Raw genomic sequence first — 115,343 nt, 5'->3', positions numbered from 1 at the left:
CGACCAAAGCAGTGGCCATGCCGCTCGAACGAGCCATCAACGGGGTACCGGGCATGGTGTACATGAACTCCGTGTCGGGGAATGACGGCAGTACGATAATTCAGGTCTTTTTTAAAGTTGGCACTGACCCCGATCTAGCAGCTATGGGCGTTCAGAACCGGGTGACCACCGTACTCGATGAATTACCGGAAGAAGTGATCAAGGCTGGGGTGTCGACGGAGAAAGAGGTAAATAGTATGCTGCTGTACCTCAACATCTTCAGTGAAGATTCAACGGTTGACGAAAAATTCATCTACAACTTTGCCGATATCAATGTTTTTGCCGAATTAAAGCGAATCGACGGTGTTGGCTTTGTGGATATCATGGGCTCTCGGGAGTATTCGATGCGGGTGTGGTTAAAGCCCGATCGGATGACTGCGTATGGTGTGTCTCCAGACGATATTGTTGCCGCGATTCGGAAGCAGAACGTCGAAGCGGCACCCGGAAAAGCGGGGGAGAGTGCCGACCGAACCCCACAAATGCTTCAATATGTACTGCGCTATAGTGGTAAATTCTTTGATCCCAAGCAATACGAAAACCTCGTTTTACGGGCAGAAACTGACGGCTCGATTCTGCGTCTGAAAGATGTGGCCGATATCGAATTTGGTTCGCTCGATTACGATATGTTGTCAAAAACGGATGGTCGGCCTTCCGCGTCGATCATGCTCAAACAACGACCTGGTTCCAATGCCCGCGATGTCATCAATGACGTGAAGGAGCTGATGGCGCAGTTGAAGAAAACGAACTTCCCGCCCGGCATGACCTACAATTTCGCGTACGACGTATCACGATTTCTGGACGCGTCGATTCACGAAGTAATCCGAACATTGATCGAGGCTTTTGTGCTGGTGTTTCTGGTCGTATTCCTGTTTTTACAAGACTGGCGATCAACGCTAATATGCGCGTTGGCAGTACCTGTAGCGCTGGTAGGTGCATTCGCGTTTATGAGTACAATTGGCTTTTCGATCAACCTGCTCACCTTGTTTGCATTGGTGCTTGCCATCGGGATTGTGGTCGATAACGCGATTGTGGTGGTCGAAGCCGTTCATGCCAAAATGCACGAAGCTCATCTGCCTCCTCGAGAAGCGACGTTTGCGGCCATGAAGGAAATCAGTGGTGCATTAATTGCCATTACCCTCGTTATGTCAGCTGTATTTATACCCGTCGCTTTCATGTCGGGGCCGGTTGGGATCTTCTACCGTCAGTTTTCACTCACACTTGCTATTGCGATTGTGATCTCCGGGGTGAATGCCGTAACACTTACGCCAGCCCTCTGCGCCTTATTATTGCGTCCGGCAAACGATCATGTTGCCACAGGTTTACTGGGACGGTTTTTTGCTGGGTTCAATCGCTCATTCGATGCGCTTACCGGACGGTATCAACGTGTGCTCAAACGAGTTGCCAGTCGGGGAGTTATTACCATTGCGATGCTGGCGCTTTTTGCTGGCGGAACCTGGGGAGTTAGTTCTATTCTGCCCAGTGGATTCATTCCGACCGAAGATCAGGGCATGATTTATGTAAATGTGACTACTCCGGTCGGTGCTACACTCAGACGTACGGAAGCCGTACTCGACAAAGTGCAGCAGATTGCTTCGAAAATGGAAGCCGTTGATAACGTGTCGACATTGGCGGGCTATAGTCTGATGAACGATGGGGTGGGGGCTTCGTATGGTATGGGCATGATTAACCTGAAAGATTGGAACAGTCGGAAGCAATCGCTGGAGGAGGTAATTGCCGAGTTGGAAGAGAAAGCAGGATCGGTACAGGATGCTAGTATTCAGTTTTTCCCTCCGCCGACCGTTCCCGGTTTTGGTAATTCCAGCGGTTTCGAACTACGAATGCTGGATAGAACTGGTTCCGGTGATCTGCAAAAGACGAAGAAAGTAACCGATGCCTTTGTAGCCGCACTGAGAAAACGACCAGAAATCGGAAACGCATTTACCAGCTTCGACCCTAGTTTTCCGCAATATTTGTTGCAGGTCGATCAGGACAAAGCCGCCCAGAAAGGGGTGTCGATTGACAATGCGATGAGTACGCTACAAACCCTGATGGGCAGTTATTACGCGTCTAATTTCATCCGGTTCGGGCAGATGTACAAAGTAATGGTACAGGCTTCGCCCGAATACCGGGCCAAACCGGAAGATGTGTTGAACCTGCGCGTTAAGAATGATGCGGGAGAGATGGTTCCTTACTCGAATTTCGTTCGGCTGGAGCGGGTGTATGGACCGGAGCAGATTACCCGGTACAATATGTACTTTTCGGCGCTCCTCAATGGCGATGCAGCCCCCGGTTATAGTAGTGGCGACGCATTGCGGGCCGTACAGGAAGTCGCGGCTAAAGAACTGCCTAAAGGGTATTCTTTTGCCTGGTCGGGGATGTCGCGGGAAGAAGTGGAGTCGGGCGATCAGGCTATTTTCATTTTCCTGATCTGTCTGGTTTTCGTGTACTTGCTGCTGGTTGCGCAATACGAAAGTTTATTCTTACCGCTGTCTGTACTCCTGTCGCTCCCTGCCGGAATTTTTGGGTCCTTTCTATGTCTGCAACTGGCTGGCTTACAGAATAATATCTATGCGCAGGTATCGTTGGTTATGCTCATTGGTCTGTTGGGTAAGAATGCTATTCTGATTGTGGAGTTTGCCAATCAGCGGCAGCAGGAAGGTGTTCCGATTGTGAAATCGGCTATTGAGGGAGCTGTCTCTCGTTTACGCCCCATTCTGATGACCTCGCTCGCGTTTATTGCTGGATTGATTCCGCTTTGTATTGCCTCGGGCGCAGGTGCCTTAGGGAACCGATCTATCGGTACCGCAGCGGCAGGAGGGATGCTGATCGGAACCGTATTTGGATTGGTGCTGGTACCTGGTCTGTACGTATTATTTGCCAAAATTGCTCAAAAATTCGGGTCAAACCAGCCTCCTTCCAGCGGAGTATCTCCCGACTCTATTTCTACTAAAACGAATGCGAATGGTGCCGTTCTTCAGGAATCTTAATTCTTCATTTTATTTACTGAGTCTGTTGCTGGGCAGTTGCCTGAGTGGTTGCCGGATTGTTCATAATCCAGCAACCACTCCGAATATGGTTGTTCCGCAGTCGTATATCGGTCAAGCCGATACCACCAGCATCGGTGGATGGAGTCATCAGAAACTCTTTACCGATCCGAATCTGGTATCGTTGATTGATACGGCGTTGATGCGTAATCTCGATCTGAAAATTGCCCTTCAACGGATTGAGATAGCCCGTGCTGGATACACCATCAGTCAGGGAGCTTTGGCACCAAGAGTGGACGCCGTTGCCACAGCTAGTGTCGATCGATATGGCCGGTATACCTTGAATGGTGTCGGTAATTTCGATACCAATCTGTCGGATAATATCTCTGGCACAAGTCTGATTCCGAACCCAACACCCGATTTTTTCCTAGGATTGCGTAGTTCGTGGGAAATCGATCTATGGGGAAAACTCCGAAATCGTCGGAAGGCAGCTTATACACGGATGCTGGCTTCGCAGGAAGGGCGTAATTTGATTATTACTTCGATTACGGCAGATGTTGCCCGGATGTATTACTCCCTGTTGGCTTTAGATGCCGAGCTGGAAATCATTGGCGATAACGTTGAACTCCAACAGAAAGCCCTTGAATTGGTGGAGGTTCAGAAAGCTGCGGGACGAGTTACAGAATTAGCCGTCCAACAATTTAGAGCGCAATTGTTGAATACCAGTGCGTTGGAAGGACGAGTGAAACAGGAAATCGTTGAAATCGAAAATAAGCTGAATGCCTTATTAGGTCGATATCCGCAGGCAATTGCGCGAGGTGCGTCGATTGAAAAGCAATCCTTGCCGACTGGTATCTCGGCTGGTTTACCAACGCAGTTAGTACGACGTCGGCCGGATATTCGTCAGGCGGAGCGAGAACTGGAAGCGGCAAATCTGGATGTCGCTGTGGCGCAAGCGGAATTTCTGCCGTCTCTGAATCTTACGCCCTACGTTGGATTTAATGCGTTTCGGACGGGCGTTTTGCTAAATCCGCAATCACTGGCTTTGGGTGTATTTGGCGGATTGGCCGCACCAATCATCAACCGTCGGCAGCTAAAAGGTAATCTGGCTGGTACCACAGCCCAAAGCCGCGAAGCGTATTTTGCATACCAACGAGCTATTCTAACTGGTGTTTCGGAAGTAGTGAGTAGCCTGAAAGGACTGGAAAATTACCGGAATGTAGCCAATCTCCAACGTCAGGAAGTTGCTGTGTTGCGACAGGCAACCAGTACGTCGAATGAACTATTTGCTAATGGTTATGCAACCTATCTGGAAGTAATTACTGCCCAACGCAACGTTTTTGAAGCTCAACTTTCGCTCATCAATACCAAACGATCGCAGTTTCTAGCCTTAGTCGATTTGTACAGGGCATTAGGGGGAGGAGCAAATTGAAGTGATGAGTGATGAACGATAAGTAATGAGTTTGCTGACGCCCTCCATTCATCATTTATCGTTCATCACTCATCACTCATCACTTCAACTTTTCCACCGCTTTTTTTGCGATTTCGAACTGGCGTTTCTTTTGGAGTACCGTTGGGGCTGCCACCCGCTCACGACAATCGAAAATATCGCACCGCTCGCAGGTTTGATTGACAATTCGGAAGGGAATTTCGGTTAAAGTGGTGATGGCATTCGGAGGAGCCAGAAACTTCATTTTACTTTTCAATGTGTCGTTGACCCGAAAACACATCGAAACGCTCATATTTTGACTGAACTGTGGCTGAAACGGATGAGCCACTGAAATAATCAGATACTGAAGTCCTGAATCGGCATACTCCGACAGTTGCGCCCGACAAAGTGTTTCATCAACGCCTTTGTTTTGTTGTAAAAATTGAAGTTCCTGCAAAATCGTCCAAGCAATCCAGCGTCGACAGAAGTGCTCATCCACAATGCCACGTGGGCCTTGTTGCCGGGATAAATGCATTTCTTTGGTAAGCTGAAAAGTCGCCTGACCAGGTATGTGATTGAACCGATAAAAGAATAATTGATCAATCCCGAACTGACTGGGAAGTACATTACTCAATCGGTAAAAAAAGCGTTCGGGCGTCGAGCCAAAATGGTCGATCAATTGGAGGAAGTCGTCGTTGCTCCAGGTATCCCGGTCGAAAAGCTGGCTCAGTTTAGCGACAAGCACATCGCGACGAATCAGAATTGCTCCGGCAAAATACGACGCTTTGTAATTGTTCAATATCTGCTCGAAGGAATCGGCTTCTACCCAGGAATACGTATAGGGCCGGTTTTTGAGTTGCATGTACTGAAAACCAACTTCCCGGGCCAGAATAAATACGCGCTGCTCAACAGATAGGCCCGCGTTTAGGTGCAACGTTTGTTGTTCCGGGCGAAAAACGGATCGTAACGAAACTAATTCAGGGTGCGTGAGCGGATCAAACGGCTCAATCCGAACATCGTAGCGTGTTTTCAGTAGATTGGTTAGCAGCGCTTCATCGACTGATTGGCCGGAAACGGGCGCAAATTCAGCCAGAAAATTGTCGGCTTCCGATTCGATGTCCGGGAAATAATTATCATGCATCTCCTGATACGACCGCAACATCGTCAGATACAGCCGCTCGACGCTCATGTTATAGCTTAAGGCAATATCCATGAATGTTCGAATCATCGCGCTGACTTTGGCCGGAGTTTCAGCCAGTAATTCGAGCAGGTCGGAAGGATCAATTCCGAACAGTTCGAGAGGAATCTCGGTCAGGAACTTAGAGCGCAGTAAGTCGGAAATAGGCTCTAACTTCTTACTCAGCTTGAGTGATACCAGCGAATCATAATCGACCTGCATAGCATTGGCCAGGGCCGAAATCTTATCCGCTTTTGGGTATTTACGTCCCTTCTCAATTTCTGTTACATACGAAATGGACAAGCCGGATTTATGTGCCAAATCGCTGACCGACATTCCTTTGTCGATTCGTAACTGGCGCAGTTTGAGGCCAAATAACAGACGAATATGATCGGCGGGGAGATTCAACGGAGCGAATTTAGGTTAAGGAAGCGCAGTGCCTGATTGATTGACCAGCAGTGGATTAAGGTTCCAGTGACGACTTGGATCATACTGCAAACAGCCATGTTCAACAACCAGCGAACTATCAATATTGTTGTGATACAGTTGCCCCGTTCCTAAACCCTGTGGTAGTAAATTTTTGAACTGCGCGGTGTATTGCGCAATGGCGTTGAGGCCGATGTTCGATTCAAGTGCCGATGTTATCCACCAGCCAATGTTAAATCGCCCAGCCAGCTCGATCCATTCATCGCAATGACGCAAACCACCCAACAGTGTTGGCTTAAGGATGATATACTGAGGCTGAATTTTTTTCAATAGCCTGAACTTGTGAACATATTCCATTTGCCCGATCAGTTCTTCATCAAGAGCAATCGCTAGGGGAGTGCTCCGGCAAAGATCGGCTAATAAATCAACCTGACCGGCACGAATGGGCTGCTCAATAGAATGTAGCTGATAGGAAGCCAGGCGTTCCAGCTTTTTCATGGCTTCATCAGGATGAAAAGCACCGTTGGCATCCACTCGAATTGTGAGTTGATCAGCCGTAAATCGTTCCCGAAGCATGGCCAACAGGTCGCACTCCTGTTCAAAATCCACTGCACCGATTTTAAGCTTCAACGTGGTGTAGCCAGCCTGTAATTTTTCTTCAATCTGCTGCCGCATGAACGTTGGATTTCCCATCCAGATGAGCCCATTAATTGGAATAGCGCGTTGTCCAGCCGTAAAATCAGAGGAATGAATCAGGCGTTGACCACCCGACAGAAAATCGAGCATCGCCGTTTCAAAGCCAAATAAAATGCTCGGAAATTGCGGGCTGATGAGCTGGTTCAGAACAATCGGAACGTTCCAGCTAAACAATTGAAGATCTAGTGAATTAAACTCCTGACAAAACTGGGTTAACCGCTGACTAAAATCCGGCCGGTCATCGAGGCTCAGGCCTACTAAAGGTCCGCATTCACCATAACCGACAATGGATGGATCTGTGTCGTCGAAGAGCCGGATAAAGTACGATGTTTTTTGGGTGAGTGTGCCGCGCGACGTTCCCGCTTCGAAGCGAAAATGCAACGTATAGGGTATGAAGTCGGCTTTTAAACTCATTGCAAAGGAAGGGGGCAGGAATTAAACCAGCCTTAAAAGTACTACTTTTGATCGCTCAGAAAGGCAATATTACGAAAATATTAATGGAACGTTGGGTCATTAAATGGTTACTCTTACCGCTGAGTGGACTCTATGGATTAGTCGTGGAAATTCGTAATTGGTTATTTGATAAGCACTTATTAAAATCAACGAAGTCCCCAGTTTATTCTATCTGCGTAGGTAATTTAACTGTAGGCGGAACAGGAAAAACGCCAATGGTGGAATTTTTGATTAAACGGTCTCTGGTAACCCAATTAAACCCGTTCGGCACAATTGCGACCGTAAGCCGTGGGTATGGCCGCCAGACAACTGGCTTTCGCGTGGCAACCCCAGCTGATACAGCCGATACCATTGGCGACGAACCCCTTCAGATATATCGCAAATTTGGTCAGCACATTCGGGTTTGTGTGGGCGAACGCCGGGTCGAAGCGATTCAATCATTGGTAGCACTGCATCCGGAAACGGATTTGGTTTTGCTCGATGATGCGTTTCAGCATCGAGCTATTCAACCTCATCTTTCCATCTTATTAATGGATTATAATCGACCCATCTATGACGATTTTCCATTTCCGGCCGGGCGTTTGCGCGAACGTCGTAAAGGAGCCCGACGGGCCGATGTAATTGTCGTGACCAAATGCCCCATGAATTTGTGGGACACTGAACAGCAACGGATTACTGCACGAATTCGCCCATACACGATCGCTCAGACGCCTATTTTATTTGCCGGTCTTTCGTATGGTGATCCAGTTTCGTTTGCTACGCACCAGGTCACGACTACTCTAAAAGCAGTAGTTTTGGTGTCGGGATTGGCTAATGCTGATCCGCTGGAATATCATGTTCGGCAGACTTTTGAGTTGATTAACCATAAGCGCTTTGTCGATCATTATGCATATACCCGCGCTGATCTCGAATCAATGATGGCTGGCCTACCTCCTGATACGGCTCTATTGACTACGGAAAAAGACTGGGTAAAACTTGATGAGTTACTTAGTCCAGACGAACGGACTATCTGGCCGCTTTATTATCTGCCGGTTGCGGTTCAGTTTTTGTCCGATCAGGAAGCGGAATTTATGGAATTACTTTCCGCAAATCGGCTTAAAAATCGTTAAGAGTACTTAGTGTATTTCGGCTATCTGACGTTTTGGCGTACTTTTGACCTAATGAATCGGAGTTTTCTTCTTTTAATCTTTCTACTTAGTCTGACAGGCAGCAGTTTGGCCCAGCAATTTCCTGGTGGTGTGCCATCGGGTTTTGGCGGTCGACAGGCCATGCCTACCTCAACGACCGGCGTTAATGGGATCGATGACTCGACAAAAGTAATCTATGGCCCCAAATCGACTCGGTACGTGCTGGAGGACGATATTTTTAATAACCGTGAAAAGCTCTACACGATGGATACAACGATGGACGAAAGCCATCGGTATACCTACGTGCAGCGAAGTCAGAATTTATACCAGGATCTGGGTACGCTGGGAACACCTATTCGGCCAATTTTTCTACCAGTGCCACAGCAGTTAGGCGCCCAGTCGGGCTATTATGTATTTGACCCGTATGCGTATCAAACGATGGGGGTAAAATATTTTAATACGAAGTCGCCGTTTACTGATATGTACCTGACTCTCGGCGGCAATAATCAGAATATCCTGCGTTTTGATATGGCCCAGAACATTACCCAGCGCTGGAATATCGGATTTAACGTGCAACGGTTTACATCCCAGAAACAGTTTGGTACGAGTGGTAATAATGATCCCTTTAAGTTGCTGGCGCAGAACTGGGCTTTTCTATTACATACCAACTACCGGTCAAAAAACGATAAATACATTCTGCTGGCTCATTTTAACAACATGAACCACAGCCTCGATGAGCAGGGGGGCGTGTTGCCAGGGCAAAATGCAGATGGGTCAGTCATCGTGTATAACTACGAAGGTAATGCCCGCCTACGCAGTGCCAATAACCTCGTTACCAGTTCACAGGTGCAGGGACCGCATGGGTGGGAAATTCGCAACGACTGGCATGCTTATCATCAATATGTATTGGATAAAGGATTTCAAGTGTATCACCGATTCGATTATCAGACCCATAAGAATTTCTATCAGGATGATACCCTGCGTTTGAATCAAAACGACTCGCTATTGGCAGCTTCGAATGCCATTCGACGGTTTTATCCTGTCATTATCGGCGATACGTCCCGCCTTTTTCAGAAAGCTCGATTTCGGTTACTGGAAAATCAAATAGGCATCAAAGGGATTGCGCAGTATAAAGGCGCTTCGTTCAATTATCGGGCTTATCTACGTGTTCGGAATTACAAACAGACGACATTATATAACACCTATCGGACTGCGTTTAATGAATACGGAACCTCACAACTTGAAACGTTTCTGGGTGGCTGGCTAGGCTATTATTTCCCCGATAGCTTATCTCGATTAACGGCTGAGACAGAATTCGGGAGCGGCAGAAAAGGAAGTTTTCGACTGTCTGGAAAGTTTGAAAGTAAATTCCTAACGGCTGGTGGTGAGTACATAAAAGTTGAGCCGACACTCTTACAAAGTCGATTTCAGAGTAAGGTATATAACTGGCCGGATGCATCAGCCGGATTGCCCCCGCTCGTCAATCGCGATTATTGGCATGCCTACGGGAAAGTAAACATTCGGTATGGAAAGCTGGCGATTGAGCCTAGTCTCGACTATTATTTGCTAAAAAATTACGTCTATTTTGATACGGACGGCTTTGTTCGACAGGAATCGTCGCCGATCAGTATGCTACGGCCCGGATTAGGGTATCACCTTCAATTTGGTAAGTTTTTAGTATCTGGGCTGGCGTATTACACCGTTAAAGATGGGCCAGATGTTATTCGAATTCCACCGTTGTTTATTAATACTCGAATTCAGTACGAATTTCTGTATTCCAAAGTATTGTATATCCAGACTGGAATTGATTTGCATTACAAGTCACAGTACTACGCCGATGCGTATATGCCGCTCACCCAGCAGTTCCACCTTCAGAACCTGACCAATAATATAGAAGGGTATGTGTTGGCTGATTTGTATGCTAATCTGCGTGTGAATCGAACCCGGCTTTTTGTGAAGCTTACGCATGCAAACCAAGGTCTTACTCAGGGACCTGGCTATTTTGTCGCGCCTGATTTCCTGCAAATGCGTCGAGGATTTGCCTTCGGATTCGACTGGTATTTGTTTGACTGATAAGCTCACCGTTTGTTGTCAGAATGAAGGGTATTTTTGTCTCTAATTTGCTTTTAATGCTATATTCAGGTTATTTGTCTGGCCAAAACCGATAAATCGTAGTTTTCTTCATGGATTCTTTTCAAATTCAAAAAGCACCTGTCCAGTATGATGTCGCTATAGTTGGCTCTGGTGCGGGTGGAGGCATGGCGGCTTACACGCTGGCAAAAGCTGGCGCTAAAGTCGTGCTGCTGGAAGCAGGGGGCTATTTCGACCCCGCTGACCCTAAATATATTACTCAACTAAAATGGCCCTGGGAATCGCCCCGTCGTGGTGCTGGTACCACCCGCGCTTTCGGTGATTTTGATGCTGCCTGGGGTGGATGGGACATTGAAGGAGAACCGTATACGAACGTAAGAGGGTCTGACTTCCAATGGTTTCGCTCTCGGATGCTCGGCGGACGTACAAACCACTGGGGGCGGATTTCGCTCCGTTTTGCTCCGGACGATTTCCGACGGAAAAGTATGACGGGAGTCGGTGAAGACTGGCCTATCGGTTACGACGATATTAAGCCTTTTTACGATCGGGTAGATAAATTGATCGGGGTGTTTGGTTCTGTAGAGAATATGCCATCTGAACCGGATGGTATCTTTCTGCCACCGCCAAAGCCACGACTGCATGAATTGATGATTCGGAAAGGAGCCCGTAGCATTGGTATCCCAGTGATTCCGTCTCGTTTGTCGATTCTGACCAAACCGATCAATAATGAACGTGGACAATGTTTTTACTGTAGCCAGTGCGGCCGGGCTTGTCAGGCGTATGCCGATTTCTCGTCTTCGTCGGTGTTGGTAAAACCAGCCATGAAAACTGGAAACGTTACGCTGATCAACGGCGCCATGGTACGCGAAGTCCTGACCGATCCAACAACTGGATTGGCTACCGGAGTGAGCTACGTCGATACACAAAGCTTACAGGAAATTACAGTTAAGGCGAAAACGGTCGTATTGGCAGCTAGTGCTGGTGAAACAGCCCGATTGCTGCTTAATTCGAAATCGAGCCGGTTCCCGACAGGTTTAGCTAACAGCAGTGGTGTTGTCGGAAAATACATAAACGACTCAACAGGTGCGTCACGGTCTGCGTTTGTTCCTGCGTTGATGGATCGCAAGCGCTATAATGAAGATGGCGTTGGCGGTATGCACGTCTTTACCCCCTGGTGGCTCGATAACAAGAAATTAGATTTTCCCCGTGGATACCACATCGAATATTGGGGTGGTATGGGAATGCCTGCTTACGGTTTCGGTTGGGGTATCGAAGCCATGAACGGTATGATTGCCGCTCGTGATGGGAAAATGAAACCCGGTGGTGGTTATGGCGCAAGTTTGAAAGACGATTACCGACGATTCTACGGGGCCTACATCGGTATGGCGGGTCGCGGTGAGCCGGTTCCTCTCGAAAGTAACTACTGCGAAATCGATCCAAGCGTAGTCGATAAATACGGTATTCCGGTTTTACGATTCAACTACAAATGGTCGGATTACGAAATCAAGCAGGCGAAACATATGCAGGATACCTTCGAAGAAATCATTCACTCGATGGGTGGTATTGCCTTAGGAGCTAAACCTGATGCATCGAACAACTACGGTTTGGCGGCTCCTGGCCTGATTATTCACGAGGTCGGTACGGCCCGTATGGGTAAAGATCCTAAAAACTCGGTGCTGAATGGCTATCAACAGGCCCACGATGTGAAAAACCTGTTTGTAGTGGATGCAGCTCCTTTCCCATCACAAGGAGATAAAAACGTAACCTGGACGATTCTGGCATCGTCCATGCGGACAAGCGAATATTTAGTTGATCAGGTTAAAAAGAAAAACATCTAAACCTCTGTGTGTCGTACGATACACAAAGCCTTTATAACTATGAAACGCAGAGATTCCCTAAAAGCACTTTCCCTAACTGGTTTTGGCCTGGCCGTTACTCCAGTCGAGGCTGCTGTTCCAGCTCCACCCGATACGAAACCCTTGAAAATCCCGGGGGGGCGGCAGAAGTTTGAAGCGGAGCGCGATGCTAAGCTTAATGCTGAAAAATTCTTTACGCCCCATGAATTGCAGACCGTTACCGTGCTGTCGGATATTATTATTCCAGCCGATGAACGGTCAGGAAGTGCATCACAGGCGGGGGTTCCGGCTTTCATCGAGTTTATGATGAAAGATCAGCCTCGCAACCAGACACCCATGCGTGGAGGCATCAAATGGCTTGACAATACCTGTGTAAAACGCTATGGCAAACAGTTTGTCCTTTGCACCAAAGCGCAACAGCTCGAACTGGTTGATCAGATTGCCTACCCAGGTAAAGTGAAGCCAGAATTGTCGCAAGGGGCTTCGTTCTTCTCTATGATGCGAAATATGACAGCTAGTGGTTTTTACACCAGTCAGATGGGTATTAAAGACCTCGGCTATGTCGGTAATGTTCCGAACCAATGGGATGGCGTACCTGAAGATGTTCTGAAACAGTACGGCCTGGCCTACGAAGATCGGGAAATAGAACAGTGGAAAAAATAAACTTTTTGTCATCCTGACGCCAGGATGACAAAATCCCCCACAACCAAACAAACAGGTTGTGGGGGATTTTTATTTTTAGTTTGGTAAACAAGCTAGTTATCCTATGGCGGTTTTGGTGATTGTTATCCAGTTCAATTTCTTAAAAATAAATTAAACGTAGTATACGGTTGAGTAGTAGCGCATTAGTCTAAGTTACCAACTTTTTCCGGCAACCATACGCTCATTTCTGCTTTAAACTTCGTACTTTTACATCCCGTAACGACCAAAACACGTTAAAGACATGGCGGCTACGGGACCCAAATCCGCGAAATACATTTTTGTTACAGGCGGGGTAACTTCATCACTTGGCAAGGGTATTATTGCCTCTTCACTGGCCAAACTTCTTCAGGCCCGGGGACTTACGGTAACAATTCAAAAATTCGATCCGTATATCAATATTGACCCGGGTACACTCAATCCATACGAGCATGGCGAATGCTACGTCACCGACGATGGCGCTGAAACCGACCTCGATTTAGGTCACTACGAGCGGTTCCTGAATCGACCGACTTCACAGGCAAACAACATCACCACGGGCCGCATCTATAACAATGTGATCACTCGCGAACGTCGAGGTGACTTCCTGGGAAAAACTGTTCAGGTCGTTCCTCACATCACGGATGAAATTAAGCGAAATATCCGGTTGTTGGGCGAAACCGGCGAGTATGATATCGTGATTACCGAAATCGGCGGTTGCGTGGGCGATATTGAATCGTTGCCGTTCGTGGAAGCGGTTCGGCAATTGAAATTTGAATTGGGTGAACACGATACACTCGTTATTCACCTGACCTTAATTCCATACCTGCAATCGGCGGGCGAGTTAAAAACCAAGCCGACACAACACTCTGTTCGAATGTTGCTGGAGAATGGTGTTCAGCCTGATATTATCGTCTGCCGAACCGAACATCCGCTGCCGCAGGAAATTCGCCGGAAAATTGCGCTCTTCTGTAATGTGCAGGTCAGTTCAGTCATCGAAGCCATCGACGCCGAGACGATTTATGATGTACCACTTCTCATGCAGAAAGAACGGCTGGATCAGCGGGCGTTGTACATGATGGACCTCTACAACGACAAAGATGCGGATCTGGATGCCTGGAAAAACTTCCTGGCTCGGCTTAAAAATCCGGGCGATGTAATTCGGATTGGCCTGGTTGGTAAATACGTCGAATTGCACGATGCTTACAAATCGATTGCTGAATCGTTTATTCATGCAGGCGCTTCTAATGAATGTAAGGTACAATTGGAGTGGATTCAGTCCGAAACGTTAGTTGATGCACATCATTGCGCCGATGTACTTAGTCAATTAGATGGCGTTTTAGTGGCGCCGGGTTTTGGCGAACGGGGTATTGAAGGGAAAATTAATGCGGTACGTTTCGTTCGTGAACATGGTATTCCGTTTCTGGGAATTTGCTTAGGTATGCAGATGGCTGTAATCGAGTACGCCCGACACGTAATGGGAATTGACGATGCTCATTCAACCGAAATGGAGCCACATACGGCTAATCCGGTTATCAGCATGATGGAGGAACAGAAAAATGTTACCGATAAAGGAGGTACCATGCGTCTCGGTGCGTATAACTGTAAACTCAAACGAGATTCGCTGGCACACCGTATCTATGGTAAAACGCAAATCAGTGAACGCCACCGGCATCGGTATGAATTCAATAATGACTACTTAGAGGCTTTTGAAAAAGCTGGCTTCCGTCCAACCGGAATCAATCCGGAAACAGGACTGGTTGAAATTGTTGAATTGTCGCAGGAAACACATCCATGGTTCGTGGGGGTACAGTTTCACCCTGAGCTGAAAAGCACGGTAATGAATCCCCACCCGCTTTTTGTTCAGTTTGTTAAGGCTGCACTCGTATACAACCAACAAAAGAAAGCCGCACCAGCCACTCCATCCGATCTGGAAGCCGCCCGTGTAGAAACTGCCGACGTGGTTGATTAACCGCCCGAATTACCGTAATTTTGAGGAAAAATAGTTTGACATCTGAAGTATGACGTTTGATGTTAACTGATACAATAGCTATAAATGTGTTAGTTAACATCAAACGCCATACTTCAGACATCAAACTTCAACCTAAGTAAATGGATCGTAATCAACTAATTGGCATTGTCCTGATTCTGGCGATGCTGGTCGGTTACCAGCTGCTGGTGCCGAAACCCGCGCCCGAAAAGAAGCCGGAACAAATAACTCAAACCACGAAACCGAAATCGGCTTCTGGCGCTGAAGCTGCAATTAATAAAGCTGAACAACCCTTGGATTCGGCCGCTGCCCGAGCTCAATTTGGCGAATTTGCATCGGCAGCAACCGGAGTAGCCCGCGACATCGTTGTTGAAAATAAGGACCTCAAAGTTACCTTTAGCACGCTGGGCGGTCGAGTAAAAGAAGTAATTCTGAAAAACTACAAGACCTATGACCAGAAACCGCTGGTATTGATTGATGAACAAACCAGTCGGACCATTCTGGAATTACCGACCAGTCAGGGGAAAGTCAATCTGCATCAACTATATTATCAGACAGCTGCTCAGAACGGCACTGTAGCTGGCCAATCTCAACAAATCTCGTTTCGGGCAGAAGTAGCGCCGGGCCAATCGGTTGAGCAGGTGTACACCTTGCCTGCTGAGGGATATGCCCTCGATTATGACCTGAAGTTGAATGGTCTGAGCAATTCGGTCGGGAATGGCGACATTCGGTTTTACTGGGAAGACAAGATGCGCCAGTACGAAAACGACATGTCGAACAATCGCCGGGCCGCTACTATCAATTACCTGACTGCCGATGAAAACTTCGAGAACTTAACCGAGGGAGAAAGCAATCAGGAAGCGGTTCTGGAAGAGCCTGTTCAGTGGTTCACTATTAAGCACAAGTACTTTCTGTCTGGATTTATCGACAAAAATGCGCCAATGCCAAAGGCGACGTTCAAAACGCTGGTTGATCCTACTGATTCCAGCGTGGTGAAAACGGCTATTGCTGACGTAATGCTACCGATTGCCGATGTAAAAAGCGGAAAAGGTCAGTACAAACTCTTCTACGGTCCGAATAAATTTAAGTTACTCGGCGATGTAGCACCAGAATTCGATCGGAATGTTTATTTGGGCTATTCTATCTTAAAGCCGGTAAACAAGTACTTTTTTGTGCCAGTATTTAATTTGTTGGAGGGCTTCATTTCCAACTACGGTTTGCTGATTATTGCACTGGTGGTGTTCGTGAAGTTGATTCTAACACCGTTAACCTACCGATCCTACATCAGTATGGCGAAAATGCGGGTATTGCAGCCAGAACTGAATGAGATGAAGGAGAAAGTAGGGGATGACATGGCGAAGCAACAGGCCGAGCAGATGAAACTCTATCAGGAAGTAGGCGTGAGCCCGCTGAGCGGTTGTGTGCCTGTGTTGGCAACAATGCCGATCCTGTTTGCGTTGTTCATGCTCTTCCCGAACCTTATTGAGTTGCGGCAGAAACCGTTTTTGTGGGCGGGTGATTTGTCTACGTATGACGCGATTATTACGTTTCCAACGCTTCCCTTCATTGGTAGCCACCTGAGCCTGTTTACGATTTTGATGACGGCATCGCAAATTGCGTATGCGTACTACAATAACCAGACAACGCCAACGCAGCCAGGACCGGTGAATATGAAAGCACTTAGCTACGTATTCCCGTTGATGTTTATGTTTGTCATGAATTCATACCCGGCTGGTCTGACGTTCTACTATCTGGTGTCAAACGTGGTGACGATTGCTCAGCAGCAACTCATTCGCCGGTTTGTGGATGAAGATAAAATTAAAGCGGTGCTGGACGAAAATCGCCGGAAAAATGCATCTGGGCAGGGTAAGAAACCCGGTGGTTTTCAGGCATTATTACAACGTCAGCTAGCGGCTGCTGAGGAAGCTCGCAAACAGGCTGAAGAAGCGCAACGTAAAGCGAAGTCTAAAAAATAAGCAGCCATTGGTCGTTCTCGTACATGTAGTTAAGAGGCTCGGCTATCAGCAACAAAAGCAACGCCTTCGCGTTGCTTTTGTGCATTACCCTGAAAAAACATGGCCATGAAATTAGGTTGGGTTAACTCAGTATTTGTTGGTTTGCTAGGGTTTCTGGTGCTGCAATCAGCCAAGGCTCAGGTATCATCTGGAGCGCAGAAACGATATAACGAAGCCGTAAAACGTGTACTGGCTGGTGACTTCGAACGGGCGAAGACAGAATTGAATCCGATTATTCAGCAGGGCGGATCGCTGGCTCCGTATGCGAACTACTATTATGCTTTGGCTGCCTTCCGGCAGAAAAATTTTACCCAGTCTCGGCAGATGCTCCGGCAGCTAGTCGAAGTATTTCCAAATTGGCAGAAAATGAGCGACGCCAATTACTTACTGGCGGCTGCATCGATGGAGAGTGGACAATACGAAGAAGCTCTAAAAGCGATTCAGGATATTAATGATGCTGCCTTCCGAAACGATATTACGAAACTCGAGCAGGTATTTATTCCCCGGATTACCGATTTGAATCGCCTGAAACAGTTGAATAAAGACTATCCTAGCGATCGCATTATTGGTCTTAGTTTAATTGATCTAATTCAGCGAACGGCTACTGACAAAGATGATCTGGAATTGTCGGATCGACTAACTAATCGATTTGGTGTGCCCGGTGTGATTGCTACACAACCTACGGCGATGACCACAGCTGAGACATCGACAAATCGCCCAGCGACGCCTGCCCGGAACACGCGCCCAAAAGGGTACTATAATATTGCGGTTATGTTTCCGTTTCGACTGAATGACTTTCAGGCTGATAAGAAAACACGGTCAAATCAGTACGTTTTTGATTTGTACGATGGGATCAAAATGGCAAAAGCCAAATTGCAGGAAGAAGGCATAACGGTTAATCTGTTCGCGTATGACCTGGATAACGACGCGAATAAAGCACTCGAGTTAGTCAATAGCCATGCGTTTGCGCAAACGGATTTGATTATCGGACCACTTTATATCGAACCCAACCGGATTGCCTCGGCCTATGCCAATCAGGCAAATATTGCACTCCTAAATCCAATTGCGACCAGTAGTGAATTAGTTACCAATCAACCCTTTTCTTTTTTAGCACAACCGTCGCTCAATCAGCAGGCTCACAAGCTGGCGGATCAGGCTCGTAGCCTGAATTGGGCTCGTCGGGCCGCCGTATATTTTGGCTCGTCCCGACGGGATTCGTTGTTGGCAATGGCTTATTTAGCCGAACTCAAACAGCAGAACTATCAGGTTGTTGACGTCCGAAAACTGAGTGGTACAGCCCAGGCAATGGCCGAGGCCATGCAACTTCCCGGTGTTCCTCCCGCTACAACCCGTCCGGTTTCTACCACACAGGCACCTGCCATTACTCTGGGCCATGTTTTCTATGCGAGTAGTAATGCCGAAGAAGGGAGTCGGATGCTCGACGCGCTCAATCGTCGTCGGGTGAGTGCGCCCATGCTGGCTACGGCATCAGCGTTTGATTTTTACCAAACACCGGGATCAACTTTTGCACGTCGTGAGCTTTACTTGCTGTATCCCGATTTTATTGATGCGACTCGTGAACCTGTCGTTAGTTTTCAGGAGCAGTACGTGGCTAAACGGAACACAATTCCATCCGTATTTGCGAGCGAAGGGTATGATATGATGCTGTTTTTCGGTCGTCAACTGGCAAAAAACAATTTATCGGGACGAAACCGGAGTGCTCTGCGTTCCGATACCGATGATTACCTGTTATCTGGATTCGACTATACGCAAACCAATGAAAATCAGATCGTCCCCATTGTTAAGTACGATGAAGGAAGGTTGGTGAAAGTTAATTAACGAGCGAATGAGTAAACGAGCGAATGAGCGAAGTCCTACAGATGACTAACACTCCTTCGCTCGTTTACTCATTCGCTCATTCAAAAAATGACAACGAGCGAACAGTTATTTGAAAAAGCTAAAACGCTGATTCCGGGCGGAGTAAATTCACCTGTACGGGCGTTTCGGGCTGTAGGAGGTTCTCCACTTTTTATAAAATCGGCTAAAGGTCCTTATCTCTACGACGAAGACGGTCGGCAGTACATCGAACTGATCAATTCCTGGGGGCCGATGATTTTGGGCCACGCGTTTGAGCCAGTCGAAAAAGCCGTTCGCGACGCCATTCAGCATTCGTTTTCGTTCGGTGCTCCGACGCGGAAAGAAGTTGAAATGGCCGAACTGATTACCTCAATGGTGCCTTCTGTAGAGAAAGTACGTATGGTGAATTCGGGCACTGAAGCGACCATGGCCGCTATTCGGGTCGCAAGAGGCTTTACAGGTCGTGACAAAATCATCAAGTTTGAAGGCTGTTACCATGGGCATGGCGACTCATTTCTGATTGCTGCCGGGAGTGGTGCCATGACAATGGGTACCCCCGATAGTCCTGGTGTGACGAAGGCGACGGCGGCTGATACGCTGACAGCCCCGTTCAATGATTTAGCTGCTTTGGAAGCGCTGCTTTTGAACAATCAGAATCAGATAGCGGCTATCATTCTGGAGCCCGTAGTCGGAAATATGGGCTGCGTATTGCCTGAGCCCGGTTTTCTGGAAGGTATTCGTTCACTTTGTGATACATATGGAGTTCTACTGATCTTCGACGAAGTGATGACGGGATTCCGGTTAGCAAAAGGCGGAGCGCAGGAACGTTTTGGTATCGTACCTGATCTGACAACGATGGGGAAAATCATTGGCGGGGGAATGCCCGTTGGCGCCTACGGTGGGCGTGCTGATATTATGAATCAGGTTTCTCCTGCCGGACCTGTTTATCAGGCGGGCACGCTATCCGGGAACCCAATTGCTATGTCGGCGGGTTTGGCCATGCTGCATTATCTGAACGACCATCCGGAAGTATATATACGTCTGGAAGAGATTGGAGCGAAATTAGTATCGGGCTTTCAAACCGGTCTGATCGAGTCAGGTCTGAATTACACCATCAACCATATTGGTTCGATGTTTACCTTGTTTATGACGGATCGACCAGTTGCCAATTTCTCGGATGCAAAGTCATGTAATTTGCCATTGTTTGGACACTATTTCCACGCTATGCTCGATCGTGGCATTTATCTGGCCCCCTCACAATTCGAAAGTCTATTCCTTTCAGTTGCCTTAACGGATGACTTAGTCGATCAAATTATTCAGGCACATACAGAAAGTATCAAACTAGTGATGAGTGATGAGTGATGAGTTGGCTGACACTTGCCTTTACTAAGTGCGGCAGCCAACTCATCACTCATCACTCATCACTCATCACTCATCACTCATAAGCCGTGTTCTTCTCCATAATCATACCCGTCTTCAATCGTCCGGATGAACTGCGTGAGCTGTTGGAAAGCCTGGTCAGGCAGACGTACAAAAATTTTGAGGTGTTGGTGATTGAAGATGGCTCAACGGAAAAATCAGATAACGTAGTCAAAGCGTTTGCCAGTCGGCTGAATATTCAGTATTATACAAAGCCCAATTCTGGCCAGGGATTTACCCGCAATTACGGTTTTGAACGGGCTCAAGGTGATTATTTCGTGATTTTCGATTCGGATGCGCTTGTGCCAGAACACTATTTTTCGGTTGTCAACCAGCGGCTTACAACCGATTGGTTAGATGCCTACGGAGGCCCAGATAAAGCACATCCTGATTTTACACCCATTCAGCGGGCTATCAGCTATTCGATGACATCGCCATTTACCACAGGGGGGATTCGTGGGAGTAAGAAAAATCTTGGAGGCACCTATCATCCCCGAAGCTTCAACATGGGCCTGTCCCGCAAGGTTTGGGAAATGATTGGCGGCTATAAATTAACCCGGATGGGGGAGGATATTGAATTTGCCATTCGGATTATTGAAAGAGGATTTCGAACCGGGCTTATTTCAGAAGCTTTCATCTATCATAAACGCCGGACAAATTTTGGTCAGTTTTTTCGACAATTACGATTCTTTGGTCGGGCGAGGATTAACATTTCACGCTATTATCCGAACGAATTGAAACTCGTTCATGCCATTCCAGCCTTATTTACGCTATTTGTTTTTTCAATTCCTGTTTGGGTATTAATTAGCCCAATCTTATTTGGGCTTTCCGTTGGTGTATTGATATTGATTGCTTTATTGATTTTCATTGACGCTACAAGAAAAGAGAATAGTTTGAAAATTGGGCTTTTAAGCGTTGAAGCTGCTTTTACTCAGTTAATTGGATATGGAGTTGGCTTTTTAGGCGAAGGTTGGAAACGATTTCGGGAACCCAAAGAATTCCGGGAAACGGGCGCTAGTATTGATTATCCATCCTGAATTAATTTAGCACTTTATTAAAGTGCGGATTTTTACGGTTATATTATAATTTAATCAGTTCATAGCGGGCCATAAAAATCCGTTTTCATTTATCGTTTTTATGATCAAACTATCTAAAATAACTATACTATTTCTTATCTTGTTAGGAAGTGATTATTCTAAAATATGGGCGCAAAAAATGGTGTCGTTCACCATTGATGATGTCCCAAATACGCAGTTATATAAAGCGCATAAATTTCACTCTCGCTTATTAGCTAAAATTGATTCGCTGAAGCTTCCTACGGCTATTTTTATTAATGAGAAACGGTTATATGATACGGATTCATTGACCAAAAATATAGCCATACTGAACACCTGGATAAAAGACCCATTAATCGTTGTTGGTAACCATGGATTTAGCCATGTGATGTACTCACAAGTAGGTATTGAACCGTTTAAAACAGAAGTAATAAAAGGTGAAGCAATTACCGCTGAATTGGCTGGAAAATATAATAAGTCGTTGACTTACTTTCGGTTTCCATATAATGATTTAGGCAAGGATGAAAAAATGCACCAGGAGGCAACAGATTTTCTTCAATCAAAAAAATATATTCCTGTTCCCTACACCGTACACAGCGAGGATTGGTTGATCACTCAGTTGTATGATTATTATGTATCGCATAATCAACCCAAAGAAGCCCAACGGATTGGACAGCAGTATGTCGCAAAAACGCTGGCCTATTTTGACTATATAGAAAGCCTGACTGATAAACAATTAAACCGTGACGTAAAGCATATTTATTTATTACACGATAACTTACTTAACGCGGATTATCTGGATGATTTAGTCGCTGCATTAAAAAGAAGAGGATACGGATTTTGTTCACTTGATGAAGCACTAAAAGACCCTATTTATTCGCAACCAGACTACTATAAAGAGCGATATGGAATTTCCTGGGTGTATCGCTGGATTGGCGATACGAATAAGCGTAAGGAATTAATGAGAAAAAGCCCTAATGAAGATGAATTTGAAAAGGAATTAAAAAGCCTGAAAAAATAAATTAGTTTACGTTGCAAAATCGTTTTTTAATTATCTAATAAATTGTAAACAGGATTATAGAATTTTGCCGAAAGGAAGGGTTACTGTATGATACCAATAGGTTCGTAAAACCGCTAGGAACGATTTCCAATCTGCAAGTTCAAATGGTTTAATCATGAATGAAGAAGCGCCATAAAAATAGGCTCGCTCTATATTCTCCTGCGTAGATATACCCGATAACATAACAACAGGTAGTAAACGACCGACCGGATGGGCGCGCAACAAGGCTAAAAAATCAAGACCATCAACTTTATCCTGCAAATCTATATCCAGCAACACTAAATAAGGCCTTTTCCCGTCGAGAGAATCCAGGTAGGCTTTGGCTTCTTCAAAGGTAGTAACCTGAATGAACAAGGCTTCGGGGAAACTTGACTTTGCAGCCTTAGTCATTAGATCACTTAATAATGGATCATCATCGACTAGCAAGATAGAAAAAGGAGAAGGTGCCATTTAAGATAGAAATAGCCTGACTAATTCGGTTTTTATTGGATGAATATGAATTTTTAAATGTACACTATATTGACTTAGTAAACTATTGTTGTACTAAATTATTCGTTTTGGGTCCGGAGAAGTAACTGAATAGACGTTGTGTTGTTGGGCCATCTTTTGCTCATTCATTGACGGAAGAAGGCTCAATCAGAATCATTTACTTGTGTTACTACGTAGTAATAACTTTTAGAATTATTGAGGCAATTTAAAACGGTACATTTAAATTGCTACTCTCGTTACATCAGCTAAACCAATCCTCTTTGTGCAACGATTTATGAATTCTTCCGAAAATAACCCATCAAGAAGAGATTTTCTAAAATACACAACTTGTGCGCTTGCTGGCCTGACGGCAACCTATGGACAGGCTAAAGACCCTGATATTGCATCTGGTGCTGGGCTGACTCTACCTTTAGGTGTTTGCACTACGTATGATAAAGTTGGTCTCTTAAAGAATCTAGGGTATTCGTATGTCGAAGAGAGCGTTGGTCATTTCCTGATACCCGACGAGGGAGATAGTCAGTATGAAAAGAATCGGCTGGCGCTAAAGACCGACAGAGTGCCGGTTCGATCCTATATCTATTTCTTTCCGGGCAAACTAAAATCTGTAGGGCCCGATATTCACCATGAGGCCATTTTGCAACGAGCCGATCTGGCTCTCCGCCGGGCAAAAGAGTGTGGTTCTAAAAATATTGTATTTGGTAGTGGCGGTTCGCGGTTTATTCCCGATGGGTTTGATCGGAATACCGCTAAAGCGCAGCATATATCCCTTTGTCAGAAGATGGCCCCAATTGCTGAGAAGTACGGGGTTACGCTGGCCGTAGAACCACTAAATCGGGGGGAAACCAATTTTATCAACAGTCTGGCTGAAGGAGTAGAAATCATTCAGGCAGTGAACAATCCCTGGTTTCGGTTGCAGTGCGACATCTACCATATGCTCAAAGAAGATGAGAGCCCGGAAGAAATTGTGAAATACGGGAAGTACATTACACATTGCCATATTGCCGAAAAACAAAGTCGGACAGCGCCCGGCGTAAAGGGCGATGACTTTCGACCCTACTTTCGGGCACTGAAACAGATCAAGTACCAGGGCGGCTTATCGCTGGAGTGTGTCTGGACTGACTTTGATGCTGAAATAACGCGCGGTATTGCTGTCGTGAAGCAACAACTGGCGGAGGTATAAAATAGCCTGATACAGGTGTATTATAGGATTGAAATGTATTGATTGTCTCCAGAGTTTGCTTTCTATTTTTGATGAAACTTCTTTCTATAGCGACGCTTCTCCAGCTTAGTCTGGTAACTACTACAAGTCATAAAAAGACGTTTTTGGAGCCGGGAAAGCCATCTGCGCAATCTGTGACAATTAATGTACAGCAAGAATTTCAGACCATTCACAGTTTTGGCGCATCGGACTGTTGGTCGGCGAAATTTATTGGGAAATGGCAAGATGAGGCCAAAAAAAACCAAATCGCCGACCTGTTATTTAGTCTGGATACGCTGCCGAATGGCCAGCCCAAAGGCATTGGATTGTCGCTATGGCGAGTAAATATTGGCGCGGGTAGTTTCGAGCAGAAAGATAGTAGCGCAATCGGAGATGAATGGCGACGTGAGGAGTGTTTTTTAACGCCCGATGGTCGTTATGACTGGAGTAAACAGGCCGGAAATCAATGGTTTTTACGGGCGGCTCGCCAGCGTGGTGTTCGGTATACACTGGGTTTTACCAACTCGCCACCTGTCCAGATGACTCGCAACGGCAAAGCGTTTTCGCCGGGAGGGAAAGCACTAAATCTTAAATCCGATGCGCTTGAGCCTTTTGCCAGTTTTCTGGTAGAGGTGGCCGATCATTTTAAGTTCGATTACCTGAGTCCCATTAATGAACCGCAGTGGGATTGGACTGCGGGTAAAAATGGTAAAGCGGGTCAGGAAGGATCGCCTGCGCAAAATGCTGATATTCTTGCTATTACTAAAGCGTTATCCAGTAAAATAGCCGCCAGAAAAGCCAAAACTGAAATTGTCACAGGAGAAGCGGGTCAACTTAATTACCTGTATGAGAAAGAGGAAAGCGGCCGAGGGGCTCAACTGGACTATTTTTTTGGTAAAACCGGGTCTGCCTCAATCACTAAATTACCCAATGTAGCGCCTATCTGGGCCTACCATAGCTATTTTACGACCTGTCGGGATTCGGCTCTGGTGTCTTTTCGTCAACGAGCGGCTCAGCGCGTCAAATCGGTTGGAGATCCTCAACTCTGGCAAAGTGAATTTGGCGTTTTGGGTGACATTTGTGGGAAATACAACGGCAGTCCCCGCCACACCGATATAGCGTATGGATTATACGTTGCCAAAGTGATTCACAACGATCTGACGCAGGCAAATGTCACGTCGTGGCAATGGTGGCTGGCCATCAATCCATATAATTATAGTGATGGGCTGGTGTATATCAACGGACCAGATGTGCTATATAAACAGCACAACAATGCCTGGCTGGATGGACAGGTTGTTGACTCTAAACAACTCTGGTCGTTTGGTAATTTTTCTCGTTTTATCCGGCCAGGAATGAAGCGAATCGGCGTTCGTATCGGCGCTGCTAACAATCCGATTGAGGAGGCTAGTCAATGCATGGTATCAGCGTATAAAGATCCTATTCGTAAGCAGATCGTGTTAGTTTGTATCAACATGACATCAGCCAGCCAGGATTTTCCTTTGCAGGGGCTAACAATTCGCAATGGTCGATTCACTCGGTATGTGACAAGTGCGACTAAAACACTAAATAAATCTCTGGTTACAGCCGATAGCATCCAGTTAGAGCCAGAATCAGTTACGACATTGGTGGGTTATTATTAATAGATGCCAACCTTCTAAAATAATACTGTATATGCACCATATACGAAAAAACCCTCAAATCAGCCTGATTTGAGGGTTTTCAACATTAGGTAGGAAGTAGCGGGCTCGAACCGCTGACCTCTGCTCTGTCAAAGCAGCGCTCTGAACCAACTGAGCTAACCTCCTTTGACCGCGATCACTAGATCGGGGTTGCAAAACTACGAAACTTCCTCTGTTTCCAAATGGGCGTGGTAAATTTTTTGCGAAGGAATTCGCCACAGAAGGAAAAAACCAATCACAAACAGGACAAGTAGTGCTAATACACTATTGCGCATACTGCCTGTAATCTGCTCGATCAGGCCGTATACTAAGGTACCAAATACGATGGACGTTTTTTCGGTCACGTCGTAGAAACTAAAATAAGAGGCCGTGTCGGTAGTGGCCGGGATAAGTTTAGAGTAGGTTGATCGGGATAGAGATTGTATGCCCCCCATAACTAGCCCAACAACAGCTGCCAGAATGAAAAACTGCGTCTCAGTTTGAATAAAATAGGCAACGGCACAGACGCCAATCCAGATCACAACGGCTGTCATTAATGAATAGGTATTCCCAATTCGTTCGGACAAGTGCGAGAATCCGTAAGCACCGGGAATGGCAACCAGTTGAATTAATAAGATGATGATAATCAGGCTTTGTCCGGGTAATTTTAATTCATCGCTCCCGAATATGGTGGCTACGTACATAACCGTCTGAACGCCCATGTTATAAACGAAAAACGACACCAGGAAACGCTTGGCTAAAGGTCGGTTCTGCAATTCGCCCCACACGTGCCGCAGTTCGTTAAAGCCATTGAGCAAATAATTACTTTTAGGGCTATCGGTCGATTTTTTCGTGCCATCGGGCAATCGACTAAACGGAATCTGGGCGAAACCAATCCACCATAATCCAACCGTGAGAAAGGCAAGACGAGAGGCCATCGCTTCCGAAATGTTGCCAAACCATTCGCGCTTCAGAATGACCAGCAGATTTAAAACCATGAGCAGAACACTTCCTAAATACCCCATCGAAAAACCGCGCGCACTCACTCGGTCATACTGATCTTCGGTGGCAATATCGGGTAGATAGGAATTGTAAAATACAATGCTGCCGCTCCAGCCAATCAGGCTGAGCCAGAAGCAGATAACAGCAAAAGTGGTTGTTTCCTGAACAAAGAAATAAAGCAGACTACAACTGATCGCTCCGGTGTAACAGAACACTTTCATGAACGGTTTTTTCCGGCCACTATAGTCGGCAATAGCCGTACAAATGGGCGATAACAACGCCGTAAACAGAAAGGCAAATGAAATCGTATAAGAAAACAGCACCGAATTTTTGATGGAGATTCCCAGAAAATTAATCACTGGACCACCTGTTTCGTTGAGGGCCGTTGCTGAGAAATAAACTGGAAAAATACTCGACACGATGACAAGGGAATGCACCGAGTTCGCCCAGTCGTAAAACGTCCAGGCAGTAAGGATACGGGGGGTGTTTTTCATTGAGGAATGATTGAATGATTGAATTGTTGAATGACAGTCAGTTAACCACCATTCAATCATTCAACAATTCAATCACTCAATATTAGTTAAAAAGTCAATCACTGCCTTCGTAAATGCGTGATTTGAATCGCCAGCGACCATATGTCCTGCGTTAGCAACGCTGATACTCTGAACATGCGGTACCGAATCCAGAAACTCGGCCATAATTTTTTCACTGACCACATCGCTCATACCTCCGCGTACAATTAGTGTTGGCACAGTTAGGGCGTGGGCTGCCTGGTACAGCCGCTCTTCATAGTGCGTTTTGCGGTCGGGATTGCTGTATTGTCGCCATAAAGCTAGCATCGCTGGGTCCCAATGCCAGAAATAGCGTAACTCGCCAGTGCCTATTTTGCGTAATCGCAGATTTTTTTCCAGTCGACTGTGGTCAGAGGGACGCGGACGATGGGGAAGATAAGCGGCAACGGCTTCGGCGGCTTCATCCAAACTGGCGAAGCCAGCCAAATTGCCACTCATAAAAGCGAAAATGCGTTCAATACCTTTCTGCTCAGTACGTGGGGCAATATCGACCAACACAATGGATCGGCAGATCGACTCAGTTCCAGGAGGACGTTCACTTTCAGCAAGTAGAGCTGTCATGCCCCCCATTGATGCACCAACAAGCGCTGGCCTGCGGGGCAGTGTCGCACAAATAGCGCGTAAGTCAGCCGCCAAATACTCTATTTCATAGTGCCCTTCCGCTGACCAATCACTATCCCCATGCCCCCGTGCATCGACAGCGATGGCATAGAAACCCGCTTTAGCCAACCATTCCGCCGTATCACCCCAAGAGTGTCGGGTTTGCCCACCTCCATGCAACAAAATAACAGGCTGATCATTCGGATTACCCCAGGTATCAGCCGACACAAAAAAGCCCGATTCCGTTTCGAATTTCATACTAAATGAATTGTTGAATGGCTACCATTAACCTGTATTCAATCATTCAACAATTCAGTCATTTAAATTGTCGGATCAAATTCCAGATTAATATCGGCGTCTTTCCCATCGACGGGAGCTTTCTGGCGGAGAACGAGTTTGGTTTTGGTTAGTTGAATAATCGGGAAATTTCCTTTGAATCCCTGTACGTCAACATCAATCGACTTGTTGTCCGCCGTTAATGTCCAGGTTCCCGCATTAATGACAGAATTAGATTGTTTCGGGTCGAGGGCGCGAACGGTGCCGTTGTTTCGAAACTGCATGTTCAGGTCATACAAAACCTGGGTCGCTAAATTCAATCTACTTTTGTTGATTTCCTGACTGTTGACGTCGGATACACGTATGGTGCGCCAGTTATTGGCTACCAGTAAATCGGTTTGCGACGCCGTAGTAACAATCGGCGTTGTTTCATCGTCTTTTTTACATCCCATCGTCAGACCTAAAAAAGCAATGAGTATCAGCAGTATTCGAATGGTATGTGTCATGAGTTAACGTCGATTCGGGAAGTTATATGTAGGTACTAACGAGTTGTGATTCCCAATTCGTTTATGGACCGGGACACTTTAGGCCCTTAAAATTCCGTAGTTTTGGCGAAATAGCAAGCAATGCGTGGCCCATTAGGTATTTTTCTGGTTTGGTTAATTAGTTTCTGGATAAGCGTTTTTCCAGATGCCCTGGCGCAGCAACAATGCGCAGAGCGGCTCCCGTTTACACCGGTGAGTCAGCCGAACCAGATCGAATGGACGAAATTCCCTGATTTTACACTCCCTTTTCCAATTATCTACGGTGGCCCCCGTTTTTCCGATTCGCAAGCCAGTCCCCTGCGACATGGATTTAGTCATCTGGTTGATGTTAAAGATAACGAATATGGTTCGCTGGTGAAGCCCCCACAACGAGCTACGGTGTATTATGGCGTTGCGACTGGGCTCAATCAGCCCTGGGAAACCATTGAAAGCCCCTGGGATAACGATCTGACAGCCTATCGCGCGAAATGGGATCGCTTTTTGTCGGAACTGTCTGGTGGTCAGAAAAATGCCGCTGGATTATATGTGCTTCCCGTGAGCCGATTTGCGTTGGATATTGAACGGATTCTGGAAACGGATACCCGGATTTTACGAATAAAGGCCGATACCCGCGTGCCAGCCATGTATCGAAACCTGCCAGATGCTGATTTTGTAACGGCCTATAAGAAAGCGATGCGGAATCTATACACAGAATCTATTCGATATGTCCGTCAGCACGCCGATCTAACCAACGTTAGCCTGACAAGTTATGCCGATACACCCATTCTGAATACCTATTTAAATGTGCCCACATTTACCTGGACGGACTGGACAACCAATCTAAGTCGAACGAATTATCTGGTTCAGGACTCAACCGGACGCGGCATTGGCGGACCTTATTACGACCAACTGAATGCACTTTCTCCTTCGGCGTATTATTACTATGATTATCCCAGTCCGCTGGCACAGGATTATTTGTCGTACTTATTGTTTCAGGTTGAAGTAAACCGAGCCTGGAGCAATAAGCCAGTTGTACCCTGGGTTTGGCTTCGGTATCACGATAGTTCGAATAGTGCGCTCCAGTTTATTCAGCCATTTATGGCCGAAGCCACAGCTATCTTTCCTTTTTTCTCAGGAGCGTCGGGTCTGTGGCTTTGGGAAAACCCAACGCTGGCCGCGACTCGTAATGATACATATGCGGCCTACGAACACTTTACACATGGATTGTACCGGCTATCGCGCTTTGCCGATATGTTTCAGGGAACGTATGAATTAGTGATTGAAACGCCCGCCCGTGACCTGATGGACAAGCAACAGCCAGTTTGGCGAGGGGTGGTTAAGGGTAATCAGATTCTGATTGCTGCCCAAAATCCCTATGCTGCCGATGGTGTAAAAACTAATCTGACGGTGCGCTATAAATCCTGGCAACAAACCATTGAATTGACAGGGCGAGAAGTATACCTGTGTCGATTCGATATGGGGTCAGTCACCGCTACAGAACTTGAATTAGCCCATGTTGACATCTTCCCAAATCCATCCCAAACTATAATAACGGTATCTTTTGGGCGTATGCCAAGCTCAGCCACGGAACTTCTGCTAGTAAACACAACAGGTCAAACGGTCGTTAAAACGAAGGTTAACAGCGTTAAAGAATTTTTAAACGTGTCAACTTTACCGTCGGGACTCTATTCTCTTCGAATTCAGAACTCCAACGAAAGTCAGACAAAAAAAGTCCTTATCAGTCGATAGCCGTCTGCCAATTAGCCTAGATGACTAACTACTATCTATTGATAAGCACCATTGATTATTATGCCAAATCAACTTCAATACGAAACAAGCCCTTATCTGCTTCAGCACGCTAATAACCCAGTTGATTGGTACGCCTGGGGTGAAGAGGCACTTACAAAAGCGATTGACGAAGACAAGCCTATTTTGGTGAGTATTGGCTACTCGGCTTGCCATTGGTGCCATGTCATGGAGCGCGAATCGTTTGAAAAAGAGTCGGTAGCCCAGGTAATGAATGAGCATTTTGTCTGTATTAAAGTGGATCGTGAAGAACGCCCGGATGTTGATGCGATTTATATGGATGCCGTGCAGGCAATGGGCGTACAAGGTGGCTGGCCACTCAACGTATTTCTGATGCCGAATGCCAAGCCATTTTATGGCGTTACGTATCTACCACCCCAAAATTGGGTTAATCTGCTCGATAGCATTCAAAATGCCTTTATAGAACACCGCGACGATCTGGAAAAGTCAGCGGAAGGATTTGCGACGGAACTTAATTTGAGTGACGCTGAACGATACGGCTTGCAAGCCGCCAATCCACTTTTTTCGGCCGAAATGCTGGACGTGCTTTACCGGAAAATAGCCGTGAAAGCCGACGATGAGAAAGGGGGAATGCGTCGATCGCCGAAGTTCCCGATGCCTAGCATCTGGCGTTTTCTCCTCCGCTATTACGATAGTACTGGCAATGAAGCCGCTCTCCACCAGCTCCGACTCACGCTCGACCGAATGGCGCTTGGAGGCATCTACGATCAACTAGGTGGAGGATTTGCTCGATACTCGACTGATGTTGAGTGGTTCGCTCCTCATTTCGAGAAAATGCTGTACGACAATGGTCAACTTCTATCGCTCTATGCCGAAGCCTATAGCCTGACGAAAAGCCCGCTCTATAGACACGTTGTTTATCAGACAATTGGCTTTGCTCAGCGTGAATTACTTAGCCCTGAAGGTGGCTTTTATTCTGCTCTGGATGCCGACAGCGAAGGAGTAGAAGGGAAGTTTTACACATTTACGACGCCCGAATTACAGGAAATTCTGGGCGATGATTACGAGTGGTTTGCTGAGTTGTATAACCTGACCAATGCGGGTAATTGGGAACATGGCCGAAACATCTTGCACCGTACGGAATCCGATGAGTCGTTTGCTGCGCGTAAGGGCTGGTCGTTGGCCGAGCTATCCGTACGCTTAGATGCCACGCATATCCGGTTGTTGCGCATACGGGACGAACGAATCCGTCCTGGGCTGGATGATAAAATTTTATGTTCGTGGAACGGTTTAATGCTGAAAGGGTTAGCGACCGCCTACCGCGTTTTTGCTGAACCTGAATTCCTGACACTCGCACTTCGATTGGCGTTTTTCCTGCTCAAAAAGATGCGGGATACCCGCAACGGACGATTGTGGCACACGTATAAACTGGGTCGGGCGCGTCAGGCCGGTTTTCTGGAGGATTATGCAGCTGTGATCGACGGACTATTGGCTTTGTATCAGGCTACGTTTACCGAGAGTTGGCTTACGGAGGCTGATCAACTGATGCAGTATGCACTAACCAATTTCTCTGATTCGAGTCGATCCGAAACAGGTCCTGATCCGATGTTTTTCTTCACGGATAAAAATGGCGAAGAACTCATTGCCCGACGTAAAGAACTGTTCGATAATGTGATCCCGTCGTCAAACTCGATGATGGCAGAAAATCTTTATACTCTAAGTTTCTTGCTAGAGCGGCCAGACTATGCAGAACGTGCTGATCAAATGCTGGGCAGACTGCAACCGCTGGTTCAGCAAAACGCTGATTATCTGACTAACTGGGCCTCTCAATTTGCGCTCCGGGCTCGCCCAACAGCCGAAATTGCTATCGTTGGACCCGATGCTGAGCTATATCGGAACGAATTGGATGCCGAATTTTATCCCAATAAAGTGATCTGCGGCACGGTTGATAAAAGTGAGTTGCCACTCCTGCAACAGCGCGGCCCGATTGACGGACAAACCGCAGTCTATGTTTGCTACAATCGGGCTTGCCAGTTACCAGTCACGAGTGTAGCAGAGGTTTGGCGATTGTTGCGATGAAACGAGTTGAAAAAATCAAACAGAAAAAAGCCTGATCGTTAGTCGCCCCAGGCGGTCAACACCAAGGTTCGGCGACCACCGTTGTTGCGGTGTTCTCCCAGATAAATTCCCTGCCACGTTCCTAAATTAAGCTGCCCGTTCGTGATCGGAATCGTGACGGAGTGGCCCAGCATAGCCGCTTTCAGGTGGGCAGGCATATCGTCAGAACCTTCGTAATCGTGTTGAAAATAAGGTTCATTTTCTGGAACCGTTTTGTTGAAAAAACGCTCAAAATCTCCCCGAACGGTAGGATCTGCATTCTCATTGATCGTCAAACTGGCCGACGTATGTTGAATAAATACGTGAAGCAGGCCAGCACGGATGAGTTGTAGGTCCGTAAACTCTCGTTCGATAAGGCGGGTGATCAGGTGAAAACCACGCGAATAGGCTGGTAAATGGATGGTACGTTGGTAAACAGGCATACGTCGGTTGATCGCGATATTGACGAAATTAAAAAGCTGCGTTGGAAAATTAACCATCCAATCGGTTTATCAGTTGTTTGGATTGATTACTTTCGACCTGATAAAGCTTAGTTCTCTTGACGTTCAGAAATCATGAATACCCTCTACATGCTACTGTTGGGTATGCTGGCTAAATCTCCAGTACAGGCACAAGTGCGGATTGACTCCCTGCGAACTCCATCAAATCAGGCCAATGTGGTTCGTAACGTTTTTCCTGAATACGATCAGGAAATTATGTACTACGGCAAGCATAATCAATATTTTACCGTTCGGATTTTTCGAAAAAACGGTGATTTGTTCCGGCAGGATTCATACACACTTTTGCCCAAAACACTGCCGAATGGCTGGCCATTGGACAGTTTGGACCGAATTGTTCATCATGGCCCTACTAAAATAATGTACCCTTCCGGTAAGGTTTATGTGAGTTGTGAGTATAACGAAGGAGCGCTGGATGGTCCATTTATGGTGCTTTACGAAGATGGATCGATTAAGCGTAGGGAATTTTATAAGAGGGGGCGCTTAAAAAAAAGTCAGTGTTATACAACTGACGGGAGCGCGCAAAAATGCGAACTGTTTTATCAGACAGCGCAGTTTCTTGGCGATCCGAAAGCGTTAGAGACGTATCTGACGCAGAAGTTAGGATCGGTGCTTGATGGCGAGCGAGTCCGAAAAGTGGCCGCTACGCTTATTATCAATGAAATAGGTCAGGTGGTTCGGGTAAACGTCGCGGTTAATACGTCGACTCTGGCGCAACAACAGGTGCAGGCTGTAGGCAGCTACGTACAACAGGTGATTCGGAATATGCCGGAGTGGACGCCGGAAAAACTCAACTGGAAACCCGCTGTGAATGATGGTGTTAGCACGACGTCATCCTGCGTTTTATCCGTATTTCGCTATTACGGAGCTATAAAATACAATCTGACCTATCAGATGTAGCCAGCAGTTGACAGCCTAAATACGCAGCGGAATCTCCAGTAGCAGCAGAAGTGCATCATTTGAGAGGGCTTCAAACTCAATTTCACCATGTTGAACATCGGTGAGTGCCAGACCATCCCGTTCGTGCAGGAGCCGGTTTTGAACCTCAAAGACGCCATTCAGAACAAAGACATAAACTCCACTGGTCTGTAGCGAATTAGGGATCGTTGAGAGTGGGTAGATACCTTCCTGTCGGCCATCGTATCGACCAATAAATCCGTGAAAGGACGGACCCGAACTTAATCCATTTGCTCGACTCTCGAAAAGAGGAAGTAATTGATTCTTAAGTTGTAAATCAAAGCTAATGGTCTGCGTACCTGAGCAAAAATCAGGCGACGGATTGATTTGCCAAATCACAAGATAATTAATGGACTCTGTTTCGTAGGGATTGATCAGCTCATATTTCATGGCACTGGTTAGCGAAAGAATTCCTGCCTGACCTGCTTCCAGAAACCCAGTGCCTGCGTCACTTTTGTACTCAAGACCCCCAACGATTGGGAGAATAATTACTTCCGTATGTTGTTCGACCTGCATACAAACGCTGTGACCTGCCTTTAACCAGTCATCGTTCAGGAGTTGTAGCGAACCAAAGGGTTGTCGGCCTTCGGCGGTATACTGACCAAAGTTGAAGCTGTGAAAGCTCTGTAAATAGTCAATCTGTGATCGCCCTCGTAGGTCTGCTAAATAAATCTGTGCCTGTGTTTGCGTATCCATAGGATTCGGTCGACTACGCAATTTCTTGCTGGAAAGATGAGATACTCAGATAGGGCTGTAGAGAAATTAGGTCGGTTTCTACCTCGTTCCCGGCCTGTAAGGCTTCCCGTTGATCACCATAAGTAATCAGCAGTTGCTTGTCAATTGTATCAATCCATGTCAATGGATCGCTATAAAACAGAATGGCCACTTTATGGGCTTCCTTATTCTGCACGTGCGAATGAATGATTTCGAACTTGAACTGGGAAAATGGGAGACATAATTTCCCGGCATTATTGGCGATATCTGGAATAATTCCGTTCAATTGCCGGATATACCCAATCGCGGCTGAACTAGTCATTGACTGCAATTGATCGGCGCCGGGTACATTGTCGCGCAATTCCTGAAACGTGGTATATTTCCCATCCTGGTTATAGAACTGGGCCTGCATGTAAAACTCCTTGAACGTATCGTCAAAGACGTATTTATCCCACAATTTCTGTGACGATGCGTCAATGATTTTTCGATAACATAACCGGATTATGCCCTTAGTCATGTAGGTGATGTAGGATATATGATGGATGAAGTAGGAGGTGAACTGACGCATAAAAATATTTATACATCATATATCCTACACCCTACTTCATCCATTGCTTACGCTTTCACAACAATTGTATGGGTGAGGGTATAACCGCCCGAAAGGCTGCCGGCAACTGTAGCCAATTCCGTAGTAAACCCATCGCTGAATACGTTATCCTTTTCGTTCTTCGTATCCTGTGAACCTTTCGTATATCCGTAGGATTGCCCCGTTGTATACACTGTATTGCATATATCGTACGGAAACGCAATCTGGGTGACTAACAGCGATTTACCGGCCGAATTGTAAATGTGTACGTGAATGTGCGGTGCTCGGCCTGAGTACCAGCCTGGGAAAATCGAGGTGAACGAAACCAGGCCATTGGTATCTGTTGTCTGACGCCCTCGCAGGAAATCGACGGAAGTGAAATTAACACTTTGCATACCAGTGCCACCATATTCGGAATAATACCCATCTTTATCACAATGCCAGATATCGACCAACGCACCCGACAGCGCAGCACAGCTGCTATTGGCATTTTTGATGGTAATATTGATCGTAAAAGCTACGCCCGTACGATCGTCACGAATGTCTTTGCGGACGAAGTTGGCAGGCACTTTAGTTGGGAAAGGTCCTTCCGTTTCAGTCGGGGTAACTGTGCAGTCGCTGGCAGAGCTTCCGTTGGTAGAGCCCGTTGATGTACTGGTACCAGTCGATGTACTGGGCGTAATCTCTGTCTCCGACTTCTGGCAACCGACAATTGCGATACCTAATAAACTTCCGAAACCTCGTTTTAAAAAATCCTTACGTTCCATTTGATTAGAAAACGGTCTTATTAGAAAAAAGATGGGTTAATAGAGTGGGGTATTCGTAATATCCAGCCAGAGCTAATCAAGCCGGTAGTGTTAATTAATTATTCTTATTAGCGCAGAAAGCCCCCCTTTCGTTGCACGGAAGGCTTAGTTGTAGGTGAATGAGCAGATTGTGTCGGTAAATGAATTATTTCCCGAAGCGATTCATAAAGTCTGATTCGTAGCTGGCACCAATCGGAAGTTCGCGCCCGGCGATGGAAATAAGTTTGCTGCTTACGGCCTCAACGCGATTGAGGGGAACAATATAGGATCGATGAATACGAACGAACTGAGAGCTGGGCAACCGCTCTACCATCGACTTCATGGTCATTCGGGCAACAATTGGTCGGGGAATGTCGGAGCGGTTATTATTGCCTGTATCGGGCTGCAGGTGAATTTTTAAATAATCATCAAGCCCTTCGATATAGAGTATGTCTGAAAATGCAATTTTGTGGAGAGTATAATCTGCCCGAACGTATAGATGGGCATCGGCTGTTTTATCGGATCGTTGCTGCCATCGATAAAAATCAGCCGCTTTATTGGCTGCCTGCAAAAAACGGTCAAACGTAAAAGGTTTCAATAAATAATCGACGGCGTTGAGGGTAAAACCTTCTACCGCAAATTCGGCGTAGGCCGTCGTGAAAATAACCATCGGGGGTTGCAAAGGCCCGGATAATGTGCCTATCTCCCTGTAAAAATCAATGCCCGACATGGAAGGCATATTGATGTCCAGGAACAATAAATCGGTTGGGAACTGCTTTATGTGGCGCAACGCTTCGTCGGTACGCGTAAACGTTTTTTGGAGATCAATGAAATCGACCTGCTGACAGAAGTGCGAAAGAACCCGTAAGGCAGGTGGTTCATCGTCTAAAGCAATGGCTCGAATCATGATAGAGTAATCGTTAAATCAACCGTAAAGCTATCGGGTTTGTCTTCAATTCGTAATTGATGCCGATCTGGATACAGGTGTTGCAACCGGGCTTTCGTGTTCGTTAATCCTATTCCGCTGGCTACGGCTGTCGGCTGAAAGACTCGTACTTTTCGGTTAAAAACATGACAGCTGAGTTGTTGTTCATCTATCACAATAGCCATGTCGATGGCGGATGGCTCCTCTGGACTAACACCGTATTTAAACGCATTTTCGATAAACGAAATGAGTAGTAAGGGCACAATTTGTTTTCCATTTGCATGACCTGATACCGAAAAGTTAATTTGAGCTGTATCACCAAGGCGCAACCGTTGCAGAGAAATGTAGTGATCAATATAATCCAGCTCATTGCGAAGCGAAACCTGATCTTTCTGCGATTCCTGAATGACATACCGCAGAAACGACGAGAGCTTAACAATCGCATCCGCCGTTGGGGGCGACTCGATAATTGCCAGCGAATAAATGCTATTCAACGTGTTGAACAGAAAATGCGGATTAATCTGGGCTTTTAAATACAAGAGTTCCGACTGGATTTTTTCGCGCTCCGTCTCACGCCATCGATTATTGACCCGAACAACAATTGCCATCAGAAATCCAGCCAGCGTAAGGAAAAACGTTTGTGTCAACTCAGATGGGCCACCGCGACGACGGGGTCCCGATTGAGAAAAAGATTTGTCGGGCGGGGGGGCACCGGGGAAGGGTGGAGGGGGCATTCTGGTAGAAAACTGTTCTTCAGGTGGTGCGGGGAAGTGACGATCAGCCACTGGCCCTACCCCTTGCCGACTAACCAAAACTAAAGTGCCTTCGATCAGTAAAAAGCAGCCTAACGCACACAGACCGTAGGATATATACTGTTTACGAAAGAAAAATTTTGGAATCAACAGATAATAGTTTGTATAGAAAAAGGCTATTGTAAGTACATAGGATAGGACATTACGCTGTTCTCGTGGATCATAAGGAAGATCCGACAATTTGGCAAATCCATCTTCGGCAAACAGATAGGGGAGAGCCAGAAAGATTAAACAACCCAATACGTGAATAGCAATGGGCGAAAGTCGTTTATTCATACAGGAAAATTACGCCCGAATAGACAAAAGGCATGGAAAACCGTCAGGTTTGTGGTGAATACACTAAATGTGTCGGTAAATGAGGCTTGTTCCTGAGAGTTATTGCACAAGAAGCCTGCTTTATTGCGAATTTCCGGAAGATGCTATAGTTGCCTAGTTGACTGTATCTGAACATGATACAGGAGGACTGTTCCTCATCATGACAAAAAATAGTAATAAGTGGGCCATTACCGTCGGGCAACGAGTTTTTTAGGTTTATTCACCAATTGTATTTTGAAAAGCGTCGGCCAATTTTTGCCGGTTACATAAAACGCATTTTCCTTCGGTTGGTAAGCAATGCCGTTTAATACATTGGTTTTCGTATCGATACTTCCCGGCAGAATCGACTCCATGCTGAGTTCACCTACAACTTTCCCGGACGATATATCAATCTGAACGATGCGGTTCGTTTGCCAGACATTAGCGTATACGTATCCGTTGACGTATTCTAACTCGTTGAGATTCATGACTGGCCCCATATTGTCGTAAATGGCCAGCTCACCTTTCCGTTTGAAATCGGGTGTAAGAAAATAAAGACGATTTGAACCATCGCTCATTATCAGCGTCGAATCGGTGTGCGTAAGCCCCCAGCCCTGCGTAGGATAGGCAAAGGTTTTTTCCAGCGTAAAATTCATGTTGTACTGAAAACAGACGCCCGATGTCCAGGTCAGCTGGTAGATTTTGTTGTTCAGAATGGTCATGCCTTCGCCAAAATATTGGGCGGCTAAGGAGACGGATTTGACAATAGAACCCGTTGCCAAATCAACTTGCATTAATTTCGATTCGCCGTTTAGCCCAGTACTTTCGTATAAAATCCCGTTATGAAACTCGAGCCCCTGTGTAAAACTGCTCGACTGATGAGGAAACGATTTTAGAACTGAATATCGAAGCGGAATCGGTCTGAAATCCGACCATAATTCGATACCAAGCGTATCCGATTCGGTTGTTTTATCCGCCTTTTGTCCCTGAATGATCAACCGATGAAGACCTGTTTTTCTGGATTTTAGATGGATGGTCAATAAACTGTTTGTTTGCTTGTAAACCGGAATTAGGACCGTATCGAGCCTGACCGTCACCTGCGACAGCGGTTCCCTCAGATTAACTGAAATTGTATCACCAGCTGTGTAGGTCGATTTGGCAAGGCTGGCGATGGGTACTTTGGGTTCTTCAGCTTCGGTTGGCGGTTTTTTGCCGGGTTTACAGGCCTGGTTCAGCAAGCCGAATACTAGGGCAAGCCCTATAAAATATACCTTGATATGCATGCCCATTGCCTTACTGGCATTCGTAAACCGCCCCACAGTTATTATCTTTCTACCTTGATTATTAACAATTATCTTGACGTTGAGAATAGTATGTTGATCACATATTTCGTCGGTATTGGCCACCAACGGCATAGAGCGCATTCGATAATTGCCCAAGCGAACACACTTTGGTCGCTTCCATCAGACTCTCGAACAGATTACCATTAGCCAGCGCCGTTTGTTGTAAATGAGCTAGTGCTTGTTCTGCTTCGGTCCGATGCTGCTCCTGAAACGCCTGGCACGAGTCGACCGCATACCGTTTTTCCTCATCGGTGGAGCGGATCACTTCGCGCGGAACAATCGTTGGCGAACCGGCTGGATCAAGAAACGTATTCACTCCAACGACTGGTAATTGCCCGTTGTGTTTCAGGGTTTCGTAATACATCGACTCGTCCTGGATTTTGCTTCGCTGATACATTCGTTCCATCGCTCCTAATACTCCCCCTCGCTCATTGATCGCCAAAAACTCCTGATAAACAGCTTCTTCCACTAAATCGGTTAATTCTTCCACAACAAAAGAACCCTGCAACGGATTTTCGGATTTGGTCAAGCCAAACTCCCGATTTATAATCAACTGAATCGCCATTGCCCGACGAACCGATTCTTCGGTCGGTGTTGTAATGGCTTCATCGTAGGCGTTGGTATGCAGTGAGTTACAGTTGTCGTAAATAGCCAGCAGTGCCTGTAGCGTTGTTCGTATATCATTGAAAGCAATTTCCTGCGCGTGCAAACTCCGACCCGAGGTTTGAATGTGGTACTTGAGTTTCTGCGAGCGGTCGTTTGCCGTATAGACATGCTTCATCGCTTTGGCCCAGATACGTCGGGCTACCCGACCTAATACGGTATATTCCGGGTCCATGCCGTTCGAAAAAAAGAACGATAGGTTAGGGGCGAAATTGTCTATATGCATTCCCCGACTCAGGTAATATTCGACGAACGTGAACCCATTCGACAGGGTAAACGCCAATTGCGAAATCGGATTAGCGCCCGCTTCGGCAATATGATACCCGGAAATAGAAACTGAGTAAAAATTCTGAATCTGATTATCGGTAAAATACTGCTGAATATCACCCATCATTTTCAGGGCAAATTCCGTCGAGAAAATGCACGTATTCTGGGCCTGATCTTCCTTTAAAATATCGGCCTGTACCGTACCTCGCACGCGCTGAAGTGTTTCAGCCTTAATTTTTGCGTACACTTCGGGAGGAAGTACTTTATCGCCCGTTGTACCGAGTAACAGCAATCCAAGTCCATTATTGCCATCCGGCAGCGGCCCTTGGTAGGAAGAGGGCACAGGTGTTTGGGCAAAGGGTGATTCCATATTATTTACCCTTTGCCCCATGCTCTCTGCCCCATGCCCCCGAAGCCACTTTTCACATTGCTGGTCGATGGCGGCATTTAAGAAAAAGCCCAAAAGCATAGGGGCTGGGCCATTGATCGTCATAGACACCGAGGTCGTCGGATCGCAGAGGTCGAAACCGGAATAGAGCTTCTTGGCATCATCCAACGTGCAAACGCTCACACCCGAATTGCCGATCTTGCCAAATATATCGGGTCGCATAGCGGGGTCTTCGCCGTAGAGCGTTACGGAATCGAAGGCCGTTGAGAGCCGTTTGGCGGGCAATCCCTTCGATACGTAGTGAAATCGACGATTCGTTCGTTCTGGGCCACCTTCACCGGCAAACATACGTGCGGGATCTTCTCCTTCACGTTTGAGAGGAAACACGCCGGCTGTGTATGGAAATTCTCCCGGCACATTTTCGGTCAATAACCACTGCAAAATATCACCCCAATCATGGTATTTGGGTAGACTGACTTTGGGAATTTTGAGATGTGACAGCGTTTCGGAGTAAAGTGGTTGTCGAATTGTTTTATCGCGAACCGTAAAGGTATATACGTCGGCTGTATACCGTTTTTGAATTTCTGGCCACCGTTGAAGCAGATCTCGACACTCGCCGGATAATTTCCGCTCCAGATCGGTATACAACGTCTGTAATGTTTCTTTTAACGCCCCGTCGGCAATGATTTTGATCGTTCCTTCAATCTGATAAAGCTGCCGGGCAAGGACCGTTTGCTCACTTCTATATGTATCATACCGTCGGCTTGCTTCCACAATTTGGGCTAAATACCGCACTCGGTCGGGTGGGAGAATGGCATGAGGCATAGGGCTAGGGCTGGTGTGAAGCAGAGCGGGCTTCTCCTGCCGTTCTCCGCGCCACCCCGGCTCCGCGCTCCATGCCCCCAGCAATAAATCAAACAACGTGTTCATTCCCGGATCGTTAAACTGTGATGCGACAGTTCCGAGGATGGGTAATTCATTGTCGGGTACGTCCCAATTGTTGTGATTGCGACGGTATTGTTTGCGAACGTCGCGGAGGGCGTCCAATGAACCACGCTTGTCGAACTTGTTGATGACGATGACATCGGCAAAGTCGAGCATATCGATTTTTTCCAGCTGTGTAGCGGCACCGTATTCAGCAGTCATCACATACAACGTTTTATTAGCATGTTCTGTAATTGCGGTGTCCGACTGTCCGATTCCTGATGTTTCTACGATAATCAGGTCAAAATGAGCGGCTTTGCATATATCGATGGCATCCTGAACGTGTCGACTTAAGGCCAGATTGGACTGTCGGGTTGCCAGCGAACGCATATACACGCGCGGTGACTGAATCGCATTCATCCGAATTCGGTCACCTAACAGTGCACCACCGGTTTTTCGTTTCGACGGATCAACCGAAATGATAGCCAACGTTTTATCTGGAAAATGCCGTAAAAACCGCAATACCAATTCATCGACTAATGAGGACTTGCCAGCCCCACCTGGACCGGTAACACCAAGAACAGGGGGTGAGTGGAGGGAAGACCGAATGAGTGATTGATCAAATTGGTCAGGAAAGTTTTCGGCGGTGGAAATCAACCGGGCGAGTAAACCGGGATCGGATGGTTCAGGCAGGCTTTCGATCCTGGAAATGGGCAGATCAAAATCGCATTGCTGCAACAGATCGTCGATCATGCCTTGTAAGCCCATGGCTCGCCCATCATCGGGCGAATAAATTCGGGTGATACCATATTGATGAAGTTCGTCGATTTCTGTGGGCAGGATCGTACCACCCCCTCCGCCGAAGATTTTGATATGTCCGGCTCCACGTTCGTGGAGGAGGTCATACATATACTTGAAAAATTCCAGATGACCTCCCTGATAACTGGTTACGGCAATTCCCTGTACATCTTCCTGAATCGCACAATCAACAATTTCGGCCACGGAGCGGTTATGACCCAAATGAATGACCTCAGCGCCCGATGCCTGCATGAGCCGACGCATCAGATTGATCGCCACGTCATGACCATCGAACAGGGATGCCGCCGTAACAAGGCGAATTTTTCGGTTAATTACGCTTGGTTCTACAGGATTAACGGATTGAGTAGTCATGAATGGGATGTAAGTAATAGATGTTTACTAAGAATAATGGGTGCTTTTCGAAGTTACAAACATGATGAAAATGTACTTTCATTTATTAAATTCGTTACAGCCTAGTAAAAGGTCGTCAAAATTCGGTTTCACTCAATTTATACCGGGATGCCATGGCATCCGACCCATCTGAATAGTATGCTAAAAAGCACCATTTCTCGAATTTCTCTTTGTGCGCTTCTCCTGACGGGCGTATGTACTATCAATACAAACGCACAGGATAAGGCCCTGCTGTATAAAATACTTGGTGCCGGTTTAACACACCCTTCCTACCTCTATGGTACATTTCACATTGTTTGCCCCAACGATCTGATTATTACCGATTCAACAAAAAAAGCAATTAATGAAGCCCAGCAAGTATATCTGGAGCTTGATCTGGACGATCCGGCTATGATGAGTGGCATGATGCGGGCCGCTATGATGACCGATGGGACCACGATTAAAGATTACTTATCAAAGGAGGATTATACCATACTGGATAATTATCTGAAGCAGAAGACCAATATGAGCTTGTCGCAAATGGAGATGATGAAGCCGATTGGGTTGATGTCGATGATCTATATGGGAATTCTGAATTGCCAGCCAGCTTCGTATGATATGACGTTTATGCAAATGGCTCAAAAAGATAAAAAAGAAATCTTCGGACTCGAATCCCTTGACGCGCAACTGGCTGCTCTCAACAAAATTCCAATGGAAACGCAGCTTAAAAGTTTGGTCGATATGGCGCGTAAGCCGGAAGAAGCCAGTAAAGAGTTCCAGGATTTCCTCGATGCCTACAAAGCGCATGATCTGGCTAAATTGATGAAACAGATGAAGAGTAGCCAGTATGATGGCGGAATGAACGGCTACGAAAGCGATTTGCTGGATAAGCGAAATGCCAGCTGGATTCCGGTCATTGAGAAAGCCGCTCAGGAAAAACCAACTTTCTTTGCGTTTGGTGCCGGTCATCTGGGTAGCGAAAACGGCGTTATTAATCTACTTCGCAAAAAAGGATATACGGTAACACCTATTCAATAGTAAGTCTCAACCCGTCTATGAAACTCGTTATTGTTTTATTGCTGACATGGTTGATAATGAATCAAAGTGTATCCTATCAGCCACAGGTTCAAGTCACCAGAACCTCATCGGATGAGCAGATTAAGGAGACAGAACGCCAGGTCTTACAACTGTATAATGTGAAGGCTGTGGTGAAGGTGATCGATTTTGGGAAAACCATAAAAACTCCTTAACAAGAATACTGCCAAACCCTTGCTGTGTGCTTGGGTGCTAGCTGTAAATAAAAAGTAAAGAGATAGTTTTAGTTGAGCTTGAAAATGCCCACTATGTAATTCCCATCAACTTTAGCCCCTCGCTTAGCGGTAGCGTTGACTAGGTCAATTTCCCAGATGTAGGTGCCATCTGTATCGGCAGTGACCGGTAAATACGCCTTGCCATTATCGACCAGAAACGCAAGAGGAACCCCTGCTTGTCCGGCGTGGTTAGGAATTCCGCCGGATACATATCGGACAGTTTTGGCGTTTAAATCGAATAAAGCAACTTTCAGGCTAACATTGTCTGAAGCCCATTGGCCATTTGCCTGGGGAAACTGCCCGACTTCGGCCAATACCTGCCCATTACCAACATATTGGGCGTAATAGATTTTCAGGCCGCCGGTAATCAGATCAGTATTAAAAAAATAGTCTGGATCGAACGTCTGAGCACCGTTTTTAATGCGAAGAAAACCGGATGGCTTGGTTCGTTGTGAGAACGTATAACCTGATGAAGCTAACGTGTATAAATCCCAGGTTTCGGTCTGAAAGATTCCATTATTTCCATTAAACGAACCTGCAGGACCAGTCCGCGTATCCTTGATTACTTTATCCAGTGTAAAATCTGGGTACGTATACACTGCAACGTAAGCGGTGTCCGTGAAAGGCGTACTGTAGTCGAAGCGATTTTGCAGGTAATACGAGATGTATACCCGATTATCCCGAAGCTGCATACCGGAAGGCCAGACAATATCTTTCCCAAACAACGGATTCAGGCTTCTTGCTACTTTGTTAGTCAGTGAAACCGATTGCGCATTTGCCGTGTAAAAAATGGCTGTGTTATTCTCGGGTATCGTCCTTGGAATTTGAATGGCCCCCAGAGTATTGGCATCTAATTGGGTTGGAATATCAAAGTTTTTATCGAATGTAATACTGCCTTTCTGCGTCAGAGAGTCGGACGCATTCAGCGTATAGCCGATCCCGATCGGGATTCCCTGTGTAGCTGTACTGCTACCCACACTAAAAATGGTCTGGCCAACCTGCGCATACGTTCGGGCTCCTTTCTGATCGATTCCCTGTCGATTCGCCGATAGGGTACCACTTGTAATCGATGTTGTTTGGATTAGATAATCCGTTAATACATTGTTGCTCGATTTCATGCGCATGGCAACTACATACTTACCTTTTTCTGGTGTTAACTCATCGACTCCCTGAGCGCATGAAGTCAGTAAGGCAAATAGGCAACAAATAGCCAACAGGAGTTTTTTTTCGGTAATCATGTGTATAATTTCTGGATAGATAACGATCCTCCAATTTTCCAGAAATAACCATGCCAGTACACACTCCATACGCTATGTTTTTGTTGGAACGAAGATTTACCTGGTCAATTACCAGGCTTAGTTGTAAACTCCATGAATCGATAGACTTCCTGACGCACAACATCGAACGTTTGGGCCACCTGACTGCGGTGTTGCTTATAGGCCGATGGCGTCATAATGGACGTTCCCGAATCGGAAAGGTTCGGATTGGCAAAATCACCTAAACTCTTCACAAAATGAGCCGTACTGAATTCGTAACCTTTTTCACTACCATTCGGAATCACCAGGTTCGAAAAATCCCAGCCAAGCAGGTTATTCCGCTTTATGCGTTCCTCGCTCAGCTTCTTCATCTGACTGACTGCCCCATCGTAATCTGCACCCGGATTTCTCCGTTTCATGCGCTCAACAACCATAAGCTGCGTTCCATCAGGAGCGAATTTTGGGGCAAATGTCCCGTCTGTAATTTCCCAAATTTCGATTTTAACAACGGGTGCTGTATTCCGGTCCCGTTTCTGCAAATCCGCCATTTTTATCTGAACACTATCGCCGTACATACGCGCCATAGCTTCTGGCGAAGCGCCCCGAATGGCCATTTCACGCGTGAGAATCCGGGTTACATAATCATATTCGGTCTGATTTGGATTGGATGTAAACTGCTTTACAGTCATGTACCATCCTTCGAGTTTGCCTTCATCTACAGCCGCCTGATTCACTTTTTTCCATTCGCGCTCAACAGGTAACGCATCCTGAATGGTGAGCCCCGGATTCAGTTTGTGGTAAATCAGGTACATATACATTTTCTGTGGGGCTTTCGACTGGGCCTGCGCGGCCGAAAGACCTGAAAAGACCATACTTAGCAGCATAAAACTTCGGTAGATGGAAAGAAATCGGAGCATAAACGAAATTGGTAACGACAAATGACAGATGGATTTTGTGAAAAAGACGTAGTGACGTCACGACTACTCCTGAGCGTTTTGACTTAATTGAACAGATAACGTAAATCAATATTCACCGAAGAAACCTGTGATGTTGACGTCGCCGTTTTGTTCATACTGAATTGAATTCAAGAGAAATAGCTTGGTATGGATCTCCGCAGGCTATGTGGCTCGTGGAGATTTTTGTTGTTGGCCAGCCGACTAAAATTCGTTTAAGGATTTTAAGTAACTTGTGGGAGCTAGTATACGTAGCGTGCTCTTGGGGAGTTTGTAACGAGAGCGTTTCTTTCTAACCTACACGATGCCAATGACTGGTTGGTCTAACCACAGAATTCAACTAATGACTATATTAATCATCTATTGTCATCCAAGTAAAGAGTCTTACACATATAATGTATTAATGCAGTTGGTTGAGGAAATCCGACAGTCGGATTGGGAGGTTGAGATTTCTGACTTGTATGCGATGAATTTCCCGAGTGATATGACTGAGGAAGAATATAATCGGGAAGGGTTTGCCAATACATCCTTGCCTATTCCTGAAGACGTACTCGAGGAACAAAAAAAAAATGAGCGGGCAGACAGTATTATTTTCTTGTATCCAATCTGGTGGAGCGATTGTCCGGCGAAATTGAAAGGGTGGTTTGATCGCGTTTATACCGTCGGGTATGCCTACAGGCAGATGGATTCGAATCTTAGTATGAAACGGGTCAACTATGGGCTTGTTGTTTGTACTGCAGGGCATCCCAATCATTTTTTAGAAGAAATCGGTATCGCCCAAAGTATGCAGGCCATTATGCTGGATGACCGGCTCGGAAAACGATTTCGCCATAAAGAGATGTGTATTCTTGGCGGTACGCTTGATATAGAAAAAGTGAGGCCTGAGCATACAAAAGCAATCAAAGAAGTTACCCGTAAGATTGCTATGTATGGCCCGCAAATAGTTGAAAATCAAGAGTAACAGCTGAGTATGGAGCATTACTACCAGAAGTTTTTCAGTTATGTCGAAGAGATTCTGATCTTGCCAGAAGCCGATAAAACCTCTATTCGGCAAACATTCAAACCGATTTTTGTGTCTAAAGACACGATTATTGAACCAGCTGGTCAGGTGCCTCAATACCACAACTTTATCGTTTCGGGGTACATGCGCAACTTCCACATTGACCAGGACGATAACGAAATTACGACCGACCTCAACAATGGCTCCCGATTTTTTACGTCGTACTTCCATTTTATGCACCGCACGGTGTCCAATGAAAACATACACTGTATTACGGATTGCGAACTGTTACGTATTAATCGAGATGATGTAGATGCCGTTGCGCAACGCAGTTTTACGCAGAAGGATTATACCATTCAGATTCTGCAGAAACATCTGGAAGAAGATAAGCGACGGATCACTGACATGACCACGTTGACGGCCGAAGCGCGCTATCAAAAATTTCTGAGAGAAAAACCAGGCATCATTCAACACGTCCCTTTGCGATACATCGCATCCTATTTGGGTATCACGCAACGGCATCTTAGCCGACTTAGGGGTTAGGTGATTGCTAGAGGTTTAACCTGAAATAGAACCGTTCATCCCTATTGGACATTTGTCTAATCAGTCAGATAAAGGCTCAGTTTAAGTTTGAGTGAAACTTAACACCTGTCGCCATGATGACAACAACCGTCCGATTATCTGACCCGTTAAATGCTTCTTTTGCTACTAAACTCCTGACTATTGCAGCAACGACATGGCTTGCCGTCGCGATAGTGGGGCAATGGCTATTTGGCCTGTATATTCTCCTGTTTTATGGTAAAACCACTATTACGGGCGATTTTGACCGATGGAATAAAGTGTTGCCGCATGGTTATGTTGAAGGGGATTGGAAAGGTAATCTGGTTGTTGGAAGCCATATATTGTTGGCTGCAATATTGGTCATTGGTGGTCCCCTTCAGTTAATGCCACAGATACGTCGGCACTTCCCTCGTTTTCATCGCTGGGTTGGCAGGCTATACGTCATAACGGCTATTGTGGTGAGCGCGGCTGGTTTATTTATGGTCTGGACTCGCGGTGCGGTAGGAGATTCTATTCAACATATCAGCATCAGTATTCAGGCTATTTACATTATTTTGTTTGCCTTGTTTACCATTCGTTACGCCAGGGGTCGTCAATTCGATAAACATAGAGTTTGGGCACTGCGACTGTTTATGGTGACGAATGGGGTGTGGTTTTTCAGAGTTGGCCTGATGTGCTGGCTGCTAATCAATGGTGGGCCAGCCGGTTTTGATCCCAAAACGTTCACGGGGCCATTTCTCTCATTTCTGTCTGTGTTTACCTATGCCCTTCCGCTTTCACTAATTGTGCTGGAGCTGTATCTGTACGCTCAGAAACGACAGAATAATACCTTTCGCCTAATCACAGCGGTAACCATTTTTCTGTGTACCATTATCACAGGGATTGGGATTTTTGGTGCTACCATGGGCATGTGGTTACCTCGATTGTAAGGGTATTTACCGGAAACGTAAAATTTCCTTTTCTTCAGAACGATAGCGAATACCTTTGCTGAACAGTCAGTTCAAGATTGTTTACTAAATCGCATGAAAACCCTACCTTTTTTACTACTCATCACTATTCGTCTTTGGTTCGTACAATCACCAACAACTTCACCCGATAAAGTCGTTGCCAATTTGTATCAGCAACACGCAAAGCAAAGCCCATTTTTTCAAACTAAAAATCGGGTTTTGCTGGATACGTATTTCACTAAAAAGCTCGCTGATCTGATCTGGAAAGATGCCATTGAGTCGAAAGATGAAGTCGGTGCTATTGATGGTGACCCGCTCTATAACGCGCAGGATACTGAAATTAAAAAGTTTGCGATTCATCCTGCTAAAATTCAGGGGAACAAAGCGACCGTAAATGTTACTTTCGAGAATTTCAAACAAAAGCAACTCATTGTTTTTTTACTGACGCAGGAGCCAAAGGGCTGGAAGATTGAAAACATTAAGTATACAGATGGTTATTCGTTGCTGAAAATTCTGCAGCCCGGAAAGTAAACGTCGACGGTCAAGTTGATTTACTTTCTGTACTTTTGCGGCATGGAAGTAGAAGTGGATTACCTGCAAGACGTAGAAGTGCCTGCAATGGAAATACTGAAAAGTGACCGGCTTACACATCTCAAATACGACATTCGCGGCCCGATTTATGAGAAGTCGCTTGAACTGGAGAGTCAGGGTTATAAAATTATCAGCCTGAATATTGGCAATCCGGCCACGTTTGGTTTCGATGCGCCCGACGAAATCGTTCACGATATTATCCTGAATATTCGAAATGCGCAGGGCTATTCTGATTCGCGGGGGCTATTTGCCGCTCGAAAAGCCGTGATGCACCATACGCAGAACATTGGCTTACCAGGTATCACAATCAACGATATTTACATCGGAAACGGGGTTAGTGAGTTGATTATGCTTTCCATGCAAGCGCTACTCAATGAAGGCGATGAAGTGCTGGTGCCGTCGCCCGATTACCCACTCTGGACGGCTTCTGTTGCATTCTGCGGAGGAAAACCCGTTCACTACATTTGCGATGAAGCCTCTGACTGGAATCCTGATCTGGACGATCTGAGTCGGAAAATTACTCCCCGAACGCGGGCTATTGTCGTTATCAATCCGAATAATCCCACTGGAGCGGTTTACGATAAATCGGTATTGGAAGGCATCGCCCGAATTGCTGAACGACACAAACTCATTGTTTTCTCGGATGAGATCTACGACCGTATCCTGTACGATGAAGCGGTTCATTACCCCATCTCGAAAATGATTTCGGATACGCTTTGTATTACGATGGGCGGTCTGTCGAAGAATTACCGTGCCGCTGGTTTTCGAGGTGGCTGGATGATTCTGAGTGGAGCGCGACATCGGGCTAAGTCGTATATCGAAGGGTTAACACTGTTAGCCAGTATGCGCCTGTGCGCCAATGTACCAACGCAATACGCAATCCAGACGGCTCTGGGTGGTTATCAGAGTATTCATGATCTGGTGATTCCAACAGGTCGATTGCACAAGCAGATCATGCTGGCGTATGAACGGATGACTGCCATTCCGGGCATAACTTGCGTGAAACCCAAAGGTGCCCTATACATTTTTCCAAAAATCGATCTGTCGCAGTTCAATTTAGCCGACGACGACGATTTCGTGCTGAACTTGCTTACGGAACAGAAAGTGTTGGTCGTATCGGGCAATGGCTTCAACTATACATCCAACGATCATTTCCGCATCGTCTGTTTGCCAACCGTCGATGAGCTCAATCTAGCACTGGATCGGATCGAGCATTTTCTGGAAAGCCGACGTAAATAAGGGGGAGTTTTAACCTGAAACTAAATTAAAGTAATGCTTTACTTCACTCAGATTGTCTTTGTTCGGGAAGGGGAAGAAGATACCTTTCATGCGTTTGAAGATAAAGTGTTACCCTTGCTGGAACGCCATAATGGCCTATTGCTTTATCGGGTCCGGCCGCCAAAGCCGTCGGTCATTACAACCGAATTTGGCTATCCCTACGAGATTCACATCGTTACCTTTCCTGAAATGGCAGATTTTAAAGCCTACAGCAACGATCCTGAGCGTATTCAGTACATGTCGTTGAAGGAGCAATCCATTGAGCAGGCTATGTTGATACGAGGGGAACGATTGGGATAGCGTCCAAGACAAAACCAAAGCCTGATTCAGGAATTAGGTGCGACATACCTGCTGTTTTTTGGTCGGGCTTACTGTATCTTTACCGGATGCGAGAACCGATTGATACACCAATTCCCCATGCTAAACAAAACTCGTCACGACCACGCTTCGATGATATTTTCATGGACCTTGCCGTCAATCTGGCCAAGCGTTCGCATTGTATCAAAGCACAGGTTGGGGCCGTATTAACCCGCGATACTCGGATTATTTCGATTGGCTACAACGGCCCGCCCGCCGGTACTCACAACTGTGATGAGGAATTTCCAGAAACTGGCTGCCCACGGGATTCCAAAGGGTCGTGTTCGCTGGCCCTGCATGCCGAACAGAATGCGATTTTGTATGCCGCTAAAAACGGTTCAGAGATAGAAGGATCTACGATTTATGTAACGTTATCGCCTTGCATTGCCTGTGCCCGAATTATCTACAGCATGAAAATCGCGCGGGTGGTTTATTTGAATTCCTATGCTGCGTATAAAGGAATTGGTACCGACGAAGGCGTTGATTTTCTGCGTCGTTTCGGTGTTACCGTCGAGCGGTACGAATCTGGAAAAGAACCATCAGCTAATGAATCATCTACAAACCAACTTGTGCCATGAATATTTTGGCACATGCTTACCTATCCGACCGGCATCCAGAAATAATCATTGGCAATTTCATTGGTGATTTTATAAAAGGCGATCCAACCAGCGTGCGGCACCAACTGACAGCAGGTGAGATTGCTGGTGTTCGGGTTCACCGCGCTATCGACTCATTTACCGATGAGCACCCTGCTGTGGCGGCTATACGGGATATTTTGCATCCACGTTGCCATAAGTACGCCGGTGCGGCTGTCGATATTTTTTTCGATCATTTTCTATCGAAACATTTCTATGAACTGACGGGCGAGCGCCTGAATGAGTTTGTGCCTTTTTTTTACCAGACAATACAGCAAAATACGTCTCGATTGCCTGCTGCGGCCGCTCGTATGGCTGAATACATGATTCGGCACGACTGGCTGACCAGTTATCAGTTTACGGAAGGCATTGATCGTTCATTGAAAGGTGTTTCTCGTCGTACTGCTTATCCCTCGGGTCTGGATACCGCTATTGAGGACTTTACGGCCTATTACGACCAGATTGCCACGCATTTCTTTTATTTTTGGCCTGACTTAGTCAGTCATATTCAGCAAATTCGTACCACATTACTCGCAAACCTATGAAAACTAAACTGACCCGTTCCGCATTATTTTTCTCTGGAGTACCTATGTTTCTGTTGCTACTTTGCGTAATTCTGACGCAGGTAAGCTGGAAAAAAGCCGAACCCTGGGGCCCAAATCAACTCCTCGAACCAGCCGATCTTGCTTCCACCATTTTAACGCCGAATGCAACTAAACCGCTCATTATTAGTATTGGTCCGGCGGCTACAATCAAAACGTCAGTTGGTATTGGGCCAGGCAGCGAAGCGGAAAACATAGCCAAACTGGAGAAATTGCTGAGTAAAGAACCGAAAGACCGGGCCATTGTGATCTATTGTGGCTGCTGCCCTTTCAAAAATTGCCCCAATGTTCGGCCAGCATTTACGAAGCTCAACGAGATGGGGTTCAGGAATCACAAACTGCTGAATCTAGCCAAGAACCTAAAAACTGACTGGATCGACAAGGGATATCCGGTAATTGACTAGGAGTGTCAACCCGGACATCAGGGTTGAATCGTCTTTTTGCTCCAAACCCAGTAGAAGGGTAAACCTGTGGCAATTAAACCCAGTCCCGTCAGGGCTTCGCGTGGTTGATTAATGAGAGTCATTACAACGAGTAGTGCACAACAACTGCCGAAAAAAATGGGCACCACAGGATAGCCAATTACCCGATAGGGGCGGATTCGCTCGGGTTCCCGATGCCGCAGCAGGATAACAGCCAGGGCGGTTGCGCCGTAGAAGATAAAGGACGCAAAAACCAGCATGTCTGTCAGTTGATCGAAACTGCCCGACCAGACTAACACAAGCGACCACGCGCATTGAAGCAGAATGGCAACCGATGGCGTTTGATAGCGAGGGTGAATAACGGCTGCGGCTCTAAAAAATAGTCCATCGCGGGCCATCGCAAAGAAAACCCGGGCGGGCATCAGAATCGACGCATTGGTCGAATTGGACGTGGTAACTAGAATCAGGATGGAAATAAAGGTAGCCCCAAAACTTCCAGCAGCCACCCGAACAACTTCAACAGCGGCAATTTTTCCGGGGGTACTAGCCAGATGAGCCAGCGTTTCTATCGGCAAAACGTAGACGTACACAATGTTCAGGAGTACGTAAATCCCGACAACGATGGTTGTGCCAATCCCAAGCGCCAGCGGAAGATTACGTTGCGGATTCTTGATTTCTTCGCCGATATAGCCGATCTGATTCCAGCCGTCGTATCCCCAAAAGGCACCCAGGGAAGCCACAACCAGCGACCCTAGCAAACTCCCGTACGCACTACTGCTAGCCTTTGGGATAGCATGAACTAGGTTGGATAGGCTTCCTGAGTCGGCTCGGAAGCCCAGAATGGCAATTACCGCAACGGCTCCAAAAATCAGGTACAATAGTGCTCGACTAAGCTCTTCCGCAAAGGTGATGCCTCGATAATTAATCAGACTAAGAAAGAGAATTAGAAGGGTAGCTACAGATTTTACGGCAAGTTCGACTGATTCGTCAGGAACGTTGGTTAGCGAAATTAGGGATTGGCCGAAAATATAAGAGAGCGCTGCAATAGTCGCTGTTCGCATCACCGCAAAAGCTCCCCATCCGTACAGAAAGGCGAAGAAACGTCCGTAAATCTTTTTAAAATACACATATTCCCCGCCCGACTGAGGAAACATTCCCGCCATTTCGGCATACGTTAAGGCCCCCGAAAGGCTCACCAGGCCTGCTGCAACCCAGCAACCTAAAACCAGTAGCGGAGAGCCCAATTCAGCTGCCATTGGGGCTACCTTTTTAAAAACGCCTGACCCAATAATGCCGCTAACGACTAATAAAATGGCCGAACGAGTGTCTAGTGAACGGGAGAGATGGGGCATATAGTTGCTAGTCGATGGTCAATAGTCAGTAGTTTTGGAATGATTCGTTCGTTGGCTATTCGCTAAGTAGGATAATAAAGCAGGTAAAAATCCAGTCATGCTTTTGTAGTCTAACATGGCTTCAGGCGTTGTGCTGAAAACCTGCGCCATTCGGGCCGCCCGCTCTGGATCGGATGCTTCATGAGCGAGTAAATTCTGATAGGTGTGAATACTAAATAAAATTGCACCAGATCGGGGAAGCCGGGTAAGCGTCTGACGTTCAACACGGACGTAAAGCTGGTCGCCAATGGTTTCTGGGGTTAATTGGGGCAATTGGTCGGCGAGTCGCTGCTTAAGCGTTGGTGTATGACGACTCGTCATGTCGAGTTGATCACTAACCTTAACACTCCAGTTCATTCGCCAGACAGGTCGACCGACGGGTAAACGCTCCATAAATGCCTGAGCCGCTCGCACCATTGGTTCGACGATTGGCGTGATGGGCGCGTGAATCTGCCAGAACGGAAGCCCGATTTTTTCGTCCAGACTCCAGTCGTTTCCGAAGCAAAGCTGGCCAGCTACCAGCCTGCTGTCAGTGCCTGAAAGGATAAGTAAATCTTCCTGTATGTGTCGACCAACCCAATTGAGGGGTGCTAGAGGAAGGGTACTCGAATCACCACTAGTAAATGTTGCTGCTTCGCTTAGGAGCTGATTCGTAAAGTGCCAATGATCACCATTCTGCTCAAGTCCAAATTGGCTAGGATATGTCCGCGCCAGATTTTGTAAAACCAATTCCAATACGTCCCATTGAGCCAATTCATAATCCGGTAGAGCCTGGAAATAATAGCCAGGAAGCTCGGTGAGTAGTTGCCGTTTCAGGTTAACTTCGGCCCAATAATGCTCATCCACGTCAATTAATCGATCTTTTTCAGACAGCGGCAATGTGCCCATTTTGTCGTTAAACCGTTGACCGAAAGGAAAATAGGGGAGCATTGAATGGTATGTCAAACGTTGAATCTCAAGCTATTTTGTCAAGCCTAATCCACTGCCACCATTCGGGCGCATATACCCATCTTCGACAATGAATCCGCCAGATACGACATCTTCCGCCAGATCGAAACTGCCGTCAAGATCAATGTAGCGCGTGTGTGGACAGGCAAACGCTGCGTGTAGAGCGGCTGTGATGCTTACTCGACTTTCATCGTTACAGCCCCAAAATAGGGAAATCCCGGCAGGTCTGGCAATGGTGGCTATGTCCAAAGCCGAAAGAATTCCTCCGCATTTCATGAGCTTTATGTTATAAATCCCAAAAGGTTGCGGCTGAGCTGTTAAATGTAGCGCGGCTGTCGGTCCTTTTAGTGATTCATCAGCCGCAAGAGTTTGACGAATTTCCGCTGATAAAGATAGCAGTTCTCGCTCCTGACCAACCGGAAGTGGTTGCTCGATCAGCTCAATATCTGTTTGGGTAGTATCCGAACAAAAGCGCTGCAAATCCACGAATGAGTACCCTTGATTGGCATCTACGCGAATTGTTATGTTTTGATGATACGTTTCCCGAAGCTTAATGGCCCGTTCAATATCTTCCTCCACATTCAGCCCCGTTTTGACTTTCAATACCCGGAATCCCTGGCGATAATAATAAGCGGCTTCAGCCAATGTATCGGCTACATTCATAATCCCAATCGTTACCGACGTCGGAAGTGACTGAATTTTCTGCCCGTAAAACTGTACGACTGGAATCCCTAAAAATTGCCCAAACGCATCGTGCAGAGCAATATCCATTGCCGCCAACGTACCGGGTGCGTTTGGGAATTGTTGCTGACTGTCGCGAATCCAATGTCGAAAGAGTCGGATGTCTTTACCAATCAACCCCATTGTCCATTCTCCCTGCAAATTTTGTAATGCCTGCTCTGGTGATTCTCCAACCACTTCGGGAGACGGATTCGCTGCTCCAAGGCCAATCAGACTATTCTCCAGTTCAATTTCCAGAAAGACATTTTCAACGTCAGAAGTCGTCTGATAGGCAATGGTATACGGCTTGGTGAGTGCCAGATTCCGGATAAATGCCCGAATTGATTTAATCCGCATGATGCTTTGAGAGTAGAGTGTGAATGAAGGGAATAGCCGCGTCGACGCCTTCCTGTAATGGCAGCAAAACCGGAATGCCGAGTCGTTCAGCGTACGATTTCTGAAAAGCAAAGGCTTCTTCGGTTGTACAATCTTCCGTATTGAGCGCCAGCGCAATAACCTCCGAGTCATACGCTCGAATCAGCGCAATTTCGGATTCTACCGAAGGGATTTTACCCCAGGCCGGATCGTGATCGTAATACGTGCGTTTCGGCGCATGCACTAATACAACATGTCGCGCATTTCCCGATACTAAAAATTCGGAACCACACGGACCACTCGGATTGCGCAGGGCAGCCTGCCCTTCGATGAACAAAACATCGGCACCCGTTTCGCGCCAGCAGGAGACTAGCGCGTGTTCCAGTTCTCCGGATACAAAATCGTTGAGCGTCGAATCAAACACAAAACCATATTTCCCACCCTGGAGCCAGCCCGTTTGACCTGTATAAATCATCTGTGCATTTAGTCCCTGCCGATTGCAGGCTTCTCGAAGAAGACGAGCGGTTGTTCGTTTCCCCAAGGCACAGTCGGTACCGATTACAGCAATGATTGGCACAGTAATCTGGTTGACTTCGCCGGTCCAGAAATAAAGTTCATGGCGTGGTTTGGGCCTTCGTACGTCGATGAGCTGACCACCGTATTGCTTTGAAAGGGCAACAATATCCGGTTTTTCGGCTAAGAATTCGTGTAATCCGTTTACAATCGACAGACCCCGTTCAAGACAGCGTTTTATGTCGGTTAGCATCGCTGGGGGTAAAATTCCTCCGTTCGTCGCAATCGCAACGATCGCATAGTGAACCGAATCAACTTGGTTAAGTGCCTCATCGACAGATGAAAAAACAGGTATGTTTCGGTGCGTTCCATCCAATAAAACACCCGCATCCTGACCAGCTGTAGGGTCATCAATAACGCCAATGACGGTATATCGCTCTGTGCCTCGAATCAATCCGTGGGCGGTTTTGGCATTGGGTGTACTTAGTAAGCCATCCGTGAGCAAAAGAGCTCGATTGTTCATAGAAATCTATATTACCGCGATTTTTTGCGGCAATATGGCAATAACCGCCAAATATATTGCAGGTAAGGGATTTTATTGCCCTAACTTTCTTCGCCTGCCTATGCGTTCTATTTTCGTAACTTGTTGCCTTATTTTTAGTGCCCTTACCCACTTCACGAGTCACGCCCAATCGCCAGAAACCCTATGGCAAAAACGTTTCAAAACGCTTGATTCTTCTCTAACTGTACTGCATAATCAGGCCATGTTCAACGGCGTTGTGCTCTTTGCCGAACAAGGGACTATACGTTTTCAAAAAGTATTAGGAACTGCTAACATTGCTACTAAAGAACCATTGACAATTGGCTCGGCTTTCAACCTCGCGTCGGTCTCGAAGCAGTTTATCGCGATGATGATCATGCAATTACAGGAGCGCGGAAAGCTCAATTACGATGAAGCTGTACAAACCTATCTACCTGATTTCCCATACCAGGCTATTTCAGTCCGTGATCTGTTAAATCATACTTCCGGATTGCCCGAATATTTCGATCTGGCGCAAAAATACCTTGGTCCGCTTGATACCTTGACTAACGATGGAATGCTGCAATTGCTTCATCAGCACCAGCCACCCCTTGTTTTTCAATCCGGCGACCGCTGGGAATATTGCAATACGGGCTATGTGGTGCTAGGGTCAATTATTGCCAAAGTGAGCGGAATTTCTGTCGAAAAGTTCTTCGAGCAGAATATAGTGCAACCACTCAAATTAAAGAACACGTATATCTATAAGCACAAAAGCAGTACGATACCGCGCAATCGGGTGTATGGCTTCAATCGGGAAAATGGCAAAAATGTGCCGAATGACCTGATCCGACTAGACGGCGTAATTGGTGATGGAAATGTGTATTCATCCGCTGAAGATTTGCTTAGCTGGAGTCAGGCACTTTATACGGAGAAACTAGTGAAAGCCAGTACTCTTCAGGAAGCGTTTACCCCCGTGAAACTGAACGACGGGACTACGTATCCGTATGGCTTTGGCTGGGGAATTGACGCCGATGGAAAAATACTTCAGCATACAGGGAGCTGGGTTGGTTTTCGAACGTTGATTGTTCGGTATATCGATAAAAAACAAACGCTGATCGTCCTCACCAACGGAACAAATGCGGCAGGGCGTGTAGCGCGTGACATTTTGGATGGCAAGCCAGTTCAACTACCTAAAACGCAGCTAATCAGGAATATCCAACTAATTGATGGAACTGGCACCGCATCACGTAAAGCAACGGTTCGGCTTCGAAACGACCGGATTTGGGAAATAGGTAATCTTAGTCCTTTCTCCAATGAATCGGTTACGGATGGAAAAGGGCTGGTACTTGCCCCCGGATTCATTGATAGTCATAGCCACCACGATGGTGGATTAATGGAGCATCCTGATGCTTTGGCCGTTGTTAACCAGGGAATTACAACGATTGTCGTCGGACAGGATGGGGGAGGTGTACCTATGGATACCCTACAAGCTCGACTAAAACGTCGACCCGTTGCGGTGAATGTCGCCAGTTATACAGGTCATGCGATGTTGCGTCATAAAGTAATGGGGGCGAATGGGCTGTATCGAACGGCTAAACCCGACGAAGTAGACCGTATGAAAGACCTGTTACGGACCGAAATGAAGGCCGGTTCGCTGGGATTGGCAACGGGACTGGAATACGAATCTGCTTTCTTCTCCAATCGCGACGAAATACTGCAACTTGCGAAAACGGCGGCTGATTCGGGAGGACGATATATTAGCCACATACGCAGTGAAGATGTATCGCTGGATGATGCCATAGATGAAATTATTCAGATTGGCCGGACCACGAATATGCCTGTGCAGATTTCGCACCTGAAAATTGCTCTGCGCGAGAATTGGGGGCAATCGACGAATCTGTTGGCTGGGCTGGAAAAAGCGCGGGCCGAAGGCGTAAATATCACTGCCGACTGTTATCCGTATGATTTCTGGATGTCGACCATGCGCGTCTTGTTCCCAAAGCGAGATTATACTAATGATGCCAGCGCCAGTTTTGCAGTCAGTCAGCTTTTCGACCCGGCCCAATCGGTATTGGTTCGATTTGCCGCCAACCCGATCTATGCCGGAAAAACAGTCAGTGATATTGCTAAACTTCGTCAGGAGACACCCGCTAAAACCTTAGCAGGCTTAGTGGCGGAAGCGTCGGCTTATGCTATAAAAAATCCCGATGCAGGTGGTGTTGAGGCCATTATGGCAAAGTCTATGGATGATACAGATGTAAAAAATTTCCTTGCCTGGCCGCATACTAATATTTGCTCGGATGGCTCTATTGAAGGGCACCCACGCGGCTACGGCTCATTCCCACGGGTACTAGGGCGTTATGTGCGCGAGTTGAAAGTGATATCCCTCGAAACAGCTATTCAAAAAATGACCAGCCTGAGTGCCGAACATATCGGATTGAAGGAGCGCGGATTGATCACTCCTGGCTATTTCGCGGATTTAGTATTATTTAACCCAAATTCGATTGCCGATAATGCCCGTATTGGCGATAACAAAGCCCTGTCGACAGGAATCGAAGCCGTCTGGGTAGCTGGAAAACTTGTTTATCAGAATCAGAAAGGAACTGGCGCATATCCGGGCGTGCTCATACGGAGGTAAGAATTTTTACTAGACCAACATCAGGTAAATTTGGTGTTTCTGTAGCTTTGCTGACTATGAAAACAATCTATCGACTTTTTGTATTGCTGGTGGCCGCTGGTATGCTGGCTATGACGGTGGCTAAGCCAACCCGCGTCGTTTTTTTCGGTGATTCTATTACACAGGCAGGAGTAAAACCCGGTGGTTACATCGATGTGATGAAAAAAAATCTCCCCGCCGATCAATACGAACTGTTGGGGGCTGGCATCGGCGGAAATAAAATTTATGACCTATTTCTTCGGATGGACGACGACGTGATTGTGCAAAAACCCGACGTTGTCGTGATTTGGGTGGGCGTAAATGATGTTTGGCACAAAGCTACATCGGGTACCGGAACTGATCCTGATAAGTTTGTTAGATTTTACGAAGCAGTCGTTAAAAAGCTTCAGGCGGCTAATATTCGGGTTGTATTGTGTACACCTGCGGCTATTGGCGAGAAAACAGATATGACCAATCAACAGGATGGCGATTTGAATCAGTATAGCCAATTTATTCGTGATATAGCCAAAAAGCAGAATCTGCCATTGGTAGATTTACGCAAAGCTTTCCTGGGTTACAATTTGGAGAATAATCGTGAAAATAAAGATAGGGGCATTCTTACGACTGATCGTGTACACCTTAATGATGTAGGTAATCAGTTCGTCGCCGATCAAATGCAAAAAGTATTGACGACGGTAAAATAAGGTATAGCACCCCATTTTTAATCCCCACTGGATGAGCTAAGCGCATCTAGTGGGGATTTTTCTATTAGCTGGATATTCAATGATCTCCTGAACCATTGTCGAATGCTACGGTTATGACGCTAAAAACGTCTTAACAATTACTTAACATTGACAGACTGTAGCAGACTATGTTGACTGAGTTTTTGGGCGATATTTTTCAAAAAGACGACTCGCTAACCGATGGCCAAATGATGTTTCGAGCCATCGCTATATTTCTGATAGCAGTCGCCTTAGTACGATTATCCGGTCGGCGGGCGTTTGGGCTACGTTCGCCTTTTGATACCGTTATCTCACTATTACTAGGTGCTACGTTGAGTCGGGCTATTGTCGGTGCATCATCCTTTACTGGCGCTATAGGCGCTAGTCTGACCTTGGCAATACTGCATCGTTGGATGGCGTACCTTTGTATTCATAATCCAACCATTAGTCGATTGGTAAGTGGAAACGACAAAGTTCTTTATGAGAATGGCCACTACAATCGAGCGAATATGAATGCCATGCTGATTAGTGAGCAGGATTTGCGGGAAGCCGTCAGGCAAGTAGGTCAGGAAGCGACGCTGGAAAATGTAAAGAAAATCCTGATTGAGCGAAATGGTAAAATCAGTATTGTCAAAAAGAGGCCTGATCAACTTCAAAACGCTTGATTATCAGCAGTCGATAGAAGGTTTCAGGATCGAATGTCTTCTATCGACTGCTGGGTACTGGCTAATAATTCTTGTCAGAACCGAAATTCATAAATCGACTATTTCCTGTTCCTCGGTCTGGCCGATCAGAGGTCTCGCCATTTCGTTTCGCAGGTTGATTGCTGTCAGAACGCCGATGGGCATTAGTCCGTTGCCCCTGATTCGACGGTCTACCTGCATTATTTCGTGGCTGACTCCCGTTGTCGGATTGCTCAGACCGGCGATCATTACGATCTCCACCATTCCGAGGTGAGCCATGTCTCGCAGGTCCATTGGGACGCCCTCCCTGCCGGGGGGTATTTCGGCTTTGCCCTTGTCGTTGCGTAGGGCCAGGCGAAACAGCGGCCGTAGCGATATCGAGTACGTATGGATGGTTATCGACGACCGGAACGGTTTTGCCGATCAATTTATGGATGTCTTTCAGATAGGCTGTCTCTTCCGCATCGCAGAACGACAGTGCAATTCCATCATGACCAGCCCGACCAGTTCGTCCGATTCGATGTACATACGTCTCGGGAATATTGGGTAACTCGTAATTGATGACGTGCGAAAGTTCATCAACATCGATGCCCCGGGCGGCAATATCAGTAGCGACCAATACGCGGGTTTCGCGGCTTTTAAAGTTCGATAAAGCACGCTGACGGGCATTTTGCGATTTGTTTCCGTGTATCGCTTCGGCCTGAATACCGGCTCTCATCAGATCTTTCACGACCCGATCCGCACCGTGTTTAGTTCGGGCAAAGACCAATGCCGAACGGATCTTTTTGTCGTCCAGAACATGAACAAGTAGTTTTCGCTTATCTTCCTTCCCAACAAAATATACGGCCTGCTGTATCGTATCGGCTGTAGAGGACACCGGAGTAACTTCCACTTTCGCCGGATTGTGCAAAATCGTATCGGCAAGCTTGGCTACGTCGGGCGGCATGGTTGCTGAGAAAAACAGCGATTGCCGACGTTCAGGTAGGCGTGCAATCACTTTCTTTACATCGTGAATAAAGCCCATATCGAGCATACGATCGGCCTCGTCAAGAACGAAATACTGTACATCACGCAGATTGATAAATCCCTGATTCATCAGATCAAGCAGACGGCCGGGTGTGGCAATCAACACATCAACACCTGCTTTTAAGGCATTTACCTGAGCGTGCTGCGAAACACCACCAAAAATAACCGTATGCCGTATAGGCAGGTGACGGCCGTAAGCAGCGAAGCTTTCCGCAATTTGAATGGCTAATTCACGGGTTGGGGTCAGCACCAACGTTTTGATGCGTCGGGGTGCTTTCAGGTTTTTGTCCCTCCCTTCGTTCAGTAGTTGCAGAATTGGAATTGCGAAAGCGGCTGTTTTACCCGTGCCTGTTTGAGCACAACCCAGTAAATCACGACGGTTTAGCAAAATAGGTATGGCTTGTTGCTGAATGGGGGTTGGGGTGGTATATCCTTCTTCGGCCAGCGCCTTCAGGATAGGATCAATTAGTTCTAAATCGGAAAATTGCATGTAAAGTTGGACGTCGGCAGGCTATGGAATATGATTTTTTGGTGAATGTAGCATCCAACGTCTTTGTATTGTTATAAGGTTACAACGGTAGTATGGCAATTAAAGTGCCACATAGTAGCGGAATGCGAAAAAGCCGCGATAATCAGTAAGAATACCACGGCTTAGCTCCAAGAAAAACTCTTTGCTTATTCGTAAATACTACCCGCTGTTTTTTCAACCAAACCTTTGGGAAGTAGCCAGGCCATGAATTTTCCGGCTTTGTTCAACAGGCCCGTTACGACTTCAGTCTGTCCAGCCAGCGTGGCTTCTACGGCTTGTTGGGCTACGTCTTCAGGAGTCATATTCACTTTCTCAGCCGCTTTACGGCCTTTTTCGCCAATCTGAGCACGATCGGCAAAATTAGTGTCTGTAGAACCTGGACAAACGCAGGTGACGGATACTGACGTTTTTCGTAATTCCTGATGGAGCCCCCGGCTAAATTGAAGTACGAACACTTTTGAGGCTGAATACAAACTTAAGCCCGGTACGGCCTGATAGGCAGCCGAACTGCCAATATTTAAAATGTACGCTTTGGGTTGCTGACGAAGTTGCGGCAGAAAAAGATGGGTTAACTCCACAAGGGCAGTCATGTTAACGGCCATCATATTCGTATGCTCAAAGAGAGCATGCTTTTCAAAAGTGCCACTTAACCCATACCCCGCATTATTCACCAGCATCTGAACAGCATAGCCTTTTCTGGTACACCAGTCGTAAACTTGTTGGGCAGCCCCGTTTTCGGCCAGATCGACGGCTAGGAAATCGGTTTTTACACTATTCTCGCTGGCTAACTGACTAGCGATCTCGCGTAAAAGCGCTTCCGAGCGAGCTACCAGTAATAGATCGAATTTTCGTCGGGCTAATTCGCTGGCAATGGCCAGGCCAATGCCCCGGCTGGCTCCTGTAATTAGGGCGTAGGCCATAGAAGAGTTATTAGGTTGTAGAGCGACAAAGCTATAGGATTGTAAAGCTGTAGTGTGGAGAACACACATTATCACTTTACAACCCTATAGCTTTGTCGCTCTACAACTCTTTAAATATTTACTTTCGAAATAAATCGGTGGTAGAACGGCGTTTTACTGTTCTCGTCTTTCGGCATGTATTTACCCGTTACGACCGGTACATACATCACCCGACGACGGCTAGCTTCACCAACATGAGGAGACTGCTGAGCGCGGTGCCACAAACGACCATCGTGTACCGATAAATCGCCCGCATTCATGTCGAAGCCGATTTCATGCTTATCTGGATCGTTGTCCACAAAATATTTCTTGCGGAACAACATTTTGAAGATTCCCTGCTTGTGAGTACCCGGAATCACGCGTAAGCCACCGTTCTCGTAAGGGGTTGCGTTTAGGTGGATACCTACGTTAAGCATCGGCATGATCCGCTGTCCGAGGAAAATATCCCGGGGGCTATCGGTATGCCAGCCCATTTGCGAGAACTTACTGTTGGGGGTACGAACGTAGTGGTTAAGAATAAGCCCGTCCTTTTCGATTTCAGCAATTCGTCCCTCGTAGGGTTGAAGCAGATCGACGACCGCCTGAAGACGGGGGTCCTGCAAAAACTCATGAAGAGCAGTACTGTGTTGCGAGAGGAAGCACATGCGCTGAATCATTGGATTTCCAGCCTCATCCTGGCCAAATTTCAGCGGGACACCGTTGACTTTATCGCGTCCTTCGGCAAGCCACTCTTTTTCAATTCGCTCTACTTCACTGATAAAAAGCTTTACTGTTTCAGGTTCAATGAAGTTACGGAAAACAATAACGCCATTTTTGTTAAAGAACTGGCGTTGTTCCGGGGTAATGGTTTCGCCCAGTTTAAAGGGCGGCAAGTTTAATTTGCTCATATCGGTGGTTTACAATTCGGGAGTTCCGTAGTTGATGCCTACCATTGGTCGAACGCTGTGTGAAGAGCGCAGACGTATTCGGTTGAATGAAAGCCCAAATCTACGAAATTTACAATTTTAGGATTACTTTGCCGCAATTTAATTAATATGAGTTTAATTAACAGTTATTCAGTTTAGGGTGTCTGTATTACGTGATAAAAGGTCATTTTTGCTGTTAATCAGCTTCTTAATGGGTGTTTTTGGTACACTATTCGCTCAGTCGGATAGCATCAGATTACCAAGAGAATCCGTGCCTAATCAACTTGTGCGAACGCGAAATACGCTAATTTTACCATTAGTCGCCCGATCAATCGAAACAGATTGGTCAGTTGGTCTGGCTGGCTCGTTTACCTTTCGGTTCAATAAGCATGATACGGTCACCCGTACATCAAACACACAGGCGCTGGCATTATACTCTCTCCGTAAGCAATTTATTGCCGCTGTAAATGGAACTACCTACTTCCCGGGCGAACGCATCATCCTGAACTATCAATTATCCTATAGCGCATTCCCGGATAAATTCTGGGGTTTGGGGAAAGAGGCTCCCGATCAAAATGAAGAACCGTATACGTTTAAACAGTATTACGTGTATCTGCATGCTCAGCGAAAACTTCAGGATCGTGTTTTTGCTGGATTATTATACGAGTACCAACGATTATTGATGATTGATTACCAGCCGGGTGGACTCTTCGATCAGTTGAACGTACCTGGCCGAATGCCCTATCACATATCCGGTGCAGGGTTGAGCCTGACATACGATTCCCGAAATAATGCATTTGCTCCTGATCGGGGAGGGTTTCTGCAGATCTATTTTAATCACTTTGCGCCTGTATTCGGTTCAGATTTTCAGTACACGAATTATGTAGTCGATTTCCGACGATTCATTCCGATTTATCGGCATCAAGTGCTGGCTATTCAGGCGTATGGTTTTTTCAATTCACGAGATACTCCGTTGCGTAGTCTGGCCAGTTTTGGTGGCTCGAATAGTATGCGTGGTTTTTACGATGGGCGATACCGAAGTAAAGATCAGCTAGTGGCTCAGGTTGAATACCGTGTTCCGTTGTTCTGGCGGCTCGGTGCGGTCGGTTTCTTTGGCATCGGCAACGTTGGCGACCATATAAGCGATCTGAATTTTCAGGATCTTAAATATTCTGCGGGGGGCGGGTTACGAGTCGCTTTGAATCGGAAGGAACGTCTGAACCTCCGTGTCGATTACGGATGGGGTCTGGGACAATCTACGTCTCATGGACTGTATTTTCAGCTGGGGGAAGCGTTTTGACGTATAGTGAATACTATTTTTGTCATGCCTCCTGCCGCACTGGCTGACCGGTCTGCATGACAAAATCAATTGCCTCCAGAATAACCTGACAAGCTTCCTGAATTTCGCTTTCTGTAATGATCAGCGGAGGGGCAATGCGCATGGAGTTGTTGCAAAATAAAAACCAGTCCGTAATGACGCCCCGTTCAATGGCCCGATCAATAATAGGTTTTAATACGTCGAACGAGTCAAACTCAACGGCCAGCATTAGCCCTTTACCGCGGATGTCCCGAATGGCGGGATGCTTTAACAGTTGCCTGAATAATTGACCTTTGGCTTCGGCCTGGTCGTGTAATTTCCCTTCCTGAATGACCTGTAAGGTTGCTAATGAAGATGCGCACGAAACGGGATGACCGCCGAACGTAGTAATATGACCTAAAATGGGGTTATTTCTAAACACGCTCATGATTTCGGCCGAACTGATAAATGCGCCAATGGGCATACCTCCCCCCATTCCTTTGGCACACAGCAGAATATCCGGTATGACCGAAACCCCGTCAAAAGCCCAGAATGTCCCCGTTCGGCCAAAGCCAGTCTGGATCTCATCAAAAATCAGCAAAGTGCCAACATCTGTACATCGCTGACGAACGGCCTGCAAATAAGCGTTGGAAGGAACACGAACGCCCGCTTCGCCAGCAACAACCTCCATAATGACGGCGGCTGTCTGCGTGGTAATTCGCTCAAGATCAGCCAAATTTTGATACTGAATATGCCGGATATTAGGTAGGAGAGGACGGTAATTTCGTTTGAAATGTTCGTCACCCGATAGGGATAAGGCTCCTTGAGTAGCACCATGATAGGCGTTGAAACAGCTAATGATTTCGGATCGCCCTGTATACCGTTTCGCCAATTTCATGGCACCTTCTACCGCTTCGGTACCTGAATTTGTGAAATAAACATTGCTTAAACTCGGTGGTAAGGTTTGGGCGAGTGCGTGCGCCAGTTGCGTTTGGGGGGTCTGTACATATTCGCCATAAACCATCAGGTGCAGATACTTATCCAGTTGATTTTGAATGGCTTCTATCACACGTGGATGACGATGCCCAACGTTGCTTACGCCAATGCCGGATATCAGATCGATGTAGGATTTTCCGTCAGTTCCAAAGAGATAAATGCCTTCCGCCCGGTCGATTTCCAACCCTAACGGGAAATCTGAGGTCTGAGCTATATGATGAAAAAATAATTGTCGGTTAGTAACCGTTGGCATGATATTATTTCCTGATTATCCTAAACCTAACATCTACGTCCATGAAAACAGTTCTCCTTTTCTTACTGTTCTGTCCGCTACTTGCATCCGCGCAAGCTATTAAAATAACCCCCGAAGACACCCAGCGAAAACAATCATACCTACTCATGCGCGACGGTTCTGTGGTTCGGGGACAGATTATTCGTCAGGATAGTTCATTAATAACGGTTCGCGTTCGGGGGGGAGATTTCTCTTATGTAGAGGCCGATCAGGTTGCCCGAATTTCGGCGGTGCATCCCGACGAATCTGCGATAAAAACGCTAACCGATTCGCCTGCAACATCAACCGTTTTTGTTCTGAAAGACGGTACGCAATTACCAGGCACTTTCGTGCGGCAGAATAACATAATGATTACTGTTCGAAAGCGAAATGGACAACTGACTTATTTTGAACCGGAACTTCTCCTGCGAGTCGATACGGTACGGAGTGATATGCATGCAAATGGTATTGTTACTTCTGGGAAACCATTGTATGTCAATCAATTTTCGGCCTTTCTGCCCTTTAATCCAACGGCGTTTAATCCTGAAAAAGGTCGATTTTACTATCGAAACACGTTACTGATTCTTAATGAATTGTACTATGGTGTTACCAGTAACTGGAGTGTTGGCGTTAATGTTAACCCGTTTTTTGGCTCATTCGAGAAAACAAATTCAGCAAGGGAAACGGTTTTAGGCGCTACTTATCGTTTTTTCTCGAGGTTAACATTTCCAATAGGCGACCAATTTCGGTTTGGTGTCAATGCGATGTACCAACCACGACAAAAAGGCTATTTTTACGCTATGGAACAGCAGATAGTGCTACAAGGCCTACTGTCGTTCGGGAATACGCAGCGAAATGTTACAATGGGTTATGGGATGCGTATTTTGCCTGATTATGATTTTGATTTGTATAGCAAGACGCCATTCATATCGGCAGGGTTGATGCACAAACTCTCGGGGAGCCTGACTATTCTGAGCGACAACACATTCTATCTGAATCCGTACCTGAGTAACGGTAGCGCCAATCTTTCACTTGCCTTTCGCCTTGACCGTCAGCGCCATGCTTTCGATCTTGGAGCCGTTGCTGTTGTGCAACCTCGATTTACTTATTACTCGGGAACCACCTACCCAGGAGGGTATTACAGTTCTATGCCCAGTACGTATTCGTATTTCTATCCGTACATCGCCTACAACCTGCTGATCGGCCGGAAATAAGTTACCGTTGATTCTGGCATTTTGTTTGTAGATGGGAGTGTGTCTGGTGAAATTTTGCCATTTGTGTAGATAATATAAGTCGATACATCTATTTGCACTAATTTCGCCGTTAATGACCTACAACCCTTCACTGCATGACTAAAGAACCCACTGATTTGCCTCCGTTTGCCCGCACCTGGACGCAACTCTATGCTATTGTAATTGGTAGCTTAGCCGTCGAAATTCTCTTGTTTTACGGCCTAATGCGCTGGTTATCATGAGTAATCTAGACTGGATTGTGCTGGGGTTTACGCTCGTAGGCATTATTGTGTATGGTATCGTTCGCAGTCGCGGGAGTCAAAGCATGGATGATTACCTGCTGGCTGGACAGTCGTTGCCGTGGTATCATGTTGGGTTATCGGTGATGGCTACCCAGGCCAGTGCGATAACATTTTTGTCGGCGCCCGGACAAGGATTTGCCGATGGTATGCGATTCGTACAGTTTTACTTTGGCTTGCCGCTGGCCATGGTTGTGTTGTCGATTACATTCGTTCCGATCTTCCATAAACTGAAAGTATTTACGGCTTATGAATATCTCGAAACCCGATTCGATGGACGGGTTCGAACGCTTACTGCGGGCCTATTCCTGCTTCAACGCGGCCTTTCGACGGGTTTATCGATTTACGCGCCAGCCATTATCCTGTCTACGATTCTAGGTTGGAATATTTACTGGACCAATCTGCTGATGGGTGGATTAGTGCTGATTTATACCGTTACAGGGGGCACAAAAGCGATATCGCATACGCATCTACAACAAATGGCGGTGGTTACGCTGGCAATGGGACTAGCTGGTTATCTGACGGTTAAATTACTTCCTGATGGAGTCGGCTTTGTCGATGCGCTTCATATTGCCGGGAAGGCTGGCCGGGTGAATCTGATCGATTTCAAATTTGATCCCAATAGCCGCTATAATCTCTGGTCGGGGCTGATTGGCGGATTTTTTCTGCAATTGTCCTATTTCGGGACGGATCAATCGCAAGTGGGACGGTATCTGACGGGTGAGTCGATTGGGCAAAGTCGACTTGGTCTGTTGATGAATGGCTTGCTGAAAGTGCCCATGCAGTTTCTTATTTTGCTGGTAGGAGTGCTGGTTTTTGTGTTTTATCAATTCAATCCCTCGCCAACCTTCTTCAACAAACAGGAAACGGATAAACTGAAAAACAGCCAGTATGCTCGAGAATACCAACTGGCCGAAATCAAGCATCAGAATCTGACGACACAACGGCATCGGGCAGTGATTGATATGCAGGCGGCTTTACAAGCAAATAATGAATCCGAACAGGAAACTATTGGCGCAACCCTTCACGAAACCGATGAAGCCCTGAAAGCTGTAAAAGCAGACGTAACAAAGCTCATCAAACAGAATAATCCCTCAGCCGATACGAGTGATGTTAATTATGTCTTTCTTCGGTTTGTACTCGATTATTTGCCGCATGGATTGATTGGGCTGCTGATCGCAATCATTTTTATCTCGTCGATGGGGTCTATTGCATCGGCGTATAACTCGCTGGCTTCCAGTACGGTGATTGATGTGTATAAGCGTCTTTACCGGAAAGAAGGAGACGATACCCATTACCTGCATGTATCGCGTTGGTCTACGATTGGCTGGGGGATATTTTGCATTATTGTGGCTCAGTTTGCGAATCAATTAGGCAGTATGATCGAAGCCGTCAATATTCTGGGATCACTTTTTTATGGGGTTATTCTAGGCGTATTTGTCGTTGCTTTTTACGTTAAATCCATTGGTGGAAGTGCTACCTTCTGGGCGGCTATTCTGTCGGAAGGATTGGTCATCTTGAGCTGGTATCTGGATCTGACTGCCTTTTTATGGTTGAATGTTATTGGTTGCCTGTTAGTTGTCGGAATTGCCTGGGTGTTGCAGCGACTATTGAGCCGGTAAGAAAATAGCCTATTCTCTAGTATATTTGATTGCTGGATAATAAAGATGACTCAGCCATGCGCAGCCTAGCGGTTCAGATTCCGAAACCTTGTCACGAGCGTTGGGACGAAATGCAACCCGCCGAACGGGGGCGATTCTGTGCGCATTGCCAGAAAACTGTAGTTGATTATAGCGATCTTTCCGATCGGGAAATCGTTCGATTACTCAATAACGTCACTGGCGAAACCTGCGGGCGTTTTCGAAATAGTCAATTGGATCGCTATCTGCCAGCATCAAATTCTAAAGATACCTGGCGGCATTGGGTTGGCATACTAACGGTAAGTTTATTTGGCTGGCGATCGGCTCAGGCGCAACCGAACAATTCCACTCAACCTCATCACGTAAAGTTGCCGTCGGACCGGCCAACATTTGCTGCCAATAGTATTTCCATTAGAAAGACAATTGATCCGAATGCCAAGCGGATAGTAAGCGGACGGGTTATGCTGATGGATTCAAGTGAACATTTAGCACCTGTAAGAGGTGCTAAGGTAACAATCTTTCATGGTGGCGAGTGGCAAACTGAATCCGATGGTACTGGTTCATTTACGATCGAAATCCCAGTGCAAACAGCTAAACAGATAAATAATTCGAATCCGATTCAGTCAAATTCGACAAAAATAATTGTTCATGTGTCTACTTTGGATCACCTACACTCAAGTTTGGGTATGGAAGTAGCATTATCAACGGATCCAATACAACTGAAAGATTTTATTCTGTATCAACAAAGAGCAGTTCGTGATATTACAGGCGGAGGCCTAACGATTACCCGCAAACCTTCACTGTGGCAAAAGCTCAGGCGGAAACTATTTCACTGAATCCAGGTGAGTCTTGGTGTTGAATCTGTTTTAACTTTTAGTCGATATTCCAGGCAAAAAGTGATTAAAATTGGCATAAAAATTGGTTTGTTCATTTAGAAGTATATACATGCATTATCAATACTTCATCAATCACTCTTATATTCGCCTGTTAAAAAAAGCGTACCTATTTATAGCTAAAGGAATCTAAAAAGACATAACGTATAAGCATATCGTTAGGGCTGAATGGCTCTTATAGAATGATCTGGAAAACTTTACTATCCTACGTAATTCTCTCCATCAGCGCTTTGGCTGGCATCGCAGGGTATATTCTTTGGACAAGACAACATCACAATCGACAGTCGAATCGATTGTTGGCATCCCTATTTTTTATTTGCGCCTATATCAATTTTGTTACCTCACTGATTATCAACGGAAGTATCTTTTTTGCTCCACATTTATTTCGAACAGCTGCACCCTTAAATTATCTGGCTGGCCCGCTGGGGTATTTATACGTTCGTACCTCCCTGTTCTCAAGCAAACGGCTGGATTATCGCTATTTATGGCTGGGCTTGCCGGCTTTACTGAGTTATATTGAGTTAATCCCCTTTTACCTGCAAAGCGCTGACGCTAAAATAGCCCGTTTGCATCAACTGGAGCAAAGCGCTGATTCACTGTTTTACCTTACGGAAGGCTGGTTACCACCCTCAACTCACTTACTGCTTTTTACAGCAATGAATCTGATCTTTACGTTGCTGGCAGGAAGGCTACTTTGGACCTTTCGGGCAGAAGAAAAGGCACATTTCGGCGTCAATACTGTGTATAGAGAGTGGCTGAATACATTCGTAATCATTAGTTTAATCGGGTATGGGGCCTTGTTAATCGGAGTACCTTTCTATGGAGGAACTTCATCTGCCAATCTTAGTATAGTGATGATCAGTGTCATTTCTGAGGGGGTGTTTTGTTATTATGTTATTCGACGGCCCTTAGTATTGTATGGAGTTTATCGGCTGGAAACGGACGAATTTGTGAATCCTGATTATCAACAGCCAACACCTCAGATAATGCGGCAGGAAATCGTAGTGCCTCAGGATACTGTAGTTACTCACCTGCTGAGTCCGATAGGGCTTGAATCAGTGAGAACGGCCGAATTGCAGGAAATTCGTGAGCCTAAACGAGTGCCGCATCAAGTAGATGTTGTAACGGATATCCAGGAAAAGTTAGATCATCTGGAGCAGTACATGAGTTCCCAGAAACCCTACCTACAACCCCGTTTATCACTGGCCAACGTGTCGGTCGCCATCGATATTCCGCCGTACTTATTGTCGGCCATGCTCAACCAGGTCATGGGGCTTGATTTTCGCGATTATGTGAATGCGTATCGGGTGCGGTATTTATGCGACCTGTTCCAAAGTAAACAATACCCGCACTTAACGCTGGAAGGAATCAGTGAAGAAGCGGGGTTTTCCTCCAAGTCGACGTTTTACCGGGCTTTTCATAAATATACCGGCTTAACTCCTACACAATACATCAATCTCTATAGCCCACCTGGGAGCCACTGAAAACAGGCTCCTGAGGCTTGTATGGCCTAAAAATCGTCTCAAATTAATAGTTTGAAACGATTTAGAGCCTGAAAAGCTGCGTTTTACCCGGCTTATCTGCTTCATTTGTGCAGTTCCTGAGCGGAATTCATTTGACGAAAAATTGAGTGGCGTCCTGCTCATAACAACTCCATTCTCCATGAAAAACTTTACGGCAAAAGATAATTCACCCTCGAATAAGGGGAATACCAGTTACATCATGACCGACTGGTTAACGGTGGTTTCAGATTTCAGGAAACATTATGCTGTGATTGATCGATGCCTTATCACGAATACCTACGAATCGGATACGAATTATATAGGCCATTGTCCGAAGCATGATCTCGTTGCTCTGCAATCGAGAATGAGGGATGAACTAAAAAAACTAATCTTCGATATCGATCAGGTTGTTTTGCCAGAAGAGTCCGACACGCTTCTTCTTTACTTGAAGAGCCATACCAAACTCCTAAAGCAACTAAACAGACGAGCCGAAACCACTATCCGGCTGGCTACCCATCCAATCTTCGGGTTTGATTTTAACCTGGTGGGAGAAGTGCGAAAAATCAATTGAAATTACCGAATGCAGATAAACCTAAACTCCCGGCTCTTTGGGCTGGGAGTTTTTTGTGCCCGGCAGAATGGTAAAAAGGGAGGCTTAATGACAAACGATTTTAGTTAGATCGTCGGGTTGGAATTTTCGCCAGTGTAAACCAGTACAAGCGAATCTGTTCGGCCAGATCGACCAGTGCCTGATGGCTCATGGGTTTGCTAATAAACGTATTGGCTCCCAGTTTATAAGACCGATTAATATCCTGTTCATCAGTAGAAGTCGTCAGAACGACTATGGGTACATGCTGATATAGTGACGAACTCTTCAATTGTTTCAACACCTCAAATCCATCGATGATGGGCATGTTTAAGTCTAATAAAATCAGGTCAGGCAATAGTTGCGGACTTTCAATATTTTGTAAGACATCTGTTCCGTCACTAGCAAACCGAAGGTTATATTGATGGGAGTCTTTCTCGAAAGCAGCCTTGATTAAGAATTGATCATCCTCGTCATCGTCGACGATTAACACATTGAATGTCTTCATTAAAGTACAATGTACGGCAGAATATCCTGATTGAATCAATCTTATAAGCGAAAATACTAACTATTATTATTCTTAGATCAGAATGGATAAATTTATAATTAAAAGTTAAAAAAAAGCCAAAACATACCATTCGGTAAGCAATTGTAATACATATTTTCGACTATAGTCTATAAATAAAATCTAACATTTGAAGGGTGGGAGTGTTATTGACGATACATATGTATTGATTATCTACTCTCGTTATTGACATGAAGTCTACCCCCCAGATTGAGCAAAATCTAGTGCTTGACCTCAAATCAGGAAGCTCTGCGGCCTTTACTAAGCTATACGATAACTATTCACCTGCTCTGTATGGATTTCTGTTACGCTTAGTGAAAGACCCCGAAAGAGCACAGGATTTGCTGCAAGACGCTTTTATCAAGATCTGGTCGAATATACATGCCTATAATCCACAACAGGGTCGTCTGTTTACCTGGCTGCTAACAGTTACTAGAAATGTGGCATTCGATGAATTAAGAGCCCAGAAAGCGCGTCCTATAACACAATCGACTGATGCCGCGGTTATTTCTGAAGTTTGCTATTCCGGAATTAGTGAAGGAACAGTCCAACAAGCATTGGTGAGTCAGTTAGCTCCTAAACATCGTGAAGTTGTGGAACTCGTTTATTATCGGGAGTATACCAAGCAGGAGGTAGCCGATGAATTAAAATTGCCGTTGGGAACGGTAAAAACCCGATTTCGGATGGCTCTTCAACATCTTAAACAACTTTTCAGGCAGGATATCAGTCATTACCACCTCAGCCAGGTTAGTAGTCGTTAGCGATTACTTAGCAAAAGCTAGCTTGCTGGTACGAGTATATGTTTAACCAGTTACGATAGATACGTAATCAATCGCATTGGTATCATTTCTAGTACCAGCAAACGTTACAAAAAAGATTACTTATTAGTCCGTTAAACTCCAGGTATTCGCAATGGACTGGGCCAGAGAAACAAGGTCGTTTTGACTGGCTGACTTTGTAACAAAGCCGTTGGCTCCTAACCGATACGATCTTAAGGCATCAGCATTATCGTCGGATGTGGTCAAAATAACGATGGGCAGACCCTCGTAATGGGGAATAGACCGAATTTCCTGCAACGTCTCATAGCCGTTCTGTCTATTCATGTTCAAATCAAGCAGCACCAACTTGGGTAAACTGGATGCCTGATTTAAACTCGGCACTAATTGATCACCATCGGCCAATAGCTTGACGGAAACGGGCGGCACAATCGATTCGAAAGCCAGTTTGATTAAATACTGGTCATCCTCATCGTCTTCAACAATCCAGACAGGTACTTTATGATTCATAGAATTACGGTAGGTGAAAATCTGTAATTAGATACGTAACTTCCAGTTATTCAGATTTGCTGTTGTAAAAATAATAGGTATATTTAACTATATGTTACTGATATCGAAATAAATTTAATAAAAATAATTGTAAAAGTAACCGTATGGGTTATCGGCCAGTAGGTGTGTATAACCCATACGGTTACTTAATAATTTCGCCATCGCACTCAAACGGGAACGTCAGTACAGTGTCTTTTTTGTGTATATAAAACACTAGTTCATTTTTGCGCTTAATGACGGTATCGCCAACAGCGACGTGATCTTCAAACTTGAGATACCATTTACCTAAGTCAGCAAACATTTGTTGCTTGCCATTGGTGGGATCTTTTCCACCGATTTGAAACCAGGGGCCAAAAATATCTCGCTGCTCCACTTTAATCATGCATTCCTGTTCGCGGTAGTTTTCGGCCTGCTGCTCACAACGACCACGACTTCCACAAGCAGAACTCAACACGATAAGCGCAACGATGGCGAGAATTTGTTTCATCGTTTTAGGTCTATACATAGCTTAATACAATCTTCTCAAGGCAATTATTGGTGAGAAAAGGTAATTAAAAATTGGTACAGATGCATCCCAATATATCGCCAAAATCGTAGGTATGTTTGTGGCAGTAAAGAACCGTACAGATCGCTCTGGGTGAAAATGCTATATTCACATCGAACAGAGTCAATTATATGTCAGAAGTTAATACAGTGCCTTATCGTTTTTTGAAGGGTGACGGAGAAACCGCTGAGCTTATTCGTCAGTATAACTGGTCAAAAACGAGTATAGGTACACCTGATCAATGGCCGTATAGCTTACGTACTCATGTGAGTTCCCTGATCCACAGCCAACTACCTACGCTGGTGCTTTGGGGATCTGATTGCACATGCTTTTATAATGACGCTGTCATGCATAGCCTGGAACTTAAAAAACACCCGGCTATCGGTAAACCGGCTCAGGAAATATGGGGTGAAGACTGGGACATTATGGGGCCATTGCTGAGAACAGTTCTGGAGACGGGTAAGCCCGTTTTGTTGCAGAATTCGCCTGTTACCTCATCTCGGAGTAGAAAAACTGAGACCGCCTACTGGACATTTTCTTATAGTTTGATTCTGGACGATGAGGGGAATCATGGTGGAGTATTGGTCAACTGTCTGGAAACCACGCAGGCGGTGCGCTCACAGCAAGCTTTACGTCGTAACCAGGATCAATTTCAAAACCTGATTCGTTCGGCTCCTGTAGCCATCGCCCTAGTTGAGGGGCCACAATTTGTAGTTGAACTGGCCAATGAGCACATGCTTGATTACTTGGGACGTGAGCATCAGCAGGTTATGCATAAACGCTTGTTCGACGCAATACCCGAAGCGAGGGACCAGGGCTACGAAGGACTGCTGATGACTGTGTACACGACGGGTGAACGATTTATTGCCAAAGAACTGGTTATTACTCTTGAGCGTAATGGTCAATTAGAGCCAACTTATATTGACTTTGTCCTGGAACCTTTCCGTCAGGCTGACAGTACCATTACAGGGGTATTGGTTATCTGTACAGAGATCACGGAGCAAGTGCTGTCCAGGAAAAAAATCGAGGAAAAAGAAGCGCACCTGGAACTCCTCAGCAATACCGTGCCAGCCATGATCTTCTACCTGGATCTGGAGCAGCGATACCGATCTTATAATGAAACGTTCATGAACTGGTTTGGCGTAAATCAGACGGAGGTGATTGGAAAAACCGTTCGGGAATTTATTGGTGAAGCGGCTTATGAGAAGGTGTTGCCTCATTTGGCTATTGCCTATGCAGGTCAGCAAGAGCGATATGAATTATGGGCCCCGTCTAAAATGAATGCAGGCAGATGGCTAAATATTACCTATACACCACATAAAACGGCTGATGGAACTGTGTTGGGTATCATTGTCCATGCCGCTGACATTACCCATACCAAGCAGGCAGAACTGGATTTGCGAGAAAGTGAAGCTCGTTTCCGGGCGTTGATCGAGCAGGCGCCCATTGCGACCTGTTTATTTGTGGGTCGGGAGATGCGGGTCGAAATTGCCAATGAACCAATGCTTCACTTTTGGGGGAAAGGACGAACCGTTTTTGGCAAACCATTGAAAGAAGCTATACCGGAGCTAATAGGGCAGCCGTTTCTGGATATTCTGGATCAGGTATTCAGGACAGGCGAAACATATACTGCCCAAAATGCAAGGGCCGAGCTGGAAATAGATGGAGTGCTGGGAACGTATTATTTTGATTTTACCTATAAGCCAATTCTCAATTCGACGGGCGAAGTCTATGGCATCATGGACATGGCAATTGATGTAACCGAACAGGTCAAGGCACGACAACAGCTGGAGAAAAGTGAGGCTGTTCTCAGGAATGCCATTGAGATGGCCGAATTAGCTACCTGGCAAATTGATATACCAACCGGTGCCATTTTGTATTCTGAACGACTGCAAAACTGGCTGGGTATTCGAGAGGCAGTGATGGATACTAAAGCTTCTCCTCGTATCCATCCAAAAGATCGTGAACGAGTTCAACTGGCCATGAAAAAAGCCTTGGAAAAAGGTAGTACTGGTTATTTTGATGAGGTGTATACGATCATCAATGCACTTACTGGTCAGGATCGGATTATCCATGCCAGCGGCCAGGCCACTTTTGACGATGATGGAAATCCAATCACTATATCAGGTACGGCACAGGACGTGACCATTCAGCAGGAATTGCAGCTGGCACTGAAAAATGAAGTACAGATACGGACAGAAGAACTGGCGGCTATTAATGAAGAATTAACCGCTACCAACGACGCGCTGGCTGCCACCAATGCAGAGTTGACCGAGTCAACGGCCTTATTGGTTCGCTCGAACGAAAATCTGCAAAAGTTCGCTTACGTAGCCAGCCACGACTTGCAGGAACCCCTGCGGAAGATTCAGCAGTTTGGCGACTTGTTGCAAAGTCTATATGCTGATTCGACCGGCGACCAATTGGACTACTTACAACGAATGCAGTCGGCTGCCAGTCGAATGTCGATGCTGATTAAAGACCTGTTGAATTTCTCTCGGATCTCTACTCGACGGGATGAGAGTAAAGTTCTGGCGCTGGATGACGTGATCCGCAGTGTATTGACCGATCTGGATTTGGTTATTGCCGAGACTGGTGCCCAGATTCAGGTAGATCCAATGCCGCAGATCAAAGGTGATCCTTCACAGATGGGTCAACTTTTTCAAAATCTACTTAGCAATGCCTTAAAATTTAGTCGTGTAAATGCCGCCAGAGTACCAGCCATTCCACAGATTGCCATTCGGTATGGCCTTGTGGAGGCCGTCGATTTACCTTACACAGTGAAACCTGGCCGATTAGCAGCACAGTATCACCGCATTGACGTAGCTGATAATGGTATTGGCTTTGATGAACGATATCTGGATCGTATTTTTCAGGTCTTCCAACGGCTGCATGGCAAGAGCGAGTTTGCCGGTACAGGTGTCGGCTTAGCCATCAGCGAAAAAGTAGTCACCAATCACGGTGGAGCTATTACCGCCACTAGCCAACCCGGCAAAGGAGCCACCTTTCACGTGTATTTACCAAATTAGGAAGTTTGCTTTGTCGTAAATTGTTCAAGTTGTTGTATTCGATCTACTCCATCTCACCGCTTTATATATCCTTAAGCAGAGATCGAATCGTAGCGAGGTTTTAAGCGTTCGTTATCGGCTGAAGAATCGTTTTAAGGAAAACCCCTGCTTACTCTCACTTCGGGCAGCTAATTCCTCATTCCGTTGCTCCAGCTGGCTTTTCAGACTTGCCAACTCTCTATTTACTTTTCTAAGTTCCATTAAATTAATAACCTGATTGGCCAGAATTTTTAATGAGGCCAACTGTTTCTCAGTCAATTGCTTTGGCGTATGATCTAATACGCATAAGGAGCCCAGCGCGTACCCATCTTCAGTGACCAGAGGAACACCCGCATAAAAAATCACATGGGGGTCACCCGTAACATAAGGGTTGCCTGCAAACCGGAAATCCTTGCGCGAATCAGGAACAATTAATGGTTCGTTTGGATTGAGAATCCCATGCGCACAAAATGAAAATTCTCTGGCTGTTTCGCGTTCCTCAAGTCCATAATTTGATTTGAACCACTGACGCTTATCATCAATCAGGCTGATTAACGAAATCGGAGTCTGGCAGATTTCGGAGGCAAGAAAAGTTAGCTGATTATAATCCCGTTCAGGTAAGGAGTCCAGAATATCATAACTTTTTAGGGCATTTAGTCGCTTTTCTTCTTCAGGAGGAGTCGGCGGGAACAGCATATTACATTGAGAAAGTTGTATCCAAAAGTACGTAGGAAACGCAAAATTCGATCATTTGTAGACAGTAAAATCTCCTTTCCGGTAAAGTCTCAACTCGACATTTTGCTGGCAAATAACGTGCCGTTGGGCCAGATGCCAATTGTGGGAACTCGTGATTAACCCTTTCTATGAAACCGCTTTGATTAGTTGGTCAGTATTATCCTGTATACAGTCCGAAATCAGGCTGGAAACACCCTTGAGAGCGTATATAATAGAGATGGAATTATTCTGCAATCCAGCCTTGCAAACATTGGCAGTGGCCTATACCCCAAAATGTGAACTATTGAGGACTTTTTGAAGAGTTTAGCCAGACTTTCAGAAGACTATCGGAGGTCTATTGAAGGCTTTTCGAAAGATTATCGAGGCCAATTTTTCATCAATATAAGTATAAAATACTATATATATAATTTGTATAATTTAAAGTATTAATATAAAAAAAACCTTCAAATTTCGACAATTTGAAGGTTTCGCAGAGAGAGAGGGACAAGCTAAGTGTTTAATAGTCAGTGTGATATATTTAAGTTGGTTACTCTTTATTTTTTCTGCATCCAAACCAGCGTCAGATCTCTAAGCAAATAAGTCAATAACCTGTTGCTTTACAAGCCTTTACATTGATACCAGCACACGGTCATTTGACCCTATTGAGTCTCCTTATCGGAATTCTCAATTCTACCTATTACCTTCTTCTTAATACGTTCCTTTTTCTCTAAGTCTCCATCGAATAGGTCATTTTCTAATTGTGCGATTTGTTGCGGCTTTTGATTAGCTAAGTCCATCAATTGTCTAACAAATCCCAATGTTTCGGTTAACCGTTCATTCTCCTTTTCTAATTCTTTTATTCGTTCCCGTAACATTTCTAATTCTTTAGGTAATCCGGCATCCTCGTAGCCTAATAATTCTCCCAAAGTGACTCCCAAGGCATTTGCTATTCTTTTTACTTGCTCAATAGTCAACTTATCTCCTCTATTCTCAAATCTATTGTAGTTGGATGTTTCAATATCCAATGCCTTAGCTAAGTCAGACTGTTTAAGCCCCTTCGCTACTCTTATAGTTCTGATATTATCTGATATAGACATTCTGCAAAGGAACAAGCTTATTACGAGCTGTTTGTTATCAATATTTAGAATTAAAATCTTCAATATTTGAAATTTATCACTTCAATATTTGGAATTAATACATACATTCATATAATTTGCATTCGTTAAATCATCAAATTATATGAACGCAATACAAAATACTACCCCTCTAAGTTGTGTAGTTACGAAGTTCGAAGAGCGTAACAACCTGAAATTCAAGCCTGAAAGATCGTTTTATGAACGTATTGGCATTAACAAGGTACGTTTCTGGCAATTAGTTAGAGGTGAAAAGGAACCGTTTTCGTCTGAATTGGTCTCTCTCGCCACTTACTTCAATGTGCCCTTATCCGAACTGGTATAGCTCTATGTCAACGCGCAACAAATCACCCGGCAAGCGTGAATTATTAGGTCGAGAGCATTCTATTTAACGAAACTCAAACTCACATAAATAAAAAGCTCGACTCTAGCAGTGGAATGCGTAAAGTCGAGCCAATCCCAATTTTCAACCCGGCCTTGTTCGAGCAAGGCCATAAACCTTTACAAAGGTAATGAAATACACCCAAAACCGCCGTTTATCGAAACTGGCATCGGTTCGTGAAATCCGAAAAGTAAAACAGATTCGCGTTCCTCATTTAGCTGTCACATTTATAGCTCGTATCAAACCTAACGGAAGAGATATAGCAATCTATTGCCGACTGACGTATAACTCTAAACGTTCGCAGTTTTCTACAGATATAACTTGTAAGCGAAAAGACTTTGATACAAAGACACAGGTAATTCAGGGGCAACCTGAACAAACAGCTCTACTTGCGACGATTAAAGCAAACGCTTTAAAAGCTTCAGCTCAATTACGAACATTTGGTCAACCAATCGATTTGGAGGTTATCAGGAAACTCACCCTTGGCGACACACTGCATAAAGAAGAAACACCAAACCTGTTAAAGGCATTTGCCTTGTTTCTAGAGCGTTCACAAAAGGAATGTAAGTCAGGTGATATTGACTTCGATACCTACAAACAGCACGAACGTTGGGCCAAACGGGTAGGGGAGTTTTTCACCGAACAGTATGGTAAAAATTGCGCCTTATATGATGTAAAGCCATCAGATGCTAAAGATTTGCAATTATCCTTAAAACTGGAAAGCAGTCACGGCCAAAATTATTCCCTCAAGATTGTTCAGTTTACCAAACGTATTTTTAATTATGCCGTTGAAAATCTATGGATTGAGCGTAATCCATTCATGAATTTTAAGGGGAATAGAAAGCCGAGTAAGATTGAATACCTCAATGAAAAAGAAATTTCGTTGTTAGTCGAAACGAATAAACTCAATCCGTCTTTACGACGGGTTTTAGACGTTTTTCTTTTTCAAATATTCACCGGATTTGCTTGGAAGGATGTAGAGCAGCTAAGGGATAGTGATATAGGTACTCATGAAGAAACAGGCGTTCGATTTATTGAGAAACCTCGTCAAAAGTCAGGTACGTCCCAAATTGTGCCGCTATTGCCTCAAGCGGAACGGCTTCTAAAACGGTACGCCATTGATCCTATCTGTAAGTCCAATGGTCGGCTGCTGCCTGTTCCGGCAAATGCTACCATGAACAATTATCTTAAAGAGATTGCAGCCGTTGTGGGCATTCAGAAACGACTCACCACTCATATGGCACGTCGTACTTTCATTACGCTTTTCTTCCACCGGGGAATGAGTTTAAAGTCTGTATCCGTTATGGCTGGCCACACGAATACGGCTGTGACAGAGCGTCACTACTTGAGGGTTACTCCAGGCAAGATAATTCAGGAAATGCAGGTCGTCTTTCCTGAGATGAAGAAGGCTGACAACAATCAAAACGAACAAGCGGCATGAGCACATTGTATCCCCTAATGACGCTGGAACGGTTACCAGAGTTTATGGAGCCCCAAGAAGTGCGCGAGATGATCGCTTTTCTCATGTGCAATGCGGTTAGATCGAAAGAATTTCACGCACTAAAGCGATTAGAGCAGACCAACATCGTTGAGTTTTGCCTTAGTGTGCAGAATATATTACTCGGTGCTTTTAATGAGCAAGTTGAGTAAAAAAAGCGCTGACGGTTCGGAACGTCAGCGCTTACCTTTTTAACTCTCTTCCAACCAATTTAATAACGAAGCTAACTAAAAAGCTTATGGATAAAATTACCAAAAATCCGTCGAAATTTAAAGAAAATGCTGAAATAAATGCTGATAATCAGATTGTTGTATCAAAACATCAACAAGGTGCTGACGATAGTGATAAGCAGCTACCTAAGTTTGTTAGGATTCATAATTATCTATCGAAGCGGTATGAGTTTCGCTTTAATACAGTAGCGCTTGATATTGAGTACCGAAGTAAGGTTGACGCTAAATCTAACTGGGTTACCTGTAACGAAGCGGATCTGACAGTTGAATTGCTTGAGTATGGATATACAGGTTTTGACAAATTATTAACCGCACTCCTTAAATCTAGCTACGTACCTAAATACGATCCTTTACGGCACTATTTTGAGAACTTACCTGCCTGGGATCAACAGACCGATTATATCACTCAATTTGCATCATTCGTACAAACGACTGACCAAGACTTCTTTTATACTCAATTTAAGAAGATGCTAGTCAGGATGCTTGCTCAAGCATTTGGTGCCATATCTTTTAATAAGCAGTGCTTTACATTCTATTCCCTTCAAAATGATGGTAAAACTCATTTTTTCGAGGCACTGATTATGAAAACGCCTTTGCAGCCCTATTATAAGAAGAATCCAGATATTACAGGCAAAGAATCAAAGCGGGCGTTAGCTGAGAACTTCATGTTAAACCTCGATGAACTTTCGGCGCTCACTAAACAAGATGTCGGCCAGGTAAAAGCGACGTTTGCTGAGTCCCAAATCAAGGTCAGGCTACCATACGATAAAAAAGATAGCATTATGCCTAGAAGGGCTTCATTTGTAGGTTCGACAAATAAGCGCGAGTTCCTAATCGATGAAACCGGAAATGTTCGATGGCTAGTATTTGAAGTGCTTCGTATTAATCACGACAATGGGGGACCTAACGGATATATGTCAGTGGGGGTTGAGAAAATTTGGGCGCAAGCCTATTTTTTGTTTTCCTCAGGATATCCTTGTCAACTCACGAAAGAAGAACTCGAACACTCCGAAGCCAATAACAGTAAGTATGGTGTAAATACGATGGAGTACCAACTTCTCGCAACCCACTTTACATCACGATCCAAACATGATGGAGGAAAGTTTTACCAACCTGTTGATTTGGTCGTTCGACTCACTGAATTAACACAGAGTAAGGTCAAACTCAATGGCGAAAATGTGGGTAAAGCACTATCAAAACTGGGAGTGCCTAGGGTTAACGGCAAAAAAGGACAAATCTCAGTTCATGGCTATTATCTTATTGAAAACCTTTTGGGCGTAGATGATTCTCCGGTTGACTACGTAACTAGTCCTAAATGAAAAAATCACTTTTTCTGCAAATCTACTTACACTACTTACACCTTACTCTTAACTTGCTTTAAGTCAATGATTTATAAGGTGTAAGTAGTTTATTGACTTCTTACATAGAACTTACAATACTTACACCTATTTAAAATTTTGTGTAGGGAGAGGTGTAAGTAAAATGATATATAATAAGCTGATAATCAATGGGGGTGTAAGTTAGTAAGTGGTGTAGGCGCTTTTCTAAAACTTTTTTTAATTCTGAATCCCTCCTCCTTTTTCTTTTAGCGGCCTGAATCAGAATTGTATTATGCCGCTAAAAGAAAAAATAAAGTTTGAATATTTCTTCACTTCCTACAATTCCTTTTTAAACAGTTTAACCGCCAAAAGAAAAACACAATGCACTTTTCTAGAGAAGACATTTCAGGTCTCAAGAAGACCTCAATTCGCAGCTATTTGAACTGCTTAGGCATGCACCCTTTGAGGGTAGTTAATGGTCAATTGCTTTATTATTCCCCGTTGACGATAGAAAAAACACCATCGTTCTATTTACATCTTCAAAAGAACGTATTTAACTGCTTTAGTAGCGGAGAGAAGGGAGATATTATCCGATTAGTTACACTGATTGAAAAATTAACGTTTAAAGCCGCATTAGAGCGTTTAGCGGCCTTTGATCCAATTCAATACATACCCTTTTCTTTCGGCGGCTTAAATGACACTGTAGAGCCCCCTTCAACCCCCGAACCATCCAAACTTATATTGCTCGATGATCGAGCTCTGTTTAGTCAAATACTAATGGATTATGTAAAGGAACGAGGCATCCCACCGAAGCTAGCGATACGGTATCTCCATGCCGTTCAATACCTAAATGGCAAACGGCAATATGAAGCCATTGGATTCAAAACGGATAAGGATAGTGATGCCCTACGATCTAAATATTTTAAAGGTTGGTTAGGTCCGTGCGCAATTCGAACCATTCCAGTTGATGGCTCAACCGAGGTAAATGTATTTGAAGGTTTTTTTGACTTCTTATCGGCGCTTACTTTCTACCGGCTATTCCGGCCAAAGCAAACTACGATAATACTGAACTCGACCAGTAATTTACAGCAAGCCTTACCCGTAATGGAGGGAGCAAAACGGGTGAACTGTTTTTTCGACAATGATGATGCTGGGCGTAGGGCTATAGCCAAACTAAGGGCGCTATCTATACCTGTTAGAGATTGCTCAAGTATCTACGCTAAGTACAACGATTTTAACGACATGGTAAAACATAACGCTAACATATATATACATAGTTAATTCATGGCTTTTTCGTGGCTTTCCCAAGGCTTTTCACTATAAAATGCAGGGCTTTCGCGGGGCTCTCTCAGGGCTTTAGAGGGAATTATGAAGGACTTATTAACTCAAATTTTTAAATCATGGAAACGAAGGCACGCAAAGAATCTATTCGGAATTACAAGTATGAGAAGGTATTGAATGAAGGAGGAAGGCTCTTTTATATGAAGCGATGTGTTCATTGTAATACGTTGTATAAAGCTAGGCGGCAAAATGCTGTATTTTGTGGTGAACGTTGCCGAAGAGCAGCTCAAATCACTCGTGAACGATTGGGTGCTACAGCCAGTGGTGATGAGTAACTAAGTAACTAATAAAAAAACGCCCAGTCATCAACCGGGCGTTTTTTATTGCCTGATATTATAAGTCTCTTTGTGCATAGAGAATGGCAAGACAAAGAAGAAGCCCAATGGTAATTACAAGCGGTTTTGAGGTTGGGACCGATGGTGCTTTATTGATATTATTCAAAATGCCAGCGTTAGGATTGTTAGCACCTGTTGGCGCTGTATTAGGATTTCCGCCTTGATTTGAGCTGGTGCCAGAGTCAATGGTAACACCACCACCCGTAGTGTTGGATTGGTTTGCAATACCCACGAGTTGATCTACATTCATGGGTGGTCTAGTGCCCATTTGTGATAAAGCTACATAACGGTCTGCCCAACGCCCCTGGCTTAAATCGTAATAGCCAGTATCGCCCAAAAATACAGGTGCTTTATAAGTGGCTACGGTAAAATCAACTACCTGATCTTCGTAATAATCACCTAACAAACATTGTGCAGGTCGATAAGGAAAAGGACCAGCATTGGCAAGTACATCTGCATAGCCTGGACCTTTCGCCTTTAGAACGAAAGCATCATTTTGAAAACTAGCCTGCAAAATGATAACTTTCGTTTTGTCAAGAAATTGATTAGTTATTAAAAAAACCGGCCCTGTGTTTGCCAGATAACCTCTTTGAACTACATTCATGACTAATAAAATTTGAGGGTTAAAAAAGAGTTAACTCTCTTAAATATAGGCAATTATGTTCAAAAAGGCAAGAGGTTTTCAAGAGATAACTACCAGCCAACATCAAACAAACTAATAGTTTTAGCCCCAAGTTACTGTTCGTTTACTTCTTGGGATTTGGGTTTACGTCCACGAGGCTTGCCTGTATAGGGAGCTTTAGGAGTAGCTTCTTCTTGGTCTAACTGTAGCTCTAACGCAGTTGCATCATCATGATTAAAAAAGCGAATCGTAAAATTGTATTTCCCTTTTTCAAAATCAACACCACTTCTTTTCAAAATAAACGGCAAAGCTAGCGTATAGCTTTTGGCCGCTTTCTCAAATTGAAAGGTATCAGCCTGGTCAGTGGCCGGTACTAAGTAGATAGATTTAGCTTTACGCTTGCCTTCTTGCATTCCGACTTTAAAAACTGCTGATTCTAAATCTATGCCTAAATCAGCAACAGTTTTGGTAGGAAATACTACTTTACCAGAAGTAGAAATATAACCCGTTAGAACTACTTTCTTTGCTTTAGGCTCTTTAATTTTATTGTCTTTTGCCGCACTGTTTTCAGCAGATGAGAAGAAACGTATGCTTAGTTTTTTCATGTTCTTTTATAATAAATTTAAGTTTGCTGCAAACTTACTGAAAAAGTGTAGTTTAATTGAACGAAAAGTTATTGTAGAAAAGTAATTTATTGTAGAATTTTTATATTGAGTAAAAGAACTTTATTTGATAGGTATAACAACAGAAATAAGTAATAATGGAATTATTTTGAAAATCAAACGACATTAGATAGGATCATCTAAATAGACAAAATTCACAGCCGCTTATTAAAAATCAAAATAAATTATTTTATATCTATATAGCAGATTTACTTTAGCCATTCCCAGCCACTTAAGCCATTTGCTAATTATTATAGAACTTTATTTTAATGAAATCATATATAATTAGGTAGGGATGTAAACTTATCAAAATATACACATTGCATGGCTAACAATACAATCTTGCTTACCGATTTAGATGAATATCTGGATTACAAACAGTCATATTTGCGCGCCAATTCATTTAAATCCTACCGGCTCTTTGGAGTTAAATTCAGTGAGTTTCTAAAAATCAATAAGTTGACCCACATAAAGACTCGCTTAGTGACGCCTGTCATTTGTGAAAACTATAAACGCTACATTCTCAAGCTACATTCCGACCCGGTGACGCGCAACAAAGAGATTGTACATATGAAAACGTTCTTTAAACAGTTCACTAAAGCCGGTTGGGAGCGCTACCTGATTAGCCCTGCACAAAATATTGAACTCCTGCCTAAACAGGATAGCGAAATGCACGAGCCGTACGACGAAGAACAGACAGCGGCAATTATTGGGAAAATCTTGGAGAAGCGCGATTACTGGCTACTGCTTTATATCTATTTGATTCACTATATGTTCGCACGTCCTGGTAGGGAAGTAAGACTTCTAAAAGTAGGAGATATTAAACCGAGAGCAATTCTCATACGACCAGAAAACTCCAAAACCAGACGGACCAAAACGCCAACCATTACCAAGCCAGTCGAAGAATTACTAGACTATTTAGGCGTAAAAAATTACCCGCTAAATTGGTATGTGTTTGGGCAAGACCGCGAACCCGGCCCCGTTGCCTGTGGTCGCAATACCTATTACCATCGTCACAAACAAATCTTAAAAGAGCTAAAAATTGAAGGCAAATACACGCTCTACGGCTGGAAACATACGGGCAATATTCGGGCAATTACATTAGGGATAAATGAACGTGAACTACAATTTCAAAACGGATTCAGGGATTACAAGACACTTGAAATTTACATTCGTAAGCTCAGTGCATATATGTCAAGTGAGATATATGACAAATTTGTATAATTATAATAAGTTGGAATTTGGCCCGGTTTCACATTATTTGCTGCAATAGAGGTATAAATCTTGTTTGATATTTATACATACCTCGCAAGCCATGAACTTGGAAAATGCTTTGAAAATAAATGAGTTAGAAAATAATCTCTATTTCCTAACAGGCTACCTAGAAGATTACGAAAGTACAAATGTAGAAAAGCGTAGTTCTATAAGTTCGCTGATAGCCGTAGACGCTCGATTATTAAGTAAACTCTTAATGGAAAAAATTATTCACCTTCAAAATTCATATTGACAAATAATCAGCCAATTTACCACCATGAAAAACCTGTTCATCTCCCTTTCCCTTGCAACTCTATCCCTGTTAGCGCAAGCGTGTAAAAATTTCGCTATTCGTAGTGCCCTTTACAGGAAAGAATATTTATAGATTCTTCTGTAACACCATATACTAATCGGTGTTCTTGGTTGATTCGTCTTGACCAATACCCTTTTAAATTGCCTTTTAGAGGTTCCGGTTTACCCTTCCCATCAAAAGGAGTCCGGCAACATTCTGCAATTAGTTCGTGTATCTTCAGTAAGATCTTCCTATCAGTCGTGGCCCATTCGGTCAACTCATTAAAGGCTTTTTGGGAAAACTTAACATCACGCGGCATTCTCCAATTGAGTCAATAAGTCATCGACAGAAACCGTAACGCCCTTACCTTGCCGAATATCCATGTCACCTCCTAGAACCTTTGCTTCAAAAGATGATAAGCGACCTGCTTCAATACCTTCCAAAATAGGCCGGTATACTCCTAGTTTAGTGGCTACAACGTGCAAGGCTTTGTCGATAATCGGAGGCATTAAACTGAAAATATCGGGCTTATGCTCAAGTACTGTATACGATTCGGCAACACCCAGCAAATACAGTATCCAATGTGCCTGATCGTGGGTTAGCTGCTCCCAGTCAATTGAGAAATTCCCGGAAGCCATTTCTGTAAATGCTTCTATGCCTTCTGGCGAATAGAGCAAAGCTAACATGGAAACCACATCATTGTGGATTCGTTGTTGGCTCTGAAGAAAGGCAGGAAAAGGCTTCATAGTGGTTGTGTTATGTAACTATAACGCAAGATAGAAAGTAAACTGTTCCCTTGGAAGTCGCTACAGAAACTGCCAGGTCGATTGATCGGGCTTTTTGCAGTCAACCGGAATCTACCTAAACCAACTCTACTGGTTGCCCTGCTGTTTCTTGAGTTTATAAAATTAATCAATCGGCAAGGTAACGGCTGTAATCCCAACGGCGCTAGCCCCTGCGATCACGTATCAGGCTACGGTGGTCACAATCGCCGGTAGACTAATAGGAGCAGTCACGATGACCGTATCCGCCAAGAATAACGAGCGTTTTTCTCAGCAAAAAATAGAGTATAATAATCCACCTTATAATTAGGCGTAAACTGCTTATATTTAAGCAAGTAAATGGGTTAAACCTTGCACCTAACTTTTTTCATGGATGAGTACATCTATTTAGGAGATCGAATGACAGATCCAGCCTTAAAAGGCGCAGGTTGTAAAGCCATTCGTACCAAGACAGGAAAATGCATTCGTGGACGCAATGGGAGTATGCTTGTTGAGTTTCATGATGGACCTAAAATAGTAATAGCTCGCTTACTTAGAAAAGTTAACGTATGATCTATGCTTATATTAGGGTTTCGACCGACCGACAAACGGCTGAAAACCAGAAATACGAAATTCTAAAGAAGACATCCACAGATCGAGTGCACGTTGACCAATGGATTGAAGAAACGGCTTCTGGAACTAGATTGGCTAATGACCGGGAGTTAGGTAGTCTCCTGAAGAAAATGCAGCCCAAAGATTTGTTGTATGTAACGGAGCTTTCCAGGCTTGGTAGAAGCCTGATGGAAATTATGTCAATTCTTCACAACTGTATGGAGCGAGACGTGCGAGTCATTGCCATCAAAGAGGGCTACGAATTAGGTAATAACATTTCTTCGAAAGTTTTGGCTTTTGCGTTTGGGCTATCTGCTGAGATCGAACGGCAACTAATTAGTCAGCGGACTAAGGAAGCCCTAGAGCGTAAAAAGGCAGAGGGTGCAAGCCTGGGACGGCCCAAAGGTTCCCGCAATGTATCGGTTCTGCTTTCAGGAAAGGAAGACCACATTCGGGAGCTATTGAAAAATAAAGTTTCAATTTCTGCTATTGGCCGAATTATGGGAGTGAACCGGCAAACAGTTAACGATTTTATAGAGAGTAGAAATTTAGCTTAAAGTTTGAAATATGAATTCTTTAGCTTTAGTATGCAAAACTAATTTATAATACAAAAATCTCTAAATTTAAATACTGAGTTATAGTCTGTGCGTAACCGAATAGAATTGCCGCACAATTAGAAGAAATAGCGACAAAGTCACTCGTTAATTGATGAGATTAGAATTTGAGACGCTTCTACAGGCTGTCTATAATATTTCAGTATTGAGAAAGGTGTAATAAAATTGGACGTTTTCTGAAAGTTATACTAATTAAATATCTAATATTATAAATTGACCATTTGAAAGCTGTACAAAATACGGATCTTAAGATGACTGACTTCAAAAGTCTACAATTTAAATTAGGATAAGAAAAACTTGAAGCTAGAATGAAATATGTTAGCTTTATACAATAATATTATTATCAAGATATATTTATTTGTTTAAGTAAATTTCGTTGAAAATGCTGGAGTTCAAATGATTTATTTTTTGATTGCTTTTCAAGTTGCTGAAGGAATTTTTGCCCTTTTCTTAAGCTCAAACAATATTCAATAGCTCTATAAAATGTATAATCTTGAGACAAGGTTTTTGTAAAAGCCTGCTTATTTAATGGATATTTAATATACAAATGAACAAGTGACCGAATTAAGATTTCACAAAAATCCCAATCGCTAACCTTATTTAGGTTTTTCTTATATTTAAAAAATTTAATTACTTCAGTAAGCCAACTAGTATCAACTTCTATATATTCTTCTCTAGGAATTATATTCCAATCTTCATAATTTAACTTTCCATTTAATGCATTGTCATAAATATATTGAAAAACTTCAGATACTATCCACTCGCCACCATTGTTTCCCCTGCTAAACCCAACACCTAATACACTGGAAGCTATTTTTCGATTATTATAGGAAACGGCAAACTTACCAGCTCTACGCCAAAAATCAACAGGAAGATTAAAGTTTAATAAAAGTTGGTGATTATATATGTCATATATTAAAAGATATATATTTATATTTAATTCTTTCCTATTCGCATAAAGCCATTTTCTGACAAGTGATGCATGATTTTTTATAATTAACTGCCATTCATAAATTAAGTACTCAAAATCAACTGCTTCGTTAAGCCAGTCCAAAGATTGATCTAAAATAGAGTTACCTCTCAATTCATATAAATCTATTATTACCAAACTATGTATATTCAATATATTATGTAATACTTTTTTCCAGTTTATTGAATCTTCGTTTCCAACTTGTTTAATAATAATTTTTTGACAATCTAAATTGCATTTCCATATCCAATCGAATTCAATAATATTGTAAGATTTTTCTAAAATAATGCTTAATACATAATTATTGTTTTCAATCAAATCAATAATAGACTCATCATAAGTAAATGAAGCTTGTTCCCAAAGATTAATATCTAATTCATTTTTTGGGGAGTTATTCCACAACCAAATAAATTCACTTAACGATAAATTGCCTTCATGAATCTGTAATAATAGTCTATCATTAATTTGCAGATCTGCAAAGTTAAAAGTTAGATAGTTTTTTGAAGTAAGAACGTTTTTAATTAAATCCAACTCAGATACTTTTTCTAAGATAATAGAATTTTTTCCAAATAGTTTTTTCTTTAAATTTTGCGCTTCAATAGGTTTTGGAAAAAACTCACTTATTAAATTAATTAATTCTGTAAGAGGAATGTTTTTGCTAGAATATAATTGGTAAATGCTTAGTAAAGGTAAATAATTCTCCCTCGTACCTGGAACGTCAGAACCAACTAACCATAAAAATCGCCTTAGGTTATTATCCGGTTTAACTTTTAAGATGCTGGATAAAGCCCCCGGCTTTGTCTCAGGGTTGATTAAATCAAATATTTCACCAATATAATTCTGACGAAAAAGAGTAAAAGGAACAACTTGTAAGTCGAATTCATGGCCATTTAACTCTTTTTTATCTAATGCGCCAGTGCAAAAAGTAAAATTTCTCCGAAGTCTTGGCCATTGATCACTCCATATGCTTGTTATAGTTTCTTCCCATTCTTTTGGATCATCCGAAGGAATATATAATGGTTGGTTGGGCTTAAAATATAAACCTTGAGCAATATATCTTTTTTTTAAAATTTCTTCATGCTGCAACAAAACTGGTGATAATCTAATATCTAATTCAAATGGAACAGAATAATCTTCAAATTTCGATGTAATATTATTTGGCCTGTTGAATAATGGAAGTAGTACTGAAAAATCTATAAATTTCCCTATATCTGAAAACTCGATTAAAAAGGTTTGCGTCCATACACACCCAGGTCTTTGCATTTCATTGGCATACCAAGACTTTGCGATTGCATACAAACCTGATTCTTGAATGGGATAGCCAGTTAAATATGAATAATAAGATTTAAAAGGCATTGACCCCGAAAGGTCACTCTGAAATAATAATAATCGCTTTGTATGTACAGCAAGTTCGAGAGAGCTAGCTAATAATTGATGACCATTACGATAGCCATGCAACGTTTGATGAATAATTATGTTTGATTTGCTACCCATAAAATTGGTAAAGATATATCATGGCAGTATTCTGAATCAATTTTAACTATAATCCGCTCTGTTGGATCTATTATTTCATACAACTTTTCAACTTTTTTACTTTCGTAATCAGCACCTTGTGCACTAACCCCATAAAAGGCAGTTTCAATAACTGAACTATTACAATAGAGGTATTGATAAAACATAGGTAAATTTACTTTAACCCATTGTGAAGGTTCAATTTTGAAATTGTCTTGATTTTCTACTAAATCCCAGGCGGAAATAATAATAGATAGCTTAGTTACTTCATTTTTAGATTTTTGGCCTAAAATTAATTGAAGTAAATCAGTTAATTTTACTTGTGAAGGCACCATTTCGTGGCTCCATTCTTTCAGTTCTGTGGACGATTGGTCTTCAATTTCTTCTTCATGCTCCAAACCTTCCATAAGTAAATTCTGTAATTCTTGGGCATGTACAATTAAATTTGGCTTGGTGATTTTAGATGGATTGATGAATAAAACTATCCCATTTGTATTTTGAATTAAAACTTTTAAATCTTCACGCAATTGCCTTAATTGAATTAATTCTTCAAATATTTCCCCTGAGAGGTCAGGTACCACTAATGTAACATCCTCTTGTGTTTTAAGATTAATTAACTTCATTTCGGCTTTCTTATTCATTCCCTCTTTTAAGAAGGTACGAGGAACAGTAGTGTAACTTAACCAAGCTTCTCGAATAGAATTAAGGTATTCTTGGTCGCCTTCTAAACTTCTCAAACTAAAAGACTTTCCTTCTATTTGACTATCAACTAATTGCCACAATGCTGCCAAAAAAGTCGTCTTTCCAGCTCCATGTAACCCAACAAATAATACTTTTTTCTCATTCATTTTATTACGCCTAGTTGATTATATCTCCAAATTAAGCACTGTATAAAATTGACGTGTACTGTTAGTAGGAGGATTTAAAGTACTAGAAATTTGGAAAATTCTATTTTCTTTTGAAGAAATCCATTTATCTAATAAATTATTAATACCATAACCTAGATTAATCCCTTCTGTAAGTGAATTAGGCCTAGCCGCGATATAAATAAAATTTAATTCAGCAACTTTGTGAAGTAATATTTCAGATAATATTTTTTGCATATTTTCGACAGAAAAATCTGTTACTTGACCAAGAATGTCCCATTTAGTTATTACAATATCTAGATAAGTATGGCTATTGAAAATACCTTCTTCTATTGCTTTGCGAATAAATGTCTTTGCATTTGTTAATTCCACATTTCTTAATTTTTTACTTGCAAGCTTTTCTCCATCTAATGTTATCAAAATACGATTAACTGTTTTAAGTAAAGTTAGGCTTCTCATATAATCACTTGAGTTTCTGGCTAATTTATATATTTCCCCAGAAATGTCAGATATTAAAAGATTATGTGCGGCCCCTGTTAAATCATCCTCTTGCTTAAGGGCAATGTGTAAAAATTTAAAATCACCTGCTTTTGTCTTTTCTGTTTTTGATTTTTTACTTCCTGATGCTAAACGTGAATAATGACATCTCTTTTCAAAAGCTAATGGTGTAACTGAACCAGCAAACCATAGATTATTAAATGGTCCAAGTTGGAATAGCTCATGTATAGTAGAAGCAAGTGTAGTTTTTCCACTATCATACTCACCAATGATGACGATAACGGCAGCTTTAAATTTATAGGTAATGAGAGTAGTTTCGGCAATACTTAAATCTTCACCTGAAATTAATGTTATAAATTCTGGTGTAATCTGGAAATTATCTTCAATTTCAGCGTTATTCTCAATAGTATCTTCCCAATAAAAATGAGGACAATCGTCAATATCTAATCCTTCAAGGCACTTACCTGAAATAGCTATTGGGCAGGCCTTTTGTTCGCATGCTTTTCTTAGGTTGTTACTATTGTCTAGTTCCATAAATTACAGACATGTACGGTATGAATTAAAAAATTGTAACTCCCTATATATTTGTTCAGAAAGTTCAAGTGATCCTAATTTCTTTTTGGAATCTGCTCCGAGACTTGACTTTTTGTAAATCGAGTCCCAGTTTTCTCCCTCTTCTACTTGCAAAGATTTTTTGATGCCAAGTAATGAAGGAGTAAATACCAATAATTCATCAAAGTCTTTTATATCTATATGCTTCCTAATATTTTCAGGTAATGAGTTTACTACTTCTAATAAACTGACGTTTGGATATGCTTTATCCTTATTTTGCGCCAGCTTTAGTACTTTATCTATAATTACATTAGTAGCTAGATGTCCAGGTGATTGTTCGATGAATTCAGAAATCTCAAATGGAGCTACAAATATCATGGGTAAAATACCCACTTCTTTAAATCTTTTCTCAAATAAATTGCTTGATTCCCCAAAAACCCACCAGAGAATATTTACTTCCTCCAATAAGTTTTTATTAATTTTTTGATGGTTAACAATTTCTTTTGTTATAGTATTAACTTGGGAAACTAAAAGCTGTATTACTTCATTTAAATCACCAATTGGCTTTTTAAAGTCTGAATCTTCCAATGTATCTTCTTTGCTTATAATAGATATTGAATCAAACTCAATTTCGTCCGAATCTATTAATTCCTCATCTTCAACTTCTCTAAATCTTACAGACTCTTTTTTAATATAAATCTTTGCTTTGTCAAATATTGGAATTTTAGATTGTATAGAGAATTGCCCTAAAAAATTACTAGTTAATATTGCTAGGGCTAAAGCATCACTCGTTTCTGAAATCAAATCTAATTTCGCGCCTAATGTACATGCCGCCAAAACATGTATTAAATGTTCATTTTCTTGTAATGGAAATGATGAATCTTGCTTTTTGAATTCATTGCAAAATTCAATATATGATGGAATATCAGATACTTTAAAACCTAGATATATCTTTAATACATCAAGCCAAAAACTAATTTTATTATTTTGTAAAATTGAAACAATAGCTTTCTTCCTCTCGTCAATAGTATATGAGGTGGGATTTAATTCAGCCTCGCGATACCAGTCAGCAAACATTAAATTAAAGTCTGTCATAATTTAAGATTTAAAAGGGTTATGATTATTTTCTATGATTATGAGTTTAAATACTTCATCCCAAAGTTCAGCAAGAAGATTTTTTGATTTAATTTCAGAAAAAATTAATTTGTCACGTACATGCCCGGACAACTCAATCATCGTTGCTGCATCTAAGTTTAATCGCCTAGCTATCTCAATTTTATCTACTTCTGTAAGAGATAAAAAGGCTTTTACTAACTCTTGAACTTGTTTCAGCATTTTTTTTGGTGAATTTGAATCATCTATAAATTCTTGAAGTATATTATCAACGAACTCTGGTGAAGTGGGTAGCTCTATTGTTGGCTTAGTTTCAAATATTTTTAGCAGATCTAGTTTAGTTTCAGGGCTTGGTTTTGCAATTTCAGATTCAGAAATCGGCTTAATACTTAAGCCATCGAATGAATACTTTGAACCAAATAATACCATAGATGTTGCAATTGCTGCCTCAACAGCAACTGCTTGATTTTCATCTTTATTTATTTTTTTTTCCCCATCAGCAAAATCGCAAATTCCTTTTATTAAGATCCAATCAGCTTTACTGTCACATGCCGCGAACAAACCAGCGCCTTCCATTTCCCCACCATCTGCTGTTGGAAAAGCTCTTAGGAGCTTATTTCTAAAGCTTATTTTATCAATTAACTTTTCTCCTGAAAGAATATTCGCTATTATAATTTTTGCTTTTCTACCATCTGGTAACTTATGCTCCCATCCTCGAAGACCTTTGAATCTACTCACTAATACTTTGCTTGCATAGGCTGGCATCGATCTCTGAATAGTTTTTGAGCCAACTCTAATTAATTCATAAGGCGAAATTATTTCCGAGACTAACACGTCACCTATTTTCTGCTTTGCGTTATTTATTCCAAATGCAATACCAATCATTATTACAATTTTAGGTGCAACATCGTTTATTGTGCTGCTTATGGTCATTATAGCTGCATCTCTTGACGTTGCTCCCATCCCACATTGAACATGAATTATATTATAATATCCTAAGGTGCCTAAATAATAGCACAAACTGTCTTTATATATTTTATAAATAGTATTATTAGCATCTAATGGCTTTATGTGCGCGTGTAAATGGTCCGTTTCTGTATTGGTAGCTGTTACTAGTAGTATAAAATTTTGGCCTACTTTTTCTTCTATTGTAGCAAAAGGGGCGTCAGTATAACTAAATTGACTCATCAGTAATAAATAGAATAAAATGCTTTGTAATTAAATAGGACCAGAGTATTTTGAATGGTACTTTGTTAAGTAATATTCTAGGTATACTTGGTAATAATTACCTTTTTTTGTTTAAGTATTTTAACGGTCTATATATCAGTCTATTATCTATAAGTTAGCGTAGTCGAAATACCAAGCCACTAACTCATCATTGAGATAACTTCAATTCAGTTTAGTTTCCAAAAGCAGGCCCACCAACATGTCCTGCTCTTCTAAATCTTCTTAATCCACTAGAATTTCCTGATGGGTCAAGCCTGATTCCAGAAGCTCCAGGAAGGTTTCAATCGGATGTCTTATCCACGGATAACGGGTTTACCGGGGCTAATTTAGGATCGGTAGTAATTCGGTAACGCAGATTTTTCGTAAACAAATAAAGCACTCAAATCTCTGATTGTGAGTGCTTTAACTTTGTTGAGCAGAGAGAGAGGGATTCGAACCCCCGGACCTGTTACAGTCTTCGGTTTTCAAGACCGACGCAATCGACCACTCTGCCATCTCTCTTTCTGGGTGCAAATATACGAGTCTTTTGAGATTTGTCAACCAATAACAGGACAGTTTAGGGCAAAAAGCCTAATTTTGGCGAAAATTCAATGATTGACTGATTGAGTTGATGAATGATTGAATAGGCATTCACAAGGCAATCAGTCAGTTAGCCAATCAGCCAAAAATGGATACTCTCGAATCGCTCCCAACAGTTGAAACCGCCCGCAAACTAGGTCTTCTGCCCGATGAATTTGATCAAATTAACCAGATTCTGGGGCGGAAGCCGAATTTTACTGAGCTGAGTATCTTCTCAGTCATGTGGTCGGAACACTGTTCCTATAAAAACTCGATTGTCTGGCTTAAAACGCTGCCCCGTGATTCAGATCGGATGCTGGCGAAAGCCGGAGAGGAAAATGCAGGTCTGGTCGATATTGGTGATGGACTGGCTTGTTCGTTTAAGATTGAGTCGCACAATCACCCGTCGGCGTTGGAGCCTTACCAGGGCGCGGCTACGGGGGTTGGCGGAATCAACCGCGATATTTTTACGATGGGTGCCCGACCCATTGCTCAATTAAATTCCCTGCGTTTCGGCGATTTATCGCTGGCGAAAACTCGTCGGTTGCTGCGTGGTGTTGTCAAAGGCATCGGCGATTACGGCAACGCGTTCGGGATTCCGACCGTTGGTGGGGAGATTTATTTCGACGAATGCTACAATACCAATCCGCTCGTCAATGCTTTCTCGGCGGGGATAGTCGAAGTTGGCAAATCGGCGAAAGCGACCTCGTATGGGGTTGGTAATCCCGTATTTATTGTCGGTTCGGCGACGGGTAAAGATGGTATTCACGGCGCTACGTTTGCTTCGGAAGATATTTCAGCCGCTTCAACGGATAAATTACCAGCGGTGCAGGTCGGTGATCCATTCATGGAAAAGCTTCTGCTCGAAGCGACGCTCGAGATTATTGCTACAGGCCATGTAATTGGTATTCAGGACATGGGTGCGGCTGGTATCATCTGCTCGACTTCTGAAATGAGTGCAAAAGGCGAACACGGCATGATCATCGACCTCGATAAGGTACCAACTCGTCAACCAAACATGGCACCGTTTGAGATTCTGTTATCAGAGTCGCAGGAGCGGATGCTGGTGGTAATCGAGAAAGGGAAAGAATCGGTTATTCAGGAAATTTTCGACAAATGGGACCTGAACTGCGCCAAGATTGGCGAAGTGACCGACACGCAACGCCTGCATTTTTACCGCTACGGCGAACTCGTGGCCGACGTGCCTGCGTACGATCTCGTATTGGGTGGAGGAGCGCCCCAATACCATCGGGAATACAAAGAGCCTGCTTATATTCAGGAGTTTGCCAAATTTACGATCTCAGATGTAGAGGATATCGAATTTGACGAAATCAAAAAAGTAGCTGAGCACCTGCTGGCTCATCCGAATATCTGCTCTCGCAAATGGGTATATGAGCAGTACGATTCAATGGTCGGAACGGCCAACCGAAGCACAAATGCCCCTTCCGACGCAGCCGTTGTTCGAGTAAAAGGCCCTGGATTGCCAGCTACCGATAAATCCATTGTTATCACCGTCGATTGCAACAGCCGATATGTAAATGCGAATCCGCGTCAGGGCGCTATGATTGCGGTGGCCGAAGCGTGCCGCAATATCGTTTGCACCGGGGGAGAACCGCTGGCGGTAACCAACAACCTGAATTTTGGCAATCCCTATGTGCCAGAAGTGTACTGGCATTTTGTAGAAGCCGTTCAGGGCATGGGCGAAGCTTGTCGACGGTTTAGTACGCCAGTTACGGGTGGCAATGTGAGTTTCTACAACCAAAGCTCCGACGATGGACCAGTATTCCCAACGCCAACCATCGGTATGCTGGGCCTGATGGAAAACCCCGACCATCGTATGACGTTGAATTTTAAGAACGAAGGCGATTTAATTTACCTCGTTGGGCCATCGGAAGATGATATTTCGTCGTCGGAATATCTGTATTCGTATAAAGGCATCAAAGCGTCGCCAGCTCCGGCTTTTGATTTTGAAACCGAATGGCGCGTGCAAGAGGGTATCAAAACCATGATTCGCCACGGCTGGTTGCAGTCGGCGCACGATGTATCGGACGGTGGTTTATTTGTGACCCTAGCTGAGTCGGCTATGGCGGGAAATATGGGTTTCCAGATTCATGCCGATACGCGGCATCGTACGGATGCGTTTCTTTTCGGAGAAAGTCAGAGCCGGGTTGTTATTTCGATTTCGCCCGATCAGCAGCAGCACGTAGAAGGCTATCTCAACGATTCGATTCTTCCGTTCGTTTTATTAGGAGGAGTAACAGCCAGCGAATTTATAGTGGACGAATCGCTGGTGATGACCGTTGCTGATGCGAAAGGACTGTATGACAATGCATTGGGTAAAATCATGCAGTAGCTTCATAGAGGGAAATTCAGGGCTGTTTAACGCTTAAGTAAATAATATATGGTGACTGAACCTATAAAGCAATCACCCTCCTATACTGTCGAAGAATATCTCGCTTTAGAAGAGAAAAGCGAGATACGTCATGAGTTTTATAATGGTGATATTCTGGCTATGGCTGGTGGTACGGTTAACCATAACCGGTTAACGCGTCGAGTGGCGAACCTGCTCGAAAATCAGCCATCATTAAAGTCGTGCGGAGTATTCTCTGGAAATATGAAGGTTGATGTTCGTACGGGAGGGCATATGCCTTATCCTGATGTGGTCGTAACCTGTCATCCATTTGATCTCCGGGGTAGTAATTTGATTATACGTCAGCCACGAATTTTGATCGAATTTTGATCGAAATCAACCGCATATAAAGATCGAGGAGATAAATGGCGGGATTATCGCAAAATGCCGTCGCTTTGGTACTACATGTTAGTCGATCAGTATTCGACAACTGTCGAATTATTTAGCCGAATCGAAGAAACATCCGAATGGATTAATTCGATTTATGAGAGCCTTGATGAAGTCATTGTGTTGCCTCTTCTTAATGCGGAATTGAAGGTTAGCGACATGTACGAGGGTATTGAATTGATAGCCGAAGAGGAGGAAAATCCTGTTAACGAACGACCTGAATAATTTACTTGTAAACAATGCCCAACGATTTAGCCGCATTAACGCGCGACATTTGCACCATTGCCAAAGATGCTGGCGCGTTTCTTTTGCAGGAACGAAGCCGGTTTCAACGCGATGCTATCGAATATAAAGGATTGAATAACCTGGTTTCTTACGTCGATAAAGAGACTGAAAAGCAGTTAGTTGATAAATTGAGTAAACTACTGCCAGAAGCCGGTTTTATTACCGAAGAAGGCACAACCGGACAGGCGGCCGATCAGAGCGCTCTGAATTGGATAATCGACCCTCTCGACGGAACGGCTAATTTTATTCATGGTCTCCCTGTCTTCTCGGTTAGTATTGGTCTGGCGCAGGGTAAAACCCCAATTGCCGGAGTCGTATACGATCCCAATCGCGATGAATGCTTCTCTGCCTGGCAGGAGGGAGGGGCCTACTGCAACGGAAACCGTATTACGGTGTCGCCTGCCACCCAATTGGGCGAGAGTCTGATAGCCACGGGTTTTCCGTATTATCGTTTCGAGCAGATGCACCGTTATTTGCAGATTCTGGAATCGCTGATGCAGCAAACACACGGTCTGCGTCGGATGGGCTCGGCGGCTATCGATTTGGCGTATGTTGCCTGTGGACGATTTGAAGCGTTTTACGAATACAACCTCAATTCGTGGGATATGGCAGCGGGAGTTTTGCTGGTTCGCGAAGCGGGAGGAATCGTAACGGACTTTTATGGGGGAGACGAATTTCTATTCCGGGGCGATGTTGTCGCTGCCTGTGGAGTTCATCCTGAGTTAACAAAAGCAATTCAGGCATACTGGAGCTGAGTGAACTGAGTAACTGGCCTAGTCATAATCTGAAAATCGGACGATAAATATAAGCCGATAGCAGTCGATATTTGGTGTACAGTATTCACTCACTCGCTATTACGTACAATTATGCAGGATCTCGACACGCTCCGCTACCCCATTGGCGATTTCGTTTATGGGAAAACGTATTCCGCCGACGATAAAAAAGAGCACATTGCGATCATTGATGAATTTCCGGTCAAATTGACGGGACTGGTTGGGAAATGGGGAGATGATCGGCTTGATACGCCTTATCGACCCGGCGGTTGGACGATTCGGCAGTTGGTTCACCACGTGGCCGATAGCCATATGAATGCCTATGTTCGTACCAAACTGGCTTTGACCGAAACAAATCCAACCATTTCGCCCTACGAAGAAGCAGAATGGGCAAAACTGCCCGATTCTTCACTCGATATTGCACTATCGCTGGTACTTCTGCGAAGCCTGCATCAGCGTTGGGTGAGCATCCTGGACTCACTTTCCGAAGCCGATCTGCAACGGACCTATTTTCATCCAGCCAACAAGCGAACCTTTGCCGTTCGGGAGGTGATTGCCCTGTATGCCTGGCACAGTGAACACCACTATCAACACGCCTATCGACTGGCCGAACGGAACGGATGGGGATGAAAAAATGTATGATGTATGATATAGGATGTATTTTCAATTCACGATAACATACATCTTATATCATACATCATACATTTTTTCATCCCATGCAGGAGCTTATTATTTTACTGGTTTTTGCAGCCGCACTGGTTTATTTAGGGAGTCGGGCGTATCGTAGCTTTTTCTCGAAAAAGCAGACGGGTTGTGGTAAAGGATGCGGGTGTGCCACTGACCTGAAAACAACTCCTCACATCAACCGAAAAATTAATGCCTGACTGGCCCGTTAACATTTTGACGGGTTGATAGTTTTGTTGTAGCAATGAATGCTCAACGGATCATCGGTTTTTTAGGTTTACTCGTCTTTCTTATTGGATTAGACGCCTGTAAACGTGTTCGGCCCGATGCCCCAGCGGCCGAAGCCTTCGAGCCAGCTATTACCAACCCTGTGTCATACGTGGCCGGTAATCTTACCTTTAATATTAAGGACCTAGAGAAAAAAGTAAATCAGGCCTTATCGACGACGTTGGTTTCAGAGGAAACCTTCGAGGGGCGAAAAGGTGAAGCCTGGCATCTGCGGGTTGAACGGACAGGGCCCGTAGATATTAAATACTCAAACCGAAAGGTTTACTTTTCAGCTCCTTTACAAGTCTGGTACACCAATCCAATCGGCTTACGGAAGAATCGAAAAAGACGCCGACTTTGTGCGCTGGCGGTTAATTTCACCAGTCCTGTCTCCGTAGGGCCTCGCTGGCATTTACTGACAAAATCAAAGTTTGAAGATTATCGTTGGACGCAGAAACCAACCGTTCAGTTGCTGGGAATCAAAGTCAGTGTTCAATCGATAGCCGAGAAAATTCTCAATAATCGAAAAGCTGATATTGAAGAAGCGATTGATAAGGCTGTCCACCGAAGTATACACCTTGACCGTCAGGTAAGTAAAGTCTGGCGTGATATCCAAAAGCCGCTACGCATTGCTAAAAATCCTGAAAATATCTGGTTACTGCCCAAACCCTTTAGTATTGCTGCTGCACCCGTATACGGAAATGAAACGCAAATAACCGTACCGATTCAAATTGCGTTTCGGGTCGATACGCGTATTGGCCCAAAGCCAAGTATTGATTCGCTGGAACGACTTCCTCGACTCTTAAGGCGAAATTCACTGCCCGAAACCTCCCGACTGGAGGTGCTGGCTTTTATTCCTTACAAGGATATCAATCAGGTGTTGCTCCGTACGCTGAACAAAGAAAAGTTGTCGCTGATGGGCGGTAACATCAAAATTAACGATCCGTTTGTGTATGGAAGTGGTCGTAAACTTATCATGAAAGCCGATGTCGGCGGGTCTGTACACGGAACACTCTATTTTCACGGAACACCGGCCTACGACACCCTGACCAATACGTTGCGGGTGAAGGATGTCGATTTTGATGTGGATACGAAAGAACGGCTATTATCTACGGCCGACTGGCTTCTGCACGACCACCTTCGCGACACGATTCAGGCGGCTTTGGTGGTACCGCTTCGCCAACAGATCGATACCATTCCCGACAAAATAGAAACCGCCTTTGCCAAGGCCAAAGTTGGTCAGAAAACGGCTCTGGACCTGGATACATTCCAATTGGTACCCCAGCGACTGGTTGTCAGACCCGATGGTGTTCAAATCCTGATCAAAGTAAATTCGAAAGTAGCCGTGAAAATCAAGCGATTATAAACGAGGAATATCTTCTATAATTTAGCAAGCTATCATCATTTCTGAAAACGATACAGAAACGGAGCTTTGTTAGCAGCGCCGGTGAACTTCTTTTCAAGCCGCTCCAATACATTCAAATCCAGGATTTTTTTCTGAAAATTATTTCGGGCAAACGGCTTGTCATAAATGGCTTCGTAGAGTTCCTGAACTTCCTTCATCGTAAAGGTTTCGGGGAGCAGGTTGAAGGCAATGAGTTTTTGATCGAGGTTTAGTTGTAAGGTTTGGAGTGCCTGCCCAACCATCTCATTATGATCCATGATCATTGTTGGTAAATCCTTAATCGGACACCATTCAATAGCCTCATCAATGTCGGTTTTCTGAGGAACTACATTATTAATATCGACCAGGGCGTAGTAGCCGATGGATACAAACCGTCGGGTAATCCAGTCAAATTCTTTTCGGTTGAATTGATCAGCCCCGATTTTATCTTCATTTAGCTGAATCAATCGTTCCAGGAAAGAGAGGTTCGTTCGCCGGGCGTCGCCAAATACCCTGAACTGCTCCAGATAAATATCTTTGATACCAGTTCGCTGCTCAAGAATTCGACGAGCTGCCTGATCAATGGCTTCATCCTGGTAAATGAATCCACTGGGCAATGCCCAAAAGTTGCCCCGGAAATTCAACTTCGGCACTAATACATGGAGTTGCTTTTGCTGATACCCAAAGATGACGCAATCAATCGAAAGCTGTTGTATGTAGTCTTGCTCACTTGGGGAATGCATAGGTTATCGTGTTGGTGGATGTCTGATGTTGGGAGGTTGAATTTAGCTCATGAGAAAGCCAAAATGATGATTCAATAGACTTTAAGGGCCAAATCACTAACTAAAGGCTAAAAACTTGTACTGCAAATATATGGAGTTGGATAAAATTTATTGTCTAAATTATAGACAATAAATTTTATTTTCTATTTTTGTTCGTCAAGAGCAAAAATTCCCTGTACAGTATGAATGTAAACACTTTAAAAGTCAGCGCTATGATCCTCGGATTATGGCTGCTAATAAATGTTTCCTTTGCCCAAACACCTAAAATCAACCTCCTTGTTTTTAGCAAGACGGCCGCCTTCCGACATCAGTCGATTGATGCCGGTAAAAAGGCACTGGCCAAACTGGCTGGTGAGAAAGGGTTTGGCGTTAGTTTCACTGAAGATGCGGCCCAATTTACCGAGGCCAACCTGAAGAAGTATAATACCGTTGTCTTCCTGAATACGACGGGGGATGTACTCAACAACGAACAGCAAAGTGCATTTGAGCGCTACATTCAGGCGGGTGGGGGATATGTTGGTATCCACGCGGCTACCGACACCGAATACGAATGGCCCTGGTACGGTAAGTTAGCTGGAGCATATTTTCTGGACCATCCCATGCCGAACAATGTACAGAAAGGGAAGTTTATCGTTGCGATGAAAAACCACTGGGCTACTAAAGGTATGCCGGATGAGTTTGAACGTACCGATGAGTTTTACAGCTTCAAAAGTATTTCCCCGACAATCAGTGTCGTTCTGAAAATCGACGAAAAAACGTATCAGGGCGGTAAAAACGGCGATAATCATCCCATGAGCTGGTATCAGGAATTTGATGGCGGTCGGGCTTTTTACACCGCCATGGGGCATACCGACGAAACATTCTCTGAGCCCCTGTTCCTGAATCATCTTTGGTCAGGTATTCAGTATACGACGGGCGGGGATAACCCGAAGCCACTGAATTTTGCGAAGGCTCGTCCAGAGGAAAATCGCTTTTCGAAAGTTGTACTGGCTGAGAAACTCGATGAGCCGATGGAACTCAGCGTACTGGGCGACGGACGGATTCTGTTCATTCAGCGCAAAGGAGAAATTCGGCTTTATAATACCAAGACGAAGGAACTGAAGACGATTGCCAAAATGCCGGTTAGTACAAAGTATGTCAGCAAGGAAGGCAAGGAGTCGATGGGAGAGGATGGGCTGTTGGGCCTGAACAAAGACCCGAATTTTGCGCAGAATCATTGGATTTATCTCTACTACTCGATACCCGAAGAACCGAAAAATATTCTGGCTCGCTTCGAACTGAAAGGCGATGAGCTGGACATGGCCTCTAAAAAAGTGTTGCTTGACGTGCCAACCCAGCGCGAAGAATGCTGTCATACAGGTGGTTCGATAGCCTGGGATAAAGCTGGAAACTTATATCTATCGACCGGTGATAACACGAATCCACATGCATCGAACGGATATAGCCCCAGCGACGAACGCGAAGGGCGTGGTCCGTGGGATGCGCAGAAATCATCCGCAAATACGAATGATCTCCGTGGTAAAATCATCCGTATTCATCCCGAAGCCAACGGCACCTATACTATTCCCGACGGAAACTTGTTCCCAAAAGGCACTGCACAGACTCTTCCGGAAATTTACACAATGGGCCATCGCAATCCGTTCCGTATTTCGGTCGATCAGAAAACGGGTTATCTATATTGGGGCGAAGTAGGCCCCGATGCTGCCAAACCCGATCCAAATCGCGGTCCGGCTGGTCATGATGAAGTGGGACAGGCGCGCAAAGCCGGTAATTTCGGTTGGCCGCATTTTGTGGGCGACAACAAAGCCTATAATAAATATGACTTTGCGGCCAGTAAGTCTGGTGAAAAATGGGATGTGGCTGCACCAACGAATAATTCTCCCAACAACACGGGCTTGAAGGTGTTGCCACCGGCTCAAAAAGCATTTATCTGGTATCCATACGATGCGTCTCCTGAGTTTCCGCTGGTCGGAGCGGGTGGTCGTAATGCGATGGCTGGACCAGTTTTCTATAGCGAGGATTTCAAGAACGCTCCCCACGCTTTTCCGAATTATTACAACGACAAACTGATCACTTACGATTGGATGCGCGGTTGGATTATGGCCGTTACGATGGACAAAGAAGGCAACTTTGCATCAATGGAGCGGTTTATGCCAAGCTATAAATTCAGCAACCCGATGGATATGGAATTTGCTGACAACGGCGATCTGTATATGCTTGAATACGGCTCGGGCTGGTTCTCGGCCAATGATGATGCTCGTCTAATTCGGATCGAGTACAACGGCGGGAACCGGAAGCCACAGGTGCAGGCAGTAGCTAACAAGATGGGAGGATCTGCACCGCTGGCCTTGAAACTTAGCTCGAAAGGAACCGAAGATGCCGACGGTGATGCACTGACTTATAGTTGGAAAATTGCTTCGAAAAATGGTTTCAACAAGGTTATTAGCACGCCCGACGCTAATCTGACACTGGCTAAACCTGGCGTTTACAAAACCACACTCACGGTGAATGATGGGAAAGGGGGCATTGCTACGCAGTCGATGGATATTACGGTGGGCAACGAAGCACCTGTTTTGACGCTGGATATTCCAGGGGCTAACAAGTCATTCTACATAGCCAATAAGCCGTTTGCCTACGATGTTAAAGTAGTCGATAAAGAAGATGGTTCCTTGGGGAAAGGCATTGATCCTGAGCAGGTAGCAGTCAATATTGACTATATGCCCGAAGGTTTTGACAAAGTCGCTATTGCGCAGGGGCACCGTTCTGCCGATGCAGGTGCGCTGTTGGCAACGGGTAAAAAACTCCTTGAAGCGAGTGATTGTAAAGCGTGTCACAGCATCAATAAGAAATCGATTGGACCAGCCTATGCTGATGTTGCTAAAAAGTACAAAGGCGATAATTCGGCACTGGAGAAACTGACGAAGAAAGTAATCGCTGGTGGCGCTGGCGTGTGGGGCGAAACACCGATGTCGGCTCATCCTCAATTATCAACTGCTGATGCATCTGAGATGGTCAAGTACGTGCTGAGTCTGTCCAGTAGCGCCAGCAACAATTCGTTACCAGTACAGGGAAATTACACCGCCAAAATTCCGACTGGCGATAAGGGTAAAGGTGTGTACATCGTTCGGGCTTCTTACGAAGATAAGGGTGCCAAAGGATTACCTTCACTCCGGTCGGAACAGACGTTTGTGCTTCGAAATGCTGCTTTGGATGCACACGCATTTGATACCTACGACAATGTCAATAAGATGGCCTTCGGTGGCAACAATCTCGCCATTCCGTCCAAATCGGGCGCTTACATAGGCATGAAACAGGTTGATTTGTCAGGTATATCGGCATTCCGTGTAATGGCCACAGCGCCGAAACCTCAACTCAATGCCGTGGGTGGTAAGGTGGAAGCGCGATTGGATAGTCCAACGGGTAAACTCATTGGGGAATCTGCCATGCTGGAACCTTCCGATAAAATGGATTTCAAGCCCTCCCAGGTAAATGTTCCAATCAAATTACCTACGCCGGCTGACAACAAGCCACACGATGTATATCTGGTTTTCGTCAATCCGGCGAAAGCATCTGGGAGTCTGATGGTGGTGATGGGGGTTGAAGCGGTTCTGAATTCCAGTGCCCAATAAGGTAACTCTAGGAAAGAGGATTATTCTCTGGTTATTAGCTTGCTCACAAATAATCAGGGAATAATTCTAAATCCTTTACCCTTTTTTATGAAAAAGTTAACCTTTCTAGCCTGGATGCTTCCGGCCTTTGTAATAGCGCAGCCTTCGCCCTTGCAAAAAGGATTCCAGGAAACGCCCAATTCGGCAAAACCGCGTGTATGGTGGCATTGGATGAACGGAAACATTACCAAAGAAGGCATCACCAACGATTTGGAGTGGATGAAGCGTGTCGGCATCGGTGGTTTTCAGAACTTCGATGCAAGCTTAATGACACCTGCCGTGACGCCTAAAAAGCTGGTATTTATGACGCCTGAATGGAAGGATGCGTTTAAGCATACGACCGATCTGGCTAAACAACTCGGGCTCGAAATGGCCATTGCGGGATCGCCGGGTTGGAGTGTGACGGGTGGACCGTGGGTTACCGCAAGTGATGCCATGAAGAAATACGTCTGGACGGAAACCCGCTTGACTGGTGGACAGTCGTACTCGGGGAAATTACCTCAACCTCCCAACATTGCGGGAAAATTTCAGAATGTGGCTATGCCAACTGAAGGGGGGCTTGGAGGTGCCACAGGAGCCTTACCTACCTATTATGCTGATGCCGCAGTAATTGCGTATCGATTACCCGCTTCTGAAAAAACACTGTCAGCGTTTAACCCTAAGGTCACATCGAGCGGTGGTACGTTCAATCTGGCCGATTTAACCGACGGAGACTTGGCCAAAACAACCATGCTTCCGCCTATGGAAGTTGGGCAGGATATGTGGATTCAGTATGAGTTCGACAGCCCGCAAACGTTTAAGGCGTTTACCATTGTAGGGGCGCCCGCAGCTGGTGAGCTGGCCGAATTCAGAGGAATGCCCGACAATCGAATGCTGAAAGTGAGTGATGACGGTGTGGCTTTCCGGGATGTAGTTATTATCCGGGGAAGTACCATCCCGCAAAGTACAATGGCCATTGTACCGACTACGGCTAAGTATTTCCGGTTTACGTTTAAAACCGAAAAATCCGAAGGAAATCCCTTTGCAGCCATGATGGGGGGGCGAGCCGAACCCGGAAAACCACAGGGCGTGCCCGTAGCTGAACTCGTTCTGCATAATACAGATCGTGTGGATTTGTTCGAGGGGAAAGCCGGTTTTAGCGCATGGAAAGAAAGTACACACTCGCTGGTAAAAACGAATGCCGATGCCATCCCGACGGATGACGTTGTTGATCTGACGTCAAAAATGAGTGCCGATGGGACATTGAACTGGACTCCACCAACTGGAAATTGGGTCGTGATGCGGCTGGGTTATTCGATCACGGGTCGGAGAAACCACCCAGCCTCGCCAGAAGCAACCGGTCTGGAAGTCGATAAACTCGACAAAGTGGCTGTCCGAAAATACATCGATACCTATCTGGACATGTACAAGGATGCTACCGGAGGGAAATTGGGTGCTCAAGGTCTGGAATATATGGTGCTTGATTCGTACGAAGCGGGCCACATGACCTGGACCAAAACCATGCCTGAAGAATTTCAGAAACGCCGTGGCTACGACATTAAACCGTGGATTCCGGTCTTGACTGGTCGGGTTGTCCGTAGTGCCGAAGCGAGCGAAAAATTTCTCTGGGATTTTCGTAAAACAATCGGCGAACTGATCGTAGAAAGCCATTACGAGGTGATTGGCGATGCCCTGAAAGCGCGGGGTATGAAACGCTACACCGAATCGCACGAAAACGGTCGGATTTATCTGGCCGATGGAATGGACGTAAAGCGCAAAGCCGATATTCCGATGTCTGCCATGTGGACGCCGGGTAGTTTGGCGGGTGGTTCTAATGAAGAAGTTCGTAGTGAGGCCGATATTCGGGAGGCTGCTTCCGTAGCGCATATCTACGGGCAAAATCTGGTCGCTGCTGAGTCGATGACGTCCATTCAAAACGCATTTAGCTGGCATCCGGAGAAATTAAAACGTACGGCCGATCTGGAAATGGCGTCGGGGCTGAACCGATTTGTTATTCATACGTCAGTACACCAGCCACTCGATGACAAAAAGCCAGGTTTTTCACTCGGACCATTTGGGCAGTATTTTACCCGTCAGGAAACCTGGGCGGAGCAGGCCAAATCATGGACGGATTACCTGAGTCGGAATTGCTATCTGCTTCAGCAAGGTAAACCGGTTGTGGATGTGCTCTATTATTACGGCGAAAACAACAACATAACACAGACGTTCGCTCAGAAACTGCCCGACATTGCTGGGTATGCGTATGACTTTGCCAATTCGACGGTGCTGAAAGAAGCTTTACGAATACGGGATGGGAAGATTATCACGCCTAGCGGTCAGCAATATCGGTTGCTCGTACTTGATTCGACGGCCCGAACAATGACGTTGCCTGTCCTCAAGAAACTAGGTGAACTGGTTAACGCCGGTATGCATGTAGTTGGGGCTAAACCTGAGCGTTCGCCAAGCTTGAGTGATAACACAACGGAGTTTGCCTCGTTAGCAAATCAAATCTGGACTAATCCAAACGTATCGACCGGGCCAGTTGAGGCTGCATTAACGAAGCTGAATGTACCCAAAGACGCTGATATATCGGAAGCTAAAGCACCGATTCTGTACGTCCATCGCCAAACGACTGACGCCGATCTCTACTGGCTCGACAATCGTAGTGAAAATCCGAACGAAGCGACGGTTAGCTTCCGCATAACGGGCAGAGTTCCCGAATTGTGGAATCCAGAAACGGGCAAAACGGAGAAAGTATCGTATCAGATCAAAGATGGCCGCACGATTGTGCCGTTGAAATTTGAATCATGGGGAGCGTATTTTATTGTCTTCCACGATAAATCAACGGTTGCATCATACACCAAACCTTCTGTGACCGAATCTGCTGTTGCGAGCGTGAAAAGTCCCTGGACTGTTCATTTTCAGGAGGGGCGCGGTGCTCCCCGACAAGCTTCATTTACTTCGCTGGCGTCGCTGACAGACAATACTGATCCCGGTATCAAATACTTCTCCGGTACGGCTACCTATGACAATACGATTGACGTTCCCAAAGTGGCTAAAAATGCATCCTACATCCTCGATTTGGGTGATGTGAAAAACATTGCTGAGGTGATTGTCAATGGTAAACCAGTGGGAATTGTCTGGAAGAAACCCTTCCGAATCGATATCAGTGATGCCTTAAAAACCGGCCAGAATTCCGTACAGGTAAAAGTTACAAACCTATGGGTTAATCGCCTGATTGGCGATGCTCAACCCGGCGTTACGCAAAAAGTTACGTTCACAACCATGCCGTTCTACCGGGCTGAGTCACCTTTATTACCGTCGGGTTTGCTAGGTCCTGTTCGTGTGCTGGAAGCAACACCGGCTGCTGTAGCAGCAAAGCGATAAGGGGTGATCATCAACTGTCAATAAGTAAGTTTTATTTCATGTTAATCAATGTCAATAATGAAAAAAGTAAGTCTGTTTCTGTTTGTATTAGTAAGTGTAGCGTTCAGTGGTTTTTCGCAAACTACCCCGCCAACCGATTTTTATGCCGGGAAATGGGAAATTGTCATCGCAGGTACGCCCAATGGGGATGCGAAGATGATAGCCGAGCTGGTTCGGAAAGATGGTAAACTGACTGGCCAGATGACAAATGCCGCTGAACCAAATGGCGAGAAAATTCCCATTACGGGTATCGTCGAAAACGGCGACAAAATAGCTATTTCATTTACCGCTCAAGGCTATGACCTTACGATGGACCTGGCTAAAGTGGATGATGATAATCTTAAAGGTACCATGATGAACTTCGACACCACCGCCAAACGAGTGAAACAGTAAGGTACTGTAAAGAAGGGTCTGTTATAAAGCGATTGTCCCTTACCCCTAAATCCCCTGAAAGGGACTTTTTTCGAATATAGAAAAAGTCTCCTTCAGGGGATTCAGGGGTAAAAACTATTTACTGCACTGGTTTCCAGCGCCATAGATACCGACTGGCGGTCGTACGATGGGGGCGCCAGGAGTCGGCAATCTCATGCAATACCTTATATAGAGCCTTGCCCGTCAATCCTTGTGTTTGGTCAGGATAAGCCAGAATCATGCGTTGCCGAATCACCAGGTCGTCGATGGGGAAAACATCCGGGCGATTCAGGACAAACATCAGCAGCATTTCTACTGTCCAGCGTCCGACTCCTTTGATGGGCAGTAAATACTGAACAATTTCCTCGTCAGTCATCGTATCGAGATGCGCTCGTTCTATTGAATTGACCAGCGAAAATTCCGCGACACTTTGCATGTAGTTGATTTTCTGAGCCGACAGACCTGCGCTACGTAATTCGTCGGTAGTTTTTAGAAGCAGCGCGTTGGCATGCGGGTAATTATCCGGAAATAAAGCCCGAAAACGGGCGAAAATAGCATCGGCTGCTTTAACCGAAATCTGCTGAGAAACAATGCTTTCCAGTAGAGCAAGATACACATCGTCAGCGTAATCATTAAAAATCTTAGGGGAAGGGGTTTCTGTAATTAGCCGAGCCATGGTTGGGTCCTGGCTGAGATGGCTAAGAATAGACGGTTCAATCAATTGCATGGTAAAATGCCCGAATAAAGTAGGCCAACTAAAGGCCTGTGTTTGTAAGTAAAGATAAGCAGGAATGCCCAGTGAAGGACGAAAAATCGCCGTTCGGGTAGCGTTTCTCAACGGTTCAGGTCAGTTTTTCTTTTGCGGGAAAATCAGTTGAAAGATATTTACAGCACATGGAAAAACTGAACGATCGGTGGTTACGTCTGCTTGGCGTACCGATTATTTCAATCGTCTCGAATTTTATCTTTTTTCAGCCCGATAACGACGCCCGGCACATTAGCCGTGGACTTGCGCTGGGCGTGAGTCTGATTGAATGCGTTCTGGTTTGGGAAGTTGCCCGGCTAGGCATTTTACAGGCGCGTCGACGTTACCCTCGGCTGAATCAAACAACCCAGCGCATAGCCGTACAGGTGGTTTGGTTCGTCGTGACGACGGTGGTGCAGCGGTTGGCGATCGTCTATGTCTACGATGTTACCCAATTCTGGGGTTATCCAATGTCAGAGCGGGCGTATTGGATTAATACGTTGATTCCCTTACTGTTTGTAGTGCCACTGGCTACGATTTACGAAGCGCGTTATTTGTATCGGCAGTGGTGGACTACCTATTACGAAGCCGAGCAGTTAAAAAAAGAAGCCCTTCAAAGTCAACTCGATTCGCTGAAAGCGCAGATCAATCCGCATTTTCTGTTTAACAGTTTGAGTACATTGTCGTCGCTGGTGGTCGAGAATCCGAAGCAGGCTGAGCGATTTATTGAAGAACTGGCATCGGTGTATCGGTACGTTCTGCAAACGAATGAACAGCTTCTGACCTCACTGGAAGCTGAGCTACAATTCATTCGGGCTTATTTTCACCTCCTGCAAATGCGTTTCGGCAGAAGTGTAGAACTGGACATAAAGGTCGATGAGCGGTATTTGATGTTCCTGATTCCGCCATTAACATTGCAGTTGCTGGTTGAAAATGCGGTTAAGCACAATGCCGCGTTACCCTCGAAACCGCTTGTGATTCAGATTTATACCGATCCGTCGAACTGTCTATCCGTTAAAAATAGTGTTCGCCGGAAGCAGAACCTGATTCCGTCAAATCAAACTGGCCTGACCAATATTATAGCCAAATATCGATTGCTGGGGCAACCCGAAGTAGTGGTTAGCCAGTCGGAGGATTGCTTTCAGGTGATTGTTCCACTCATTCAGGAAACCCGTTATGACTATTCTCATCATTGAAGACGAAGAATTTACCGCTCGAAAACTCCAGCGAATTGTGCTTGATATCGATCCTTCGGTGAGTGTAGTCGGTATGACTGGTAGTGTTGATGAATCGGTTGACTGGTTGCAAACGAATCCACGACCGGATCTGATTTTCATGGATATAGAACTGGCCGATGGGCAAAGTTTCGAGATCTTTAATCAAGTGACCGTAACCAGTCCGGTGATTTTTACCACGGCTTACGACGAATATGCAATTAAAGCCTTCAAAGTAAATAGCATCGACTATCTGCTCAAGCCGATCAAAGAAGATGATCTGCGACAAGCGTTGGTCAAACTTCAGGGGCTTCGACAAGCATTAGGTGTATCGGACCAGCCAACCGCCCCAGGACTGGAAACGTCTCTGGTAAACCTCCTTCAACAACTCCAGCAAACTCCTGTTGACCAGTCATCCTTTCCGTTTTCAAAAACCAGCCCCGACGCCCTTGTTGGCTTTCGGGATCGATTTATGATTAAGCAGGGGCAACGCCTGTTCTCAATTAGTGTCAATGAGATCGCTTATTTTTTTAGTCGGAATAAATTGTCGTTCCTGAAAACCCACGACGAACACGAATGGCTCGTTGACTATACTATTGATGAATTAGCGCATATGCTTGACCCTCAACGCTTTTTTCGGCTCAATCGACAGATAATTGCCGAATTGCGAGCTGTCGATAAAGTGCACGTATATTTTAATGGGAAACTGAAAGTAACGCTACAGCCAGCCTTTGATGACGAAGTGGTGGTCAGTCGAGAAAAAGCGGGCGATTTGAAGCGATGGTTGGGCGAATGAAACCGACAGTTCAGCGCAATAAATGGTTTTTTCGGTTGATACTTCCTTTTTGACGAAGCCGTTTTCGACCAGTTTTGCTTCGTCAAAAAACAACACGAAAATGAACAAAGTCCTT

The 115,343-nt window shown here is 44.7% G+C and carries 97 protein-coding genes, 2 tRNA genes and 1 pseudogene (1 of these 100 cut by a window edge); 58 read left to right on the top strand and 42 right to left on the bottom strand.

The genetic code is table 11. The features are described from left to right. Positions 1 to 3,026 carry the 3' portion of an efflux RND transporter permease subunit gene (locus ACYVE4_RS23940; protein ID WP_461042782.1) on the top strand. 169 nt of this gene lie to the left of the window's left edge, so only the last 3,026 of its 3,195 coding nucleotides appear in the window; the start codon falls outside the window, past its left edge; its stop codon occupies positions 3,024 to 3,026. After that, positions 3,001 to 4,455, top strand: coding sequence for an efflux transporter outer membrane subunit (locus ACYVE4_RS23935; protein WP_461042781.1), 1,455 nt, complete (start codon positions 3,001 to 3,003; stop codon positions 4,453 to 4,455). Before ACYVE4_RS23940 ends, ACYVE4_RS23935 begins: the two co-directional genes overlap by 26 nt. Positions 4,456 to 4,534: 79 nt before the next feature. Here the strand turns inward: ACYVE4_RS23935 and ACYVE4_RS23930 are convergent, their stop codons facing one another. Both ACYVE4_RS23930 and ACYVE4_RS23925 read right to left on the bottom strand, forming a co-directional pair. After that, positions 4,535 to 6,037, bottom strand: a complete 1,503-nt coding sequence (locus ACYVE4_RS23930; protein WP_461042780.1) for a helix-turn-helix domain-containing protein — start codon at positions 6,035 to 6,037, stop codon at positions 4,535 to 4,537. A 15-nt stretch (positions 6,038 to 6,052) separates the two neighbouring features. Then, complete coding sequence (locus ACYVE4_RS23925) at positions 6,053 to 7,165, bottom strand: o-succinylbenzoate synthase (protein ID WP_461042779.1); 1,113 nt, start codon at positions 7,163 to 7,165, stop codon at positions 6,053 to 6,055. An 83-nt stretch (positions 7,166 to 7,248) separates the two neighbouring features. Here ACYVE4_RS23925 and lpxK point away from each other — a divergent pair, with 83 nt between their 5' ends. The 10 genes from lpxK to ACYVE4_RS23875 all read left to right on the top strand — a co-directional run bounded on the left by lpxK (position 7,249) and on the right by ACYVE4_RS23875 (position 22,313). Continuing rightward, positions 7,249 to 8,313 (top strand): tetraacyldisaccharide 4'-kinase, encoded by a 1,065-nt coding sequence (gene lpxK, locus ACYVE4_RS23920; RefSeq protein WP_461042778.1) that lies wholly within the window; start codon positions 7,249 to 7,251, stop codon positions 8,311 to 8,313. A 51-nt stretch (positions 8,314 to 8,364) separates the two neighbouring features. Continuing rightward, positions 8,365 to 10,404 (top strand): putative porin, encoded by a 2,040-nt coding sequence (locus ACYVE4_RS23915; RefSeq protein WP_461042777.1) that lies wholly within the window; start codon positions 8,365 to 8,367, stop codon positions 10,402 to 10,404. A 110-nt stretch (positions 10,405 to 10,514) separates the two neighbouring features. Beyond that, on the top strand, positions 10,515 to 12,260 hold the full coding sequence (locus ACYVE4_RS23910; RefSeq protein ID WP_461042776.1) for a GMC family oxidoreductase: 1,746 nt from the start codon (positions 10,515 to 10,517) through the stop codon (positions 12,258 to 12,260). 39 nt (positions 12,261 to 12,299) lie between these two features. Next, the gene (locus ACYVE4_RS23905) at positions 12,300 to 12,941 is read left to right on the top strand and encodes a gluconate 2-dehydrogenase subunit 3 family protein (protein WP_461042775.1); all 642 of its coding nucleotides are present in this window, start codon (positions 12,300 to 12,302) and stop codon (positions 12,939 to 12,941) included. 280 nt (positions 12,942 to 13,221) lie between these two features. After that, positions 13,222 to 14,928 (top strand): CTP synthase, encoded by a 1,707-nt coding sequence (locus tag ACYVE4_RS23900; protein WP_461042774.1) that lies wholly within the window; start codon positions 13,222 to 13,224, stop codon positions 14,926 to 14,928. A gap of 140 nt (positions 14,929 to 15,068) precedes the next feature. Beyond that, positions 15,069 to 16,922 (top strand): membrane protein insertase YidC, encoded by a 1,854-nt coding sequence (yidC, locus tag ACYVE4_RS23895; protein WP_461042773.1) that lies wholly within the window; start codon positions 15,069 to 15,071, stop codon positions 16,920 to 16,922. Between the two features lie 99 nt (positions 16,923 to 17,021). After that, positions 17,022 to 18,800 carry an ABC transporter substrate-binding protein gene (locus ACYVE4_RS23890; RefSeq protein ID WP_461042772.1) on the top strand — a complete coding sequence of 593 codons (1,779 nt, stop codon included), beginning with the start codon at positions 17,022 to 17,024 and terminating at the stop codon, positions 18,798 to 18,800. 87 nt (positions 18,801 to 18,887) lie between these two features. Next, on the top strand, positions 18,888 to 20,180 hold the full coding sequence (hemL, locus tag ACYVE4_RS23885) for a glutamate-1-semialdehyde 2,1-aminomutase (RefSeq protein ID WP_461042770.1): 1,293 nt from the start codon (positions 18,888 to 18,890) through the stop codon (positions 20,178 to 20,180). 86 nt (positions 20,181 to 20,266) lie between these two features. Beyond that, positions 20,267 to 21,274 (top strand): glycosyltransferase, encoded by a 1,008-nt coding sequence (locus ACYVE4_RS23880; protein ID WP_461042769.1) that lies wholly within the window; start codon positions 20,267 to 20,269, stop codon positions 21,272 to 21,274. 100 nt (positions 21,275 to 21,374) lie between these two features. After that, positions 21,375 to 22,313 carry a polysaccharide deacetylase family protein gene (locus ACYVE4_RS23875; protein ID WP_461042768.1) on the top strand — a complete coding sequence of 313 codons (939 nt, stop codon included), beginning with the start codon at positions 21,375 to 21,377 and terminating at the stop codon, positions 22,311 to 22,313. A gap of 54 nt (positions 22,314 to 22,367) precedes the next feature. Here ACYVE4_RS23875 and ACYVE4_RS23870 read toward each other — a convergent pair whose 3' ends face one another. Continuing rightward, positions 22,368 to 22,802, bottom strand: a complete 435-nt coding sequence (locus tag ACYVE4_RS23870) for a response regulator (protein ID WP_461042767.1) — start codon at positions 22,800 to 22,802, stop codon at positions 22,368 to 22,370. Between the two features lie 313 nt (positions 22,803 to 23,115). Between ACYVE4_RS23870 and ACYVE4_RS23865 the strand changes: the two genes are divergently transcribed. Continuing rightward, on the top strand, positions 23,116 to 24,021 hold the full coding sequence (locus ACYVE4_RS23865; RefSeq protein ID WP_461042766.1) for a sugar phosphate isomerase/epimerase family protein: 906 nt from the start codon (positions 23,116 to 23,118) through the stop codon (positions 24,019 to 24,021). A gap of 71 nt (positions 24,022 to 24,092) precedes the next feature. After that, positions 24,093 to 25,679 carry a glycoside hydrolase gene (locus ACYVE4_RS23860; RefSeq protein WP_461042765.1) on the top strand — a complete coding sequence of 529 codons (1,587 nt, stop codon included), beginning with the start codon at positions 24,093 to 24,095 and terminating at the stop codon, positions 25,677 to 25,679. A 90-nt stretch (positions 25,680 to 25,769) separates the two neighbouring features. Here ACYVE4_RS23860 and ACYVE4_RS23855 read toward each other — a convergent pair. The 4 genes from ACYVE4_RS23855 to ACYVE4_RS23840 form a co-directional block, all read right to left on the bottom strand. Continuing rightward, a tRNA-Val gene (locus ACYVE4_RS23855) sits at positions 25,770 to 25,844 on the bottom strand. Positions 25,845 to 25,876: 32 nt separating this feature from the next. Then, the gene (locus ACYVE4_RS23850) at positions 25,877 to 27,193 is read right to left on the bottom strand and encodes an MFS transporter (protein WP_461042764.1); all 1,317 of its coding nucleotides are present in this window, start codon (positions 27,191 to 27,193) and stop codon (positions 25,877 to 25,879) included. A 72-nt stretch (positions 27,194 to 27,265) separates the two neighbouring features. Then, entirely contained in the window at positions 27,266 to 28,129 is an 864-nt protein-coding gene (locus ACYVE4_RS23845; protein WP_461042763.1) for an alpha/beta fold hydrolase, read from the bottom strand. A gap of 62 nt (positions 28,130 to 28,191) precedes the next feature. Beyond that, complete coding sequence (locus ACYVE4_RS23840) at positions 28,192 to 28,653, bottom strand: hypothetical protein (protein WP_461042762.1); 462 nt, start codon at positions 28,651 to 28,653, stop codon at positions 28,192 to 28,194. A gap of 120 nt (positions 28,654 to 28,773) precedes the next feature. Between ACYVE4_RS23840 and ACYVE4_RS23835 the strand changes: the two genes are divergently transcribed. Continuing rightward, entirely contained in the window at positions 28,774 to 30,420 is a 1,647-nt protein-coding gene (locus ACYVE4_RS23835) for a T9SS type A sorting domain-containing protein (RefSeq protein ID WP_461042761.1), read from the top strand. Positions 30,421 to 30,480: 60 nt separating this feature from the next. Further along, on the top strand, positions 30,481 to 32,517 hold the full coding sequence (locus ACYVE4_RS23830) for a thioredoxin domain-containing protein (protein WP_461042760.1): 2,037 nt from the start codon (positions 30,481 to 30,483) through the stop codon (positions 32,515 to 32,517). Between the two features lie 38 nt (positions 32,518 to 32,555). Here the strand turns inward: ACYVE4_RS23830 and ACYVE4_RS23825 are convergent, their stop codons facing one another. Next, a complete protein-coding gene (locus tag ACYVE4_RS23825; protein ID WP_461042872.1) occupies positions 32,556 to 32,978 on the bottom strand; it encodes a secondary thiamine-phosphate synthase enzyme YjbQ in 423 nt (140 codons plus the stop codon). A gap of 132 nt (positions 32,979 to 33,110) precedes the next feature. Here ACYVE4_RS23825 and ACYVE4_RS23820 point away from each other — a divergent pair, with 132 nt between their 5' ends. Beyond that, positions 33,111 to 33,953, top strand: a complete 843-nt coding sequence (locus ACYVE4_RS23820; protein ID WP_461042759.1) for a toxin-antitoxin system YwqK family antitoxin — start codon at positions 33,111 to 33,113, stop codon at positions 33,951 to 33,953. A gap of 15 nt (positions 33,954 to 33,968) precedes the next feature. Here ACYVE4_RS23820 and ACYVE4_RS23815 read toward each other — a convergent pair whose 3' ends face one another. The 7 genes from ACYVE4_RS23815 to ACYVE4_RS23785 all read right to left on the bottom strand — a co-directional run bounded on the left by ACYVE4_RS23815 (position 33,969) and on the right by ACYVE4_RS23785 (position 42,881). Beyond that, positions 33,969 to 34,706, bottom strand: coding sequence for a pirin family protein (locus tag ACYVE4_RS23815; RefSeq protein ID WP_461042758.1), 738 nt, complete (start codon positions 34,704 to 34,706; stop codon positions 33,969 to 33,971). Positions 34,707 to 34,719: 13 nt separating this feature from the next. Beyond that, a complete protein-coding gene (locus ACYVE4_RS23810) occupies positions 34,720 to 35,292 on the bottom strand; it encodes a hypothetical protein (protein WP_461042757.1) in 573 nt (190 codons plus the stop codon). A 47-nt stretch (positions 35,293 to 35,339) separates the two neighbouring features. After that, positions 35,340 to 36,077 carry a dioxygenase family protein gene (locus tag ACYVE4_RS23805; protein ID WP_461042756.1) on the bottom strand — a complete coding sequence of 246 codons (738 nt, stop codon included), beginning with the start codon at positions 36,075 to 36,077 and terminating at the stop codon, positions 35,340 to 35,342. 184 nt (positions 36,078 to 36,261) lie between these two features. Further along, positions 36,262 to 37,002, bottom strand: coding sequence for a LytR/AlgR family response regulator transcription factor (locus ACYVE4_RS23800; protein WP_461042755.1), 741 nt, complete (start codon positions 37,000 to 37,002; stop codon positions 36,262 to 36,264). Beyond that, entirely contained in the window at positions 36,999 to 38,108 is a 1,110-nt protein-coding gene (locus ACYVE4_RS23795) for a sensor histidine kinase (RefSeq protein ID WP_461042754.1), read from the bottom strand. The genes ACYVE4_RS23800 and ACYVE4_RS23795 overlap by 4 nt, the downstream gene beginning before the upstream one ends. Before the next feature lie 227 nt (positions 38,109 to 38,335). Further along, positions 38,336 to 39,445 (bottom strand): glutaminyl-peptide cyclotransferase, encoded by a 1,110-nt coding sequence (locus ACYVE4_RS23790; RefSeq protein WP_461042753.1) that lies wholly within the window; start codon positions 39,443 to 39,445, stop codon positions 38,336 to 38,338. A 61-nt stretch (positions 39,446 to 39,506) separates the two neighbouring features. Beyond that, positions 39,507 to 42,881 (bottom strand): methylmalonyl-CoA mutase family protein, encoded by a 3,375-nt coding sequence (locus ACYVE4_RS23785; RefSeq protein ID WP_461042752.1) that lies wholly within the window; start codon positions 42,879 to 42,881, stop codon positions 39,507 to 39,509. A 177-nt stretch (positions 42,882 to 43,058) separates the two neighbouring features. On the opposite strand from ACYVE4_RS23785, the gene ACYVE4_RS23780 reads away from it, so the two are divergent. Then, positions 43,059 to 43,937, top strand: coding sequence for a TraB/GumN family protein (locus tag ACYVE4_RS23780; RefSeq protein ID WP_461042751.1), 879 nt, complete (start codon positions 43,059 to 43,061; stop codon positions 43,935 to 43,937). A gap of 17 nt (positions 43,938 to 43,954) precedes the next feature. After that, a complete protein-coding gene (locus tag ACYVE4_RS23775; protein ID WP_461042750.1) occupies positions 43,955 to 44,149 on the top strand; it encodes a hypothetical protein in 195 nt (64 codons plus the stop codon). Positions 44,150 to 44,217: 68 nt separating this feature from the next. Here the strand turns inward: ACYVE4_RS23775 and ACYVE4_RS23770 are convergent, their stop codons facing one another. Together ACYVE4_RS23770 and ACYVE4_RS23765 are read right to left on the bottom strand one after the other, a co-directional pair. Beyond that, positions 44,218 to 45,447 carry a DUF4374 domain-containing protein gene (locus tag ACYVE4_RS23770; protein WP_461042749.1) on the bottom strand — a complete coding sequence of 410 codons (1,230 nt, stop codon included), beginning with the start codon at positions 45,445 to 45,447 and terminating at the stop codon, positions 44,218 to 44,220. A 104-nt stretch (positions 45,448 to 45,551) separates the two neighbouring features. Next, positions 45,552 to 46,337 carry a hypothetical protein gene (locus ACYVE4_RS23765; protein WP_461042871.1) on the bottom strand — a complete coding sequence of 262 codons (786 nt, stop codon included), beginning with the start codon at positions 46,335 to 46,337 and terminating at the stop codon, positions 45,552 to 45,554. 424 nt (positions 46,338 to 46,761) lie between these two features. Here ACYVE4_RS23765 and ACYVE4_RS23760 point away from each other — a divergent pair, with 424 nt between their 5' ends. The 9 genes from ACYVE4_RS23760 to ACYVE4_RS23720 all read left to right on the top strand — a co-directional run bounded on the left by ACYVE4_RS23760 (position 46,762) and on the right by ACYVE4_RS23720 (position 52,793). After that, positions 46,762 to 47,379, top strand: coding sequence for an NAD(P)H-dependent oxidoreductase (locus ACYVE4_RS23760; RefSeq protein WP_461042748.1), 618 nt, complete (start codon positions 46,762 to 46,764; stop codon positions 47,377 to 47,379). A 9-nt stretch (positions 47,380 to 47,388) separates the two neighbouring features. Beyond that, positions 47,389 to 47,961, top strand: coding sequence for a Crp/Fnr family transcriptional regulator (locus tag ACYVE4_RS23755; protein WP_461042747.1), 573 nt, complete (start codon positions 47,389 to 47,391; stop codon positions 47,959 to 47,961). Between the two features lie 113 nt (positions 47,962 to 48,074). Next, positions 48,075 to 48,908 (top strand): DUF2306 domain-containing protein, encoded by an 834-nt coding sequence (locus ACYVE4_RS23750; protein ID WP_461042746.1) that lies wholly within the window; start codon positions 48,075 to 48,077, stop codon positions 48,906 to 48,908. A gap of 93 nt (positions 48,909 to 49,001) precedes the next feature. Then, positions 49,002 to 49,457: a DUF3828 domain-containing protein gene (locus ACYVE4_RS23745; RefSeq protein WP_461042745.1), complete on the top strand. Its 456-nt coding sequence runs from the start codon at positions 49,002 to 49,004 to the stop codon at positions 49,455 to 49,457. A gap of 87 nt (positions 49,458 to 49,544) precedes the next feature. Next, the gene (locus ACYVE4_RS23740) at positions 49,545 to 50,756 is read left to right on the top strand and encodes a pyridoxal phosphate-dependent aminotransferase (RefSeq protein ID WP_461042870.1); all 1,212 of its coding nucleotides are present in this window, start codon (positions 49,545 to 49,547) and stop codon (positions 50,754 to 50,756) included. Between the two features lie 33 nt (positions 50,757 to 50,789). Next, positions 50,790 to 51,095 carry a DUF1330 domain-containing protein gene (locus ACYVE4_RS23735; protein WP_461042744.1) on the top strand — a complete coding sequence of 102 codons (306 nt, stop codon included), beginning with the start codon at positions 50,790 to 50,792 and terminating at the stop codon, positions 51,093 to 51,095. A gap of 86 nt (positions 51,096 to 51,181) precedes the next feature. Beyond that, positions 51,182 to 51,730, top strand: a complete 549-nt coding sequence (locus ACYVE4_RS23730) for a deoxycytidylate deaminase (protein ID WP_461042743.1) — start codon at positions 51,182 to 51,184, stop codon at positions 51,728 to 51,730. Further along, on the top strand, positions 51,727 to 52,332 hold the full coding sequence (locus tag ACYVE4_RS23725; RefSeq protein ID WP_461042742.1) for an acyl carrier protein phosphodiesterase: 606 nt from the start codon (positions 51,727 to 51,729) through the stop codon (positions 52,330 to 52,332). The genes ACYVE4_RS23730 and ACYVE4_RS23725 overlap by 4 nt, the downstream gene beginning before the upstream one ends. Continuing rightward, a complete protein-coding gene (locus ACYVE4_RS23720; protein ID WP_461042741.1) occupies positions 52,329 to 52,793 on the top strand; it encodes a rhodanese-like domain-containing protein in 465 nt (154 codons plus the stop codon). The genes ACYVE4_RS23725 and ACYVE4_RS23720 overlap by 4 nt, the downstream gene beginning before the upstream one ends. Positions 52,794 to 52,810: 17 nt before the next feature. On the opposite strand, the gene ACYVE4_RS23715 is transcribed toward ACYVE4_RS23720, so the two are convergent. Genes ACYVE4_RS23715 through ACYVE4_RS23700 form a run of 4 tightly spaced genes read right to left on the bottom strand, consistent with a single transcriptional unit; the run spans position 52,811 to position 57,281 of the window. After that, on the bottom strand, positions 52,811 to 54,163 hold the full coding sequence (locus ACYVE4_RS23715; protein ID WP_461042740.1) for an APC family permease: 1,353 nt from the start codon (positions 54,161 to 54,163) through the stop codon (positions 52,811 to 52,813). Positions 54,164 to 54,181: 18 nt separating this feature from the next. Further along, positions 54,182 to 55,132, bottom strand: coding sequence for a heme-dependent oxidative N-demethylase family protein (locus ACYVE4_RS23710; RefSeq protein WP_461042739.1), 951 nt, complete (start codon positions 55,130 to 55,132; stop codon positions 54,182 to 54,184). Between the two features lie 30 nt (positions 55,133 to 55,162). Continuing rightward, a complete protein-coding gene (locus tag ACYVE4_RS23705; protein ID WP_461042738.1) occupies positions 55,163 to 56,227 on the bottom strand; it encodes a mandelate racemase/muconate lactonizing enzyme family protein in 1,065 nt (354 codons plus the stop codon). Next, positions 56,217 to 57,281 carry a DUF1611 domain-containing protein gene (locus tag ACYVE4_RS23700; protein ID WP_461042737.1) on the bottom strand — a complete coding sequence of 355 codons (1,065 nt, stop codon included), beginning with the start codon at positions 57,279 to 57,281 and terminating at the stop codon, positions 56,217 to 56,219. The genes ACYVE4_RS23705 and ACYVE4_RS23700 overlap by 11 nt, the downstream gene beginning before the upstream one ends. Positions 57,282 to 57,381: 100 nt before the next feature. Here ACYVE4_RS23700 and ACYVE4_RS23695 point away from each other — a divergent pair, with 100 nt between their 5' ends. From ACYVE4_RS23695 to ACYVE4_RS23685, 3 genes are all read left to right on the top strand, one after another. Beyond that, complete coding sequence (locus ACYVE4_RS23695) at positions 57,382 to 59,916, top strand: serine hydrolase (RefSeq protein WP_461042736.1); 2,535 nt, start codon at positions 57,382 to 57,384, stop codon at positions 59,914 to 59,916. A gap of 56 nt (positions 59,917 to 59,972) precedes the next feature. Beyond that, positions 59,973 to 60,638, top strand: a complete 666-nt coding sequence (locus ACYVE4_RS23690; RefSeq protein ID WP_461042735.1) for an SGNH/GDSL hydrolase family protein — start codon at positions 59,973 to 59,975, stop codon at positions 60,636 to 60,638. Between the two features lie 167 nt (positions 60,639 to 60,805). Continuing rightward, on the top strand, positions 60,806 to 61,321 hold the full coding sequence (locus ACYVE4_RS23685; protein ID WP_461042734.1) for a DUF421 domain-containing protein: 516 nt from the start codon (positions 60,806 to 60,808) through the stop codon (positions 61,319 to 61,321). A gap of 61 nt (positions 61,322 to 61,382) precedes the next feature. On the opposite strand, the gene ACYVE4_RS23680 is transcribed toward ACYVE4_RS23685, so the two are convergent. The 3 genes from ACYVE4_RS23680 to ACYVE4_RS23670 form a co-directional block, all read right to left on the bottom strand. Next, a complete protein-coding gene (locus ACYVE4_RS23680) occupies positions 61,383 to 62,855 on the bottom strand; it encodes a DEAD/DEAH box helicase (protein ID WP_461042733.1) in 1,473 nt (490 codons plus the stop codon). A 185-nt stretch (positions 62,856 to 63,040) separates the two neighbouring features. Next, positions 63,041 to 63,814: an SDR family NAD(P)-dependent oxidoreductase gene (locus ACYVE4_RS23675; protein ID WP_461042732.1), complete on the bottom strand. Its 774-nt coding sequence runs from the start codon at positions 63,812 to 63,814 to the stop codon at positions 63,041 to 63,043. Between the two features lie 110 nt (positions 63,815 to 63,924). Then, on the bottom strand, positions 63,925 to 64,740 hold the full coding sequence (locus ACYVE4_RS23670) for a phytanoyl-CoA dioxygenase family protein (RefSeq protein ID WP_461042731.1): 816 nt from the start codon (positions 64,738 to 64,740) through the stop codon (positions 63,925 to 63,927). A 289-nt stretch (positions 64,741 to 65,029) separates the two neighbouring features. Here ACYVE4_RS23670 and ACYVE4_RS23665 point away from each other — a divergent pair, with 289 nt between their 5' ends. Beyond that, a complete protein-coding gene (locus ACYVE4_RS23665; protein ID WP_461042730.1) occupies positions 65,030 to 66,058 on the top strand; it encodes a BamA/TamA family outer membrane protein in 1,029 nt (342 codons plus the stop codon). A gap of 22 nt (positions 66,059 to 66,080) precedes the next feature. Here the strand turns inward: ACYVE4_RS23665 and ACYVE4_RS23660 are convergent, their stop codons facing one another. Next, the gene (locus ACYVE4_RS23660; RefSeq protein ID WP_461042729.1) at positions 66,081 to 67,304 is read right to left on the bottom strand and encodes an aspartate aminotransferase family protein; all 1,224 of its coding nucleotides are present in this window, start codon (positions 67,302 to 67,304) and stop codon (positions 66,081 to 66,083) included. A gap of 41 nt (positions 67,305 to 67,345) precedes the next feature. Here ACYVE4_RS23660 and ACYVE4_RS23655 point away from each other — a divergent pair, with 41 nt between their 5' ends. The 6 genes from ACYVE4_RS23655 (at position 67,346) to ACYVE4_RS23630 (ending at position 73,459) form a co-directional block, all read left to right on the top strand. Then, the gene (locus tag ACYVE4_RS23655; RefSeq protein ID WP_461042728.1) at positions 67,346 to 68,536 is read left to right on the top strand and encodes a hypothetical protein; all 1,191 of its coding nucleotides are present in this window, start codon (positions 67,346 to 67,348) and stop codon (positions 68,534 to 68,536) included. Between the two features lie 134 nt (positions 68,537 to 68,670). Continuing rightward, the gene (locus ACYVE4_RS23650; protein WP_461042727.1) at positions 68,671 to 68,796 is read left to right on the top strand and encodes a hypothetical protein; all 126 of its coding nucleotides are present in this window, start codon (positions 68,671 to 68,673) and stop codon (positions 68,794 to 68,796) included. Further along, positions 68,793 to 70,475 (top strand): sodium:solute symporter family protein, encoded by a 1,683-nt coding sequence (locus ACYVE4_RS23645; RefSeq protein WP_461042726.1) that lies wholly within the window; start codon positions 68,793 to 68,795, stop codon positions 70,473 to 70,475. Before ACYVE4_RS23650 ends, ACYVE4_RS23645 begins: the two co-directional genes overlap by 4 nt. A 56-nt stretch (positions 70,476 to 70,531) precedes the next feature. Next, positions 70,532 to 71,329 carry a hypothetical protein gene (locus ACYVE4_RS23640; RefSeq protein ID WP_461042725.1) on the top strand — a complete coding sequence of 266 codons (798 nt, stop codon included), beginning with the start codon at positions 70,532 to 70,534 and terminating at the stop codon, positions 71,327 to 71,329. 239 nt (positions 71,330 to 71,568) lie between these two features. Further along, a complete protein-coding gene (locus ACYVE4_RS23635; RefSeq protein WP_461042724.1) occupies positions 71,569 to 72,870 on the top strand; it encodes a helix-turn-helix domain-containing protein in 1,302 nt (433 codons plus the stop codon). 178 nt (positions 72,871 to 73,048) lie between these two features. Then, the gene (locus tag ACYVE4_RS23630) at positions 73,049 to 73,459 is read left to right on the top strand and encodes a hypothetical protein (protein WP_461042723.1); all 411 of its coding nucleotides are present in this window, start codon (positions 73,049 to 73,051) and stop codon (positions 73,457 to 73,459) included. A 100-nt stretch (positions 73,460 to 73,559) separates the two neighbouring features. Here the strand turns inward: ACYVE4_RS23630 and ACYVE4_RS23625 are convergent, their stop codons facing one another. After that, entirely contained in the window at positions 73,560 to 73,982 is a 423-nt protein-coding gene (locus ACYVE4_RS23625; RefSeq protein WP_461042722.1) for a response regulator, read from the bottom strand. A 248-nt stretch (positions 73,983 to 74,230) separates the two neighbouring features. Here ACYVE4_RS23625 and ACYVE4_RS23620 point away from each other — a divergent pair, with 248 nt between their 5' ends. Further along, positions 74,231 to 74,800: an RNA polymerase sigma factor gene (locus tag ACYVE4_RS23620; protein ID WP_461042721.1), complete on the top strand. Its 570-nt coding sequence runs from the start codon at positions 74,231 to 74,233 to the stop codon at positions 74,798 to 74,800. A gap of 123 nt (positions 74,801 to 74,923) precedes the next feature. On the opposite strand, the gene ACYVE4_RS23615 is transcribed toward ACYVE4_RS23620, so the two are convergent. Together ACYVE4_RS23615 and ACYVE4_RS23610 are read right to left on the bottom strand one after the other, a co-directional pair. Continuing rightward, entirely contained in the window at positions 74,924 to 75,325 is a 402-nt protein-coding gene (locus ACYVE4_RS23615) for a response regulator (protein WP_461042720.1), read from the bottom strand. Positions 75,326 to 75,506: 181 nt separating this feature from the next. After that, positions 75,507 to 75,851, bottom strand: coding sequence for a hypothetical protein (locus ACYVE4_RS23610; RefSeq protein ID WP_461042719.1), 345 nt, complete (start codon positions 75,849 to 75,851; stop codon positions 75,507 to 75,509). A gap of 188 nt (positions 75,852 to 76,039) precedes the next feature. Between ACYVE4_RS23610 and ACYVE4_RS23605 the strand changes: the two genes are divergently transcribed. Further along, positions 76,040 to 78,934 carry a PAS domain-containing protein gene (locus ACYVE4_RS23605; RefSeq protein ID WP_461042718.1) on the top strand — a complete coding sequence of 965 codons (2,895 nt, stop codon included), beginning with the start codon at positions 76,040 to 76,042 and terminating at the stop codon, positions 78,932 to 78,934. A gap of 111 nt (positions 78,935 to 79,045) precedes the next feature. Here the strand turns inward: ACYVE4_RS23605 and ACYVE4_RS23600 are convergent, their stop codons facing one another. Together ACYVE4_RS23600 and ACYVE4_RS23595 are read right to left on the bottom strand one after the other, a co-directional pair. Then, entirely contained in the window at positions 79,046 to 79,648 is a 603-nt protein-coding gene (locus tag ACYVE4_RS23600) for a GAF domain-containing protein (RefSeq protein ID WP_461042717.1), read from the bottom strand. A gap of 677 nt (positions 79,649 to 80,325) precedes the next feature. Further along, entirely contained in the window at positions 80,326 to 80,763 is a 438-nt protein-coding gene (locus tag ACYVE4_RS23595) for a helix-turn-helix domain-containing protein (RefSeq protein ID WP_461042716.1), read from the bottom strand. Between the two features lie 548 nt (positions 80,764 to 81,311). Between ACYVE4_RS23595 and ACYVE4_RS23590 the strand changes: the two genes are divergently transcribed. From ACYVE4_RS23590 to ACYVE4_RS23570, 5 genes are all read left to right on the top strand, one after another. Beyond that, positions 81,312 to 82,622: a site-specific integrase gene (locus tag ACYVE4_RS23590; RefSeq protein ID WP_461042715.1), complete on the top strand. Its 1,311-nt coding sequence runs from the start codon at positions 81,312 to 81,314 to the stop codon at positions 82,620 to 82,622. Then, positions 82,619 to 82,831 carry a hypothetical protein gene (locus ACYVE4_RS23585; protein WP_461042713.1) on the top strand — a complete coding sequence of 71 codons (213 nt, stop codon included), beginning with the start codon at positions 82,619 to 82,621 and terminating at the stop codon, positions 82,829 to 82,831. The genes ACYVE4_RS23590 and ACYVE4_RS23585 overlap by 4 nt, the downstream gene beginning before the upstream one ends. Before the next feature lie 86 nt (positions 82,832 to 82,917). Further along, positions 82,918 to 84,228 carry a VapE domain-containing protein gene (locus tag ACYVE4_RS23580; RefSeq protein ID WP_461042712.1) on the top strand — a complete coding sequence of 437 codons (1,311 nt, stop codon included), beginning with the start codon at positions 82,918 to 82,920 and terminating at the stop codon, positions 84,226 to 84,228. 453 nt (positions 84,229 to 84,681) lie between these two features. After that, complete coding sequence (locus ACYVE4_RS23575; RefSeq protein WP_461042711.1) at positions 84,682 to 85,509, top strand: toprim domain-containing protein; 828 nt, start codon at positions 84,682 to 84,684, stop codon at positions 85,507 to 85,509. Between the two features lie 119 nt (positions 85,510 to 85,628). Then, positions 85,629 to 85,844: a hypothetical protein gene (locus ACYVE4_RS23570; RefSeq protein ID WP_461042710.1), complete on the top strand. Its 216-nt coding sequence runs from the start codon at positions 85,629 to 85,631 to the stop codon at positions 85,842 to 85,844. A gap of 58 nt (positions 85,845 to 85,902) precedes the next feature. On the opposite strand, the gene ACYVE4_RS23565 is transcribed toward ACYVE4_RS23570, so the two are convergent. After that, complete coding sequence (locus ACYVE4_RS23565; protein ID WP_461042709.1) at positions 85,903 to 86,508, bottom strand: hypothetical protein; 606 nt, start codon at positions 86,506 to 86,508, stop codon at positions 85,903 to 85,905. Positions 86,509 to 86,639: 131 nt separating this feature from the next. Beyond that, a complete protein-coding gene (locus ACYVE4_RS23560; protein WP_461042708.1) occupies positions 86,640 to 87,131 on the bottom strand; it encodes a hypothetical protein in 492 nt (163 codons plus the stop codon). 381 nt (positions 87,132 to 87,512) lie between these two features. On the opposite strand from ACYVE4_RS23560, the gene ACYVE4_RS23555 reads away from it, so the two are divergent. After that, entirely contained in the window at positions 87,513 to 88,412 is a 900-nt protein-coding gene (locus tag ACYVE4_RS23555) for a tyrosine-type recombinase/integrase (RefSeq protein ID WP_461042707.1), read from the top strand. Positions 88,413 to 88,789: 377 nt separating this feature from the next. On the opposite strand, the gene ACYVE4_RS23550 is transcribed toward ACYVE4_RS23555, so the two are convergent. Next, on the bottom strand, positions 88,790 to 89,053 hold the full coding sequence (locus ACYVE4_RS23550) for a Txe/YoeB family addiction module toxin (protein WP_461042706.1): 264 nt from the start codon (positions 89,051 to 89,053) through the stop codon (positions 88,790 to 88,792). After that, the gene (locus ACYVE4_RS23545; protein ID WP_461042705.1) at positions 89,043 to 89,480 is read right to left on the bottom strand and encodes a hypothetical protein; all 438 of its coding nucleotides are present in this window, start codon (positions 89,478 to 89,480) and stop codon (positions 89,043 to 89,045) included. The genes ACYVE4_RS23550 and ACYVE4_RS23545 overlap by 11 nt, the downstream gene beginning before the upstream one ends. Positions 89,481 to 90,064: 584 nt before the next feature. Between ACYVE4_RS23545 and ACYVE4_RS23540 the strand changes: the two genes are divergently transcribed. Further along, positions 90,065 to 90,664, top strand: a complete 600-nt coding sequence (locus tag ACYVE4_RS23540) for a master DNA invertase Mpi family serine-type recombinase (RefSeq protein ID WP_461042704.1) — start codon at positions 90,065 to 90,067, stop codon at positions 90,662 to 90,664. 400 nt (positions 90,665 to 91,064) lie between these two features. Here the strand turns inward: ACYVE4_RS23540 and ACYVE4_RS23535 are convergent, their stop codons facing one another. The 6 genes from ACYVE4_RS23535 to ACYVE4_RS23510 form a co-directional block, all read right to left on the bottom strand. Next, a complete protein-coding gene (locus ACYVE4_RS23535) occupies positions 91,065 to 93,185 on the bottom strand; it encodes a GAP1-N1 domain-containing protein (RefSeq protein WP_461042703.1) in 2,121 nt (706 codons plus the stop codon). After that, positions 93,164 to 94,051 (bottom strand): TRAFAC clade GTPase domain-containing protein, encoded by an 888-nt coding sequence (locus ACYVE4_RS23530; protein ID WP_461042702.1) that lies wholly within the window; start codon positions 94,049 to 94,051, stop codon positions 93,164 to 93,166. The genes ACYVE4_RS23535 and ACYVE4_RS23530 overlap by 22 nt, the downstream gene beginning before the upstream one ends. A gap of 18 nt (positions 94,052 to 94,069) precedes the next feature. Then, a complete protein-coding gene (locus ACYVE4_RS23525) occupies positions 94,070 to 95,101 on the bottom strand; it encodes a TRAFAC clade GTPase domain-containing protein (protein WP_461042701.1) in 1,032 nt (343 codons plus the stop codon). A 3-nt stretch (positions 95,102 to 95,104) separates the two neighbouring features. Next, positions 95,105 to 96,214 (bottom strand): GTPase-associated system all-helical protein GASH, encoded by a 1,110-nt coding sequence (locus ACYVE4_RS23520; protein WP_461042700.1) that lies wholly within the window; start codon positions 96,212 to 96,214, stop codon positions 95,105 to 95,107. A 3-nt stretch (positions 96,215 to 96,217) separates the two neighbouring features. Next, complete coding sequence (locus ACYVE4_RS23515) at positions 96,218 to 97,420, bottom strand: phosphorylase family protein (RefSeq protein ID WP_461042699.1); 1,203 nt, start codon at positions 97,418 to 97,420, stop codon at positions 96,218 to 96,220. A 455-nt stretch (positions 97,421 to 97,875) separates the two neighbouring features. Then, a tRNA-Ser gene (locus ACYVE4_RS23510) sits at positions 97,876 to 97,960 on the bottom strand. 166 nt (positions 97,961 to 98,126) lie between these two features. Between ACYVE4_RS23510 and purL the strand changes: the two genes are divergently transcribed. From purL to ACYVE4_RS23480, 6 genes and pseudogenes are all read left to right on the top strand, one after another. Further along, positions 98,127 to 100,370 carry a phosphoribosylformylglycinamidine synthase subunit PurL gene (gene purL / locus ACYVE4_RS23505; protein ID WP_461042698.1) on the top strand — a complete coding sequence of 748 codons (2,244 nt, stop codon included), beginning with the start codon at positions 98,127 to 98,129 and terminating at the stop codon, positions 100,368 to 100,370. 48 nt (positions 100,371 to 100,418) lie between these two features. Beyond that, positions 100,419 to 101,039: pseudogene (locus ACYVE4_RS23500) on the top strand (Uma2 family endonuclease). Positions 101,040 to 101,053: 14 nt separating this feature from the next. Beyond that, positions 101,054 to 101,854, top strand: coding sequence for an inositol monophosphatase family protein (locus ACYVE4_RS23495; protein WP_461042697.1), 801 nt, complete (start codon positions 101,054 to 101,056; stop codon positions 101,852 to 101,854). Between the two features lie 111 nt (positions 101,855 to 101,965). Further along, a complete protein-coding gene (locus ACYVE4_RS23490; protein WP_461042696.1) occupies positions 101,966 to 102,502 on the top strand; it encodes a YfiT family bacillithiol transferase in 537 nt (178 codons plus the stop codon). Between the two features lie 86 nt (positions 102,503 to 102,588). After that, entirely contained in the window at positions 102,589 to 102,756 is a 168-nt protein-coding gene (locus ACYVE4_RS23485) for a FeoB-associated Cys-rich membrane protein (protein WP_461042695.1), read from the top strand. 44 nt (positions 102,757 to 102,800) lie between these two features. Beyond that, on the top strand, positions 102,801 to 104,189 hold the full coding sequence (locus tag ACYVE4_RS23480; RefSeq protein ID WP_461042694.1) for a DUF4403 family protein: 1,389 nt from the start codon (positions 102,801 to 102,803) through the stop codon (positions 104,187 to 104,189). Between the two features lie 35 nt (positions 104,190 to 104,224). On the opposite strand, the gene ACYVE4_RS23475 is transcribed toward ACYVE4_RS23480, so the two are convergent. Next, positions 104,225 to 104,950 carry an NUDIX hydrolase gene (locus ACYVE4_RS23475; RefSeq protein ID WP_461042693.1) on the bottom strand — a complete coding sequence of 242 codons (726 nt, stop codon included), beginning with the start codon at positions 104,948 to 104,950 and terminating at the stop codon, positions 104,225 to 104,227. 251 nt (positions 104,951 to 105,201) lie between these two features. On the opposite strand from ACYVE4_RS23475, the gene ACYVE4_RS23470 reads away from it, so the two are divergent. The 3 genes from ACYVE4_RS23470 (at position 105,202) to ACYVE4_RS23460 (ending at position 112,455) form a co-directional block, all read left to right on the top strand. Beyond that, the gene (locus ACYVE4_RS23470; protein WP_461042692.1) at positions 105,202 to 108,618 is read left to right on the top strand and encodes a ThuA domain-containing protein; all 3,417 of its coding nucleotides are present in this window, start codon (positions 105,202 to 105,204) and stop codon (positions 108,616 to 108,618) included. Between the two features lie 87 nt (positions 108,619 to 108,705). Further along, positions 108,706 to 112,023 carry a glycosyl hydrolase gene (locus tag ACYVE4_RS23465; RefSeq protein WP_461042691.1) on the top strand — a complete coding sequence of 1,106 codons (3,318 nt, stop codon included), beginning with the start codon at positions 108,706 to 108,708 and terminating at the stop codon, positions 112,021 to 112,023. A 57-nt stretch (positions 112,024 to 112,080) separates the two neighbouring features. Continuing rightward, positions 112,081 to 112,455, top strand: a complete 375-nt coding sequence (locus ACYVE4_RS23460; protein ID WP_461042690.1) for a hypothetical protein — start codon at positions 112,081 to 112,083, stop codon at positions 112,453 to 112,455. Between the two features lie 118 nt (positions 112,456 to 112,573). Here ACYVE4_RS23460 and ACYVE4_RS23455 read toward each other — a convergent pair whose 3' ends face one another. Then, a complete protein-coding gene (locus tag ACYVE4_RS23455; protein WP_461042869.1) occupies positions 112,574 to 113,200 on the bottom strand; it encodes a DNA-3-methyladenine glycosylase family protein in 627 nt (208 codons plus the stop codon). A 167-nt stretch (positions 113,201 to 113,367) separates the two neighbouring features. Here ACYVE4_RS23455 and ACYVE4_RS23450 point away from each other — a divergent pair, with 167 nt between their 5' ends. Together ACYVE4_RS23450 and ACYVE4_RS23445 are read left to right on the top strand one after the other, a co-directional pair. Further along, a complete protein-coding gene (locus tag ACYVE4_RS23450; protein WP_461042689.1) occupies positions 113,368 to 114,414 on the top strand; it encodes a sensor histidine kinase in 1,047 nt (348 codons plus the stop codon). Next, on the top strand, positions 114,395 to 115,228 hold the full coding sequence (locus ACYVE4_RS23445; protein ID WP_461042688.1) for a LytR/AlgR family response regulator transcription factor: 834 nt from the start codon (positions 114,395 to 114,397) through the stop codon (positions 115,226 to 115,228). Before ACYVE4_RS23450 ends, ACYVE4_RS23445 begins: the two co-directional genes overlap by 20 nt. Positions 115,229 to 115,343 lie beyond the last annotated feature (115 nt).

The organism is Spirosoma harenae, assembly GCF_054776975.1.
This window is presented reverse-complemented; position numbering and strand designations above follow the sequence as displayed.

Excerpts from the sequence above, each read along its gene's own strand:
- ACYVE4_RS23935 (WP_461042781.1), top strand. The coding sequence starts at position 3,001 with ATGGTGCCGTTCTTCAGGAATCTTAATTCTTCATTTTATTTACTGAGT.
- ACYVE4_RS23925 (WP_461042779.1), bottom strand. The coding sequence starts at position 7,165 with ATGAGTTTAAAAGCCGACTTCATACCCTATACGTTGCATTTTCGCTTC.
- lpxK (WP_461042778.1), top strand. The coding sequence starts at position 7,249 with ATGGAACGTTGGGTCATTAAATGGTTACTCTTACCGCTGAGTGGACTC.
- ACYVE4_RS23915 (WP_461042777.1), top strand. The coding sequence starts at position 8,365 with ATGAATCGGAGTTTTCTTCTTTTAATCTTTCTACTTAGTCTGACAGGC.
- ACYVE4_RS23910 (WP_461042776.1), top strand. The coding sequence starts at position 10,515 with ATGGATTCTTTTCAAATTCAAAAAGCACCTGTCCAGTATGATGTCGCT.
- ACYVE4_RS23905 (WP_461042775.1), top strand. The coding sequence starts at position 12,300 with ATGAAACGCAGAGATTCCCTAAAAGCACTTTCCCTAACTGGTTTTGGC.
- ACYVE4_RS23900 (WP_461042774.1), top strand. The coding sequence starts at position 13,222 with ATGGCGGCTACGGGACCCAAATCCGCGAAATACATTTTTGTTACAGGC.
- yidC (WP_461042773.1), top strand. The coding sequence starts at position 15,069 with ATGGATCGTAATCAACTAATTGGCATTGTCCTGATTCTGGCGATGCTG.
- ACYVE4_RS23890 (WP_461042772.1), top strand. The coding sequence starts at position 17,022 with ATGGCCATGAAATTAGGTTGGGTTAACTCAGTATTTGTTGGTTTGCTA.
- hemL (WP_461042770.1), top strand. The coding sequence starts at position 18,888 with ATGACAACGAGCGAACAGTTATTTGAAAAAGCTAAAACGCTGATTCCG.
- ACYVE4_RS23875 (WP_461042768.1), top strand. The coding sequence starts at position 21,375 with ATGATCAAACTATCTAAAATAACTATACTATTTCTTATCTTGTTAGGA.
- ACYVE4_RS23870 (WP_461042767.1), bottom strand. The coding sequence starts at position 22,802 with ATGGCACCTTCTCCTTTTTCTATCTTGCTAGTCGATGATGATCCATTA.
- ACYVE4_RS23865 (WP_461042766.1), top strand. The coding sequence starts at position 23,116 with ATGAATTCTTCCGAAAATAACCCATCAAGAAGAGATTTTCTAAAATAC.
- ACYVE4_RS23860 (WP_461042765.1), top strand. The coding sequence starts at position 24,093 with ATGAAACTTCTTTCTATAGCGACGCTTCTCCAGCTTAGTCTGGTAACT.
- ACYVE4_RS23850 (WP_461042764.1), bottom strand. The coding sequence starts at position 27,193 with ATGAAAAACACCCCCCGTATCCTTACTGCCTGGACGTTTTACGACTGG.
- ACYVE4_RS23845 (WP_461042763.1), bottom strand. The coding sequence starts at position 28,129 with ATGAAATTCGAAACGGAATCGGGCTTTTTTGTGTCGGCTGATACCTGG.
- ACYVE4_RS23840 (WP_461042762.1), bottom strand. The coding sequence starts at position 28,653 with ATGACACATACCATTCGAATACTGCTGATACTCATTGCTTTTTTAGGT.
- ACYVE4_RS23835 (WP_461042761.1), top strand. The coding sequence starts at position 28,774 with ATGCGTGGCCCATTAGGTATTTTTCTGGTTTGGTTAATTAGTTTCTGG.
- ACYVE4_RS23830 (WP_461042760.1), top strand. The coding sequence starts at position 30,481 with ATGCCAAATCAACTTCAATACGAAACAAGCCCTTATCTGCTTCAGCAC.
- ACYVE4_RS23825 (WP_461042872.1), bottom strand. The coding sequence starts at position 32,978 with ATGCCTGTTTACCAACGTACCATCCATTTACCAGCCTATTCGCGTGGT.
- ACYVE4_RS23820 (WP_461042759.1), top strand. The coding sequence starts at position 33,111 with ATGAATACCCTCTACATGCTACTGTTGGGTATGCTGGCTAAATCTCCA.
- ACYVE4_RS23815 (WP_461042758.1), bottom strand. The coding sequence starts at position 34,706 with ATGGATACGCAAACACAGGCACAGATTTATTTAGCAGACCTACGAGGG.
- ACYVE4_RS23810 (WP_461042757.1), bottom strand. The coding sequence starts at position 35,292 with ATGCGTCAGTTCACCTCCTACTTCATCCATCATATATCCTACATCACC.
- ACYVE4_RS23805 (WP_461042756.1), bottom strand. The coding sequence starts at position 36,077 with ATGGAACGTAAGGATTTTTTAAAACGAGGTTTCGGAAGTTTATTAGGT.
- ACYVE4_RS23800 (WP_461042755.1), bottom strand. The coding sequence starts at position 37,002 with ATGATTCGAGCCATTGCTTTAGACGATGAACCACCTGCCTTACGGGTT.
- ACYVE4_RS23795 (WP_461042754.1), bottom strand. The coding sequence starts at position 38,108 with ATGAATAAACGACTTTCGCCCATTGCTATTCACGTATTGGGTTGTTTA.
- ACYVE4_RS23785 (WP_461042752.1), bottom strand. The coding sequence starts at position 42,881 with ATGACTACTCAATCCGTTAATCCTGTAGAACCAAGCGTAATTAACCGA.
- ACYVE4_RS23780 (WP_461042751.1), top strand. The coding sequence starts at position 43,059 with ATGCTAAAAAGCACCATTTCTCGAATTTCTCTTTGTGCGCTTCTCCTG.
- ACYVE4_RS23775 (WP_461042750.1), top strand. The coding sequence starts at position 43,955 with ATGAAACTCGTTATTGTTTTATTGCTGACATGGTTGATAATGAATCAA.
- ACYVE4_RS23770 (WP_461042749.1), bottom strand. The coding sequence starts at position 45,447 with ATGATTACCGAAAAAAAACTCCTGTTGGCTATTTGTTGCCTATTTGCC.
- ACYVE4_RS23765 (WP_461042871.1), bottom strand. The coding sequence starts at position 46,337 with ATGGTCTTTTCAGGTCTTTCGGCCGCGCAGGCCCAGTCGAAAGCCCCA.
- ACYVE4_RS23760 (WP_461042748.1), top strand. The coding sequence starts at position 46,762 with ATGACTATATTAATCATCTATTGTCATCCAAGTAAAGAGTCTTACACA.
- ACYVE4_RS23755 (WP_461042747.1), top strand. The coding sequence starts at position 47,389 with ATGGAGCATTACTACCAGAAGTTTTTCAGTTATGTCGAAGAGATTCTG.
- ACYVE4_RS23750 (WP_461042746.1), top strand. The coding sequence starts at position 48,075 with ATGATGACAACAACCGTCCGATTATCTGACCCGTTAAATGCTTCTTTT.
- ACYVE4_RS23745 (WP_461042745.1), top strand. The coding sequence starts at position 49,002 with ATGAAAACCCTACCTTTTTTACTACTCATCACTATTCGTCTTTGGTTC.
- ACYVE4_RS23740 (WP_461042870.1), top strand. The coding sequence starts at position 49,545 with ATGGAAATACTGAAAAGTGACCGGCTTACACATCTCAAATACGACATT.
- ACYVE4_RS23735 (WP_461042744.1), top strand. The coding sequence starts at position 50,790 with ATGCTTTACTTCACTCAGATTGTCTTTGTTCGGGAAGGGGAAGAAGAT.
- ACYVE4_RS23730 (WP_461042743.1), top strand. The coding sequence starts at position 51,182 with ATGCGAGAACCGATTGATACACCAATTCCCCATGCTAAACAAAACTCG.
- ACYVE4_RS23725 (WP_461042742.1), top strand. The coding sequence starts at position 51,727 with ATGAATATTTTGGCACATGCTTACCTATCCGACCGGCATCCAGAAATA.
- ACYVE4_RS23720 (WP_461042741.1), top strand. The coding sequence starts at position 52,329 with ATGAAAACTAAACTGACCCGTTCCGCATTATTTTTCTCTGGAGTACCT.
- ACYVE4_RS23715 (WP_461042740.1), bottom strand. The coding sequence starts at position 54,163 with ATGCCCCATCTCTCCCGTTCACTAGACACTCGTTCGGCCATTTTATTA.
- ACYVE4_RS23710 (WP_461042739.1), bottom strand. The coding sequence starts at position 55,132 with ATGCTCCCCTATTTTCCTTTCGGTCAACGGTTTAACGACAAAATGGGC.
- ACYVE4_RS23705 (WP_461042738.1), bottom strand. The coding sequence starts at position 56,227 with ATGCGGATTAAATCAATTCGGGCATTTATCCGGAATCTGGCACTCACC.
- ACYVE4_RS23700 (WP_461042737.1), bottom strand. The coding sequence starts at position 57,281 with ATGAACAATCGAGCTCTTTTGCTCACGGATGGCTTACTAAGTACACCC.
- ACYVE4_RS23695 (WP_461042736.1), top strand. The coding sequence starts at position 57,382 with ATGCGTTCTATTTTCGTAACTTGTTGCCTTATTTTTAGTGCCCTTACC.
- ACYVE4_RS23690 (WP_461042735.1), top strand. The coding sequence starts at position 59,973 with ATGAAAACAATCTATCGACTTTTTGTATTGCTGGTGGCCGCTGGTATG.
- ACYVE4_RS23685 (WP_461042734.1), top strand. The coding sequence starts at position 60,806 with ATGTTGACTGAGTTTTTGGGCGATATTTTTCAAAAAGACGACTCGCTA.
- ACYVE4_RS23680 (WP_461042733.1), bottom strand. The coding sequence starts at position 62,855 with ATGCAATTTTCCGATTTAGAACTAATTGATCCTATCCTGAAGGCGCTG.
- ACYVE4_RS23675 (WP_461042732.1), bottom strand. The coding sequence starts at position 63,814 with ATGGCCTACGCCCTAATTACAGGAGCCAGCCGGGGCATTGGCCTGGCC.
- ACYVE4_RS23670 (WP_461042731.1), bottom strand. The coding sequence starts at position 64,740 with ATGAGCAAATTAAACTTGCCGCCCTTTAAACTGGGCGAAACCATTACC.
- ACYVE4_RS23660 (WP_461042729.1), bottom strand. The coding sequence starts at position 67,304 with ATGCCAACGGTTACTAACCGACAATTATTTTTTCATCATATAGCTCAG.
- ACYVE4_RS23655 (WP_461042728.1), top strand. The coding sequence starts at position 67,346 with ATGAAAACAGTTCTCCTTTTCTTACTGTTCTGTCCGCTACTTGCATCC.
- ACYVE4_RS23650 (WP_461042727.1), top strand. The coding sequence starts at position 68,671 with ATGACTAAAGAACCCACTGATTTGCCTCCGTTTGCCCGCACCTGGACG.
- ACYVE4_RS23645 (WP_461042726.1), top strand. The coding sequence starts at position 68,793 with ATGAGTAATCTAGACTGGATTGTGCTGGGGTTTACGCTCGTAGGCATT.
- ACYVE4_RS23640 (WP_461042725.1), top strand. The coding sequence starts at position 70,532 with ATGCGCAGCCTAGCGGTTCAGATTCCGAAACCTTGTCACGAGCGTTGG.
- ACYVE4_RS23635 (WP_461042724.1), top strand. The coding sequence starts at position 71,569 with ATGATCTGGAAAACTTTACTATCCTACGTAATTCTCTCCATCAGCGCT.
- ACYVE4_RS23630 (WP_461042723.1), top strand. The coding sequence starts at position 73,049 with ATGAAAAACTTTACGGCAAAAGATAATTCACCCTCGAATAAGGGGAAT.
- ACYVE4_RS23625 (WP_461042722.1), bottom strand. The coding sequence starts at position 73,982 with ATGAAGACATTCAATGTGTTAATCGTCGACGATGACGAGGATGATCAA.
- ACYVE4_RS23620 (WP_461042721.1), top strand. The coding sequence starts at position 74,231 with ATGAAGTCTACCCCCCAGATTGAGCAAAATCTAGTGCTTGACCTCAAA.
- ACYVE4_RS23615 (WP_461042720.1), bottom strand. The coding sequence starts at position 75,325 with ATGAATCATAAAGTACCTGTCTGGATTGTTGAAGACGATGAGGATGAC.
- ACYVE4_RS23610 (WP_461042719.1), bottom strand. The coding sequence starts at position 75,851 with ATGAAACAAATTCTCGCCATCGTTGCGCTTATCGTGTTGAGTTCTGCT.
- ACYVE4_RS23605 (WP_461042718.1), top strand. The coding sequence starts at position 76,040 with ATGTCAGAAGTTAATACAGTGCCTTATCGTTTTTTGAAGGGTGACGGA.
- ACYVE4_RS23600 (WP_461042717.1), bottom strand. The coding sequence starts at position 79,648 with ATGCTGTTCCCGCCGACTCCTCCTGAAGAAGAAAAGCGACTAAATGCC.
- ACYVE4_RS23595 (WP_461042716.1), bottom strand. The coding sequence starts at position 80,763 with ATGTCTATATCAGATAATATCAGAACTATAAGAGTAGCGAAGGGGCTT.
- ACYVE4_RS23590 (WP_461042715.1), top strand. The coding sequence starts at position 81,312 with ATGAAATACACCCAAAACCGCCGTTTATCGAAACTGGCATCGGTTCGT.
- ACYVE4_RS23585 (WP_461042713.1), top strand. The coding sequence starts at position 82,619 with ATGAGCACATTGTATCCCCTAATGACGCTGGAACGGTTACCAGAGTTT.
- ACYVE4_RS23580 (WP_461042712.1), top strand. The coding sequence starts at position 82,918 with ATGGATAAAATTACCAAAAATCCGTCGAAATTTAAAGAAAATGCTGAA.
- ACYVE4_RS23575 (WP_461042711.1), top strand. The coding sequence starts at position 84,682 with ATGCACCCTTTGAGGGTAGTTAATGGTCAATTGCTTTATTATTCCCCG.
- ACYVE4_RS23570 (WP_461042710.1), top strand. The coding sequence starts at position 85,629 with ATGGAAACGAAGGCACGCAAAGAATCTATTCGGAATTACAAGTATGAG.
- ACYVE4_RS23565 (WP_461042709.1), bottom strand. The coding sequence starts at position 86,508 with ATGAATGTAGTTCAAAGAGGTTATCTGGCAAACACAGGGCCGGTTTTT.
- ACYVE4_RS23560 (WP_461042708.1), bottom strand. The coding sequence starts at position 87,131 with ATGAAAAAACTAAGCATACGTTTCTTCTCATCTGCTGAAAACAGTGCG.
- ACYVE4_RS23555 (WP_461042707.1), top strand. The coding sequence starts at position 87,513 with ATGGCTAACAATACAATCTTGCTTACCGATTTAGATGAATATCTGGAT.
- ACYVE4_RS23550 (WP_461042706.1), bottom strand. The coding sequence starts at position 89,053 with ATGCCGCGTGATGTTAAGTTTTCCCAAAAAGCCTTTAATGAGTTGACC.
- ACYVE4_RS23545 (WP_461042705.1), bottom strand. The coding sequence starts at position 89,480 with ATGAAGCCTTTTCCTGCCTTTCTTCAGAGCCAACAACGAATCCACAAT.
- ACYVE4_RS23540 (WP_461042704.1), top strand. The coding sequence starts at position 90,065 with ATGATCTATGCTTATATTAGGGTTTCGACCGACCGACAAACGGCTGAA.
- ACYVE4_RS23535 (WP_461042703.1), bottom strand. The coding sequence starts at position 93,185 with ATGGGTAGCAAATCAAACATAATTATTCATCAAACGTTGCATGGCTAT.
- ACYVE4_RS23530 (WP_461042702.1), bottom strand. The coding sequence starts at position 94,051 with ATGAATGAGAAAAAAGTATTATTTGTTGGGTTACATGGAGCTGGAAAG.
- ACYVE4_RS23525 (WP_461042701.1), bottom strand. The coding sequence starts at position 95,101 with ATGGAACTAGACAATAGTAACAACCTAAGAAAAGCATGCGAACAAAAG.
- ACYVE4_RS23520 (WP_461042700.1), bottom strand. The coding sequence starts at position 96,214 with ATGACAGACTTTAATTTAATGTTTGCTGACTGGTATCGCGAGGCTGAA.
- ACYVE4_RS23515 (WP_461042699.1), bottom strand. The coding sequence starts at position 97,420 with ATGAGTCAATTTAGTTATACTGACGCCCCTTTTGCTACAATAGAAGAA.
- purL (WP_461042698.1), top strand. The coding sequence starts at position 98,127 with ATGGATACTCTCGAATCGCTCCCAACAGTTGAAACCGCCCGCAAACTA.
- ACYVE4_RS23495 (WP_461042697.1), top strand. The coding sequence starts at position 101,054 with ATGCCCAACGATTTAGCCGCATTAACGCGCGACATTTGCACCATTGCC.
- ACYVE4_RS23490 (WP_461042696.1), top strand. The coding sequence starts at position 101,966 with ATGCAGGATCTCGACACGCTCCGCTACCCCATTGGCGATTTCGTTTAT.
- ACYVE4_RS23485 (WP_461042695.1), top strand. The coding sequence starts at position 102,589 with ATGCAGGAGCTTATTATTTTACTGGTTTTTGCAGCCGCACTGGTTTAT.
- ACYVE4_RS23480 (WP_461042694.1), top strand. The coding sequence starts at position 102,801 with ATGAATGCTCAACGGATCATCGGTTTTTTAGGTTTACTCGTCTTTCTT.
- ACYVE4_RS23475 (WP_461042693.1), bottom strand. The coding sequence starts at position 104,950 with ATGCATTCCCCAAGTGAGCAAGACTACATACAACAGCTTTCGATTGAT.
- ACYVE4_RS23470 (WP_461042692.1), top strand. The coding sequence starts at position 105,202 with ATGATCCTCGGATTATGGCTGCTAATAAATGTTTCCTTTGCCCAAACA.
- ACYVE4_RS23465 (WP_461042691.1), top strand. The coding sequence starts at position 108,706 with ATGAAAAAGTTAACCTTTCTAGCCTGGATGCTTCCGGCCTTTGTAATA.
- ACYVE4_RS23460 (WP_461042690.1), top strand. The coding sequence starts at position 112,081 with ATGAAAAAAGTAAGTCTGTTTCTGTTTGTATTAGTAAGTGTAGCGTTC.
- ACYVE4_RS23455 (WP_461042869.1), bottom strand. The coding sequence starts at position 113,200 with ATGCAATTGATTGAACCGTCTATTCTTAGCCATCTCAGCCAGGACCCA.
- ACYVE4_RS23450 (WP_461042689.1), top strand. The coding sequence starts at position 113,368 with ATGGAAAAACTGAACGATCGGTGGTTACGTCTGCTTGGCGTACCGATT.
- ACYVE4_RS23445 (WP_461042688.1), top strand. The coding sequence starts at position 114,395 with ATGACTATTCTCATCATTGAAGACGAAGAATTTACCGCTCGAAAACTC.